This is a genomic window from Rhizobium sp. BK060, assembly GCF_014193145.1.
Lineage (GTDB): Bacteria > Pseudomonadota > Alphaproteobacteria > Rhizobiales > Rhizobiaceae > Rhizobium.
This window is the reverse complement of sequence record NZ_JACHYW010000003.1, coordinates 230,053-336,481: the sequence shown is the minus strand read 5'-3', so window position 1 is coordinate 336,481 and position 106,429 is coordinate 230,053. Positions and strand designations below refer to the sequence as shown.

118 protein-coding genes, 1 tRNA gene and 5 pseudogenes (1 of these 124 cut by a window edge) are annotated in these 106,429 nt (G+C 58.6%); 44 read left to right on the top strand and 80 right to left on the bottom strand.

Features of this window, described 5'->3' with window-relative positions; genetic code table 11:
* Positions 1-310: 310 nt before the first annotated feature.
* The 4 genes from FHT71_RS05465 to FHT71_RS31385 form a co-directional block, all read right to left on the bottom strand.
* Entirely contained in the window at positions 311-634 is a 324-nt protein-coding gene (locus FHT71_RS05465) for a hypothetical protein (protein WP_183719154.1), read from the bottom strand.
* Between the two features lie 192 nt (positions 635-826).
* Complete coding sequence (locus FHT71_RS32270; protein WP_183719152.1) at positions 827-2,050, bottom strand: restriction endonuclease subunit S; 1,224 nt, start codon at positions 2,048-2,050, stop codon at positions 827-829.
* Positions 2,047-3,570, bottom strand: a complete 1,524-nt coding sequence (locus FHT71_RS05455) for an N-6 DNA methylase (RefSeq protein ID WP_246717954.1) — start codon at positions 3,568-3,570, stop codon at positions 2,047-2,049. Before FHT71_RS05455 ends, FHT71_RS32270 begins: the two co-directional genes overlap by 4 nt.
* 455 nt (positions 3,571-4,025) lie before the next feature.
* A complete protein-coding gene (locus FHT71_RS31385; protein WP_246717953.1) occupies positions 4,026-4,460 on the bottom strand; it encodes a hypothetical protein in 435 nt (144 codons plus the stop codon).
* Positions 4,461-5,270: 810 nt separating this feature from the next.
* Here FHT71_RS31385 and FHT71_RS05445 point away from each other — a divergent pair.
* Positions 5,271-5,828: a recombinase family protein gene (locus FHT71_RS05445; protein ID WP_183719150.1), complete on the top strand. Its 558-nt coding sequence runs from the start codon at positions 5,271-5,273 to the stop codon at positions 5,826-5,828.
* A gap of 38 nt (positions 5,829-5,866) precedes the next feature.
* Entirely contained in the window at positions 5,867-6,919 is a 1,053-nt protein-coding gene (locus tag FHT71_RS05440) for a hypothetical protein (RefSeq protein WP_183719148.1), read from the top strand.
* Here the strand turns inward: FHT71_RS05440 and FHT71_RS05435 are convergent.
* The 7 genes from FHT71_RS05435 to FHT71_RS05405 form a co-directional block, all read right to left on the bottom strand.
* Positions 6,916-7,389, bottom strand: a complete 474-nt coding sequence (locus tag FHT71_RS05435; RefSeq protein WP_183719146.1) for a hypothetical protein — start codon at positions 7,387-7,389, stop codon at positions 6,916-6,918. The two genes, FHT71_RS05440 and FHT71_RS05435, sit on opposite strands and share 4 nt — an antisense overlap.
* A 219-nt stretch (positions 7,390-7,608) precedes the next feature.
* Positions 7,609-8,925 carry a virulence-associated E family protein gene (locus tag FHT71_RS05430; RefSeq protein WP_348649288.1) on the bottom strand — a complete coding sequence of 439 codons (1,317 nt, stop codon included), beginning with the start codon at positions 8,923-8,925 and terminating at the stop codon, positions 7,609-7,611.
* Complete coding sequence (locus tag FHT71_RS05425; RefSeq protein WP_183719144.1) at positions 8,910-9,119, bottom strand: hypothetical protein; 210 nt, start codon at positions 9,117-9,119, stop codon at positions 8,910-8,912. The genes FHT71_RS05430 and FHT71_RS05425 overlap by 16 nt, the downstream gene beginning before the upstream one ends.
* Positions 9,112-9,483 (bottom strand): hypothetical protein, encoded by a 372-nt coding sequence (locus tag FHT71_RS05420; RefSeq protein WP_183719142.1) that lies wholly within the window; start codon positions 9,481-9,483, stop codon positions 9,112-9,114. The genes FHT71_RS05425 and FHT71_RS05420 overlap by 8 nt, the downstream gene beginning before the upstream one ends.
* A gap of 1 nt (position 9,484) precedes the next feature.
* Positions 9,485-9,841, bottom strand: a complete 357-nt coding sequence (locus FHT71_RS05415) for a hypothetical protein (RefSeq protein WP_183719140.1) — start codon at positions 9,839-9,841, stop codon at positions 9,485-9,487.
* Between the two features lie 11 nt (positions 9,842-9,852).
* Positions 9,853-10,119 (bottom strand): helix-turn-helix domain-containing protein, encoded by a 267-nt coding sequence (locus tag FHT71_RS05410; protein WP_183719138.1) that lies wholly within the window; start codon positions 10,117-10,119, stop codon positions 9,853-9,855.
* Between the two features lie 352 nt (positions 10,120-10,471).
* Positions 10,472-11,407 carry a site-specific integrase gene (locus tag FHT71_RS05405; protein ID WP_246717952.1) on the bottom strand — a complete coding sequence of 312 codons (936 nt, stop codon included), beginning with the start codon at positions 11,405-11,407 and terminating at the stop codon, positions 10,472-10,474.
* 109 nt (positions 11,408-11,516) lie between these two features.
* Here FHT71_RS05405 and FHT71_RS05400 point away from each other — a divergent pair, with 109 nt between their 5' ends.
* Entirely contained in the window at positions 11,517-11,729 is a 213-nt protein-coding gene (locus tag FHT71_RS05400) for a hypothetical protein (RefSeq protein WP_183719177.1), read from the top strand.
* 899 nt (positions 11,730-12,628) lie between these two features.
* Here the strand turns inward: FHT71_RS05400 and FHT71_RS05395 are convergent.
* Together FHT71_RS05395 and FHT71_RS31380 are read right to left on the bottom strand one after the other, a co-directional pair.
* Positions 12,629-12,940: a hypothetical protein gene (locus FHT71_RS05395; protein WP_183719169.1), complete on the bottom strand. Its 312-nt coding sequence runs from the start codon at positions 12,938-12,940 to the stop codon at positions 12,629-12,631.
* A gap of 663 nt (positions 12,941-13,603) precedes the next feature.
* Positions 13,604-13,789, bottom strand: coding sequence for a hypothetical protein (locus tag FHT71_RS31380; protein WP_132591018.1), 186 nt, complete (start codon positions 13,787-13,789; stop codon positions 13,604-13,606).
* 900 nt (positions 13,790-14,689) lie between these two features.
* Here FHT71_RS31380 and FHT71_RS05390 point away from each other — a divergent pair.
* A complete protein-coding gene (locus FHT71_RS05390; RefSeq protein ID WP_007793456.1) occupies positions 14,690-15,028 on the top strand; it encodes a hypothetical protein in 339 nt (112 codons plus the stop codon).
* Between the two features lie 63 nt (positions 15,029-15,091).
* Here FHT71_RS05390 and FHT71_RS31375 read toward each other — a convergent pair.
* Positions 15,092-15,235: pseudogene (locus FHT71_RS31375) on the bottom strand (ATP-dependent DNA ligase); the annotation flags it as partial.
* 547 nt (positions 15,236-15,782) lie between these two features.
* Here FHT71_RS31375 and FHT71_RS05385 point away from each other — a divergent pair.
* Together FHT71_RS05385 and FHT71_RS05380 are read left to right on the top strand one after the other, a co-directional pair.
* Positions 15,783-16,292: a hypothetical protein gene (locus FHT71_RS05385; RefSeq protein WP_007793452.1), complete on the top strand. Its 510-nt coding sequence runs from the start codon at positions 15,783-15,785 to the stop codon at positions 16,290-16,292.
* Between the two features lie 606 nt (positions 16,293-16,898).
* On the top strand, positions 16,899-17,270 hold the full coding sequence (locus FHT71_RS05380; RefSeq protein ID WP_245505491.1) for a hypothetical protein: 372 nt from the start codon (positions 16,899-16,901) through the stop codon (positions 17,268-17,270).
* A gap of 21 nt (positions 17,271-17,291) precedes the next feature.
* Here FHT71_RS05380 and FHT71_RS05375 read toward each other — a convergent pair whose 3' ends face one another.
* Positions 17,292-17,486 (bottom strand): hypothetical protein, encoded by a 195-nt coding sequence (locus tag FHT71_RS05375; RefSeq protein WP_132591016.1) that lies wholly within the window; start codon positions 17,484-17,486, stop codon positions 17,292-17,294.
* 220 nt (positions 17,487-17,706) lie between these two features.
* Between FHT71_RS05375 and FHT71_RS32130 the strand changes: the two genes are divergently transcribed.
* Together FHT71_RS32130 and FHT71_RS05370 are read left to right on the top strand one after the other, a co-directional pair.
* Entirely contained in the window at positions 17,707-17,835 is a 129-nt protein-coding gene (locus FHT71_RS32130; protein WP_007793444.1) for a hypothetical protein, read from the top strand.
* Between the two features lie 466 nt (positions 17,836-18,301).
* Positions 18,302-18,442 carry a hypothetical protein gene (locus tag FHT71_RS05370; protein WP_165933122.1) on the top strand — a complete coding sequence of 47 codons (141 nt, stop codon included), beginning with the start codon at positions 18,302-18,304 and terminating at the stop codon, positions 18,440-18,442.
* Between the two features lie 66 nt (positions 18,443-18,508).
* Here the strand turns inward: FHT71_RS05370 and FHT71_RS05365 are convergent, their stop codons facing one another.
* Complete coding sequence (locus FHT71_RS05365) at positions 18,509-18,949, bottom strand: hypothetical protein (protein ID WP_183719134.1); 441 nt, start codon at positions 18,947-18,949, stop codon at positions 18,509-18,511.
* Positions 18,950-19,186: 237 nt separating this feature from the next.
* Here FHT71_RS05365 and FHT71_RS05360 point away from each other — a divergent pair, with 237 nt between their 5' ends.
* Positions 19,187-19,369, top strand: coding sequence for a DUF3606 domain-containing protein (locus tag FHT71_RS05360; protein ID WP_037082842.1), 183 nt, complete (start codon positions 19,187-19,189; stop codon positions 19,367-19,369).
* A gap of 168 nt (positions 19,370-19,537) precedes the next feature.
* Positions 19,538-19,723, top strand: a complete 186-nt coding sequence (locus FHT71_RS05355; protein ID WP_007793431.1) for a hypothetical protein — start codon at positions 19,538-19,540, stop codon at positions 19,721-19,723.
* 824 nt (positions 19,724-20,547) lie between these two features.
* Here FHT71_RS05355 and FHT71_RS05350 read toward each other — a convergent pair.
* A complete protein-coding gene (locus FHT71_RS05350) occupies positions 20,548-21,033 on the bottom strand; it encodes a transcription termination/antitermination NusG family protein (RefSeq protein ID WP_348649289.1) in 486 nt (161 codons plus the stop codon).
* Here FHT71_RS05350 and FHT71_RS32265 point away from each other — a divergent pair.
* A complete protein-coding gene (locus FHT71_RS32265; protein WP_348649287.1) occupies positions 20,993-21,598 on the top strand; it encodes a DUF982 domain-containing protein in 606 nt (201 codons plus the stop codon). The genes FHT71_RS05350 and FHT71_RS32265 overlap by 41 nt on opposite strands.
* A gap of 43 nt (positions 21,599-21,641) precedes the next feature.
* Here FHT71_RS32265 and FHT71_RS05340 read toward each other — a convergent pair whose 3' ends face one another.
* Together FHT71_RS05340 and FHT71_RS05335 are read right to left on the bottom strand one after the other, a co-directional pair.
* Positions 21,642-22,016 carry a hypothetical protein gene (locus FHT71_RS05340; protein WP_183719130.1) on the bottom strand — a complete coding sequence of 125 codons (375 nt, stop codon included), beginning with the start codon at positions 22,014-22,016 and terminating at the stop codon, positions 21,642-21,644.
* Positions 22,016-22,183, bottom strand: a pseudogene (locus tag FHT71_RS05335) (ATP-dependent DNA ligase); the annotation flags it as partial. The pseudogene FHT71_RS05335 and the gene FHT71_RS05340, both read right to left, overlap by 1 nt.
* Positions 22,184-22,355: 172 nt before the next feature.
* Between FHT71_RS05335 and FHT71_RS05330 the strand changes: the two are divergent.
* The 3 genes from FHT71_RS05330 to FHT71_RS05320 all read left to right on the top strand — a co-directional run bounded on the left by FHT71_RS05330 (position 22,356) and on the right by FHT71_RS05320 (position 23,842).
* The gene (locus tag FHT71_RS05330; RefSeq protein ID WP_007793418.1) at positions 22,356-22,661 is read left to right on the top strand and encodes a DUF982 domain-containing protein; all 306 of its coding nucleotides are present in this window, start codon (positions 22,356-22,358) and stop codon (positions 22,659-22,661) included.
* Between the two features lie 148 nt (positions 22,662-22,809).
* On the top strand, positions 22,810-23,055 hold the full coding sequence (locus FHT71_RS05325) for a hypothetical protein (RefSeq protein WP_132590994.1): 246 nt from the start codon (positions 22,810-22,812) through the stop codon (positions 23,053-23,055).
* 598 nt (positions 23,056-23,653) lie between these two features.
* Positions 23,654-23,842 (top strand): hypothetical protein, encoded by a 189-nt coding sequence (locus FHT71_RS05320; protein ID WP_007793395.1) that lies wholly within the window; start codon positions 23,654-23,656, stop codon positions 23,840-23,842.
* A gap of 206 nt (positions 23,843-24,048) precedes the next feature.
* Here FHT71_RS05320 and FHT71_RS05315 read toward each other — a convergent pair.
* Positions 24,049-24,213 (bottom strand): annotated as a pseudogene (locus tag FHT71_RS05315) (DUF1515 family protein); the annotation flags it as partial.
* Between the two features lie 119 nt (positions 24,214-24,332).
* Here FHT71_RS05315 and FHT71_RS05310 point away from each other — a divergent pair.
* The 3 genes from FHT71_RS05310 to FHT71_RS05300 all read left to right on the top strand — a co-directional run bounded on the left by FHT71_RS05310 (position 24,333) and on the right by FHT71_RS05300 (position 25,863).
* Positions 24,333-24,593 (top strand): hypothetical protein, encoded by a 261-nt coding sequence (locus tag FHT71_RS05310; RefSeq protein WP_132590990.1) that lies wholly within the window; start codon positions 24,333-24,335, stop codon positions 24,591-24,593.
* A gap of 19 nt (positions 24,594-24,612) precedes the next feature.
* Entirely contained in the window at positions 24,613-25,167 is a 555-nt protein-coding gene (locus tag FHT71_RS05305; protein WP_245505489.1) for a LysR substrate-binding domain-containing protein, read from the top strand.
* Between the two features lie 504 nt (positions 25,168-25,671).
* A complete protein-coding gene (locus FHT71_RS05300; protein ID WP_132590988.1) occupies positions 25,672-25,863 on the top strand; it encodes a hypothetical protein in 192 nt (63 codons plus the stop codon).
* A 34-nt stretch (positions 25,864-25,897) separates the two neighbouring features.
* Here FHT71_RS05300 and FHT71_RS31370 read toward each other — a convergent pair whose 3' ends face one another.
* The 4 genes from FHT71_RS31370 to FHT71_RS05285 form a co-directional block, all read right to left on the bottom strand.
* Positions 25,898-26,080 (bottom strand): hypothetical protein, encoded by a 183-nt coding sequence (locus tag FHT71_RS31370; RefSeq protein WP_132590987.1) that lies wholly within the window; start codon positions 26,078-26,080, stop codon positions 25,898-25,900.
* 223 nt (positions 26,081-26,303) lie between these two features.
* Positions 26,304-26,861 (bottom strand): hypothetical protein, encoded by a 558-nt coding sequence (locus tag FHT71_RS05295; RefSeq protein ID WP_183719126.1) that lies wholly within the window; start codon positions 26,859-26,861, stop codon positions 26,304-26,306.
* Between the two features lie 182 nt (positions 26,862-27,043).
* The gene (locus FHT71_RS05290) at positions 27,044-28,375 is read right to left on the bottom strand and encodes an LLM class flavin-dependent oxidoreductase (RefSeq protein ID WP_183719124.1); all 1,332 of its coding nucleotides are present in this window, start codon (positions 28,373-28,375) and stop codon (positions 27,044-27,046) included.
* Positions 28,376-28,415: 40 nt separating this feature from the next.
* Complete coding sequence (locus FHT71_RS05285; protein ID WP_007793375.1) at positions 28,416-29,075, bottom strand: peroxiredoxin; 660 nt, start codon at positions 29,073-29,075, stop codon at positions 28,416-28,418.
* 12 nt (positions 29,076-29,087) lie between these two features.
* On the opposite strand from FHT71_RS05285, the gene FHT71_RS05280 reads away from it, so the two are divergent.
* Positions 29,088-29,369 carry a hypothetical protein gene (locus FHT71_RS05280; RefSeq protein ID WP_132590982.1) on the top strand — a complete coding sequence of 94 codons (282 nt, stop codon included), beginning with the start codon at positions 29,088-29,090 and terminating at the stop codon, positions 29,367-29,369.
* 26 nt (positions 29,370-29,395) lie between these two features.
* On the opposite strand, the gene FHT71_RS05275 is transcribed toward FHT71_RS05280, so the two are convergent.
* From FHT71_RS05275 to msuE, 4 genes are all read right to left on the bottom strand, one after another.
* The gene (locus FHT71_RS05275) at positions 29,396-29,995 is read right to left on the bottom strand and encodes an alpha/beta fold hydrolase (RefSeq protein ID WP_132591013.1); all 600 of its coding nucleotides are present in this window, start codon (positions 29,993-29,995) and stop codon (positions 29,396-29,398) included.
* A 40-nt stretch (positions 29,996-30,035) separates the two neighbouring features.
* Positions 30,036-30,167, bottom strand: a complete 132-nt coding sequence (locus tag FHT71_RS32125; RefSeq protein ID WP_281040965.1) for a hypothetical protein — start codon at positions 30,165-30,167, stop codon at positions 30,036-30,038.
* Positions 30,168-30,359: 192 nt separating this feature from the next.
* Positions 30,360-30,530: a hypothetical protein gene (locus FHT71_RS05270; protein ID WP_007793367.1), complete on the bottom strand. Its 171-nt coding sequence runs from the start codon at positions 30,528-30,530 to the stop codon at positions 30,360-30,362.
* 16 nt (positions 30,531-30,546) lie between these two features.
* On the bottom strand, positions 30,547-31,110 hold the full coding sequence (gene msuE, locus FHT71_RS05265; RefSeq protein WP_007793364.1) for an FMN reductase: 564 nt from the start codon (positions 31,108-31,110) through the stop codon (positions 30,547-30,549).
* 93 nt (positions 31,111-31,203) lie between these two features.
* Between msuE and FHT71_RS05260 the strand changes: the two genes are divergently transcribed.
* The 6 genes from FHT71_RS05260 to FHT71_RS05235 all read left to right on the top strand — a co-directional run bounded on the left by FHT71_RS05260 (position 31,204) and on the right by FHT71_RS05235 (position 34,742).
* Positions 31,204-31,440 (top strand): hypothetical protein, encoded by a 237-nt coding sequence (locus tag FHT71_RS05260; RefSeq protein WP_132590980.1) that lies wholly within the window; start codon positions 31,204-31,206, stop codon positions 31,438-31,440.
* A gap of 204 nt (positions 31,441-31,644) precedes the next feature.
* Positions 31,645-31,800 (top strand): hypothetical protein, encoded by a 156-nt coding sequence (locus FHT71_RS05255; protein ID WP_007793362.1) that lies wholly within the window; start codon positions 31,645-31,647, stop codon positions 31,798-31,800.
* Positions 31,801-32,006: 206 nt separating this feature from the next.
* Positions 32,007-32,234 carry a hypothetical protein gene (locus FHT71_RS05250; protein ID WP_007793359.1) on the top strand — a complete coding sequence of 76 codons (228 nt, stop codon included), beginning with the start codon at positions 32,007-32,009 and terminating at the stop codon, positions 32,232-32,234.
* A gap of 289 nt (positions 32,235-32,523) precedes the next feature.
* Entirely contained in the window at positions 32,524-32,808 is a 285-nt protein-coding gene (locus tag FHT71_RS05245) for a hypothetical protein (RefSeq protein WP_007793355.1), read from the top strand.
* A 195-nt stretch (positions 32,809-33,003) separates the two neighbouring features.
* Positions 33,004-33,753 (top strand): cytochrome c biogenesis CcdA family protein, encoded by a 750-nt coding sequence (locus tag FHT71_RS05240; protein WP_132590978.1) that lies wholly within the window; start codon positions 33,004-33,006, stop codon positions 33,751-33,753.
* Between the two features lie 38 nt (positions 33,754-33,791).
* On the top strand, positions 33,792-34,742 hold the full coding sequence (locus FHT71_RS05235) for an AEC family transporter (protein WP_007793350.1): 951 nt from the start codon (positions 33,792-33,794) through the stop codon (positions 34,740-34,742).
* Here the strand turns inward: FHT71_RS05235 and FHT71_RS05230 are convergent.
* The 5 genes from FHT71_RS05230 to cysG are packed head-to-tail and all read right to left on the bottom strand — an operon-like array spanning position 34,722 to position 39,925.
* Positions 34,722-35,933: a UbiH/UbiF family hydroxylase gene (locus FHT71_RS05230; protein ID WP_132590974.1), complete on the bottom strand. Its 1,212-nt coding sequence runs from the start codon at positions 35,931-35,933 to the stop codon at positions 34,722-34,724. The two genes, FHT71_RS05235 and FHT71_RS05230, sit on opposite strands and share 21 nt — an antisense overlap.
* A 36-nt stretch (positions 35,934-35,969) precedes the next feature.
* On the bottom strand, positions 35,970-36,482 hold the full coding sequence (locus FHT71_RS05225) for a DUF934 domain-containing protein (protein ID WP_132590972.1): 513 nt from the start codon (positions 36,480-36,482) through the stop codon (positions 35,970-35,972).
* A 10-nt stretch (positions 36,483-36,492) separates the two neighbouring features.
* On the bottom strand, positions 36,493-38,163 hold the full coding sequence (locus FHT71_RS05220) for a nitrite/sulfite reductase (RefSeq protein WP_007793343.1): 1,671 nt from the start codon (positions 38,161-38,163) through the stop codon (positions 36,493-36,495).
* 8 nt (positions 38,164-38,171) lie between these two features.
* Positions 38,172-38,486 carry a DUF2849 domain-containing protein gene (locus FHT71_RS05215; RefSeq protein WP_007793337.1) on the bottom strand — a complete coding sequence of 105 codons (315 nt, stop codon included), beginning with the start codon at positions 38,484-38,486 and terminating at the stop codon, positions 38,172-38,174.
* A 2-nt stretch (positions 38,487-38,488) separates the two neighbouring features.
* Positions 38,489-39,925 (bottom strand): siroheme synthase CysG, encoded by a 1,437-nt coding sequence (gene cysG, locus FHT71_RS05210; RefSeq protein WP_132591012.1) that lies wholly within the window; start codon positions 39,923-39,925, stop codon positions 38,489-38,491.
* Positions 39,926-40,186: 261 nt separating this feature from the next.
* Between cysG and FHT71_RS05205 the strand changes: the two genes are divergently transcribed.
* The gene (locus tag FHT71_RS05205) at positions 40,187-40,774 is read left to right on the top strand and encodes a nucleoside deaminase (RefSeq protein ID WP_132590970.1); all 588 of its coding nucleotides are present in this window, start codon (positions 40,187-40,189) and stop codon (positions 40,772-40,774) included.
* 6 nt (positions 40,775-40,780) lie between these two features.
* On the top strand, positions 40,781-41,614 hold the full coding sequence (gene mazG, locus FHT71_RS05200; protein ID WP_132590968.1) for a nucleoside triphosphate pyrophosphohydrolase: 834 nt from the start codon (positions 40,781-40,783) through the stop codon (positions 41,612-41,614).
* A gap of 75 nt (positions 41,615-41,689) precedes the next feature.
* Here mazG and hflX read toward each other — a convergent pair whose 3' ends face one another.
* From hflX to dusB, 8 genes are all read right to left on the bottom strand, one after another.
* A complete protein-coding gene (gene hflX, locus FHT71_RS05195) occupies positions 41,690-43,024 on the bottom strand; it encodes a GTPase HflX (protein WP_007793333.1) in 1,335 nt (444 codons plus the stop codon).
* A gap of 77 nt (positions 43,025-43,101) precedes the next feature.
* Positions 43,102-43,344 carry an RNA chaperone Hfq gene (gene hfq, locus FHT71_RS05190; protein ID WP_003539403.1) on the bottom strand — a complete coding sequence of 81 codons (243 nt, stop codon included), beginning with the start codon at positions 43,342-43,344 and terminating at the stop codon, positions 43,102-43,104.
* 109 nt (positions 43,345-43,453) lie between these two features.
* The gene (locus FHT71_RS05185; protein ID WP_132590966.1) at positions 43,454-44,317 is read right to left on the bottom strand and encodes a D-amino-acid transaminase; all 864 of its coding nucleotides are present in this window, start codon (positions 44,315-44,317) and stop codon (positions 43,454-43,456) included.
* Positions 44,318-44,378: 61 nt separating this feature from the next.
* A complete protein-coding gene (locus FHT71_RS05180; protein WP_007793327.1) occupies positions 44,379-45,743 on the bottom strand; it encodes a sigma-54 dependent transcriptional regulator in 1,365 nt (454 codons plus the stop codon).
* Complete coding sequence (locus FHT71_RS05175) at positions 45,733-48,003, bottom strand: PAS domain-containing sensor histidine kinase (RefSeq protein WP_132590964.1); 2,271 nt, start codon at positions 48,001-48,003, stop codon at positions 45,733-45,735. Before FHT71_RS05175 ends, FHT71_RS05180 begins: the two co-directional genes overlap by 11 nt.
* Positions 48,004-48,195: 192 nt before the next feature.
* A complete protein-coding gene (gene ntrC / locus FHT71_RS05170; protein WP_007793323.1) occupies positions 48,196-49,647 on the bottom strand; it encodes a nitrogen regulation protein NR(I) in 1,452 nt (483 codons plus the stop codon).
* Positions 49,644-50,798: a nitrogen regulation protein NR(II) gene (locus tag FHT71_RS05165; protein WP_132590962.1), complete on the bottom strand. Its 1,155-nt coding sequence runs from the start codon at positions 50,796-50,798 to the stop codon at positions 49,644-49,646. The genes ntrC and FHT71_RS05165 overlap by 4 nt, the downstream gene beginning before the upstream one ends.
* Entirely contained in the window at positions 50,795-51,796 is a 1,002-nt protein-coding gene (dusB, locus tag FHT71_RS05160) for a tRNA dihydrouridine synthase DusB (protein WP_281040964.1), read from the bottom strand. Before dusB ends, FHT71_RS05165 begins: the two co-directional genes overlap by 4 nt.
* Before the next feature lie 160 nt (positions 51,797-51,956).
* Here dusB and FHT71_RS05155 point away from each other — a divergent pair, with 160 nt between their 5' ends.
* Entirely contained in the window at positions 51,957-53,168 is a 1,212-nt protein-coding gene (locus FHT71_RS05155) for a bifunctional 2-C-methyl-D-erythritol 4-phosphate cytidylyltransferase/2-C-methyl-D-erythritol 2,4-cyclodiphosphate synthase (protein ID WP_132590958.1), read from the top strand.
* A 1-nt stretch (position 53,169) separates the two neighbouring features.
* Complete coding sequence (locus FHT71_RS05150; protein ID WP_132590956.1) at positions 53,170-53,670, top strand: CinA family protein; 501 nt, start codon at positions 53,170-53,172, stop codon at positions 53,668-53,670.
* Here the strand turns inward: FHT71_RS05150 and FHT71_RS05145 are convergent.
* The 13 genes and pseudogenes from FHT71_RS05145 to eno form a co-directional block, all read right to left on the bottom strand.
* Positions 53,661-54,104 carry a type II toxin-antitoxin system RatA family toxin gene (locus FHT71_RS05145; RefSeq protein WP_007790436.1) on the bottom strand — a complete coding sequence of 148 codons (444 nt, stop codon included), beginning with the start codon at positions 54,102-54,104 and terminating at the stop codon, positions 53,661-53,663. The genes FHT71_RS05150 and FHT71_RS05145 overlap by 10 nt on opposite strands.
* 9 nt (positions 54,105-54,113) lie before the next feature.
* Complete coding sequence (locus FHT71_RS05140) at positions 54,114-54,686, bottom strand: AAA family ATPase (protein ID WP_132590954.1); 573 nt, start codon at positions 54,684-54,686, stop codon at positions 54,114-54,116.
* Between the two features lie 79 nt (positions 54,687-54,765).
* The gene (gene lipA, locus FHT71_RS05135; protein WP_132590952.1) at positions 54,766-55,737 is read right to left on the bottom strand and encodes a lipoyl synthase; all 972 of its coding nucleotides are present in this window, start codon (positions 55,735-55,737) and stop codon (positions 54,766-54,768) included.
* A 42-nt stretch (positions 55,738-55,779) separates the two neighbouring features.
* Positions 55,780-56,028, bottom strand: coding sequence for a GlsB/YeaQ/YmgE family stress response membrane protein (locus FHT71_RS05130; RefSeq protein ID WP_132590950.1), 249 nt, complete (start codon positions 56,026-56,028; stop codon positions 55,780-55,782).
* Positions 56,029-56,102: 74 nt separating this feature from the next.
* The gene (locus FHT71_RS05125; RefSeq protein ID WP_007790427.1) at positions 56,103-56,357 is read right to left on the bottom strand and encodes a GlsB/YeaQ/YmgE family stress response membrane protein; all 255 of its coding nucleotides are present in this window, start codon (positions 56,355-56,357) and stop codon (positions 56,103-56,105) included.
* Positions 56,358-56,432: 75 nt separating this feature from the next.
* A complete protein-coding gene (gene lpdA, locus FHT71_RS05120) occupies positions 56,433-57,896 on the bottom strand; it encodes a dihydrolipoyl dehydrogenase (protein WP_007790424.1) in 1,464 nt (487 codons plus the stop codon).
* A 15-nt stretch (positions 57,897-57,911) separates the two neighbouring features.
* A pseudogene (locus FHT71_RS05115) lies at positions 57,912-58,512 on the bottom strand (GNAT family N-acetyltransferase).
* 2 nt (positions 58,513-58,514) lie between these two features.
* Positions 58,515-59,156, bottom strand: a complete 642-nt coding sequence (locus tag FHT71_RS05110) for an SGNH/GDSL hydrolase family protein (RefSeq protein ID WP_007790418.1) — start codon at positions 59,154-59,156, stop codon at positions 58,515-58,517.
* 19 nt (positions 59,157-59,175) lie between these two features.
* The gene (locus FHT71_RS05105; RefSeq protein WP_183719122.1) at positions 59,176-60,513 is read right to left on the bottom strand and encodes a pyruvate dehydrogenase complex dihydrolipoamide acetyltransferase; all 1,338 of its coding nucleotides are present in this window, start codon (positions 60,511-60,513) and stop codon (positions 59,176-59,178) included.
* A 17-nt stretch (positions 60,514-60,530) separates the two neighbouring features.
* Positions 60,531-61,910: a pyruvate dehydrogenase complex E1 component subunit beta gene (locus FHT71_RS05100; protein WP_132590946.1), complete on the bottom strand. Its 1,380-nt coding sequence runs from the start codon at positions 61,908-61,910 to the stop codon at positions 60,531-60,533.
* A 17-nt stretch (positions 61,911-61,927) separates the two neighbouring features.
* Complete coding sequence (pdhA, locus tag FHT71_RS05095) at positions 61,928-62,974, bottom strand: pyruvate dehydrogenase (acetyl-transferring) E1 component subunit alpha (RefSeq protein ID WP_018858807.1); 1,047 nt, start codon at positions 62,972-62,974, stop codon at positions 61,928-61,930.
* A 146-nt stretch (positions 62,975-63,120) separates the two neighbouring features.
* On the bottom strand, positions 63,121-63,441 hold the full coding sequence (locus FHT71_RS05090) for a septum formation initiator family protein (RefSeq protein ID WP_007532419.1): 321 nt from the start codon (positions 63,439-63,441) through the stop codon (positions 63,121-63,123).
* A 140-nt stretch (positions 63,442-63,581) separates the two neighbouring features.
* On the bottom strand, positions 63,582-64,856 hold the full coding sequence (gene eno / locus FHT71_RS05085; protein WP_132590942.1) for a phosphopyruvate hydratase: 1,275 nt from the start codon (positions 64,854-64,856) through the stop codon (positions 63,582-63,584).
* 424 nt (positions 64,857-65,280) lie between these two features.
* Here eno and FHT71_RS05080 point away from each other — a divergent pair, with 424 nt between their 5' ends.
* A complete protein-coding gene (locus tag FHT71_RS05080; protein ID WP_132590940.1) occupies positions 65,281-67,125 on the top strand; it encodes a HAMP domain-containing methyl-accepting chemotaxis protein in 1,845 nt (614 codons plus the stop codon).
* Positions 67,126-67,148: 23 nt separating this feature from the next.
* Here FHT71_RS05080 and kdsA read toward each other — a convergent pair whose 3' ends face one another.
* The gene (kdsA, locus tag FHT71_RS05075) at positions 67,149-67,994 is read right to left on the bottom strand and encodes a 3-deoxy-8-phosphooctulonate synthase (RefSeq protein WP_132590938.1); all 846 of its coding nucleotides are present in this window, start codon (positions 67,992-67,994) and stop codon (positions 67,149-67,151) included.
* The gene (locus tag FHT71_RS05070; RefSeq protein WP_132590936.1) at positions 67,991-68,872 is read right to left on the bottom strand and encodes a VOC family protein; all 882 of its coding nucleotides are present in this window, start codon (positions 68,870-68,872) and stop codon (positions 67,991-67,993) included. Before FHT71_RS05070 ends, kdsA begins: the two co-directional genes overlap by 4 nt.
* 199 nt (positions 68,873-69,071) lie before the next feature.
* Between FHT71_RS05070 and lexA the strand changes: the two genes are divergently transcribed.
* The gene (gene lexA, locus FHT71_RS05065) at positions 69,072-69,788 is read left to right on the top strand and encodes a transcriptional repressor LexA (protein WP_007790400.1); all 717 of its coding nucleotides are present in this window, start codon (positions 69,072-69,074) and stop codon (positions 69,786-69,788) included.
* A gap of 1,414 nt (positions 69,789-71,202) precedes the next feature.
* Positions 71,203-72,492: a citrate synthase gene (gltA, locus tag FHT71_RS05060; protein WP_132590932.1), complete on the top strand. Its 1,290-nt coding sequence runs from the start codon at positions 71,203-71,205 to the stop codon at positions 72,490-72,492.
* A gap of 29 nt (positions 72,493-72,521) precedes the next feature.
* On the opposite strand, the gene lpxB is transcribed toward gltA, so the two are convergent.
* The 15 genes from lpxB to FHT71_RS04985 all read right to left on the bottom strand — a co-directional run bounded on the left by lpxB (position 72,522) and on the right by FHT71_RS04985 (position 87,549).
* Positions 72,522-73,703, bottom strand: a complete 1,182-nt coding sequence (gene lpxB / locus FHT71_RS05055; RefSeq protein ID WP_007790394.1) for a lipid-A-disaccharide synthase — start codon at positions 73,701-73,703, stop codon at positions 72,522-72,524.
* A complete protein-coding gene (locus FHT71_RS05050) occupies positions 73,700-74,581 on the bottom strand; it encodes an LpxI family protein (RefSeq protein ID WP_165933118.1) in 882 nt (293 codons plus the stop codon). Before FHT71_RS05050 ends, lpxB begins: the two co-directional genes overlap by 4 nt.
* 3 nt (positions 74,582-74,584) lie before the next feature.
* Positions 74,585-75,403: an acyl-ACP--UDP-N-acetylglucosamine O-acyltransferase gene (lpxA, locus tag FHT71_RS05045; protein WP_132590928.1), complete on the bottom strand. Its 819-nt coding sequence runs from the start codon at positions 75,401-75,403 to the stop codon at positions 74,585-74,587.
* Positions 75,400-75,867 carry a 3-hydroxyacyl-ACP dehydratase FabZ gene (gene fabZ / locus FHT71_RS05040; protein ID WP_132590926.1) on the bottom strand — a complete coding sequence of 156 codons (468 nt, stop codon included), beginning with the start codon at positions 75,865-75,867 and terminating at the stop codon, positions 75,400-75,402. Before fabZ ends, lpxA begins: the two co-directional genes overlap by 4 nt.
* Positions 75,860-76,921, bottom strand: a complete 1,062-nt coding sequence (gene lpxD / locus FHT71_RS05035; protein ID WP_132590924.1) for a UDP-3-O-(3-hydroxymyristoyl)glucosamine N-acyltransferase — start codon at positions 76,919-76,921, stop codon at positions 75,860-75,862. Before lpxD ends, fabZ begins: the two co-directional genes overlap by 8 nt.
* Before the next feature lie 50 nt (positions 76,922-76,971).
* Complete coding sequence (gene bamA, locus FHT71_RS05030; protein ID WP_132591010.1) at positions 76,972-79,308, bottom strand: outer membrane protein assembly factor BamA; 2,337 nt, start codon at positions 79,306-79,308, stop codon at positions 76,972-76,974.
* A gap of 195 nt (positions 79,309-79,503) precedes the next feature.
* On the bottom strand, positions 79,504-80,637 hold the full coding sequence (rseP, locus tag FHT71_RS05025; RefSeq protein ID WP_132590922.1) for an RIP metalloprotease RseP: 1,134 nt from the start codon (positions 80,635-80,637) through the stop codon (positions 79,504-79,506).
* Positions 80,638-80,665: 28 nt separating this feature from the next.
* The gene (locus FHT71_RS05020; protein WP_132590920.1) at positions 80,666-81,499 is read right to left on the bottom strand and encodes a phosphatidate cytidylyltransferase; all 834 of its coding nucleotides are present in this window, start codon (positions 81,497-81,499) and stop codon (positions 80,666-80,668) included.
* On the bottom strand, positions 81,499-82,245 hold the full coding sequence (locus FHT71_RS05015; protein WP_183719120.1) for an isoprenyl transferase: 747 nt from the start codon (positions 82,243-82,245) through the stop codon (positions 81,499-81,501). Before FHT71_RS05015 ends, FHT71_RS05020 begins: the two co-directional genes overlap by 1 nt.
* Positions 82,246-82,288: 43 nt before the next feature.
* The gene (frr, locus tag FHT71_RS05010) at positions 82,289-82,849 is read right to left on the bottom strand and encodes a ribosome recycling factor (RefSeq protein ID WP_007790369.1); all 561 of its coding nucleotides are present in this window, start codon (positions 82,847-82,849) and stop codon (positions 82,289-82,291) included.
* Between the two features lie 51 nt (positions 82,850-82,900).
* A complete protein-coding gene (pyrH, locus tag FHT71_RS05005) occupies positions 82,901-83,623 on the bottom strand; it encodes a UMP kinase (RefSeq protein ID WP_007790366.1) in 723 nt (240 codons plus the stop codon).
* 93 nt (positions 83,624-83,716) lie between these two features.
* A complete protein-coding gene (gene tsf / locus FHT71_RS05000) occupies positions 83,717-84,643 on the bottom strand; it encodes a translation elongation factor Ts (protein ID WP_132590916.1) in 927 nt (308 codons plus the stop codon).
* A 244-nt stretch (positions 84,644-84,887) separates the two neighbouring features.
* The gene (gene rpsB / locus FHT71_RS04995) at positions 84,888-85,655 is read right to left on the bottom strand and encodes a 30S ribosomal protein S2 (RefSeq protein ID WP_007790363.1); all 768 of its coding nucleotides are present in this window, start codon (positions 85,653-85,655) and stop codon (positions 84,888-84,890) included.
* 227 nt (positions 85,656-85,882) lie between these two features.
* Positions 85,883-86,599: a pentapeptide repeat-containing protein gene (locus tag FHT71_RS04990; RefSeq protein ID WP_183719118.1), complete on the bottom strand. Its 717-nt coding sequence runs from the start codon at positions 86,597-86,599 to the stop codon at positions 85,883-85,885.
* 113 nt (positions 86,600-86,712) lie between these two features.
* Positions 86,713-87,549, bottom strand: a complete 837-nt coding sequence (locus tag FHT71_RS04985; RefSeq protein WP_132590914.1) for a cell envelope integrity EipB family protein — start codon at positions 87,547-87,549, stop codon at positions 86,713-86,715.
* A gap of 137 nt (positions 87,550-87,686) precedes the next feature.
* On the opposite strand from FHT71_RS04985, the gene FHT71_RS04980 reads away from it, so the two are divergent.
* The 4 genes from FHT71_RS04980 (at position 87,687) to FHT71_RS04965 (ending at position 90,621) form a co-directional block, all read left to right on the top strand.
* Complete coding sequence (locus FHT71_RS04980; protein WP_007790353.1) at positions 87,687-88,157, top strand: RidA family protein; 471 nt, start codon at positions 87,687-87,689, stop codon at positions 88,155-88,157.
* A complete protein-coding gene (locus FHT71_RS04975) occupies positions 88,154-88,873 on the top strand; it encodes a glycerophosphodiester phosphodiesterase (protein ID WP_132590912.1) in 720 nt (239 codons plus the stop codon). The genes FHT71_RS04980 and FHT71_RS04975 overlap by 4 nt, the downstream gene beginning before the upstream one ends.
* 78 nt (positions 88,874-88,951) lie before the next feature.
* Positions 88,952-90,142, top strand: coding sequence for a GNAT family N-acetyltransferase (locus FHT71_RS04970; RefSeq protein ID WP_132590910.1), 1,191 nt, complete (start codon positions 88,952-88,954; stop codon positions 90,140-90,142).
* A 53-nt stretch (positions 90,143-90,195) separates the two neighbouring features.
* Positions 90,196-90,621, top strand: coding sequence for an HIT family protein (locus FHT71_RS04965; protein WP_132590908.1), 426 nt, complete (start codon positions 90,196-90,198; stop codon positions 90,619-90,621).
* A gap of 98 nt (positions 90,622-90,719) precedes the next feature.
* Here FHT71_RS04965 and clpA read toward each other — a convergent pair whose 3' ends face one another.
* The 7 genes from clpA to FHT71_RS04930 all read right to left on the bottom strand — a co-directional run bounded on the left by clpA (position 90,720) and on the right by FHT71_RS04930 (position 97,178).
* Complete coding sequence (clpA, locus tag FHT71_RS04960) at positions 90,720-93,215, bottom strand: ATP-dependent Clp protease ATP-binding subunit ClpA (RefSeq protein ID WP_132590906.1); 2,496 nt, start codon at positions 93,213-93,215, stop codon at positions 90,720-90,722.
* A gap of 10 nt (positions 93,216-93,225) precedes the next feature.
* The gene (clpS, locus tag FHT71_RS04955; RefSeq protein ID WP_007790346.1) at positions 93,226-93,579 is read right to left on the bottom strand and encodes an ATP-dependent Clp protease adapter ClpS; all 354 of its coding nucleotides are present in this window, start codon (positions 93,577-93,579) and stop codon (positions 93,226-93,228) included.
* Between the two features lie 261 nt (positions 93,580-93,840).
* Complete coding sequence (locus FHT71_RS04950) at positions 93,841-94,212, bottom strand: phasin family protein (RefSeq protein ID WP_007790345.1); 372 nt, start codon at positions 94,210-94,212, stop codon at positions 93,841-93,843.
* A 230-nt stretch (positions 94,213-94,442) separates the two neighbouring features.
* Positions 94,443-94,862, bottom strand: coding sequence for a DUF3597 domain-containing protein (locus FHT71_RS04945; protein WP_132590904.1), 420 nt, complete (start codon positions 94,860-94,862; stop codon positions 94,443-94,445).
* Between the two features lie 248 nt (positions 94,863-95,110).
* A complete protein-coding gene (locus FHT71_RS04940; protein ID WP_007532353.1) occupies positions 95,111-95,314 on the bottom strand; it encodes a DUF3126 family protein in 204 nt (67 codons plus the stop codon).
* A 128-nt stretch (positions 95,315-95,442) separates the two neighbouring features.
* Entirely contained in the window at positions 95,443-96,276 is an 834-nt protein-coding gene (cysE, locus tag FHT71_RS04935) for a serine O-acetyltransferase (RefSeq protein ID WP_132590902.1), read from the bottom strand.
* A gap of 116 nt (positions 96,277-96,392) precedes the next feature.
* Complete coding sequence (locus FHT71_RS04930) at positions 96,393-97,178, bottom strand: alpha/beta hydrolase (RefSeq protein ID WP_132590900.1); 786 nt, start codon at positions 97,176-97,178, stop codon at positions 96,393-96,395.
* Positions 97,179-97,333: 155 nt separating this feature from the next.
* On the opposite strand from FHT71_RS04930, the gene FHT71_RS04925 reads away from it, so the two are divergent.
* Positions 97,334-97,579 carry a zinc-finger domain-containing protein gene (locus FHT71_RS04925; RefSeq protein ID WP_007790335.1) on the top strand — a complete coding sequence of 82 codons (246 nt, stop codon included), beginning with the start codon at positions 97,334-97,336 and terminating at the stop codon, positions 97,577-97,579.
* A gap of 27 nt (positions 97,580-97,606) precedes the next feature.
* Positions 97,607-98,758 (top strand): FAD-dependent monooxygenase, encoded by a 1,152-nt coding sequence (locus FHT71_RS04920; RefSeq protein WP_132590898.1) that lies wholly within the window; start codon positions 97,607-97,609, stop codon positions 98,756-98,758.
* Here FHT71_RS04920 and FHT71_RS04915 read toward each other — a convergent pair whose 3' ends face one another.
* A complete protein-coding gene (locus FHT71_RS04915) occupies positions 98,759-99,949 on the bottom strand; it encodes a cystathionine beta-lyase (protein ID WP_132590896.1) in 1,191 nt (396 codons plus the stop codon).
* A 368-nt stretch (positions 99,950-100,317) separates the two neighbouring features.
* On the opposite strand from FHT71_RS04915, the gene FHT71_RS04910 reads away from it, so the two are divergent.
* The 4 genes from FHT71_RS04910 to FHT71_RS04895 all read left to right on the top strand — a co-directional run bounded on the left by FHT71_RS04910 (position 100,318) and on the right by FHT71_RS04895 (position 104,587).
* The gene (locus tag FHT71_RS04910; RefSeq protein ID WP_007790328.1) at positions 100,318-101,343 is read left to right on the top strand and encodes an amino acid ABC transporter substrate-binding protein; all 1,026 of its coding nucleotides are present in this window, start codon (positions 100,318-100,320) and stop codon (positions 101,341-101,343) included.
* A gap of 91 nt (positions 101,344-101,434) precedes the next feature.
* Positions 101,435-102,637, top strand: a complete 1,203-nt coding sequence (locus tag FHT71_RS04905) for an amino acid ABC transporter permease (RefSeq protein WP_132590894.1) — start codon at positions 101,435-101,437, stop codon at positions 102,635-102,637.
* A gap of 1 nt (position 102,638) precedes the next feature.
* A complete protein-coding gene (locus FHT71_RS04900; RefSeq protein WP_132590892.1) occupies positions 102,639-103,793 on the top strand; it encodes an amino acid ABC transporter permease in 1,155 nt (384 codons plus the stop codon).
* A gap of 20 nt (positions 103,794-103,813) precedes the next feature.
* The gene (locus tag FHT71_RS04895) at positions 103,814-104,587 is read left to right on the top strand and encodes an amino acid ABC transporter ATP-binding protein (protein ID WP_007790325.1); all 774 of its coding nucleotides are present in this window, start codon (positions 103,814-103,816) and stop codon (positions 104,585-104,587) included.
* Positions 104,588-104,744: 157 nt separating this feature from the next.
* Here FHT71_RS04895 and FHT71_RS04890 read toward each other — a convergent pair whose 3' ends face one another.
* Positions 104,745-105,179 (bottom strand): hypothetical protein, encoded by a 435-nt coding sequence (locus FHT71_RS04890; RefSeq protein WP_007790324.1) that lies wholly within the window; start codon positions 105,177-105,179, stop codon positions 104,745-104,747.
* 204 nt (positions 105,180-105,383) lie between these two features.
* Here FHT71_RS04890 and FHT71_RS04885 point away from each other — a divergent pair.
* The 3 genes and pseudogenes from FHT71_RS04885 to FHT71_RS04875 all read left to right on the top strand — a co-directional run.
* A pseudogene (locus FHT71_RS04885) lies at positions 105,384-105,676 on the top strand (SAM-dependent methyltransferase); the annotation flags it as partial.
* A 239-nt stretch (positions 105,677-105,915) separates the two neighbouring features.
* Positions 105,916-105,990, top strand: a tRNA-Glu gene (locus FHT71_RS04880).
* A gap of 433 nt (positions 105,991-106,423) precedes the next feature.
* Positions 106,424-106,429, top strand: partial view of a glycosyltransferase family A protein gene (locus tag FHT71_RS04875; protein WP_132590890.1) — the beginning only. 1,239 nt of this gene lie beyond the right edge of the window; only the first 6 of its 1,245 coding nucleotides appear in the window; its start codon is at positions 106,424-106,426; its stop codon lies off the right edge, out of view.

Here is a 106,429-nt window from a genome sequence, read left to right as displayed (position 1 = left end):
CGATCTCCAACCATTCCGTTCCGCTCCTATCGATGAAGGAGCTTATCTCACGGCCCCCATCACAAAAGAAAAGGTGGGCTGTTCGTCGCGCTCACGATCAATCTGGTCCGGGGTCCTGCCGAAATGCGAGGTTAGTGCGTCCACCGCTTCCCCACTCCATCCGCAAGCTCCTGCGGTTGAGCAAGAAAGCCTGCAAATTCCATCAAATGATTTTCGCTGAAGCCGGATAGAGATAGAGATGCCATCCGTTATAGTTTTGATCTCACAACGATTTCTTCGGAAGCCGCTTTCGACGGTCGACCGCACAACTCTAGATTTTCAAACCGTGGTTTTCTTCAAGGTAGCGCAGCAGCTTGTCGAGTCCATTCATGATATAGAGTTGGTTGGCACCGAAGGCATAGCAGCAGCGCTCGAGCATCTCGGGCGTTAGATCCCTAGCCTTGTACCGGAATTTGTGCTTCTCACCAGTGTCATCAATGAAGGTGAGCGGATACCGAAAGCTCCGCCCCTCTCCTTCAAAAACACCGCCTGGCCCCCAGTTCTGGATGCTCCCGTTGTAGCACTCGCTGCCAACGATGTACTCCAACTCTTCCAACAGCGCAGCGCGCTTCTTCGAAACCCTTGCCTTTGCCATAGCGCGCCCTCAGCCGTAGATTGCAACGGTAGTAGGGCTATCGCGGGAGGTCAACTAGATCACCGTCTCCCTCCAAAGAGAATGCGGGCCGGGACAAATCGCTCCCGCCGCAATTGTGACCTTGAAACACACGCAGCACGCAGCAGGCAAACCCGGTCAATGTGATTGGCGCCGGTACCGACTTCGTTTCTCTCATGCCGCATAGGCGGACTCGCGTATTCGCGTCAGTCCGCCCGCAAAGGCTTTTTGCAAGAGGGATCGACGAAGTTCATCTATGTCTTGGATCTTTTGCTCGTAGACCGTAGCGATGTCGCCGACCGGCTGCCGCATGCTCTCAACCCTTGCAACAACCTCCCTTTGCTTCGCTAGTGACGGCAAGACGATGGAGTATCCCTGCAGTTTCGCTGCGCTGATATTTGCTTGGTTCACGCTTTTGCCGGATATTGTGCGGCCATACTCTCGAACACTCTTGCTATTCAGAAACAGCGTGAGAAACTCAGGGTCAACCACTTCGGGTAGATAGTGAAGCCGGATAAGATACCCGGCAAAAATTGCGGGCTGCTCGCCGCGATAAATTGCAGCCTTACCGACATGCTCTAGACTATTTGTGCGGTTAAACAGCACGTCAAGCGGCCTAAGCCGTAGCTTTTCAATTTCCTTGTCATCATCTGTGTAGACCAAATCAGTCCAGTCGATTTCTCCACCCTGGAGGTTTCCCATACGCAAAACCGGAATTTTACCCTGCGGTTTTGACTTCGATGAGGTGCCGTACTGAAGGTGCGAGCAAATGTCGGCGATTTTTGCTCTCCGGCCATTCTCCAAGGCGGCGGCAAGTTCATGTTCAACCTGCAGCGCCAAAAATTCTCGCGCATGTTTGAGATTAGCTGCGGTGTTTACGCGGGCGCGATCCAGCCCCTCAAACGCCTCATCTAGAATTGCGACAATTCGCAGTTGCTCATCGAGTGGTGGAAGGGGAATTGGTACGCCCTTAAGCAAGCTTGCCTTAATACCCTGCACAGTGGCCCCGGTGGCACGAGAATGAATCTCGCGTTGCACGGTTGGCGAAAGTAGAGCGTACTTCAAGAAAGTAGAATCAACGTATCTTCGATCAGTCTTGAACGTTATCAACCGCTGCCCGATCACAACTTTTTCACGCGTCTCCAATTGAGCCACGTTTCCAAGAGGTGCCTCGGTGGTGAAAAGTACATCCCCGTATTCTGGAATTCCTCGGGTCATCCACCTGTCATATGCAGAGGGATCAATAAACTCCGCCGGCTGCAGTTGAACGAAACCCATTTTGACGTTCTTGGCTGTGATTAGCCGAACTCCATTTTCAACCTTGGGAGGAGTTTTGCCACGATAATCGATAAATTCAGCACATTGTCCGAGTGGCCTGAATTCCCAAGTAGTGTTCACAACAGCCCCCTGATGTTTTCCAATATTGCGGCTGTTTCAGCGTCGCGCGTAAGCATGTCCGCAATAATCTCCTCCGGGCTGCGCAAAGCAGGATTTCCTGATTCATTGGGGTTTTTAGCCGAAAGATCAAATGTCTCGTCCAACTCGGCGCGGTTGATCCGCCAGCTTTTCGGCCCTCCGGCGAAACTTCTTTGCAAGGCCACAAATTCCGAAAGATCGTCATCGTTCAATGGATTGGTCTTGCCCAGGCTTCGGCTCGGATTGAGCTGGTAGTACCAGATATCCTGAGTGGCGGCCCCTTTCTCAAAGAACAGCACGACAGTCTTGACGCCCGCCCCCTGAAACGTGCCTTGCGGGCAATCGAGGATTGTGTGCAGGTCGCAGCTTTCCAGCAGTTCCTTGCGCAGAGCCACGCTGGCATTGTCAGTGTTCGAAAGAAATGTGTTCTTGATCACCACCGCCGCCCGGCCTCCGGCCTTCAGCTTGCGGATGAAGTGTTGCAGGAACAGATAGGCGGTTTCGCCGGTTCGGATCGGAAAATTCTGTTGGACCTCGCGGCGCTCGCCGCCACCGAAGGGAGGATTGGCAAGGATAACATCGTGCCGGTCCTTCGCCTGAATATCCATCACGTTTTCATTCAACGTATTTGAGTGGATCAGGTTCGGCGCTTCGATGCCGTGCAGGATCATGTTCATGATCCCGATGATATAGGCCAGCCCCTTCTTCTCCTGCCCGTAAAAGGTTTTGGTCTGCAGCCGCTCATAATCCGACGCAGATAGGTCATCCCGGCGCATATAGTCATACGCTTCACAGAGGAAGCCAGCAGACCCAACAGCGCCGTCATAGATGGTTTCGCCGATCTTCGGATCAACCACCTTGATCATCGCCCGGATCAGCGGGCGTGGGGTGTAATACTCACCGCCATTGCGGCCCGCATTGCCCATGCGCCGGATGCGGCTTTCATAAAGCTGCGAAAGCTCATGGCGCTCCGCCTGCGTGTTGAAGGAGAGCCCGTCGATTGTCTCCAGCACATCCCGAAGGATATAGCCAGAGCGGAACTTGTTGCGCAGTTCAGTGAAGATTTCACCGATCTTGTACTGGATGGTTCGCGGACCCTCCGCCGTCTGCCGGAACATGGCAAGATAGGGGAACAGCTCATCATTCACGAACTTGACAAGGTCATCGCCAGTCCGCGCGGCATTGTGATCAAATTCACCGTTCTTCTTTGGTGCGGCCCACTGGTCCCACCGGAATTCGCCCGTGATGATCGGGGCGTAGTCCTCGCCATTGAGCTCCGCGCGGTCGCGCCGCTCGCTTTCCAGATCATCCAGATACTTTAGGAAGAGAACCCAAGACGTTTGTTCGACGTAATCCAGTTCATTGGCAACGCCCTCCTCGGCCCGAAGGTCGCGCTCTATTTGGTTAAATGCGTTATCGTACATGCCGCCGCCCCAATCACGGTTGGTCCAACCGGACCTGATTTCAACTGTGCGAAAGCTCCAGCGCGAAGCGCACAGCATAAGAACGGCGACCTTAGATTCTGGGCCACCGACGTGCAACCGTCCGAGGCGGCTACTTCACACCAATCTATTCTTGATCCCGAATGAGCGATCTTCGCCGAAAATTTCACAAAATTTGCGAGGGACGGCCGAACATCCCCTCCCGGGGCCCGCGTTCGGACCCTCGCTTTTTGAAGCGCGCAGCGGGCGACTCCGAGAGGCTATTCGACCTCACCCGAGAAGCTGTCAAGTGCTCGTGGTGGCGCATTATTAGGGGGAGCGGGATCGAGGAGTCTCAAGTTCCCACAACCTGCGGCACGAGGCCATCCGCTGGTTCTTCGAACGGGGCCTCTCGGTCCCGGAGGTGAGCCTGATCAGCGGCCACAAGGATGCTCAGATGCTGTTCCGGTACACCCATATGACCGCTGCGCACGTGCTGGCTAAGTTAGGCGAAGCTAACCGAACTGCCCCGCTCGTCAGGAGACTCTCTTCGTCTTCTTCGGGACGAGCGGGCGCAACCGGTCTGCGTACGAAGAGCACCCGTATTCGTTGCCCTCGGCGTCCCAGTCAATTATCGTTCCGCCGTCAGAGATCACCCTGATCTTGCAGTTTGCATTGTAGCTCTGCGTCTCACTACCGTAGATCGTCGTGTTGATGGGAGTGGTTCCCACGTAAGTCGTCGCCGTGCTGGTGGTCGGTACGGTATAAGAGCCGCTGTAATTCGTGGCCCAGACGTAGACCTTCTTTCCGGCAATCGTCATCTCTTGATCAGGATAGCCCAACGCCGCGAACGCTGCCTGCACCGGCTTTCCTTGGAGGCTAGTCATGGCGGGCCTCATCACATCCATAGAAGTGCAGCCTGCTGTGAGCGCGAGTGATAGGATAGAAAGTGCCTTGAGTGTCGTGTTCATTTACTAGAATCCCCCAGCTAGAAATTCGGGGATACACAACCCGCGAGTCACTGCCAAGCCGACTGCCGACGTGGAAAAAGATTGTCCCACCTCCAAGCCTAAATTTTCCACAAAATTTGCGAGGGAGGTTGGTACTTCGGCATGGCCCCCGGCTCCGTCGAACCCCGCCCCGGCCCGAGCAGAAGAAGTGACGGGGGGTGGGTCCGAGAAAGCTGAGCCATACCGTTTTCCCGCCCCGAGAACGGTCATGCAATGCGCCGGTAAACCGCACCCCGCCATTGCCCGTCCGACCAATCAAACGCGCCACCGCCCGCCCGCCGTGGCAACCCACACCCATCCAACCACGGGCCGGACCATCACCATCCACCGCACGGAACTACGGGACACGGCCACGACTCCCTGCCCGTAGCTTGTGTGCCGTCAGGTGGATATGGTCGCTAACTTTTTGATACGATACGTACGAGGTGGGTATGGCTTGGCTCCAATGGCACCGAACCATACCGCCCGCCTGATATGGCTTTAACCGTTTCGTTTAGATATGGCGGAGCTGTGCACGGCTTCCATTTCGGAAGAGACCATACCGTCACCTGATACGGCTTCATTCGAATGGAATGGATATGGCCGAGGTGGGTATGATTCTGCCCAAGTCGGGCGGATACGTATCGGCCAACACCCGAAGTATCACTCGGGCAAGCCCTAATGATCCCCGAGCTACCGCACCGTTCTCGGTATCACACGAGTTGTTATTGACATTTTGATCCTACAGTATCACAATATTTTTAATGTCATTGAGCCTATGGAACCACGCCCATGTCACAGCTCGTCGGCTATGCCCGCACCTCCACGACTGACCAAAAGGCCGGACTTGAGGCCCAACTCCGGGACCTAAAGCAAGCCGGATGCAACAAGATCTTTCATGAAGAGCTTTCGGCCCTCGCCACCAAGCGCCCCGAACTTGACCGGATGCTCGATTACGTCCGGGAGGGGGACACCCTCATCGTGACCAAGCCCGATAGGCTAGCGCGCTCCACGGCGGACCTTCTGGCCATCGCCCAACACCTTGAGGGCAAGCAGGTTACGCTCCGCATCCTCTCCATGAACGTCGACACGGCTACGCCCACGGGCAAGCTCATGCTCACCATCCTCGGGGGCATCGCCGCCTTCGAGCGGGACCTCATGCTAGAGCGCCAGCGAGAGGGCATCGCGAAGGCTAAGAGCGAGGGGAAGTACCGGGGGCGCGCACCCACGGCGAGGGCGAAGTCGGATGAGGTGAAGCGGCTCAAAGCCGAGGGACTGACTGGGGACGCAATTGCGGAAAAGCTGGGGATCGGGCGGGCGAGCGTGTTCCGGATTTTGCGTGCGCCGTAGTAATTGTTGAGGCGGCACCGTGCTACGAGGGGATTCGCATGTACAAAAGGGAGTCTGTTTTCGTTATTGGAGCGGGGGCCAGCAGTGAGTTTGGAATGCCCGTCGGCTCGCAACTTACGGAGCAGATACAAGCAAGTTCTCGTCTACGATTCTATCGATATCCAAGCCAGGACGAGGGTCCGGAGGCAATCAAAAGGTATATCCGGAGGACATTTGATTTAAGTAGTACGGAGCATTTTCCCGCAGCAAAGGCGCTCATTGAAGCGTTCAACCAAATCAATCACGGCGTCTTGAGCGCTGAAAGCATCGATGAATACATATACAGATACAGCAATGATGCGCAGATAGCCGAAGCGGGCAAATTACTGATTGCGCATCTAATTTCCATAGCCGAATCCGGCTCGCTCCTCTCCGAGGAACATAGGTTTCACGAGGATTCCGGATTTCGAAAACTGGATAAAACTTGGATTTGGCCATTCGCGAAGTCGCTAGTAATGGGCGTCAAGGCGAATGAGATTAATACCATCGGGCAGGGCGTAACCATCATCTGCTTCAACTACGACCGGTGTGTAGAGCACTATCTCGAACATTTCTTGGTGAGAACCTATCACGGCCTTGAACAAGAACAGGCACGATCAATTGTCTCGCAGATAAATATCATCCATCCCTACGGTTTGCTCGGCGACCTCAACGAGTTTCCATATGGCCAAACCGATAATTTTCATAAAATGGCCAATAATCTCATCACTTGGTCTGAGACGGGTGCCGACGAGGAGGAACTCGAAGAAAAGCAGAGTTCAATTCGACGCGCGATACTCTCCGCAAGACAGATCGTATTTCTTGGATTTGGCTTTGCCGCGCAAAACATGCGACTGCTGAATACAAAGCCGACAGAGAACAACTACAACACACCCACCGTCTACTCGAGCGGATACGGCATCGCCCGGGAAGAGGAGCAGTCATATTGCGAACGGATCATCGCCTGCTACTCAAAGGGAATTATGCAGAGCGAGGCGAACAAAGTTCACTTTCAGCTAGGGGAAAAGTGCGCGAAATTCTTCGAGATCAACCGTGCGAACCTAGTTCGTTAGACGTGAGTAGATGTTGATCGTGCGCGTTCCCTCGCCGCCTTCAAGCGTTCCGCAATCCCCTCCTTCCCAACAATAACGCCCCGCACCTCCCCGAGATCCGCATCCCACCCATCCGGCGCGGCCCACTTCCCCTCCCGCACGAGTGCCACCCGCCGCTTAGCCAAGGCCACCTGCCTCCCGAAGGCCAGCGCCCCCGCCGTGTCCACCGCCTTCGCGGTCCCGGGCACCACCCGCTTCGCCTCAACCTCGCGGATCAGCTTGAGGGCCTCCAGCCGCAGCGCCACGGCTTGCCCTTCGTCCTCTGCCACCCCCATCAGGTAGTCGTGCGTGAGATCGAAGACTTCAGACGGTGCCTCATACTTAATGATCGCTCGCGCCGCCTCGATTGCTTGGCTTTCCTTGACCTCGTTGGAAGTCATGATATCCAAAAGTGTGCCCAGCGCCTTACTTATTATCTGGCCGTCAGCCATTTGCAGCTCCATTTCGGGGAAGACCGGGACCAAAGCGGGGGACGAGTCCCACATCGGTCCCAAATTTTATCATTATTTTCCAATCGGTTATATCGGTTGGTACTCTTGGGACTGATGGGACTGATCTTTTGGAAATATCACCGGAAAAGGGGTGTTCCGAAAACGTCCTAGAAAGCGATCCGTCCCACGGTCCCATCAGTCCCATTCCCATCAGTCCCATCAGTCAGCCATACCGACCTCCGTCACATAGCCCTTACCCTGCACTCCATCGATCCGAACATTCTTCGGCCCCGACCAACCAAGCACCCTCATGCACTCAGCAAGTCGTCCGCTCTCCCGTTTCGAGAGGTTGCGCATGTCCATCCCAAGAATCTTGCCGAAGATTTCCGGCGTCAATATCCGCAACTCTCCGCCAACCTGCTTGGCGATCTTAGGCAGTTCCGCCGACAACAAATCTTCCCATGGATCGCCCGTCACTCGCTCCGCCTGTGCCTTTGCTGCCTCCGTCCAAAGCTCCTTGGGCAGTGTGATGGGGGCATCTAGCGGCGCGAGCCTTTCTGCCGCAGCAGCCTCCGCCCACAGTTGATCTCGATCCCGCCGCAACGCCTCCAGATCGATCTCGCCCACTTCGACGGGCCAGAAGCGTCTGTTCCCGGTGGTGTCCCGCAAGTACTGCGCATCGTTGGTAGTGCCGATCAGGATCGCCCGACGCGGCAGCTCCACCACCGAACGAGCAAATGCAGGTCGCCCCCGGTCATGGGTTTTCGAGATAAACTGTTTCAATCGACCGACCTGGGTGTTGGAGAGCCCGACCAGTTCCGGCAGCTCGACAATCCATTTGCCCTGCAGCAGTTCCATCTGTTCTTTGTAGGGCACGTCTGCCGCGATCTCGTCGGAGAAGAACTCCTCCCCTCCGGCCAAAACCTTCAGCGCGGTCGACTTCCCGCCGCCTTGCATTCCTTCCAAGACTAGGACGCCATCAAACTTTGCGCCCGGCTGGCGGACTCGTCGCACCGCCCCGGTTAGCACTGCCCTGCCAATGGCCCGCGTGAGGGGATCGTCCGACGCACCGAGGTATCTTGCGAGCCAGTTATCCAACCTTGGCTTGCCGTCCCACTCCAGTCCGTCGAGATACTCCCGCACCGGATCAAAGGCGTTCTCCATGGCGATGAGTTCGATAGCGTCGCGGGTGTGTTTCGGCTCTGGATCGAACTCGAATTTCTCAATGACAAGCTTTCTAACTACCAGCTCGATTTTTTCGGTTGCCTCGCCCAGCTCCTTTGGCCAGCCCTCGGTAACGATACGCTGCCGGAAAGTGTCGAGCCGGAACACCACACCCAACTTTTGAATGGCCAGTTTCGCATTCGCCAACGAAGGAGCGTACCCCTTGGGATTGCTATCTCGGCTGAAATCCGTCGAGTTTTCCGGCCCGGCTCGCAGGACCGAAGTCTCGTTCTTCTTGAAGCTCATGCGGTCCTGCCATTTTCTAATGGCTTCACCGCCCCCCGTGACACTCATCTCTATTTCCTCGGCCACGAGCGCATCCTTTCTTCCCGCGTCAGGAGCATCTCGATTCCCTCGCAAGCCGCCCTATGCGCCTCGCCCGTGGCGTTTGCCTCGATGTGGTCGAGGGCATCGAACAGCCGCTCCATCACCCGGTCAAACGTGGGAACCGGTTCCGCCGCCTTCCGCCGCTCCCGCACCTCGCTCAGTGAAATCACGTCAGCCAACATCGCCTCCCTCGACATCGCGCCGCGCCATCTCGGCCCGGGCCATGTTCGCAACCCTGTCCGCCGCCGGTACCGGCATCCCCAGCGCCCGCAGCGTTTGAACCGAGGTCGCGGCCCTTTCCACGAGCGGCAAGTTTTCGAGCTCACTCGCCCACAGGTCTCCGAATATCTGAACGTAAAGACGGAAGTACTTTTCCGATCCCGGCCACCCCGCCGCGCTCAAAATTGAGAACGCGTAGATGATGTCGAGGACCGCCTCGTCCGGCAGGTCCGGCTTCATCCGCCGGACCACCTGGATATTGACCTCTTCCGGGTTCTCCCCGGGGCACAGCCCGAGGATGATTTCTTGAGCGCCGCCCCGCATCTCACTGACCCTCCGGGGCTACGGCAGGACGGAAGATGTTGTCTTCCTTTGTGCCGCCCGCCGTGGTGGGTGCCTCGTGGGCCTCGCCCCGATTGAACGCGCCCTTGTAGGTCGTGTCGGCAAAGAGGGCGATGGTCTTAATCTCGCTTTCGCTCATGGGCATTTTGAAACGTGAATAATGCTCGGTTATTTCCCTGTGTCCTTCGAGCCCGCGCTCCTTAATCAGGGCCATCGCTCGGGCGTGCTCCTCTGGGAACCGGCGTGCTCCATACGCGAGGTTCTCTTGGGCTTTGCGGAGGTCCTCGGCGCTGAAATTCGCCCGGGTCGAGTTGACGTACCTGTTGTAGTTCGTACCCATGTCTGTCTCCTTTAAGCCGCACTGACGCGGCGAGCGGTTTCGCATTCTGTGACGGAATGGCCGAAGGGCGAGGACCGGCGCTCGGCCCATTCCATCAGGTCTTCGGTTCGGTAGAGCGGGATGCGGCCAAAACGCTTGAAGCGCGGCCCATCACCCCGGCTGGCCATCGTCGCCAAGGTCGTCGCAGAGATCGGATATCCTGCGGATTTAAGTGCAGCCGCCGCGTCAACGCGACGAAGCAACGTATTGCCGTTGTTCGAGGGCTCGAAATTGTCCATTTAGCGATCCAATCAAAGTACATCGGGCATATTCGGTTAACGCCGATTAACCAATGATCGCTAAAACAAAGGGTCTAGTCAATGAATAATGTCAAATAAATTCAATGTGTTATGATACGTATCACCCTCCATTTCTCTCTTCACAAAAGAGTACCCGATTTATTTTTTTACTCAATACAGCTGAAAAATCGCAAGTATAGCGGAGGTGGGAATACTTCTCATGTCGGCGCGAGTCTTTTGTCGTACATTGGCGTCGAGGGAGTCTCTGCGAAGACTAGTGCGATCCGACTCCCCCAAACGAAAACGGGCCGAGGAGTCTTTCGTCCACGGCCCACCAAACGGAGTTGAAATTTCAGGCCGCGACCGCCCGAGTTCCGAACAACCGTTCCCGCTGCTCCTGCTTCGTCGGGTTCAGGTACCGCATCAGCACCGCGACCGTCTTGTGACCCGACTGCCGCATAAGGGTTCGAAGGTCCGCTCCATTCGCGCTCATCCGGCTAAGGGCCTCGTGGCGCAGGTCGTGTATCCGCAAGTCGGGGCATCCCGCCGCCTCGCGCACCTTCTGCCATTCATGCTCCGCCGAGTTCTTTGTCATCTCGAAAACTGGAGCCCGGTCGCCTTTGCCTTCGGCCTGCCGCAGGAGCAATTCGTAGGCCCGGTCCGAGAGCGCCACATACCGGGGCTCGTTCCCCTTCACGTTCTCCTCCGGGATGACGATGAACCCCGGCTCCCGCCGAACCCAGCCCGCCAAGATGCACCGCGCCTCCCCGGCCCGCATCCCGGTATCGAGCAGCACCGGGAACAAGGATTGCCACTCCCGGCTCTGCCACGTCTCCCCGGTCAGCGCCCCCCAGATGTTATCCTCCTCGCCAGCCCTCAATCGGCGGTCCCGACTGGAGCGAGGCTGGGGAATGCCACGACGGCGCTTCCGCAGGGAGGCGATCGGGTTGGCGACCTCGACCTGCTTCTCATGGATCAGCCACTCGTACACGGCCGCGATGGTGTTCAGGTTGTTTCGGATGGTGGAGGCCGCGCGTCCTTCCCGCTTCCTCGCGTCCCGATAGGTCACGAAATCTTCAACCGTCAGTTCCCCGAGCGCCTTCTTCGCGAACGCCTGCCGCAACAGCATGTTCAACATGGCGACCTCCTGGGACTCGCCTTTCTTCTCCGGCGTTACCTTATCCCGATAATCCGTGAGGGCCTGCTTGAAGGGCCGGACCAGATAGCCGCTGCGGATGGTGACGGGCTTCTCTCCGAGCCGGGGGTCCACCCACGTCCCGAGCCGCATGGCGGACTCCGTGGCATCGGTCCAGAGCTGCGCGTCCCGCTTCGCCTTGAAGGTATTTGAAATCGACCGGGACTTACAGGGTCCCTTGAACGTTTCAGGGAGTCGGGCCGTGACCGTCCACTTCCCGCCTCGCTTCGAAAGACTCGCCATTTCCGCTTCCCTTTCTGCAACAATGCTGCAACATTTGTGGGGGAGCGGAGAAAAACCTTTCTATCTCAATGGCTTGCCACCGGTCTTGAAAACCGGCGTGCGGGAAACCGTACCGTGGGTTCGAATCCCACCTCTTCCGCCAAAAAACATTGATTTCATTGCATTTTATTGAGTTTTCTGGTCGGAAATATCGGATTGTCATAACGCATTTTTAGGCTCGACTGGAACTTTCCGTTACGCCGTCTGTTTTTACTATGCAGCGCTTCCAACACGCTGTGGGACCATGCATCGCCCAAGTGCAAGTCCGCAATCGGCCCGGCGCCAGCCCCCAGCTCGCCGGGCTTTGCTCGTCTCGTCGCGGAACCTTTCAACGGCACAAAAGTTCACTTAACAGCGGCACCTCTCCTGTAGTGTCATACGGCTTGCAGCTTTCATGCTGCCAGGCCGTGGTGCCGGAGCCCGGCCAGACCAACGCCGGGCTCTTTTTCTCCAAAGACGAAAAAAGTCCGCCTCAGAGACGGACTAATTTCAATGACTATTCGATGTTGCCTGTCGCCACCCATCACTTCTGCGACGGGGATAGACTGCATCATGGAAGTTAAGGAGTTGCTAATTTACGCGATGTCCTGTGGGTGTTAGCTGCAGCCACCGGACACGGATCAGGCCAAGAGCAGCCCGCCGGCATTCGCGCCGACGCCACCTAAAACGCCAGCCTAACGACACCTCTGGCCGAGTAAGCTATTGGTCTAGGATTTCGACACCTACCTATAATTTCGCACGGCGCGCGCTGCTGATAGGTTAGCTTATCGCCTCAACACCCTCCCACTGAGGCGATCTATCGGCTTCGGTGTCCTCCCTCCCACCGCGGTCGGCGGATATCGAATCCGCGTTGACCGCCTCGATTTTAGCCGGGGCGGTCTTTTTTGGGTTCCGATGCCTGCCCGTGACAACATAAGAAATAGCCGCCACCCGATCGAGAGCAACGGCCGCGTTGAGGGGTGAAGCGCTCTGGAGCGTTTGCTAGAGTCGCAATTGTTGCGACTCTTTTCCCTAACCTGCGAGCGCTACCGGCTAGAAGTCAAAATACAAGGTGGCTCCCGACCGCCGCTGATAGGGGTAATAGTCGCGATAACCGTACCGTGGATAGCCGTAGTACCGAGGACGGTAGCACGAGCCGTAATACCGGCAGTCGCGGTAAGCGTACCGCCGGTTCTTCCAGTGGCCATTCGCATACCCATCGCCATGGCCGCGGTGTTTGACCTGCTCGACGTCGGCGGTGTGTACGTGTACTGCGTTCGACACGACGATCGGCGTGGCGTTTAGCGGCGGGGCGAACGACGCAGCCAAGACTACGGCTGCGAGTGCGGAAAAAAGTTTCTTCATCATCGGCGCATCCTTTCAGGCTGTTCTGGATTAATAAGCATTAACCTCCGATGAACGGCTGCGCGCCGTGGACACCCAAAAAGACACCGGCCGGCGCGCTGCTTGTGTAGGCGCAGGTGGTGACCGCGCCGGCCATAGGTGAATGTGAATAAAAGAGGCACGCCATCATGGCGGCCGGCGCGACGGCGCGCCTAGAAAGAGTGACGAGCGACAGCGTCTAAGCCGGCGACCCCAAAATAGATGTCTGCAGCAGTGGACTTCCCATTGGAAGTCGAAAGAGATGCCTTCGCCTCCTTAAGAGTTTCTGCGAGTTCGAAGTACTCAAGGAGATTTACGCGTTTCATCGCGACCTTCCGCAAATAGTGTTTCACTAGAGAATACGTGCTTTGATTGTATAGGACGCCAGCGATCTTGGATTAAGCGCGTTATTCACAGCTGACCGCAGCTGCCCCTCGATGCCTCGATGCGAGAGCAGCGCCGATGAACACCGCCTTTGCCCTTTGCCACAGGATCATGTAGACGCTGCGACGGGGCGCGACTGCCATTAACTTTAGAATGGGGTCGGGTGGCAGATTGACGTCACGCCGCTGTCACGAGATCACGTGACCGCCCCTTGTTTAGCCCCAGCTTGACCGCCCTCACCGCAGAATAGTCCTAACTTGGTCAGTAGGCACACGAGAGCGCGTTAGTCGGTCTGAAGCCATCCGCACAAGCCGGGTTCACGGAAGTCCTTGGCGGATATCGAAAATCAGGCGGATTTGGATTTCGCGGCGCCGTCGTACACACTGAAGTAATCGCGGCGAGACCGATCAGCATTCCGGCTGCTACAAATGCCTGAAATCTGTTCATGTGGTTCTCCCCATTTACTTTGCGTCCTAGACGCGAAAATGCCGCGACGCTATCAAGCAGATGCGAGGGCAATCACGAACACTTGACCGCCCCCGCTCGACTCACCTAGCCTTTAACCGCGGCGACCAATCCGCATGCGTTCCGCCACCACCGGACAGTCACAGCTTTCGGCGATCCTGCCGGCAGCACTTGCTATGTCATTTGTGGTGACGTCTTGTACGATCCCAAAATTCAAAAATCAGCCCAGTACTGCGCGCGGTTCACGAGCCCGCTAGACCCTGACAAGGAGTGGCAGTTCGAAGACATCCAACTGGCCTTCATGGCTGGCATGAAAGAGCAGCCGATCCGTCGGCTCTTATCTGGATTGGATCGCAAAGACCCGTCGCGAAGTCGACGATCTTAGAGCCACTATCGACGCTGTTCCTCGTGAGGTAGATCTTCCGCCAGACTACCAGCGAATGATCGCATGGGCAGAGTGTCGCTTAGCAAACCTGGAAGCGCGGAAGCGCAGACTACTGTTGAACAAATACAGGCTACCCAGGTAGAGCGCGGACTGTATGCCGATCCGGATCCTCTTTATGATCCAGAAGGTGACCCGCCACCCGAGGTGAATTCCTGGGATTACTGACGTTCCATAAGCAGCGCTTGACGCTTCGCCAAGATGAGCTACACTCAACCCATCGTGTTTCTGACGGCTGACCACGGATGTACTGGCAGTTGTTGTTGAGACAGATTAAAAAGGTCGGCGCCGAGGGAGGTGTCGGCCTTTTTCTTTGCCTTGGGTCACTCCAACTGGTTGCGGTAGTGGAAAAGCACGCGCAACTTTGAATTATTCCTTCCAAGCCACGACACGTCATGCATATTTCGTGGTCGGGTTAAGAGTGTTTCTAAGGGGCATTCATGAAAATTCGTTACGTTGTGCTGGCAAGTTTGCTGGCAGCTACTTCCTGCGCCAAACGTCCGGATGCGATCGTACCGGTCGATATTCCCATGGCGGCCTATACCGGCTCGCCGTGCCCGGTGCTCGCTGCCGAACTGGTCAAAGAGCAGGAAAACCTAGCTGCGGTTTCGAAGGCGCAAAATGACGCAGCAACAGGTGATGCTGTGGGCGTCTTCCTAATTGGTGTCCCGACTTCAAGCACTTTTGGCGGCGACAAAGAAGGCCAAGTTGCCGTCGCGAAGGGCAAAGTGCAGGCCATTCAGAACGCGATGCGCAGCAAGAATTGCGCGAGTTCTTGACCAGCGGACAGCACACATTTTTGTTCACTGTCCAAACTCAAAAACTCGCCCGGTAGAGCAAGAGAGGAGCGCGAGACAGGGCTCGACGCGGTCAGGCATTGGATCGAAAGGAAGTCGCGGCTGGGAAGGATCTCGCGGCTTTCGGGCGCGAGAACGGAGCGGCTTATCGTCGGCAAGGAGGGGCTTTGAACGCGGAGATTTTGCCATCCCTCAAGTGAGCCACAGATTTTCGCAATGGCGGCAGTCTTGACGCCGCCACCGACCAAGGCCATTTGTCACACAGCTTCGGGGCGGAAGCGAAAACTCAATCCTTGACATCATGCGGCTGTCGGCAACCTCTTCAAGGAGAGGCGCTATGCGCATGGCCTACTACCCGTCTGACTTCATCGGTCACGACCTTCGCTATTCATGCCAAAGGTGCGGGCGCAGTGGATCACAGTCCGCGGCGGATGCTCTTGCTTGATACGGCAACCCGCCAATGCCGGATCTTCTCAACGGTAAGCGCGTAGGTCACCCCACGTATCATGCTGGCTGCTGATGGGCGATCCAGAAAGATGAACGCCTCGGCAGAAAGAGAAATATTACCATGACCAGTTGATCCTGCCGCGATCGGTCGACCGGCTTTTCAGAGCAAGTGAGGCGATCACAAGCGCCATCCGCCTGCTGGTCTGCGTCACCTGTCAATCGACCTTGACAAGCGCGTCCATGTCGAGACGCTATCGGGCTCGCAACGTAGTAGAAAAACGAGGATAGGATGAGGTTCAGCAGACCGGCAGTCGCAGTCGTGGTTGGCGTCGCAGCCTGTGTGTTTGGCGCGTGCCTTGCGGCATTGCCTGCACTCGCACAGGAAGTCGAGCCGCCCGCTCCATGGGTTAAGCTTACCGGTTCGCATGCCGGAGCGGTCGGAACATGCTCTAACGTTGATGCGACCGACAACGAAGCTTGTTACATGGTCCGGTGCGACGCCAAGAACGGTCTCATTTTCGAGATTGGCGATGCCACTGTTGGCGAGATGGGCGTGCGATCGGCGCGCTTCGAGATTGGGAGGTACAAAGAGACGATCCGCCTCGACGGGAACAGTCCCGATCGGCGAACGATTGTTCTCTTAAAGCATCCGAAGCTGCTTGCCGCCCTTACATCTGGCGCTGATTTCGCAACCATGTACGCCGTCAAGGCCGATGTGGAATACAGCACCGGCTTTGAACTCACGGGGGCGCGAGACCAGATATCTCGACTGGCAAAGGGCTGCCCAACCAAGCCGTGACGACGGGCAAGGGTCCTGACCGACCAAGACGCCCGATTGCCCAAAGCTGCGTTTTGCGGTCGCGCATCCGATGATGCCGCAGGACTGTAACTGGCATTGCGATCGCTTCGAGAAACACGACGCTCTTTGCCCGGACCCTGGCCGTAGAAACCGCATCTGAGATCGGCTGGTCCGGTTCTGCCGCGGTCGTTGCTGCCCAAGCGTCCCGTGTTCGGCGTGATCACTGACTGTCGATTTATGTTGTCGCGCTGCCCAAAGATGCCGCTCTCAACGGCTTAGCAAGGGAGCTTGGTTGCGAACGCGGGCCGGACGCGCAGTGCAACGACAAATGCCGATTGCACTACCACCAGACCGCCGAAGAAACGCTTGGAATAGCTCAGCCGGCGTCGAAGTCCGAGAGTATGCGAACTCTGGGTGAGCTTGCGCAATATGACGCGATGTTCGCCCTATGCCCGCAGTGCAAGCGCCGGAAGCCGATCGATCGGTGGGCGATACAGCGGAAGTTTGGGAAGGGATTGACGCTGAGGCAACTCGCTGGCCTCATGCGATGCAAATGCTGCCACAAGGGCGCACGATTGATGGTGGCAACTTTGTCGCGAGACTGAATTGGTAGTAGCAGACGAGGACTCTGAGATGATAAAATTGCGTTTGAGAAGGATCTTCGTTCTAGGTTTGCTGGCGCTGCCGGTATCAGAAGCAGCTCGGGCGGACACGCTTCCGCTTTCGAAGATTAATCGCAAAATTGAGAGTCACATTCAGACCAGCAACACCAAGAAGAATGTTCAATGTCTCGCTTTCATACTGAAGGACTTTCAGGAGCGAAAAATCCCCAAGTCGAGGATTCTCGTCACCTTCGACGATCCGAACATCGACGGCATTGGCATCGGACTGGACGAGACGGACGAGAATTACACTTGCGAAGCTGGCGAACTCCAATCCTGGGAAGAGAATGAGTACCAGGTTGCGAAGAGATTTTAGCAGGACATTCCGGATGTCCGCCTACCCGTTCGCCCAACCCTGATAGAGCGCTTCGCTGATCCCATAGAAATTCTCGTAGGTGTCAACGAACTCGCGCATGACGACCCTTATCTCCGAGTCGAAACTGAACTTATTCCACGCTTCCGCCAGAGCATCTCGAGAAACATTGCGTTTGGTGATTGAGGTCCGCAGCCCCTTATCAGCGACCTGGGTCATTCGCGATCGAATTCCCCATCGTCGTGTCGCGATAGTCGGCCGCAATAAGCGCCCCGGCGAGATAGCGTAGCAAAATGCGGGTGGGCGCGTGGCTGCGCCCTCTGAGGACCGGAAGTCCGTCATGGATGGCTCCAGATTGTTGGAAGGAGTTGCAGTTCCGCACTCGACTCGCTGCTTGAGCGGTGTTTCAAGTAGCGAAGCCTAAAGTTGGGAGTTGGCGATGTACTACGAATGGGACGAAGCGAAAGCGAGACGACAGTATCTGGTCAAGTTCGCCTCGGTCTGGCTGGCAGCGATTGCGCTGGCATTTCTTCCTGTGTGGTGGCTGGTACAGGAAACCACGTTCTAGTCCGTCAAGGCGCGGGCCGGAATACCACCATTGGCGAACATGCGATCGATGGTCGGTTGTGCTTCTATGAGCGCGGCCCCAAATGCGGCCAACTTGCTGTGACAGTGCCCCGAGGTCCGCGTACACCCCCGCGGGCCTCGCCTATCCCGATCCTCACCGAATGGCTAAGCTCACCTGTTCGAACGAAGGCATCTTGCTTTTTGCCTTGATCGGCTACTCTGAAATGGCTCGCAGTTCCTCTGTGAGCAGGGTCAACACATAAGGCCAGTGGAACCCCTGCCCGGTCTTGTGTGCCTCTGTCTACGGCCAGGCCGCGACACTAGCCGCGGCCTCGGTTTTTCAGAAAGGCTTTGGCATCGAGCTTGGTGCGACTTGGTCGCGGTTGACTCTCACGTAATCTCTCAACGGCCACAGATAAGTGTTCGACCTAAAGTAGACTTCGGACGTTCACCTGGTTAGAGCGCATATGCGCGATTCTGAAAATCAACACGAAAGCGACGAAGTGCCGGCACGCGTACCGCTCCCCGAGAGCCAGAAGTTCTTCGACCCTTGGGAGGAAGAATTTCGCAAAAGCTACACCAAGGACGACAAGACCTTCGAATTTTGATCCGCGAGTGCGCTGCGACCGAGAGCGGCGCGAGCTGGAAGACTTTCCGGAACATGTTTTGAAGCCTTAGAGGTTTGCGGCAGCCGTGAAGAATGCGTTGATCTGCTCTTCGGTGAAGCCCATGGCAGCAACGCCTGCCGCCATCATGGGCTCAGTCCGGACAAAGGTGCCGCTGTATTGGTACGCGATCTGGACCGCCTTCGACTGTGTGTTGATCCAAGCATCGACCTTATCGAGGAGGCCCGCCGCGAGAAGCTGGAGCTTGAACTGCCTGGCTGACACCCGCATAACCGGGGGCGGCAGTGGGTTCAGAAAGGCAATCACTTCCTCGTTGTTGTCCGGAAGCTCTTCCTCTGCGTATACAGGCTGCAGATTGGCATAGGCGCCCAGCACATCGCCAGCGTCCTTGAACAGAACGTTCGCGGTCGCTCGGTCCTGACCGATCGAATACATCTCGGCGCGCTTAACACCGTACCAGCCGCCTATGTATAGGCCGGTAGCAGCCATCCATGGTGATTTCGCGTGCCCTTGCCTGTCTCCACCCAGGCAGAGCGAACGACCGTTGCCTCAGTCACGACCTCATCTTGCAGGCATCGCTCGCAAAGCCGTTGCTGCGCCAATTGCACAGCACGTGCAGTTTTCCACGCCTTGAGTCGATACCATTTGCGGTAGGATTTAGCTTCGCTGGACCTTTGGTCCGAAACAGAATACGCCATGACTTGCCCATGCAATTAGGAGACCACAGTGTCAAACCACAAGCAGAGGCGCGGCAAAGCAGATCGTGGCGGGCTATCAGCGCGGGAACCCTACGAGGTCGCTCTGTTTGCAAAGAAGCACGGTATCGCAACCGCGGACGCAAAGCGGATTATCAATACGCACGGCTCGGATCGGGATTCTTGCGACAAAGCAGCCAACCGGCTCAAATAGCAAGCGCGGCAGGGAGGTTACCGGTTTATCCGTCCGGATCTCGACCTGCCGCACGATCGCCCGTCGCTGGAGGAGGCAGCGCCAGGTGACGGGAACTACAATTTTGGAGTGATTGTTTTATTTCACTACGAGCTAATTTGCGGTAGCGTCCTCGTGGGAGGACAAACTATGCAACACATCGATTCGACCGCAGCCGAACCTATCGCCGCAACGAAGGTTTGGTGCATCGCGGACTTCTGCTCGCTGCACCGTCTGGATCGCAATGAGGAAGCCAAGCTCACCGCACTGTTCGGTCAGTTCGCTACAACCGGCGAACTCGCCAACAACGTGACGCGTCGAACTAGGGCTAGGTAGAGTTACACCCGGCTCATCGCTGCCGAGCGTCCGTCGCAACCAATCTGTGCGTCCGGAAAGGTGGGGGGCATTGGCCCCTTCACCTTTGTAGGTGTATGAACTGCGAGAAACTTCCTCGCCTAATCTTCGGCAGCGTATTTCGCCAATTCCATCGCCTCAATGAAGTTATCGTTTGCTGTCACGGTAGCCACGCGCCTCTCCAAGCTCAGCTAGGCTCCTGGCGCTCTGTGGCCACCCAGCAGTGCCTGCACACCTACGGGACTTAGGCATTGCCTCGATTTGGTGCCGTGCTACCCAATCGAGGTTGGGGTGTCATACCGGCTTGACGGGAACCTCGCCGCTTTCGCCTGGAAGACTGTCCGCGAGCAGCATTACCAAAGCACCGCGTTCCGGCCCAAATGGTCGCCGATCCAAAAAATCAGATACGGCCATTACCGTTTCATGTCCGCCCGACGACGGATTGCCGCGGTGAAGGACGACCTCCGAATTGGATATGTCATCCGTGCCTAAGAACCACCGATCGCCGTTTGTGCTCGAAGCAAATTCTCTAAGATTTTCCAAGTTGACGCTCCTCCTTTGAAGAAGGAACTAGGGTCCTACAGCCGGATTGCGACAAAATACTTCGCGGCATTCTGTTTTTGGGTAGGTTCATTTGGGCCACACCACCCGACCAAGCCCAATCTTGCTGAAGACGCATTTCTTCCATCGTGCGGCTTATCCCTTAGGGGCCGCGGTGGACCGTCGCTCTGCGCACTGTACATCCAGCAAATCAGTGAGCGTATATTACCATACGGTTATGGCTTAGCAAGCGAATCAGCTCAATCTCAACAACTGATCCATCGTTTGCATAACCAAAGCGCGGGATGAAGGCGCCTTAAGGCTGCAGGCGCCAGGCCGCCGGCCAACTCCGAATACTGGGCGTTCCGGATCTTGCGGCTGGCTCTCGACGCAGCCTTTTTGACCTCCACCAACTCCCGATCGACTTCCTCCTGACGCATACGCCAAGCCTTATCCAGCAAGAACTTCTGGTCTTGTTCCCAGACCATGTAGCGGAGTCGATCAATCACCTCTTGCGGAAAGCTGAATGGCTCGGGAGCATCGCCATAGATCCGGCTGTACTTCAGAAGTTTCCCGACACCTTCGACGGCCTCGACCGGGACGAACCGCTGTGTTGGCAGGTTGACGAAAACATCCCCGGTGAAGATCGGAAAGCGCCGCTCAATCAGCTTCTTGTTCCGGTGATGCTTAACGACAATACGGTAAGTCGGCATGAAGGATTCGAAGCCGGCATTGGCAAGGTTGCGCTCGATGAGGCTCAGCCTCGGATCTCTGTCGTCACTGGCCAGCGCTGATTGGGAGCGCTGCGATCCTGGCGCGGCCTTGATCGCAAACCATAGCTCGGTCGCCGGGTTCCAGTGGCCGCTCTCGCCTTCGCCATGGCGAGCCGCCGTTGTACGGATTGAAGGCTCGATTGAGGGTCTGCATGTTCAAATCTTGATATCCTTCAGCTTGTCGACGATTGAATTGAGGTGGCCACTCAGCGACCGGTTCCCCATTTCTTCTCTTTCATTGCGGGCTGCGGATACCCATCTATCTGGAGGCGGAACGCTGCCCGATGCCGTTGAGAACGGAACACCCCGCGATTGGAGCGTAGCCATGTTGGTACACCGATGGAAAAAGCCCCTTGTGCTCGGAGATAGCCGCATCCGGATCGTTGTCGGCTCCCCCGAGGAGGCCCTGACCTGGCTTATCCATGAGCCAAACCAGAGCACGGCCAAATGGCAACGAGCATGGCAAGCTTGCCGAGCGGTCATCGAGGGTCGGATGAGGGCTGAAGACGCCAAGGCCGCCGTTCAGCTCGCGGCAGCGCGCTAAGTCATTCGTACTGGTGCTTTGCATGGTCAAATCCGTACATCCTTCAGTTTGTCCATGACGGAGTTCCGTCGGTTCTTGTCGGCGACGCGGACTTGCTCGCGTTGAGCCTTCGTAGGCTGGAGACCGATCGCCACCTGCTTGACGGTGAAGCCCTTTCGGCGAAGGGTTTCACCTCAATGAGGCAGGCCTCCTTGTCCAAGTTTGCGAGGTACTGATCCTTTCGGCCGTTCTCGATGCGATCGATCCGCCAGTTCCTGAAAAGCTGCTTTGGCAGCTGGTAGTACTCGTAGGCGACGATGACAGGTGTGGGCCGGAAGCCTTTGGTCGCCGATTTGATGCGCTCTGCATTCACCTTGCCGAGCAGCTTTTCAATCATTCGCTGCTGAACGTCTTCGGGCAGTTCTTCAACGATCGACATCAACGCGTACTATCCTGCACCTCACGCAGCCCCTTATATGACGCTTGCCGAAGCTTCCGGTCGTGCGTCCACGCTCGATGCTCGATCTCGGCAATGATGGTCGGCAGCACCCACACCAGCTTCTTTCGTCGCCCCTCGTACTTGACCGGCGGCCTCGCTGGCCTCATGCGGTGCAAATGCGGACATAAGGGTGCGCGATTGATGTTGAGGCATCTGTCGCGAGAGTAGCTGTAGCTGGCTATGAGCAAGCTAGGTAAACAGCCGGATATCACCCCTTGCACGCGCGCCTCAAATATTAGATTTTAATCACATTGCCGTTGGTCGATTAAGGAGGAAAAAATGCCGACGCCGGATGTCCTTTGGAACACCCCTGTAAATGTTCGACTTCAGAATGGCACTGAAAAGTCTTTCGAGAGTATTCACGACACCCTGGACTTCCTCGAAAACGAATGGCCCAAAGCCCACGGTGCTTATCACGATGCAGCCGTAGTCAGCTGTCGGAATGCCCTTAGGCGACAGACCCCTCCAGCAGTAAGCAAAGAGCTCTTCCTCGCGGCATGCCTAGAGGCGGGCCTTGCGATTCGAGGCGGTAACAGGCGGCCGAACGGCCAACATTTTTCGCCAACCGTTCATCGACATTTCTGAATGTGACGAAGCTGGAACAAAAGACCGGCAATCGCATTTAGCCGCCTGAGGCATTCGCCTCGACCCTTCCTATGTCCCAGCTCTGACCCCGCTGTTCTGGTGGTATCTAGGGATGGCAAGAGAGATGTTCTTCATGGAGGATGTTGTGATGTCTCGCAAACAATTCAGTCGCCACGATGCTCCCCTGGATTCTGACGACCTACGCAAATGCCACGTAGTTCTAGATGCCATTTGCGAAGAGTTCGGAATAGAGCCTGGCTCCGAGGAGGCGGATCGCGTTGCTGCAATCACCATCGAGCTTTATCAGCAGGGCGTGCGCGACGTTGGCCACCTGAAGCATATCGTCGATGCCGCACGCGGCCTCGATCTCAACCGCGATGGAACCAAGGCATAGCGTTCGGCGTTTTAGGCTTCGCTCACGTCCTACGATGTGACACTCAGGAGCCCTTACCTTGCCCCACCGACCAAGCGGGGCTTTCTTTGTGGCGCGAACTCCCACTTTTGCGAGCGGATGATAATACGTCATTAGCGTTGTTTCTGAACATCGGACCTAAGTCCGAGATTGATCGGACTTCGGCTCGGGCGCCTTCAGGACCTTTGTCCGACTGTTCAAGCCGCCCCTGTCCTGCATAATTTGTGCTGTCCCAAACCCATCGGACACCGGAATGCTCCGGGCGCGCCCCTCGCGTGCCACACCCCTCGGAGCCTTCCGGAACCCGGGTTGCGCCGTTCGCCGCGCGCTATGTGGGGGTCTTTTCGCTTGGACCTAAGTCCATTCAATCGTGCGACCTTCGGGTGATGCCAGATCACACAGCGCCCCGTATGCTTCCGGCATCCTCATTCCCAAGGATACGATGCAGCCCGGATATGGCGGACGGACCCTCCGCAGTATCCGGGAACTGCCCGTTGAGGCTCGCACTTTTGCGAGTGGATATCCGTGATCTGGCCTGCTGTCTTGCTGTCATCCCGCAAGTCACAAAGGAGAGACAGTTATGAACGACGCCAAACCCGCTTTCCTCGCTTTCCGGTACTCTGATGGTACTTGGACGGTTATGATTGTCGGCGAGGAAGGAATCTCTGAGGTTCAAGAAATGACAGCCGCCAAGCTGATCGAGATAATCGAGGCTCTGGAGACCATGAACGAAGCGCAAGAGAAGGACTGGTGGGATGTCTTCCACTAAAATGGGCGGCAGGTTGGTGCCGCTTCTACTCAATCCGCTACCGTCCCCAAATAGCCATCACAACTCGCCGGTCCGCGAACATGACACCGGGCGCCTATTGCCCAGCGCTACTTCGGCGCGCTCCCCGACATGAAAAATATCTTGATCGCCCCAACCGCGCTGGTGAAGGCGATGGCGCCGACCAAGTGAAGCCGCCAAGGCCGGAGCTAGCGACCAAACACCGCAATCAAAATTCGTCGTATGACGTCGGCAAAGGTGACCCCTAATGCCATGCTACCGACACCTATAACGCCAAGCGCACCAAGGCCCATCAGCTTCCAACGCTTCACGTCCTCGGTCACTGGCTTCATTTCTGTGACATCTTCCTGAACACCCGCGTGACGTATTTTTTTGCAACCTTGCGGAACAAATAAGCAAGCTCCGTATTAGTATTCTCGCATAGCTTGCATTTAGAGCTGCATAAGTTTCATTCTAGAACGGTTCTTGGAACATGGAACCCGCACGCTTCGACAGATTTCGCTATGGGTTGGCGGCCCTTCTGATGCGACACCCGCATCTCCGTCCCTATGCCCTTATCGCGCACCGGCGGATCGAAGATGTCGAGAATTACGGCGACGCCATCCGGTTTCGCGAAAAGTTAATTGCTGAGGCTGGCGACAAGACGCTCCTAGAGGAGTGCGAGCGATTCTGCGTCGAGCTTGCGGATGAGCTGCAGTCCTATCTTGTCGCATCACACGCCGATTTGCCATGAGCAGTTCTTTCCACGGGGCGTGAAGAGCGCCTATGCCGAGCGTCTGCTGCGCCTGTCATCGGAGGCCGAAGCCGCACTTCGGCCCGGTGCGCCGCGCGGCACATTGCGCATCGGCACACTGGAAAGCACGGCCGCAGCGCGCCTGCCGCCACTGCTCTCGACCTATCACGAGCGTTACCCCGATGTGCAGATAGAACTCGTCACTGGAGATTCCACCGCGCTGCTGCATCGAGTCAGGAGTTTCGATGTGGAAGCTGCTTTCATCTCGGAGCCTTTCTGCGCAGAAGGGCTGGAGGCACAGGAAGCCTTCACCGAAGAACTGGCGCTGATAGCGCCGAAAACCATGGCCCCCATCAAAGGCGCGCGGGACTTGCGGAATCGCACGGTGATCGCGTTTGCCACCGGTTGTTCTTACCGACGCATCCTGGAAGACTGGTTATCGATGTCGAAAGTGGTGCCCGAGCGGGTGTTGGAACTGGCGTCCTACCACGCGATTGTAGCCTGCGTGGCGGCCGGCTCGGGCGTCGCGATCATGCCCCGCTCGGTGCTTGCGCGCGGTCCACGCGGAAAGTGACGTGCAGGCGCTGCCGTTGCCGCCAAAGGTCGCTCGGGTACGCACCCATCTGATCTGGCGCCCGGAACACCGTTCCCCGGCTCTGGATGCCTTGCGGGAGAAACTGCGGCAGCAAGAGCAGACACACATCGGATGATCCACCAGCCCCGTATGAGCGTTGAATGACTTTGCTGATTATTTCAAAGAAAAATAGGCTTCCCGACTTTTTCCCACTCCCTTTGTCGTTGTGATCCGGTTTCGGTCGTGGCTCACCTCATGCGCGAGGCTGCTGTCCTACTTGGCGCCTCCTCCAGCGCCGAAGCCTGACCGGGAACGAACACTTGGCGAAGTTGCGCCGTATGAAGCGTTGTTCGCCTATGCCCCATTGCAAGCGGCGCAAACCCATCGACCGGTGGGAGATACAATGGAAGTTTCGAAGAGGATTGACGCTAGGCCAGGTCGCAGGTTTCATGCGATGCAAATGCGGCCATAAAGGCGCGCGATTGATGGTAGGAACCTGTCGCGATGAGCATCGAAAACCACTCGAAGGCGCCTGGCGCCAACATTCACGTAAACCACTACTGCAGTGTGGCGGGATGCGGGAAATGGGGAGGCTTCGGCCACGCCTCTTCCAAGGGCGTAGAAACGCGATGGTGGTGTGCCGAGCATTATCCGTATTGGGAAGACATCAAGAAAGCGGATGGGCGAGATCAGTGATGCGCCAGTATCTACTTACCTGCGCTACCGCCCGTCAGTAACTGCACGAGCGGCCGTTGCTAGGTCTGAAGCCATCCGCGCAGGCTCGATTCATTGAATCTCCAGGCTGATAGCCTGATGCCGAGCCCATTGAATTCGGTGGAGTCGAGCAGGCCGATGTGAGCGCTGAAAGGCTAATCATCGTTCCGGCTGCTACTAAAGCACGAAATCTGCTCATCTTTGCTTCTCCTCGCCAGGGCGGCTACGCTGCAGGCAGCAATGTATCGCACGATTAGGTAGATGCGAGGGGCGTTACGCAAGGAAGTGGAAATAAATGACCGCCGACGAACGCTCGCGCGACTTATGCCCTGCAATGCGGGGCCAGGAGTGGTCGCGATGAGCGTCCTCCTATCATTGACTGTCGTGCGCATATCGGGAATATCTTCCCTCAAGCTTCGCGGCTAGCAGCGATTGCTCGGTCCGCAGCGGAACTTAGAGGAGTCGCTCGATGGTGGCCAATTGCTTAGCGAATTCCTGAACTCCTGTATGCTGTCGAGGTTCTCTTTGCTCGTGGTTGTCGCAGCTTGGCTGCCTTTCACGAGCTTTTCGTAGAACGCCGGCTGGGAAAAAACGCCCCAGTTGGACGTGTTTGGCAAGGCACTTCCGGTTGACCCGTCGCCTCGTTTACTAGCCATTGTCTCAAGCTGAGAAATTCGCTCGTTCGCGACTTTCAATGCCTCGTTGACTGTCGTTAAAGCCGCGTTGGCTTGAGCATTGTCTTGCGCAAGCTTCTCTAGTTTGGCGGTCAAGTCGAGCGTCTCTCCCCTGCTGGTATATTTGAGCACTCCGGATGACCATTCGAAGTTCGCCACGGATGGCAATGCCAGCAAGATTGCACCAGCTGCCAGTACGATTGCATGCCCATTTGTTACAGTTCGGCCGGCGGCTATGAATATGACCGTGATGATGATGACTGCGGCGCCAATCAACGGGACCGCGTTTTGAGTAACCCACTGCATGACCGCCCCCAATTTGCCTAGGGAAGCATCATCTGGAAATTGGATAATGTAAATGTGTGCACGCCACTCTTGCGCGGGCTATGTCTGGTAGGTTGCAGGCTAATTCCAGTAAGTCAGCGCCATCTCCCCGGGCACCAGTAAATACCAAGCCATCCGATATCTCTTCCGCGACATATCGCGGCTCAGGGACTTGCAAAGAACCTGTTGGTCGGCCGGGAAAGGCCGAGATGCTCACGCAGCGTCGTGCCCTCGTAGTCCTGCCTGAAAATCCCTCGCCGCTGCAGTTCGGGTACGAGCCGATCGACGACATCGTCGAGACCTTGAGGAAGATACGGGAAGACGACATTGAAACCGTCGCTGCCTCGCTCCTCCAGCCATTGCGCCATCTCATCGGCAATCGTCTCCGGCGTGCCGACAAAGGCAAGGCCGGAGTAGCCACCATAGCGCTGCGCGAGCTGCCGAACAGTCAACTGCTCTTTCTGGGCAAGCTTCAGTACCTGCGCGCGACCGGTCTTGCTGGCATTCGTCTCCGCTATATCAGGCAGCGGCCCATCCGGATCGAAGCCCGAAGCATCGTGACCAAGAGCGATCGAGAGCGAGGCGATGGCGCTGTCATAGTGCACGAGGCTATCGAGATGCGCCCGCTTCGTGCGCGCCTCCTCAATGCTGTCGCCGATGACAATGAAGGCGGCCGGCAGAATCTTGAGGCTATCGGGATCCCGACCAATCGCGGACATGCGCTCCTTGATATCGGCATAGAGCGCCTGCGCCGCGCGGAGATCGCGTGGCGAGCAGAACACCACTTCTGCCGTCTCGGCGGCGAGCTGGCGTCCCGGTTCGGACTGCCCCGCCTGCACGATCACCGGCCAACCCTGCGGCGGGCGGGCGATGTTGAGCGGGCCGCGCACGTTAAGCTCCTCGCCCTTGTGATTGAGGACATGCATTCTGGCGGGATCGAAGAACTGGCCACTTTCCACATCGCGCGTAAAAGCGTCGTCGGCGAAACTGTCCCAGAGGCCGGTGACGACGTCATAAAATTCCCGGGCACGGTGGTAGCGCTCGCCATGCTCGACATGCTCCTCGAGGCCAAAATTCAGCGCGGCATCGGGATTGGCGGTCGTCACGATGTTCCAGCCCGCACGCCCGGCGCTGATATGGTCGAGCGAAGCGAAGCGGCGGGCAAGGTGATAGGGCTCGTCGAAGGTCGTCGAGGCCGTCGCAACGAGGCCGATCCGGTCAGTGACTGCGGCAAGAGCCGATAGCAGCGTGAACGGCTCGAAGGAGGTTACCGTCTGGCTTCGCTTTAGAGCCTCCACCGGCATGTTAAGCACGGCGAGGTGATCCGCCATGAAGAAGGCGTCGAACTTCGCCGCCTCCAGCTTTCGCGCAAACTCCTTCAAGTGCTTGAAGTTGAAGTTCGCGTCGGGATAGGCGCCGGGGTAGCGCCAGGCTCCAGTATGAAGGCTGACAGGGCGCATGAATGCCCCAAGGTGCAATTGCCGCTCCTGTGCCATCAAGCGCTCCCGTCCGATACCCTACCCCTTGCCCGCGCGTTTACGCCTGCGGCTGCTTGGTCTTGCGCAGGTAAGGAAGCACTGTGTCAAACGAACCGAAGCGGGTTGCTGCGTCCTCGTTCGAGACGGCAGCTGTGATGATGACGTCCTCACCCTGCTGCCAGTTCGCCGGCGTCGCAACCTGATGCTTTGCCGTCAATTGGATGGAATCGATCGCGCGAAGGATCTCGTTGAAGTTTCTCCCAGTCGTCATCGGGTAGGTGAGGACCAACTTGATCTTCTTGTCCGGGCCGATGATGAAGACGGAACGGACGGTCGCATTGTCCGCCGGCGTGCGCCCCTCCGACGTTTCCCCGGCTCCAGCGGGCAGCATGTCGTAAAGCTTGGCGACCTTCAGGTCCTTGTCGCCGATCAGCGGGTATTCGACATCGAAACCGGTCGCCGTCTTGATGTCGTTTTTCCACTTGCCGTGGCTTTCCACCGGATCCACGGAGATGCCGATGATCTTGGCGCCGCGCTTGCGGAATTCGGGCTCCAGTCCTGCCATCGCGCCAAGCTCGGTCGTGCAAACCGGCGTGAAGTTCTTCGGATGCGAGAAGAGCACTGCCCAGCCATCACCGATCCAGTCATGGAATTGGATGGCACCTTGCGTGGTGTCGGCGGTGAAATCAGGCGCAATATCGTTGATGCGGAGGCTCATGAGCGTTGATCCTTGCTGGTGAAATGGCGTTGGTTTTCAATGACGGGTGAATTGTCTAGCCGTTTTCAGCCGCTGTTCAAGCACCTGCGTCAAAACGGTCGCCTGATGAAGGATAGCGGCAAAGCTTGCCTTATCAGCCGCAGCAATATCCACGCTCATTCTGTCGATGATTTGACAGAGCTTCTCGATCTTCGGCGCGTCAGATTGGTCGCCCAGATCATCCGCAAATTCAAGGAGAACCCACACAAGCCGACGAAGTGTTCGCCGGCGAGTTTCACCCGATATCGTCGATGATCGGCTTGGCGACGCCATGAGATCCTCTACCACGCGGACGAAGCCTCTCTGCCGAGAGACGGCTTTTTCTGCGGTATTTTATCGAGATGGCGAGTTCTGGCTTTCAGCGTTTCGAAAACACGGTAGCCGCCTGGCCAACGGCCATAGCCGCTGGCGACATTGACGTGTCCGGCCAAACCGGCGTTGCGCAACTCGCTGCCCCAGAGGCGAGCAAAGAGTGTCAGGCGATCGAGCGACATGTAATGATCGTTCAGGCTACCGACGACGATGCTGGGAAACGGCAACTCAGCCGTCGGCATCGTGCCGAAAGCAATCTGGCCGGGATGAAGCTTCTCGGTCGCCGGCAGATCGCATGGCGCCACGAGCAGCGCTCCCCTCACCCGTGCCGCCGCTGGCCTCGTGGCAAGGCTCGCCGCCAGCAGACATCCTAAGCTATGGGCCACGATGTAGGCCTCGCCGGCCTCTTCGAGCACGGCCTCGAGCGTTGCCCGCCAGAGACTCAAGTGCGGATGATCCCAGTTGTCCTGATGGACGAGGCGACTTTCGGGATGATCCCGCAGCCAGGCGGTTTGCCAATGCGCATCTTCTGATCCGAAGAGCCCGGGAAGAATAAGTACTGGCGTCATCATCAATCCTTATTGCGTCGCGTGACCGAGCTATCTGTTCCTAGGGAACGCCGAGAGTGATCGCGAAGAGGAACCCGAAGGCGAGCACTGTAGCCGCAGAAGAGGCCACATCCGCCAAAACACCTACAAGCCGGTTTCGCGGAGCGATGCGGCGATCATCGAAAACAGCCATGACGATCCTCAGTACCAGGGCCCCGGAGATGGGTTCCAATAGTAGATTTCATAGTCGCGGGCCGCCGGCTCGCCGTCACTGTGCAGCTCGATCCGCGGTGCGCCCGCCGCCAGTTGGGAAGGCCCGAGGCGGACGGCCCACCGGAGCCATAAAAGAAGAGAATGCAGCATCGGTTTCTCCTTGCTTACCTCATCAGATCAACTGGTTGCGCCTCGCATTCGAAAGTAAGTCCGCGGCGCTGGCGACCGGGCCGAACAGCATCAGCAGACGGTTTTGCTCGCGCACCGTCAGCCGATAACGGCGAGCAAAGTCGAAGACGCTCCAAAGCTCGCTTCCCATTGACGTCTTCTCCGCACTGTCCATGTCGCCCCTCCAGAGCTCACTCGGCGGCCTGAAGCGTGGCCTTTGCCGACGGGAGGAAAGAGAACGCGGCCAGCTCATCGACGACAGAGCCGATGCGGCCAGACAGCGACTCCGAGGCGACCTTGTAGTCTACGAAATCGCGGTCCGAGGCATAGACGGCCGTCGGCAGCGTGTGGGCCATGAAGAAACCGAACAGCGGCCGTAGCTGATGCTCGACAATCAGGGCATGGCGATCCCCGCCACCGGTCGCAGAGATGATGATCGGCTTGGAGCGGAGTTCGCTCGGCTCGATAAGATCGATAAGATGCTTGAACAGGCCGGGATAAGATCCCTTGTAGGTCGGCGAGCCTACGACTAGGACATCCGCCTTGACGATATCATCGAGAACCTGGCTGGCCTGTTCATCCAGCTCGCTGCGCCACAGGGCAGTGCCCAATGATGGGCCGACGTCCTTGAGATCGTAGATCTTCGAGGAAAAGCCATAGTTTGCAGCGGCAAGCCCGGCAATATGCTCGACCAGGGCATAGGTCTTGGACGGACGGTTGAAGCTACCGGCAATGCCCACCAATCGCAGCGACATATATCTCTCCTTCGTTGTTGCATCAAATATTGTCTATAAAATTAGTCCACAAAAGAAATGACGTTCCGTTGTGAGGAGGAAGCGTGAAATTCGATGCCCCTCAAGCAAGCCATCGCGGCAGCTTGGCTTCCGCAGCGCTTGCAAGCCTTTTTGGACAAAGCCTGCGAGACAGCGAGTAATAGCCAGACCATGGCCGGCCGGATGTTGAAATACGACCGGGGTACAGGCGCTGGTGCCGGCATCCGCTCAAGCCGCCTGATGCGGCACGAGCTTGGATCGCGAAATAGCCAATATTTGTGGGAACCTTTGCTCGCGATGTCCGTTAAATAACTGCAGCGTTTGAAATCCGCGCTGCCGGACCAGCATCGCCTATGTAGGTCCGCAAAAAGGCCCGGTGGATTCTATCCCGCCGGGCTTTTTCTTTTTGACACTCTCTTCCACAAAATCTTGCATTGGCTTGACGCAATTGTGGTTCGTTTTGAACAACTTGCGGTCTCGCGCATTACCTATCGACTCCAACTAGGAGACAGGAAAATGACGATCATCGCCAAAGTTGCTACTGCCTTGTGCGTGCTCATTGCATTGAGTTCGTGCGCAAACACCATCAAGGGCTTTGGACGCGATGCGGCCAATACCGTCAATGCGACCCAGAACGCCGGCAATCGCGTAGCGAACGCTGCGTCCCGTTAATCTCGTTAACGGCCTCGCGGTCACTTTATTGGGCGGCGCCTTATGCTTCCGGGCGGAAGCCTGCCGGCGTCGTCCTTGGCAGGTCCCCAAACTGTGCTTCCTCACCCGACGTCTCAAATGGCGTCAAATCGTCCGAAATAGTCGGTGGGCCTTGAAATCGCGTTGATGGCGGCAAAGATTCCTCTTGATGCGATGGAGGCCAAGCCATGTCGAACTACAGAGAGGAAAGGCGGTTTCGGTGTCAGGACGACGGAGGGAAAACCTACGTTGTCATTCAGCAGATCAGGATTTCTGGTCAGAACGCGGCTTCGCCCAAGACCGATTATATGACGGAGGACGGCGAGATCGTGAATCGGCTTGATGAGGAACATTTCCTCCTTTTGCTCGATGGCCAGATACTCCATATTCCCCATGTTTCAGATGCTGATCATTGAACCGCGGCGTTTGTCTGCCTCGGCGGACCACCGAGACTTCTATTTTGGCAGCATGTGATCCTGCACGTTGCTGAAATTGCGAGCGGCTTTCTTCGCCTGCATTTAGTCTCGATGCGTTTAACGCCCGGCCGTGTGGCGCAAGCTGCATCGAATCACAACTCTGCGATCATCTCGCACATGACTGGAACATGAACGCCGGTTTCAGTGCGCATTCATTCGCCACATCTAATCTGTCGAACCAACAGCGCTCCAAAGGCGTTACGTCAGCAGATACAGATGGAGACCGATCATGAGAAAGCTTATTGTTGCAGCTGCCGGACTTGCGACGCTGCTTGTGAGCGCACCGGCTTTCGCGGACGGCGTATACTTCGAATTCGGCTCCGGACCGCGTTACTATGACGACCCGCCACCGCCCCGCTATTACAGACACGAGCCACGCTATGTCTACGACGATGATGACGATGATTACTATCGTCCGCGCTACGCGCGACAGGTGTGCTGGGAGCAGCCCTACCAGAAGAAGAGCCATCACCACTACATCACCAAATACAGGACCGTCTGCCGCGATCGCTAATCCGTCGTGTAGTGATGACTTCAATTGCAGGGCAATGGCGCGCACGAACGGCGCGCCATTCCAATTCAATGCAGCATGTGCTGCGGGTACACTCCGACACCTACCTATTCTCCCAAAGCGCGAAAAGGTGATTGGCCCCGATGCCTGGGCTGCGATAGGACTTCGCCCATGATTGCCTGCCGCCGGAGTCCCTAAGTGTCGATTGCCGATATTTCTTTATTGAGCGCCCTATTTGCGGGCGCGCTGTCGTTCCTGTCTCCTTGCGTGCTGCCTCTCGTTCCGCCCTATCTCTGCTATATGGCCGGCATTTCCGTCGAGCAGTTCCGCGGCGGCAGCGCGGTCGCTGTCGCTCCGGATACGCGGCGGGGCGTCCTGTTCTCAGCGCTTTTCTTCACACTCGGCTTCGCGACCGTTTTCGTGGCGCTCGGGGCTGGTGCATCCAGCATCGGCATGGCGCTTCGCCAGCATCTCGATCTCCTGGCAAAGATCGGCGGCCTCATTATCATAGTCATGGGTTTGAATTTCCTCGGGGTCTTCCGGATTGGAATTCTGGCCCGCGAGGCACGCTTTCAAGGCAGCGGCAAGCCGGCGACGCTGACGGGTGCCTATGTTATGGGGCTGGCCTTCGCCTTCGGCTGGACACCTTGCATCGGCCCGGTGCTCGGTGCAATCCTCGGCGTCGCGGCCTCGCGGGAGACAGTCGGTTCAGGCGCCGGGCTCCTCGCCGTCTATTCCCTCGGCCTTGCCATCCCGTTCTGGATTGCCGCGGGCTTTTCCGGTGCCTTCATGGGCTTTCTGACGCGCTTCCGCCGACATCTCGGAACGGTCGAGAAAGTCATGGGCTCGTTCCTGATTCTGACAGGCCTCGCTTTCATGTTCGGTTTCGTCAGTGACGTCGCAATCTGGTTCCAGCAGACCTTTCCAATCCTGATGAAAATCGGCTAAGCCGGGATCACTCCCAAGAATTTGCATTGGAATAGCCGTTGTCCGATATCGTCAGTCTGCTTCTGCCGTTCTTCGGCCTGATCCTCATTGGCTATATCGCAGGGAAAGTGACGAAGCAGCCGGCCGCCGCGCTCGGCTGGATGAACACCTTCATCATCTATGCCGCGCTGCCCGCGCTTTTCTTCAAACTCGTCTCACGTACACCCTTCGAGGATCTGACACGCATCGATTTCATCGCCACCGATCTCGCTGCGACGTATTCGATCTTCATTGTCCTGTTTGCGATCGCTCGCGGCATCCGGGGCAACTCACTCGCTGACTGCACCGTTCAGTCGTTTGCCGGCGCGTACGGCAATATCGGATACATGGGGCCAGGTCTCGCCTTGCTGGCGCTGGGCGAAGGTGCGGCCGTGCCGGTCGCGCTGATCGTTTGCCTGGAGAACGCGCTGCATTTCATCGTCGCACCGGCGCTCATGGCGGCAGCCGGCGATGATCGGCGATCCGCCGGGCGGCTAGCGATCGATATTGCTCGGAAAGTGGCCCTTCACCCCTTCATCCTGTCGACGGCGCTGGGCTTTGTTGTCGCCGGCTTCCATATCGACCAGCCGCTGCCCTTCAAGCGCTTCGTCGACTACCTTGCGCAGGCTGCTGCGCCCTGCGCGCTGTTTGCGATGGGAGTCACGCTGGCCCTTCGGCCGCTGAAGCGTATACCTGCCGAGATCGGCTATATCGTGCCGGCCAAGCTCATCGTGCACCCGCTTGTCGTCTATTTCGCGCTGACGGCCGTCGGCGGCTTCGATCCGGTTTGGATCTATGCCGCGGTACTGCTCGCCGCCCTGCCGACGGCGACCAATGTCTTTGTCATCGGGCAACAATACGGCGTCTGGCAGGAGCGTGCTTCGGCGACGATCCTGATCACGACGGCGCTTTCCGTCGTGACCGTCTCGCTCATCCTGATTGCGATAAAATCAGGCTTTCTTCCGGCTTAGCTTTTCCTTGATGGCATCGGGAATGTCCCGGAAGCCGCGACCGGGCTCGATGCCCTCGCGCATGACAATGCTGCGCAGCGGCGGCAGTGCCGACAGGATATGCAGGCCAGCAGCACGCATCATTTGAACAGGCAGGAAATCGGACAGCAGCGAGCGGTTGAGAAGATCGACGCTTGCCGTGCGGGTCATGATATCGGCGCGGCGCTTGCGATCGAACCGATCGCCGGCATCGGCAGCGATCGGCAGTTCGGACCGCGTGCAAAGAATCTCCGAAAGCGCCATGACATCGCGCAGGCTGAGATTGAGCCCTTGTGCACCGATCGGCGGGAAGACATGAGAGGCTTCGCCGATGAGGGCGATCCGCCCCTTGCCGGAGCGATGGGCCACCATGCCGGAAAGCGGCCAAAGCTGCACACCTTCCTCAACAGTCACCTTGCCGAGCAACGACTGCATTCGCTCCTCGACCACATTGCTCAACTCAACCAGCGAGAGCTCGTTGCGCGCAACCGCATCCGAGGGGTTCTGCACCCAGACGAGGCTGGAGCGATTGCCCGTCAGCGGAACCTGGGTAAACGGCCCACTTTCCGTATGGAACTCCGTCGAAATATTCTCATGCGGCAGCGAATGTTCGAAATTCAACACCATGGCCGATTGCGGATAGGACCACGTGCGCACATCGATGCCGGCTGTTTCACGGAGCTTCGACTTGCGTCCGTCAGCGCCAACCGCGAACGTCGCCGAAAGGACTTCGCCGTCGGCGAGCGTGACGGTCACCGATTCCGCGCCGATATCGATCGCATCGGCAAACGAAGTGAAACACGTGACGTTGCCCTCAGCCGCAATCGCAGCGTGCAGCACCTCCATCAATGCCTTGTTCGGGAAATTGTAGCCGAACGCCTCAAGATCGAGTTCGATGGAACGGAAGGTGGTGATCGGCGCACGCAGCAGACGATTCGTACCGTCGATGATGCGCATGGTGGAAAGCGCAGCGGCAGCCGGGCGCAGCCTTTCCCAAAGCGTCAGCCTGTCGAGGAAACGGATCGATTGATCCATAAGCGCAGTCGTGCGCCGGTCCTGACTGGGAGAAGGCGGCGCGACGAGAGCCACGTTGCGTCCGCCGCGAGCCAAGGCGATGGCGGCGATCATGCCGGCAAGCCCGCCACCGATCACCGCTATTTCAAAAGTCTTCATTGCACCGTTCCGTCAATTTTGACGGCGATCCGGTGCTTATGCAGCCGGCTTCGCCTGACGGCGCCAACTATAGCCCTTGCCGGCGTCCGCGTCACGCACAGCCGGTTGATAATGATGCGGAATTCCCGGCAGGCGGTGCTCCGTGAGACGCTTTATCGCAGTCTCGTTGGTGACTGCAAAGCTGTCGATACCGACACGCTGCATCAACGGAATCTGATCGATCAACACGTCGCCGACGGCGCGCAGTTCGTTGGTGTATCCGAGGCGGTCGCGCAGCAGGGAAGCGTGACTGAACGCACGGCCGTCATTGAACGCCGGAAAGGCGACAGCGACGATCTCAAGCCGATAAAGGTAGGGCTCGAGCTTGCGAACATCGTCCGCCGGCTTGATCAGCACGCCAAACCCGACTTCATTGCTCTCGTCTGCTTTGGCAATCAGCTCATCCACGCCAAGTAGGGGCTTTTCCCCCTCAGCTGCCTTCACCTCTTCCGTCTCGATCACCCAGGGATCGTTCTCGACGAAGCCGGTTTCTCTCCAGATCTTGGTCATCCTCGTCTCCTTACGCCGCTTCGGCCGCCGAACCATACAGCGCATCCTTGAACGGCTGCGGACCAACGCGACGATAGGTGTCGAGGAAGATTTCGGAGGGCTCCTTGCGGATTGCCAGATAGGTGTTGACGATCGTTTCGATCGCGTCAGTCACCTTGTCGGGCTCGAAGCCACGGCCGATGATCTCGCCGATCGAGGTGTGCTCGTCGCCCGAACCGCCGAGCGTGATCTGATAGAGCTCGGCGCCCTTCTTTTCCACGCCCAGCAGGCCGATATGGCCGACATGGTGATGGCCGCAGGCGTTGATGCAGCCTGAGATCTTGATCTTCAGCTCACCGATTTCAGCCTGACGAACCGGATCGCCGAAGCGCCTGGAGATTTCCTGCGCAACGGGAATGGAGCGCGCGTTTGCGAGCGCGCAGTAGTCCAGCCCGGGACAGGCAATGATATCGGTGATGAGACCGGCATTGGCTTCGGCAAGACCGATGGCAACCAGACCGCGATAAACGGCTTCGAGATCGGCAAGCGCCACATGCGGCAGGATCAGGTTCTGCTCATGGCTGACGCGGATTTCGTCAAAGGCATACTCCTCGGCGATATCAGCAACAGCATCCATCTGGCTGTCCGAAGCATCGCCCGGAATACCACCGATCGGCTTCAGCGAGATCGTCACCATGCCGTAGTCGGGATGCTTGTGCGGCTGCACGTTCTGCTGAACCCAGCGGGAGAAAGCCGGATCGGCCTTCTTCCAACGAGCGAGGTTCTCCCATCCTTCCGCGCGATCGGGCAGAGCCGGCGGCGCGAAATAGGCGGCGATGGCTTCGACGTCCTTCTCCGGCAGCCTCAGTTCGGAGTCCTTGAGTTCAGCGAACTCGGCCTCGACCTGACGTGCCAGCTCTTCCGCACCCGTTTCATGCACGAGAATCTTGATACGAGCCTTGTACTTGTTGTCACGACGGCCATGCAGATTATACACGCGCATGACTGCGGTCGTGTAGGACAGCAGATCCTCTTCCGGCAGGAAGTCACGGATCAGCTTGGCAATCATCGGCGTGCGGCCCTGGCCGCCACCGACATAGACGGCAAAGCCGATCTCGCCCTTCTCATTCTTCTTCAGATGCAGGCCGATGTCGTGGACCTGGATCGCAGCGCGATCGCGTTCGGCGCCGGTAACGGCAATCTTGAACTTGCGCGGCAGGAACGAGAATTCCGGATGCACGGACGACCACTGGCGCAGGATTTCAGCATAGGGACGCGGATCGGCGACTTCATCCGCGGCAGCGCCGGCGAAGTGATCGGCCGTGACATTGCGGATGCAATTGCCCGAGGTCTGCATCGCATGCATCTCGACCGTCGCAAGCTCAGCCAGCACATCCGGCATGTCGGAGAGCTTCGGCCAGTTGAACTGCAGGTTCTGGCGCGTGGTGAAGTGGCCATAACCGCGATCATAAGTGCGCGCGACATGAGCGAGCATACGCATCTGGCGCGAGCTCAGCGTGCCATAAGGAACGGCAATACGCAGCATGTAGGCGTGAAGCTGCAGATAGACGCCGTTCATCAGGCGCAACGGCTTGAAAGCGTCTTCGGCGAGTTCGCCGGAAAGGCGGCGCTGCACCTGGTCGCGAAACTGCTCGACGCGCTCGGCGACAAAAGCATGGTCAAATTCGTCGTAACGATACATCTGCTTCCTCAGACTGCGATGAATGCGGGGTCGGCGGGCTTGTAGCCCGGCGCGTATTCCATGGTCGGCCCCTGAGCACGAATGCGCTCGCGAAGACGCAGCGGCCAGAGTACGCCGTTTGTCTCCTGAACCTCGACGACGGCAACGTCCACGACCTGGTTGTCGGCATAGGACTTCTTGCCAATCGCCTCCAGCGCCGCGACGGCTTCTGCATGGCGAGCAACGAGAGATTCCTGCAGCGAGGTAACCCATTCGCCATTGGCGTTCAGCCAAACCGCGACACCATCCGTCAATCGGTTGGCGGTCAGAACCTTGTCTACCATGTTCAGCTCCTTGCAAATTCCTCGGACCGGGCGCGTTCGCGCACAAGCGGCTCCGACAGTTCGAAATTGGCGCCTGCGACCGCATCGCCGATAATGACCATGACCGGGCCGGTCAACTCGTAACGGTGCTGCAGGTCGGGAAGATCCCGCAAAATCCCATGTAACAGGCGGCGATCGGAGCGGCTGGCGTTCTCAACTACGGCAACAGTCGTTTCCGCGGCAAGGCCTGCCTGCATCAGGCGTTCAGCTACGGACGCGGCAACGGTGCGGCCCATATAGACGGCGATCGTCGCGCCGGATACAGCAAGGCTTGCCCAATCCGGCAGAACATCGCCCGTCAGATCGTGGCCGGTCGTGAAGACCAGCGAGGAGGCCACGCCACGCAGCGTCAGCGGCAGCTCGAAATCGGCGGCAGCGGCGAAAGCCGAGGTGATGCCCGGAACCACTTCATAGGAAATGCCCGCAGCGCGCATTGCCGCCATCTCCTCGCCTGCTCGACCGTACACAAGCGGATCTCCGGACTTCAGGCGAACCACGCGCTTGCCTTCGCGACCGAGGTACACGAGCAGATCGTTGATCTCCTCCTGGGACTTCGAATGGCATCCCTTGCGCTTGCCGACCGACAGACGCTCGGCGTCACGGCGACCCATGTCGACAATCTCCTGCGGCACGAGGGCATCATAGACAATGACATCGGCTTCCATCATCACGCGCTGGGCGCGCAGAGTAAGGAGATCCGCGGCACCCGGACCGGCACCGACGAGCCAGACATGGCCCTCGACCTGCTCAGCAAACTGTAGCAGGCCATTGGCAGCACGACGCGCCTGCGGTAGGTTCTCGTTGGCGACAGCATCGGCAACCGCGCCGGAGAAGAAGCGACGCCAGAAAAGACGGCGTGCAGCGCCCTTGGGGACGACATGCTCAACTGTCTTGCGGTAGCTGATCGCGAGATCCGCCAACCGGCCGAGCGACGGTGCGAGAAGCTGGTCGACCTGAGCGCGGATCATCTGGGCCAACACCGGCCCGGCGCCTTCGGTGCCGATCGCGACGGCTACCGGCGCACGGTTGACAAGAGCCGGCGTGAAGAAATCGCAGTACTCCGGCTGATCGACGGCATTGGCGGGCACCTTTTCGGCACGGGCTGCCTCGACGATGGCGCGATCCTGTGCCGCGTCTCCGGTCGCCGCAAAGACGAGCGTTGCACCACGGACCTGCTCGGCCGCAAGGCCGGCGCGCACCGTCTCGATCCGATTGGCGATCAGGTAGGCGTGGTAATCGGCCTCAGGGCGGTTGGTATAGGCGACAACCCGCGCCTGCGTGTTCGAGAGCAGACGAACCTTCGCAAAGGCCTCGTCGCCATTGCCGAAGACAGCCGCAATCTTGCCTTCAACGCGAAAGAAAGCAGGAAATACCGACAGTTGTTCAGTCTTGGGAGGCATCATCAATCCATTTCGAAGTTGCCGGAATATGCACCGTCGAGCCAAGGAATTGAAGAAACAGAAATTCGAAAGCCTCTGCGGGCGCGTATTCTTTTACTCGGTGTTCCGGTGATTTGAGTAAAAGTCACCGGTGCGGCGCAGCGGACACAGCCTGATCCGCCGCACCGCAACAGAAGGCTGTGACAAATCCGGTCGCGCTGCCTGATCGGCATTTGCGTTGACTGCCGCTGGCGGTAAAGTGCGGCCTCCAAGGAGAAAGCCATGCCCGACAAGACCCTCGCCGCCCGCCTGCTCAACGTCATGGAACAAGACATCTTGCCGATGACCGAGCGCGGCGTCGCGGCCGGCAACAAGGTGTTCGGCGCCGCGATCCTGTGCAAATCCGATCTTTCGCTCGTCATTGCGGAAACCAACAACGAGCTTGAAAACCCGCTGTGGCATGGCGAGGTGCACACGCTGAAGCGCTTCTACGAGCTTAGCGGGAACCCCGCCACGAAGGATCTGATCTTTCTGTCGACCCACGAACCCTGCACCATGTGCATGTCGGCGATCACCTGGGCCGGTTTCGACAATTTCTATTATTTTTTCAGCCACGAAGATTCGCGCGACGCCTTCGCCATTCCCCACGACTTGAGGATCCTGAAGGAAGTCTTCGGTCTGGAGCCGGGCGGCTACCGGCGCAGCAACGCGTTCTGGAACAGCTTTGCTATCGCCGATCTCGTCGAGACAGAGGACGAGCATTTGAAGGCTGAGTTGAAGGCGCAGACGGCGCGCATCAAGGCGCGTTACGACACGCTCTCGGACAGCTATCAGGCATCCAAGAGCGACAACGACATTCCACTGAACTGAGTGACCATGGAAGCCTCTAAAGACATTTCGCGCCTGATCGAGATCATGGCCGCGCTGCGCAATCCGCAAACCGGCTGCCCCTGGGACATCGTCCAGACCTTCGAAACGATCAAGCCCTACACGATCGAGGAGGCCTACGAGGTTTCCGACGCGATCGAGCGCCACGACATGGACGACCTCTGCGATGAGTTGGGCGACCTGCTGCTGCAGGTCGTGTTCCACGCACGAATGGCGGAGGAAGCCGGTGAATTCTCCTTTGGCGATGTCGTCGAGGCGATTACCCGCAAGATGATCCGCCGCCATCCGCACGTTTTTGCGCGTTCAGACGCCGATACGCCCGACGCGGTGAAGAAGCAGTGGGACGACATCAAGCACGCCGAAACGCGTGAGCGCGCCGAACGGCGAGCCAAGCGCGGTGTCAGCGAGGATTTCAAGGCCGGTTTCCTGGGATCGGTTCAGCGGAGCTTCCCCGCCCTGACGGAAGCATTGAAGCTGCAGGAGCGTGCTGCAAAGGTGGGCTTCGACTGGTCAGCACCCGAGCCGATCCTCGACAAGATCGAGGAAGAGATCGGTGAACTGCGCGTTGCGTTGGCCGAAGGCGATCAGGCGAAGGTCAGCGATGAGCTCGGCGACCTTATCTTCGCCGTCGTCAACATCGGCAGGCATGTGAAGGCCGATCCAGAAGATTCTCTGCGCGGAACGAATACGAAGTTTCGTAGACGCTTCAATCATATCGAAGCTGTTCTTGATGCGGAAGGCGAAACGCTGGAAGCGGCGAGCCTGGAGCGGATGGAGGAAATCTGGCAGGCGGCAAAGGCGATCGAGCGGCAACTGGGTTGAGCCGATAGCTGAACCTCACCTTGCTGGAAGCGCAATGGCGCGCGTCAGACAAAACGCCGTTACAGAAGAGCGCCCTTAGCGCTCCCAGTCCTCTTTGCCTGATTTCGGTCCGTTGCCGAGACGGCGCTCCAGTTCAACCGCTTCGGTTTCAGAGAGGCGCACGTCGAGCGTGATCGAGCCGTCTTCGTTGTCTTCGCGGTTGTCGACAATCGCGTGGTCATAGAGCCAAGGCAGCAGCGCCAACTTGTCGACAGGCAGGCGCACGGTCGCTTCGGTCAGCACGCCAGAAAGCCTGCGGCTGATCTCTCCCATCAGCGTATCGATACCCTCGCCGCTGATTGCAGATAGCGCGACCACGTTCTCGGCACCGCTTGCCTTCTGCACGATGGCATCGTGTGCTTCCCGCTCAAGGCGATCGATCTTGTTCCAGACCTCGATGATCCGCTTGTCGCCCTCTTCCTCGTCAATGCCGAGGTCCTTCAAGATACGGAGCACATCTACGCTTTGCGCCTGGTTGTCGACGTCGGACATATCGCGGACATGGAGGATCAGGTCGGCCTCCAAAACTTCTTCCAACGTGGCGCGAAAAGCCGCCACGAGATGGGTCGGAAGGTCCGAAATGAACCCAACGGTATCGGAAAGGATCACGGTGCGGCCATGCGGTAGCTTCATCCGGCGAAGCGTCGGATCGAGCGTCGCAAAGAGCATGTCTTCCGCGAGCACGCCGGCGCCGGTGATACGGTTGAACAGCGTCGACTTGCCGGCATTGGTATAGCCGACCAGCGCCACGATCGGGTGCGGTACTTTCTTGCGCTTGGCGCGATGGAGTTGGCGGGTTCGCACGACCTGCTCCAGCTCGCGCTCGAGCTTGATGATGCGGTCCTGCAGCATGCGACGGTCGGCTTCGATCTGGGTCTCACCCGGACCGCCCATGAAACCGCCGCCACCGCGCTGACGCTCCAAGTGCGTCCAGCTGCGGACCAGACGGCCCTTCTGGTAATTGAGATGCGCGAGATCGACCTGCAGCGTACCTTCCTTGGTGGAAGCGCGGCGGCCAAAGATCTCGAGTATGAGGCCCGTGCGGTCAATGACCTTGGCGTTCCATTCCTTCTCGAGATTGCGCTGTTGCACCGGCGTCAGCGGATGGTCGACGATGACGAGACCGGAGTCGTTCGCATCCAGCGTCGCCTTGATCTCGTCGATTTTGCCGGTGCCCATCAGCGTCGCGGGCCGCGGAGCGTTGACGGTAACGACGGTGCCGTTCACCACGTCGAGGTCGATTGCCTGCGCGAGACCGGTTGCCTCTTCCAGACGACTCTCGGGCGTGCGGGTAACCAGCGGCGCAGCATCACCCGCTCCGCGTGCGGCACGTGCCTGCTTGAGCACAGGCACGACGACGGTCGCACGCATATCATCCCGGTGCTTTGCTGCTTCCGGGATGATCGAATCGTTCTTGGTATCGCGTGTCGAAATAATTGCAGGTCCTGTTAGGAAGCGGCTTCTTCGCTTTCGAACATCTGCATCGGCTGGCCGGGCATGATGGTCGAGATTGCGTGTTTATACACGAGTTGCGAATGGCCGTCACGGCGAAGCAAAACACAGAAGTTGTCGAAGGACGTCACTACGCCCGTCAGCTTAACGCCGTTAATCAGAAAAATTGTCAGTGAAATCTTTTGCTTGCGAACAGTATTGAGAAATAAGTCCTGCAGATTCTGAGAACGTTCCGCCATCGCGCCGCTTCTTTCTTTATTGCCGGCTTTGTTTTGCCGGTGGAATACTAATGACCTCGCCTGCAGGCAGCTGACAACCCTCATCCCCTCTGCCCAGAAAGCCTTGGTATCAAATCGCAATCTTTTCCGCAACGTCGAAAAAGGCTTCCCGAATTTTCTGGGAGACGCTGCCCGGATGGCCGTTAGCGATCGTCTGACCATCGATCGACACAACCGGAAAGCAGATACTCGTGGCGGCCGTGATGAAGACTTCGCGTGCAGCAAGCATCTCTGCGACCGAGAACTTTCGCTCTTCGATCTTCAGCCCCAGCTTGGCTCCGACATCGATCAGCGTCGTGCGGGTAATGCCGCGGAGAATGCCATGTTCGGCCGGGCGCGTGATAAGCGTGCCGTTGCGATCAACGATCCAGACATTGGTGGCGGCCCCCTCCTTCACCATGCCTTCGGCGTCCACGTAGATCGCTTCCTGGGCGCCAGCTTCTTTTGCCTGCTGGCGCGCCATAGCGTTGGGCAGGAGACCAACGGACTTGATATCGACGCGATCCCAGCGATTATCGGGAACGGTGATCGCCTTGATGCCTGTCGCGTTCTTCTTGGCGATGATCGAAGGATCGGTGCTCTTGGCGGTGACGACTAGGGAGGGCGGCGTTCCCTGTGCCGGAAATACATGATCGCGACGCGCAACGCCGCGCGTGATCTGCAGGTAGAAGAGACCGTTGCGGACTCGATTGCGTCGCAACGTTTCGCGAATGACGCGGGCCAGCGCATTGCGGCTCATCGGCCAGGCGATGCGCAACTCGCCAAGCGAGCGGTCCAGCCTGTTCAGGTGACGCGTAAGATCGACGATATAGCCATGGCGGACTTCACAAACCTCGTAGACGCCATCCGCGAACTGATAGCCTCGATCCTCGATGTGGACCATCGCGTTCGAGTGCGTGATATAGCGGCCGTTCACATAGGCTATTCTGGGCATGGAGAACCTGTGCGTGGGGAATTAGCGGGATGATGGACGGCGCACCGCACCGCCCCTTGTATCAGACGCCGAGCGACTTCAGCTTGCGGTGCAGCGCTGAACGCTCCATGCCGACGAACTCCGCTGTGCGCGAGATATTGCCGCCAAAGCGATTGATCTGCGCAATCAGATAGTCCTTCTCGAACATTTCGCGCGCCTCCCGGAGCGGCAGCGTCATGATGTGGTAATCGTTCTTCGCGGAAACCTTCGGCAGCATGTCGCCGAGATCAGTCGGCAGCATTTCGGCCGTGATCGGCGCGTCCGGGCCATCGGAGCGAGCAAGGATCATTAGCCGTTCGATATTGTTGCGCAACTGGCGGATGTTGCCCGGCCAATCATGCGCCTGGAGCACTGCCATCGCATCGTCGCCGATGCGGCGTGGCCGGATGCCGGCCTGCTCGGAGATCTGCCGCATCAGTTGATCGACCAGAAACGGGATGTCTTCGCGGCGTTCCGCAAGCGCCGGCACGCGCACCGGTACCACGGCTAGACGATGGTAGAGATCTTCGCGGAACCAACCCTCGGCGATGCGATTCTCGAGATTGTAGGCCGTCGACGAGATAATGCGGACGTCGACCTTCACCCGCTTGGAGCCGCCAACGCGCTCGAACTGCTGATCGACAAGAACACGCAGGATCTTGTTCTGCGTCTCGCGCGGCATTTCCCCGACTTCGTCGAGATAGAGGATGCCTCGGTGCGCCTCTTCCAGCGCGCCAATCTTGCGCGCCTGGCCGGGCGAACCTTCTGTACCGAATAGCGCGATCTCCATACGGTCTGGCGTGATATTGGCGGCATTCAGCGCCACGAAGGGGCCGTTCGCCCGCGCCGACTTTTTGTGGATCATCCGGGCGACGAGCTCCTTGCCGGAACCCGACGAGCCGAAGATCATGATACGGCTGTTGGTGGGCGAAACCTTTTCAATCGTCTGGCGCAGTTGCGAGACCGCGACCGACGTGCCGATGAGTTCGACCGGATCGCCAGCCTTGCGCTTGAGTTCCGATACTTCGCGCTTCAGCTTCGAATTCTCGAGCGCGCGTTCGGCGATGAGGATCAGCCGGTCGGCCTTGAACGGCTTCTCGATGAAATCGAATGCACCGCGTTTGATGGCGGACACAGCCGTCTCGATGTTGCCGTGACCGGAAATCATGACAACGGGGATATCCGGGTGGCGCGTCTTGACCTCGTCGAGCAGCGATAGGCCGTCGAGCTTGCTCCCCTGCATCCAGATGTCGAGGAAGATCAACCGCGGCGCACGATCGGAGATCGCAGCCAAAGCGCTGTCGCTGTCGTGTGCCGTGCGGGTCTCATGTCCCTCATCAGACAGGATACCGGAGACGATCTCGCGGATGTCGTGCTCGTCATCGACGACCAGAATATCAGAGGCCATAAACACTTTCCTTGTCACTTGCGGCCGGGGCAGAAGGTACGGTTTCCAGACGTGGCAGGTGCACGCGGATCATGGCCCCTCTTCCCTGGTCGAAATCAGCGGGCGCGTCATGCAATTCGAGCTGCCCGCCATGTTCCTCAATAATTTTCTTGACGATCGCCAGACCAAGTCCAGTGCCCTTCTCCCGCATCGTCGTATACGGTTCGAGAATGCTATGGCGGTTTTCGACCGGCAGGCCGCGACCGTTGTCGATCACATCGACAGTAAAGCGGTCGCGTACCGGATCGAGCGAAGCACGAACCAGGATCTTGCGTTGGTCGCGCTCACCGCTCGGCACGGCTTCGATCGCTTCCACCGCGTTCTTGATCAGATTGCCGAATGCCTGACCGAGCATGCGACTATCAAATTGTCCTTCCAGCGGCTGATCGCCCAGTTCCTGCTGGAAGTTAACGTGGCTGTTGCCCATCTCGCGCAGGAACACCGCGTCGTGCAGGATCTTCCGGAGATCGCTCGGCTCCTTGATCGGCTTTGGCATCCGAGCGAATGACGAGAACTCGTCGACCATGCGGCCGATATCGCCCACCTGTCGGATGATGGTCTCCGTGCACTGGTCGAAAACACCCCGGTCGTTCTGGTCGATCTGTTTCCCATAGCGGCGCTGGATGCGCTCCGCCGACAGCTGGATCGGCGTCAGCGGATTTTTGATTTCGTGAGCGATACGACGAGCGACGTCGCCCCATGCCGTCGAGCGCTGTGCAATCACGAGATCGGTGATGTCGTCGAGCGTGATGACATAGGATTCGCTCATGTCGCGAACCTCCTCACGCGTCACCTGGACGCTGAGGGTCCGTACGGTCCCTGCGCGCATAAGCGCAATCTGCTTGCGGAAATCGCCGCGATAGCGGGAGGCAGCTTCGGTCAAAACCTGATCCACCTCGGGCGCAATCGCGGAGAGTTGTTTGCCGACCATGTCCGACGCTTGCAATGCCATCAGTACTTCCGCCGAACTGTTGACGATGGTGATCCTGCGGTCGTGCTCGACACCGATGACCGCGGCAGTCACGCCGGAAAGAACGGCTTCGATGAAACGACGACGGTCGTCCACCTCGTCCTTTGCTTCCAGGATCTCGTCACGTTGCGTGCGGATTTCCGAGATCATCTTGTTGAAGGTGCGCGACAGGTTTGCAACGTCGCCGTCAACCGCATGGACGGGCACGACAATATCCATATTGCCCGAAGCCACACTATCCGCCGCCGTAATCAGCAGGCGGATTGGGCGCACGATACGGTCGGCAACGGCGATCGCCGTCCAGATGGCAGCCAGCAGAACGATCAGGGCAAAGCCGATGTAAAGAACCGCGAAGGCAATCTGCAACGAGAAGCGCCCAGCCTCCATGGATTTGTATTCGGTCGCATTCTCCTCCATGAGGCGCATCGCGCCCATGACCTTAGGATCCACCGCGCGGACCGTGTAGAGGAACGCTCCGTCGATCGCATCGAGCTTGATGATGGCACCGACCAAATTCGTTACACCCGGCGGGATCAAGGTGGGCTGCCCGGCAGCGGCCTTGTCCAAGGCGTCCTGAGGAATTGCCGGCAACGGCTTCTCGGTCTTGATATCAGCCTGGGTAATCACCGAGCCGTCAGGCTGGACGAGAAAGGCGCCCAGCAGCCCGCGGCCTCGCGCCTGTCGTGTCATCAAATCGGAAAAACCCGTGCGATCGAGATTGAACAGCGCTCTGTTGCGTTCGAGGTCATTCGCCATCGATACGGTCTGGCCCTGCAGATAGCTCGCATTCTCCATCATGTAGGCCTGCCCGATGTTGCGGGAGGAACTGATGATCGACTGCGTACGAAGGGCAAACCATCGGTCGAGGCCGGCGTTCAGCGTGATACTGGCGAAAATGGCGACTAGGATCGCCGGCGTGATAGCGACGATCGAGAAAAGCACAACGATACGGATATGAAGCCGCGCCGCCGCGCGCCCGCGTTTGCGAGCCTTTAGCAGGCGAGAGACCTCACGTGCGATGAGGGCCATCAAACCGAGCACGAAGAACGAGTTCACGACAACCGAGGTGACAACGACGTGGTAGGTCGGTGCGATCGGGGTCAGCCCAAGTAGCACAAAAAGCGTCAATGTGGCGCAGAGAAGCGCACCACCAGCAAGGATCAGCCCCGGCAGCGCAAACAGGGCGCGGCGATCGGTCACGGCCGTGACAGCTTCGCCTTCCGCCGCAGGCGGCATCGCATCCTGTTCCATTCGCTTAATTCTCCTGGCGGCAGACCATCGCCTCCGCCGCTCCCCGCCGACAGGGCCGGAAACCGCCAGCCCGCCTGCACGATGCGACAACAAGTGCCACTACGCTCTTAGACAGCTGCGAAAACCCGGCCCCCCATGCGTGACTTCTAAGCAACGCATTGTGGCGAAAATGCAACGTCGCCAGTCACATTGTCAAGCAGTGCGGGAGCTTCTGTACACCGATACGCCAAGCTCTCTGATCTTCTTACGCAGCGTATTGCGGTTCAGACCCAAAAGATCAGCTGCTTTTATCTGATTACCACGCGTGGCCGTAAGGGCGGCAAGAATCAGCGGATACTCCATTTCCGTCAGCACACGATCGTACAGCCCCGGCGGCGGCAGGCCTTCGCCGAAACCAGCGAAGTATGCGCGCATGTTTTCCTCGACAGCCTGGGCAATCGTCATGTTGCCCGTGCGGATCGGCCCTTTGTCGATCGGGCTGTCCGGAACATCCGACCGAAGCTCGGCTTCGATGATTTCGCGGGTGATCACATCCTGTGGATAAAGTGCCATCAGCCGGCGAATGAGGTTCTCTAGCTCGCGCACATTCCCCGGCCAGGCGTAGGCCTTCATCAGATCGAGTGCTTCCTGATCGAAGCGCTTGGAGCCGAGCCCTTCCTTTTCCGCCTGCTGGACGAAGTGGCGCACCAGATCAGGAATATCCTCGGCGCGATCGCGCAGAGGAGGCAGCCGCAGCGGAACGACATTCAGACGATAGTAAAGGTCCTCGCGGAAGAGACCCTGGTTGATTGCCTGCTTCAAATCCTTGTTGGTCGCGGCGACGATGCGAACATCGGTGCGGATCGGCGTGCGACCGCCGACTGTGGTGTATTCGCCCTGCTGCAGTACGCGCAGAAGGCGCGTCTGAGCGTCCATCGGCATGTCGCCGATTTCATCAAGAAACAGCGTGCCGCCTTCGGCCTGCTCGAAACGTCCAGTGGAGCGAGTCTGGGCGCCCGTGAACGCGCCCTTCTCGTGGCCAAAAAGCTCGGATTCGATCAGGTCACGCGGTATTGCCGCCATGTTAATGGCAACGAACGGCCCGTTGCGGCGCTTGCCGTAGTCATGCAGCGCTCGCGCCACGAGTTCCTTGCCTGTTCCCGACTCGCCGGTGATCATGAGCGTCAGATCGGTCTGCATCAGGCGCGCAAGGACGCGATAGATTTCCTGCATCGCTGCTGAACGGCCCACAAGCGGCATTCCGTCCTGCATGTCCTCGTCGAGCTTGGCGGGCCTGCGCTTCGGCTCGGCGAGCGCACGACCGATGATGCCGATTAGTTCCGTCAGGTCGAACGGCTTCGGCAGATAATCGTAGGCGCCCTTCTCGGAAGCCTTGATCGCCGTCATGAACGTGTTCTGGGCGCTCATGACAAGCACGGGCAGATCCGGGCGCGCTTTCTTAATGCGCGGTAGCAGGTCAAACGCGTTTTCATCCGGCATCACGACATCGGTTACGACAAGATCGCCCTCGCCTGCCGACACCCAACGCCAGAGCGTGGCCGCGTTGGAGGTAATTCGCACGTCATAGCCGGCGCGGCTCAGAGCCTGATTAAGCACGGTACGAATTGCCGCATCATCATCCGCGACGAGGATCGTTGCTGTCATCGAGTGGGTCCTGTGGGAGTTATGGCCGTTGCGTCTTCCATGGATGCGTCCTTGGAGGCCGGCATCAAGACGCGGAATGTCGTGCGGTTGTTCTGGCTGTCGCATTCAATAATGCCGCCGTGGTCACCGATGATCTTGGCGACGAGCGCGAGCCCGAGGCCGCTACCGTTCGTCTTCGTCGTAATGAACGGATCAAACAGGTGCGGTAGCAGGTCGACCGGCACACCTGGGCCGTTGTCCTGAACACAAAACTCCAGCGGCAGCGAAATCTTTTCGCGCGTACCGGCGACCGACAAACGAATGCCCGAGCGATAAGCCGTCGTCAAAACGATCTCGCCATCCGGGCGATCGCCTACCGCTTCGGCGGCATTCTTCACGAGATTGAGGAACACCTGAACAAGCTGATCGCGGTTTGCGTGGACCGACGGCAATGACGGGTCGTAGTTCTCGGTGATGCGGAGGTGCCGCGCAAAGCCCGCCTTTGCCACAGCCTTCACGTGGTCGAGAACGGAGTGGATGTTGACGGGCATCCGATCAACCGGCCGCTCGTCCGAGAAGACCTCCATGCGATCCACGAGCGAGACTATGCGGTCGGTTTCATCGCAAATCAGCCGTGTCAAAGCGCGGTCGTCGTCGACGACCGATTGCTCCAGCAGCTGTGCTGCACCGCGAATCCCGGAAAGCGGATTCTTGATCTCATGCGCCAGCATGGAAGCAAGCCCGGTGACCGAGCGGGCGGCCGCACGATGCGTCAACTGGCGATCAATCTTGTCCGCCATCGACCGCTCCTGGAAGACGATCACGACCGAACCCGGATCGCTGACCACAGGCGCAACGTATAAGTCGACGAGCTTGTCCTGTCCGAGGCGAGGCGAGCTCAAGTCGACTCGATACTCGTTGATCGGCGCCCGCCTTTCGCGAACCTGATCGATCAAGGCCAGTAGCGGACTGCCGAACGGGATAAAGGTCGAGATCTTGTACCGAGCAAGGTGGGCGGCGCTGGCACCAAAGAAGGCCTCCGCCTCCCAATTGGCGAAAGCGACGAGCCCGGCCTCGTTGACCATAACAACGGGATTCTGGATCGCGTTGAGCACAGCGATCGCAACTGCGCTACCGCCGTTGTCGATCGACGATGGCACATCATTCGTCATGCAGCCTCCCGGGTCAGCGTGTCCGATGCCGCAGCCATCAATGCACCATAAAACCTTGCAGCAACGTCGTCGGGCTCCCGCGCGGTCATGATCGCAGCCTTCTCCTGCGGCGCGATATCAGGCGCAAAGCGATCGAGATACCAACCAAGGTGCTTCCTTGCATGGCGAACCGCGACTGCCTCGCCGTAAAATTCGAGCATCATTCTATAGTGCTCGGTGGCAATGTCGGGGATCTCCCACATTTCCGGCGCCGTGCGGCCAGCCAATACACCGGCTTGCCACGGCCTGCCCTGACAGCCCCTGCCGATCATGACGGCATCGGCTCCCGAGCGACGCAGAATCTCATAAGCGTCTTCGACGGTTTCGACGTCGCCGTTCGCAACCAGAGGAACGGTGATCGCATCGCGCACCGCGCGGATTGCATCCCAGTCGGCCCGGCCTTCGTAAAACTGCATGCGCGTGCGGCCGTGGATCGAAATCAGCTGGACGCCTGCGTCCTCCGCGCGACACGCAATCTCCGGCGCGTTGATCGAGTTCTCATCCCAACCGAGCCGCATCTTCAGGGTCACGGGAATGGACACCGCCTTGACTGTCGCCTCAATGAGGCTGAGGGCGTGATCGGGATCGCGCATCAAGGCGGAGCCGGAATAACCGCCGATCACCTTCTTGGCCGGACATCCCATGTTGATGTCGATAATATCAGCGCCATGGTCGGCCGCGATCTTCGCAGCCTCAGCCATCCAGTGCGCTTCGCGGCCAGCGAGTTGCACCATGTGCGGCTCAAAACCTGCACTCTCAAGGCGCACCCATGATTCGGCAGTACTGTTGACGAGTTCACGGCTCGCAACCATTTCGGTCACCACAAGCCCGGCGCCATGGCGCCACGCCAGTTGACGGAACGGCATATCCGTCACGCCGGACATGGGCGCCAGGACGACACGGTTCCTGACTTCCACAGGTCCGATCCGCAAAGGTGATGCGAGGTCAAAGTCCAACAATTGATTATCTTTCAGGCACGCATAATGCGTGCACTATTTTTAGACAGGTTTAAATGGCTTGCCAAGAGGGCAGTGCGCGAATTGACATTTTTCGGGCAAATGCTGGAATTCGATGCGCCAAGCCGCTAAGCACCGGTGCAATATCGCGTTTTGAGGATTTATGCCGCAAATGCATCAAAAGCAACCAGCAATAGGTATTGTCGTCGTGGCGGCCGGGCGTGGCGAACGCGCAGGCGCATCTGAGGAAGGTCCCAAGCAATATCGGGCGATTGGCGGCAAGCCGGTGATCACTCATACATTGCAGAAGTTCGCCAGTTGGGAGCTTGCTCGCCACATCGTCGTGGTCATTCACCCCGACGACGAGGCCCTGTTTGCCAATGCCAGCAGTCAGGTCCAGTCGGGCACGCCGATCGATGCGGTCCACGGCGGCTCGACGCGCCAGCAATCCGTTCTAGCGGGGCTGCGCCATTTGCGCGGCAAGAACCTCTCGCATGTTCTGATCCACGACGCCGTACGCCCCTTCTTCGACCACACCCTTCTCGATCGAATCGCTGCCGTCCTCTCGGAAGGCGTGCCAGCAATTGTCCCGGCTATGCCTGTAGCCGATACGCTGAAGCGAGCCGACCTCGACGGAACGGTTCTCGATACAGTTTCCCGCGCACAGCTTTATGCAGCGCAAACGCCGCAATCGTTTGCCTTCGAACCGATCTTGACTGCCCACCAGAAAGCAGCCGCCGCAAACCTGACGGACTTTACCGATGACGCGGCCATTGCCGAATGGGCCGGTCTACGGGTACGGATCGTTGAGGGGCAGGCGGACAATGTGAAACTGACGGTCAAACAGGACATTGCAATGGCAAACAGCAGACTTTCAGGACAAACGCTCCCCGATGTGCGTACGGGTAACGGTTACGATGTTCACCAGCTCGAGCCCGGCGACGGCGTAACGCTCTGCGGCGTCTTTATTCCCCATGACCAGAAGCTCAAGGGCCACTCTGATGCAGACGTCGCGCTGCACGCCCTGACGGATGCATTGCTTGCGACCTGTGGCGCCGGCGACATCGGCGACCATTTTCCGCCATCGGATCCGCAATGGAAGGGTGCGCCTTCACGCATCTTCATCGAACATGCGGCAAAGATCGTGCGCGAGCGCGGCGGCACGATCATGAACGCCGACGTGTCGCTGATCGCCGAAGCGCCGAAAGTCGGGCCGCATCGCGAGGAGATGCGCGCCAAGCTGTCCGAATTTCTCGGCATCACCATTGACCGCTGCTCGGTGAAGGCGACGACGAACGAAAAGATCGGCTTTGTTGGTCGTCGCGAGGGCATCGCCGCGATAGCTACAGCAACGGTCGTCTACAGGGAAAGATGAGATGAGCATCTTCCCGACTGACATCGTTGCGCAAGCCGAATCCATCATTCGAGACTTCACTGCCGCGGGGCTGATGGTCTCGACGGCAGAATCTTGCACCGGCGGGTTGATTGCCGGCGCACTGACGGAGATCTCAGGGTCTTCTTCAGTCGTGGACAGAGGCTTCGTCACCTATACAAATGCCGCCAAGATAGAGATGCTTGGCGTGCAGGAGGAAACGCTGACCCGCTTCGGCGCAGTCTCGGAGGAGACCGCACGGCAGATGGTGCATGGCGCCCTCTTCCGCTCCCGCGCTGCTGTCGCTGTTGCCGTGACGGGCATCGCCGGCCCCGGCGGCGGGTCAGCGGAGAAACCGGTCGGCCTCGTCCACCTGGCCGCCAAATCACGCAAAGGCGGGCTTATTCATCGGAAGATGCTCTATGGCGATATCGGCCGCGACCAGGTGCGCATCGAGACGGTCAGGACCGCGCTCGGCATGATCCTGGAATTGGCTCAGCCGTAAATCTTTGTCGCCCGCGTTTCGAAGGCTTCCGAGAACATGCGGAAGGCGCGATCGAACATCGAACCCATGACTGCCCCCAGGATGCGGCTCTTGAACTCATAGTCGATGAAGAAGTGGATGTTGCTGCCCGTCGCCGTTTCTTCGAAGCGCCAGCGATTGTCGAGATAGCGAAACGGCCCATCGATATACTTGACCTCGATGAGGCGTTCGGCCCGGTTCAACAGCACCTGTGTCGTGAAGGTTTCGCGGATCGCCTTGTAACCGACCGTCATATCAGCGATCAGCAAAACCTTGCCATCACGCTCCTTGCGGCTGCGAATGCTGAGGGCCTCGCAGAGCGGCAGGAATTGTGGGTAGTGCTCGACATCAGCGACGAGGTCGAACATCTGATCGGCGGAATGCGGGACGGAGTGGTGCGTTTCGAACTGAGGCATGATCGGCAGTTAAGTAGGAGCGCCAAGAAGATCAAGAAGGTGGTTCACCTCCCGCCGGCTTTTCAGCTGGAAAACCGGGACATTCGGGCCATGCTTGTCGAGTGCAGCAATCACCAGCGGCGTGAACCGCTTCTCGAACGTCCAGATGTAAGTCAGGAACTCCCGGTCCGGCACTCGCTCCAGGCATCCGGGTGCCATGTCGGGCCGTGTCCGGCCGAAATGAAAGAACGCGCGTTTGCAGATGCCCCACAGGCAAAGCCAGCGCGGCATGCGTACCCAGATGACCAGTTGCGTGCGCGGGACGCGAATATCGAAGGTCGATGGGCCAGTTCCGTCCATGAGCCAACGTTCGCTGCCGACAACGTTGGTGATCAAACGGCGCTCTTCGTCCTTGGAGCGCTTGACCCAGCCCGGCAACCAGAAGAACTCTCTATCCATCGAGAAATAAGGAAGATTGAGCCTGCCGCTGAGTTTTCGCGACAAGGTGCTCTTGCCGCCGCCAGAGCAGCCGATGACCATAATGCGCTCGGACTGCCGCAGCAGTCCGAGCGCATTGCGCATATCGTCGAAATAAGCCGGCATTTTCATTGCCTCGCTTGACTGCAAACAGAAAGCCGCGGGAAGATCGCCGCGGCTTTAAAAAAATGCAAGCGCTCGTTGATTATTCCGCTGCGATCAGCAGCTTCTTCTCGCGTGCGGCCTTCAGGCGGGCAAAATCGTCGCCGGCATGGTGTGACGAGCGCGTCAGCGGGCTCGAAGCCACCATCAGGAAGCCCTTGGTGTAGGCGACCGTCTCATAGGACTTGAATTCGTCCGGGGTGACGAAGCTCATGACCGCATGGTGCTTGCGGGTTGGCTGCAGGTACTGGCCGATCGTCAGGAAGTCGACGTCTGCGGTCCGCAGGTCGTCCATCAGCTGCAGCACTTCGTTTCGTTCTTCGCCGAGGCCGACCATGATGCCCGATTTCGTGAACATGGTGGGGTCGAGTTCCTTCACGCGCTGCAGCAGACGGATGGAGTGGAAGTAGCGAGCACCAGGACGAACGGTCAGGTAATTGCCGGCGACCGTTTCCATGTTGTGGTTGAATACGTCGGGCTTGGCAGCGACGACGCGTTCTAGGGCACCCGGCTTCTTCAGGAAGTCAGGCGTCAGGATCTCGATGGTCGTCGTCGGCGACGCCGCACGGATCGCCCAGATCACCTTCTCGAAGTGCTCAGCGCCACCATCCTCCAGATCATCGCGGTCGACGGAGGTGATGACGACGTGGGAAAGCCCCATCTCCTTCACCGCCTTGGCGACATTCTCCGGCTCAGCCATGTCGAGCGCATTCGGCTTGCCTGTCGCGACGTTGCAGAAGGCGCAGGCGCGGGTACAGATCTCGCCCATGATCATGAACGTCGCGTGCTTCTTGTCCCAGCACTCGCCGATGTTGGGGCAGCCGGCTTCTTCGCAGACAGTGACGAGCTTGTGCTCCTTCACGATCGAGCGTGTCTCCGCGTAGCCCTTCGAGGTCGGCGCCTTGACGCGGATCCAATCTGGCTTGCGCATGACTTCCTGATCGGGCCGATGCGCCTTTTCCGGATGCCGCAAGCGCTTGGCGGCAGGATTGATCGTGTCGAGAATGGTTACCATGGCAGTTCAAATCTCCGCCGCTCTATGCGGCAAAAGCCCTATTTATCGGCGGACGAGCCGCGCCACGAATATCAGCAAGCAGGCACCAAGAAAACCCGTGACGAAATAGCCGAGCCTGCCGCCGGCCACCTCCATATGAAATTGCGCCAGAATCGCGGTAGTGACGACTGAGCCGACGATGCCGAGCACGATGTTGAGCAATATCCCGTAGCGCGCCTCCATCAGCTTGCCTGCGAGCCAACCCGCAAAACCGCCGATGATGATCGCCGCGATCCAGCCTACGCCTTCCATCCTGCCCTCGCCCGTTATAGTCCCATGTTCAACCGCATCTTATCCGAAAACCGCTTCGCGTTCTTCGGGACGCGCTATGCTATTGCCCTTGCAATCAGAACCACAATGATGGCTCCAACCGTTGCGTGAATGATCTGCACCACCAACGCATTGTCGATACCGAGCGATATTCCAAGCGCGTTGAAGAGAAAGCCTCCGACGAACGCACCGATGATGCCGCTCAGCAGGCACCGTATCAATCCGCCTCCACCGACGACTAGGCTTGCGAGGAACCCCGCCACTAGGCCGATCAAGAGAAAGATGAGTAGTGCCTGCGTACCCATAGACATGATGATTTCCTTTCGTTTTTTCCACCCTGGGATGGCTCTAACCCACGCGGGGATGGAGTGCAGCGAGGGAAATTATCAAGCGTTCAGCACCCGACCGTAGGCATCAAGAACCGCTTCCTTCATGGTTTCGGAAACAGTTGGATGCGGGAAGATCGTATGCATCAGTTCTTCCTCGGTTGTCTCGAGGTTCATCGCGACGACGAAGCCCTGGATTAGCTCGGTGACTTCAGCGCCAACCATGTGTGCGCCAAGCAGTTCGCCGGTCTTCTTATCAAAAATCACCTTGCAGAGGCCTTGGTCTTCGCCAAGCGCGATCGCCTTGCCGTTCGCCGCAAAGGAGAAGCGGCCGACGCGGATGTCGCGGCCCAGCTCCTTGGCCTTCGCCTCGGTCAGGCCGACGGAGGCGACCTGCGGGTTGCAGTAGGTGCAGCCCGGGACCTTGCCCTTGTCCGTCGGATGCACGTTCGGAAGACCGGCAATCTTCTCGACGCAGACGACGCCTTCGTGCTCGGCCTTGTGAGCGAGCATCGGCGGGCCGGCGACGTCACCAATCGCGTAAATGCCTGATACGTTGGTCTTGCCGTAGCCGTCGATGACGATGCAACCGCGGTCCGTCTTGACGCCCACAGCCTCCAGCCCAAGGTTTTCGATGTTGCCTTGCACGCCGACAGCCGAGATCATCCGATCAGCGGTGATCTGCTGGATCTTACCATCCGATGTCTCGACATGAGCCGTGATGCTGTTGGCGGACTTTTCGACCTTGGCGACCTTGGCGCTCGTGAAGATTTTCAGCCCGCGCTTTTCCAATTGCTTGCGAGCGATCGCAGTAACTTCCGCATCCTCGACCGGCATGATGGTCGGCATGACTTCGACAACAGTGACGTCGACGCCCATGGAGCGGTAGAAGCTTGCGAATTCGATGCCGATGGCGCCCGAGCCCATAACGATCAGCGATTTCGGCAGCACATCCGGCTTCAGCGCTTCGAAATAGGTCCAGATCAGCTTGCCATCAGGCTCGATACCCGGCAGAGCGCGCGGACGGGCGCCGGTCGCAACGATGATGTGCTTGGCGGTGTAGGTGCCCTCGCCCTTGACGCCCTTCGGCACCGGGTGCTGCGGCTCGACCACCGGCTTGGACGACTTGCCGACGACGACTTCGCCCGGCTGAGCTCCAGTCGAAGCCTTGGTAATCTTGGCTTCGCCCCAGATCACATCGACCTTGTTCTTCTTCATCAGGAAGCCGACACCGCCGTTCAGGCGCGCGGAGACGCCGCGCGAGCGGGCAACGACCGCCTTCACGTCGGCGCTGACCTTGCCTTCCAGCACGAGACCATAGTCCTTCAGGTGGTTGGAGTGGTCGAGAATTTCAGCCGAGCGAAGCAGAGCCTTGGTGGGGATGCAGCCCCAGTTCAGGCAGATGCCGCCCAGATGCTCGCGTTCCACGATCGCGGTCTTGAGGCCCAACTGGCTGGCCCGCACAGCGGCGACATAGCCCCCGGGTCCGGAGCCGATAATGATGACGTCGTAATTCTCAGCCATGTTTTCCTGCCTTTACTATCGGGCGTCGCGGGTGAGAAGCACCCACTCGTGTTTCCTGCCGTTTTCGAAGAAGGCCACGGCATCCGCGCGCGCCGCCTCCGAAAATCCATTCCTTTTGTAAAGCGACAGGGCCGCTTCGTTGTAACCTGCGGTAATCAGGCTGACAGGCGCGTTTTGCGCCCGTTCAATCTGATCCTTCAGAAGCCGTCTGATCCTTCAGAAGCCGTCGACCGATCCCGATGCCACGCAGATGGCTGTAGACACCGAGCGTTCCGATAAACCAGCTTCCCACCACCATTTTCTGCAGATCGATGACCGGCCTCAGCGCCGGGCGATCCGCCTGGATATTCCGTATGCCTTCACCCAGACCATAGCCGATCGCAGCTCCCGCGATCTCGCCGTAGGCTTCGGCAATAACGGCATCGCTCCAGTTGCCGTGCCCCTGGTCGCCGCGCAGCTTCTGCCGTCCACGCTCCATCGGCGTATCACCGCCGCCGTTTCCAAGCTCCGCCAGCCAGAGCCAGGAGGCGAAACCATGCGAGGCGATATCCGTGAGTAAAGCCAACTCCGTCGCATCCTCCCGCGTGGCGGAACGAAGCGAAACGAAGGATCCCATGCTCAAAGCCCCAGCATCATCCGCACAGTCGATTCCATGCCGCGCCCGAGAGCGCGGGTATTCTCCGCATCGAGGTGAATGCCATCGACCGGGGTCGTCTTCGCTACAGAATTGCCGTCGAAGAAGCCGCAGCCGAGCTCGTCCGCGAGATCGCGATAGAGGGTGGGAAGCTTCGCCGACTCCTCGATGCCGCCAACGAACGACGCCGCAAACGGCACGTTCGCTGTCTCACGGACCTTCGGCGGCGCGACGATCAGAATGTCAGGTCCATCGAATTCGAAGGGCCACGCATGATTGCGGATCAACCGCACCAGCCGGGCGATGCCCTGGCAGGCGGCAAAGGCCGACCCTGCCACGACAGGCTTCATGTCGTTGGTGCCGAGCAGCAAAATGACGAGATCAAGCGGCGCATGGCTCTGCAGGATCGTCGGCAGGATGCGTGCGCCATTCCGGTCGCAGTCAGCGAGATGATCGTCGAAGGCGGTGGTCCGCCCGTTCAATCCTTCAGCGATGACCCGGACCTCGTTGCCGAGTGCCGCCTGAAGCGTGCTTGGCCAACGATCCTTGTAGGCATGACGTCCGATGGTATCGGCGTCATAGCCCCAGGTCAGCGAGTCACCATAGCAAAGAACGGTCTTCGTCATTTCCGCCTCCGCTCCGGTCTCAAACGAGCATGCCCATCGGATTCTCGATGTAGCCCTTGAACGCCTGCAGCAGCTCCGCACCGAGCGCGCCGTCGACACAGCGATGGTCGGTCGAGAGCGTGACGCTCATCACGGTCGCTATGACCATTTCGCCCTTACGTACGATCACACGCTGCTCGCCTGCGCCGACCGCTAGGATCGTTGCATGCGGCGGGTTGATAACGGCCGCGAAATTCTTCACGCCCATCATGCCCATGTTCGAGACCGACGTCGTACCGCCCTGATATTCTTCAGGCTTCAGCTTGCGATCCTTGGCGCGCTTGCCGAGGTCACGCATCTCGTTGGAGATGACCGAAAGGGTCTTTTCCTCGGCCTTGCGGATGATCGGGGTGATCAGGCCGCCCGGGATCGAGACAGCAACGCCGACATCGGCGTGCTTGTGCTTGACCATGTTGGCTTCGGTCCAGGAGACGTTGGCATCCGGAACATCGCGCAGCGCCAGTGCCATGGCCTTGATGACCATGTCGTTGACGGAGAGCTTGTAGGCAGCGCCGCCATCCTTGCGGGGAGCCGCGTCGTTGAGCTGGGCGCGCAGCGCCAGCAGCGCATCGAGTTCGCAATCGACGGTGACGTAGAAATGCGGCACGGTCTGCTTGGATTCGACGAGGCGCTTGGCGATGACCTTGCGCATGCCGTCATGCGGCACGAGCTCGTAGGAGCCCGGCTCGAAGAGCTTGAGAACGGTTTCGTCGGACGCGCCCTTCGGTGCGGCGGCCGGCGCCGGTGCGGCAGCCTGCGGTGCGGCTGCGGCAGCCGGAGCCGCCTTGGCGCCACCACCTGTGACAAAAGCTTCGACGTCGCTCTTGACGACACGACCGTGCGGGCCGGAGCCGGAAATGGCGGACAGATCGATACCGACTTCCTTCGCCAGACGACGCGCGAGCGGCGAGGAGAAGGTCCGGTTCCCGCTTGCCGGAGCGGCTGCGGGTGCAGCAGCCGGCGCTTGTGCGGCGGGAGCATTTGCGGCTTCAGCCTTCGGGGCTTCGGCAGCGGTTTCAGCCTTGGGAGCCGGAGCAGCAGAGCCTGCATCGCTGGCAGCAGCAGCAACGTCTTCGCCTTCGCCGGCAAGAACCGCGATCAACGCATTGACCTTGACGCCTTCGGTACCGGCCGGGACGACGATCTTGGCAACAGTGCCTTCGTCAACGGCTTCGACTTCCATTGTCGCCTTGTCGGTCTCGATCTCGGCAATGACATCGCCAGACTTGACGGTGTCACCTTCCTTGACGAGCCACTTGGCCAAATTGCCTTCTTCCATGGTTGGAGAGAGGGCGGGCATAGTGATGTTGATAGGCATCGAGTACCCTCCCCTTGTTATTTGTAGCAAACAGCCTTCACGGCATCGACGACTTCACCGACGTTCGGAAGCGCAAGCTTCTCGAGGTTGGCAGCGTAAGGCATCGGGACGTCCTTACCGGCAATCGTCAGGATTGGCGCATCGAGGTAATCGAAGGCCTGCTGCATGACGCGGGTGGCGATTTCCGTGCCGACGCAGTTCTGCGGATAGCCTTCCTCAACGGTGACCAAGCGGCCTGTTTTCTTGACCGATTCGATGACCGTCGGAAGGTCCATCGGGCGCAGCGTGCGCAGATCGATCAGTTCTGCGTCGATGCCGATCTTTTCGAGTTCCGCGACAGCCTTGACCGCATAGGTCATGCCGATACCGAAGGAGACGATCGTCACGTCCTTGCCGGGACGATGGATGCGGGCCTTGCCGATCGGCAGAACGAAATTGTCCATCTTCGGCACATCGAAGTGCTGACCGTAGAGAATTTCGTTTTCAAGGAAGACGACCGGGTTCGGATCGCGGATCGCAGCCTTCAGCAGGCCCTTGGCGTCGGATGCCGTATAGGGCATGACGACCTTGAGGCCCGGGATCTGGCTGTACCAGGACGCGTAATCCTGACTGTGCTGGGCGCCGACGCGGGCAGCTGCACCGTTCGGGCCGCGGAAGACGATCGGAGCGCCCATCTGGCCGCCCGACATATAGAGTGTCTTGGCAGCGGAGTTGATGATCTGGTCGATCGCCTGCATAGCGAAGTTGAAGGTCATGAACTCGACGATCGGCTTCAGGCCGGCCATCGCAGCACCAACGCCGACGCCGGCAAAGCCGTGCTCGGTGATCGGCGTATCGATAACGCGCCGCGCGCCGAATTCCTGCAGAAGACCCTGGGTGACCTTGTAGGCGCCCTGGTATTCGGCAACCTCTTCGCCCATGACGAAGACGCTGTCGTCAGCGCGCATTTCTTCGGCCATGGCATCGCGAAGCGCTTCGCGGACGGTCATGGAGACCATTTCGGTGCCTGCCGGAATTTCGGGATCATTCGGCACGGCAGCCTTCGGCTCTGCTGGAACCGGAGCAGCGGGCGCCGGCTTTTCTTCCGCCTGCAGGGCGGCGGCAGCCGGGGCGGGCTGCGCGGCGGGTGCGGCGGAGATGTCGGAGGCCAATTCGCCGTCCTGCAGCAGGACCGCGATCTTGGCGTTAACCTTCACATTTTCGGTACCGGCCGGCACCAGCAGCTTACCTATGACGCCTTCATCAACGGCTTCGACTTCCATCGTCGCCTTGTCGGTTTCGATCTCGGCAATGACGTCACCTGATTTGACGGTGTCGCCTTCCTGCTTGAGCCACTTGGAAAGCGTGCCTTCTTCCATCGTCGGAGAGAGGGCGGGCATGAGAATATCGATTGGCATGGGTCGTCCCTCCCCGATTAGAGCAGAATGTCAGTGTAGAGCTCGGATGCATCCGGCTCCGGATCGGACTGGGCGAAGTCGGCGCTATCAGCAACGACATCGCGCACGTCCTTGTCGATCGCCTTCAGATCGTCTTCCGAGGCCCAGCCCTTTTCGAGCAGACGCGCACGCACCTGTTCGATCGGATCCTGCTCGGAGCGCATCTTCTGCACTTCTTCCTTGGTGCGGTACTTCGCCGGGTCCGACATAGAGTGGCCGCGATAGCGGTAGGTCAACATTTCGAGGATGATCGGGCCTTTGCCGGAGCGGCAATGCTCGAGGGCTTCGTCAGCTGCAGCCTTGACCGCGCGGACATCCATGCCATCGACCTGGATGCCGGGAATGCCGAAACCGGAGCCACGGAGGGAGTAGTTCGACTGCGCGGTAGCACGCGCGGTCGAGGTTCCCATGGCATAGCGGTTGTTCTCGACGATGTAGATGATCGGCAGCTTCCACAGAGCGGCCATATTGAAGCTCTCGTAGACCTGGCCCTGATTGGCGGCACCATCACCGAAGTAGGCGACGGAGACACTGTCATTGCCGCGATAGCGGTTGGCGAAGGCAAGGCCCGTTCCGAGCGAAACCTGGGCACCGACGATGCCATGCCCCCCGTAGAAATGCTTCTCCTTGGAGAACATGTGCATCGAGCCGCCCTTGCCGCGCGAATAACCGCTACGGCGCCCGGTCAGCTCGGCCATGACGCCACGCGCGCTCATGCCGGTTGCCAGCATATGGCCGTGATCGCGATAGGCGGTGATAACCTGATCGCCTTCCTTCTGCGCCATCTGCATGCCGACGACCACAGCTTCCTGGCCAATGTAAAGGTGACAGAAACCACCAATGAAGCCCATGCCGTAAAGCTGTCCGGCCTTCTCCTCGAAGCGGCGGATCAACAGCATCTCGCGATAGGCCTTGAGCTCCTCATCGCGCGTAAAATCAGCAACAGGACCACCATTGGATGCCTTGTTTGCCGGCTTTGCGCTAGTTTTACGGCTGGAAACGGTCGCGGTTTTTCGCGGCGCCATTCACCCCTCCCTACGGGTTTGTCGGTTCTTTGGTGGCGCGTACCATAGGGAAGAAATTTCGCCGCAGCAATGCCATAAATGCATGGCTCGTATTCATGAGTAAACTACTGATAAACAAGACTTTATTTCAGTTAACTGAATTTCGGTTAATTGGAATAGTGATTGAATATGACGATCTCGTCGGCACGAGAAACATTCAGCTGAAGACGCGCTTTCTCGTCCAGCATATCCTTGTCCATCGAACCGTCGCTCAGCAGCGCGACCTGCTTTTCGAGATGCTCGCGCTTGCCCTTCAGAACCGCCAACTCCCTTTCACGCGCTATCCGCTGGCGCTCGAACCCCTCGGTTGCCCGCAGACCGTAATCACCGTGGATGCAATGATAGCCGAAGTAGGAGAGAAACGCGACCGTCATCGCCGGAACGACGAAACGACCGATCTTTTTCTTTTTGTGATGCTTTGTCCACATAAACGCACGCTCGAACGCATTACCTCGATGCGTCCAAGACTACCGGGCAGAGATTAACTGTCCGTTGACTATGAAAAATTAAGCAAGAAAAGACCCGCGCCTTTGGGACGCGGGTTCGAAGTCGTTGAAATCAGATGCGATTAGCCGCGGATGATCGAACGGCCGGCGTAGCGGGCCTGCGGGCCGAGGCCTTCTTCGATGCGGATCAGCTGGTTGTACTTGGCAAGACGATCCGAACGCGATAGCGAACCGGTCTTGATCTGACCGCAGTTGGTGGCAACGGCCAGATCGGCAATCGTCGAATCTTCGGTTTCGCCCGAGCGGTGCGACATGACCGCAGTGTAGGCAGCCTTGTGGGCAGTGTTGACGGCGTCGAGGGTTTCCGTCAGCGAGCCGATCTGGTTGACCTTGACGAGGATCGAGTTGGCAACACCCATGCGGATACCGTCGCGAAGACGGGCCGAGTTGGTGACGAAGAGATCGTCGCCGACCAGCTGAACCTTCTTTCCTGCCAGATCCGTCAGAGCCTTCCAGCCGTCCCAATCATCTTCGGCCATGCCGTCTTCGATCGAGATGATAGGGTACTGGGCCGCGAGCTGTGCAAGATATTCGGCCATGGCACCCGATTCCAGCGTGCGACCTTCGCCTTCGAGGACGTACTTGCCGTCCTTGAAAAATTCCGTCGAGGCGCAGTCGAGGCCGAGGCTGATGTCGTCGCCCGGCTTGTAGCCGGCTTTCTCGATGGACCTCATGATGAAGTCGAGGGCTTCAGGCGCGCTCTTCAAGCCCGGCGCGAAGCCACCTTCGTCGCCGACGTTGGTGTTGTGACCCTGAGCCGACAATTCCTTCTTAAGGACGTGGAAGACTTCCGAGCCCATGCGGACGGCCTCGCGGATGGAATCGGCGCCGATCGGAAGGATCATGAATTCCTGGAAGTCGATCGGATTGTCGGCATGCGCACCACCGTTGATGATGTTCATCATCGGAACCGGCAGAAGATGGGCGCTCGCACCGCCGACATAGCGGTAAAGCGGCAGGCCGGAAGCCTGAGCAGCCGCCTTGGCAACGGCGAGCGACACGCCGAGGATGGCGTTGGCACCGAGACGCGACTTGTTCGGTGTGCCGTCCAGCTCGATCATGATGTTGTCAATCTGGATCTGGTTTTCGGCGTCGATGCCACCGATCGCGTCGAAGATTTCCGTATTGGCGGCTTCGACGGCCTTTTCAACACCCTTGCCGAGATAGCGCTTGCCGCCATCACGCACTTCGACGGCTTCGTGAGCACCGGTCGAAGCGCCCGACGGCACCGCCGCGCGGCCCATGCTGCCATCTTCGAGATAGACATCGACTTCGACGGTCGGGTTGCCACGGCTGTCGAGAATCTCGCGGGCGATAATGTCGGTAATTGCGGTCATCGGCTCTTCCTGCTCGAGGGTGGATAAATCGTTCGAAGCCTGTTTAATCGAAGGCACGCAAATTACAATGCCACACCGACGACACACGGCACGTCACGGACCTATCGCGCGAATATGTCAGGCTTTTGAAGAGGCGCGTCACGGCATCCTTCCGCTGCCCCTGCTCCAGTGTTTCGAAACTTCAGGTTTTGAAAACAAGTCACCACATTCAATGTGGTTGCAAATTTATCGATCAGTAACCAATTAATATTACAATTAATCCTCGATGAGGAAATACTGCCTGTCCTCCGGTAAGTAGTATTGCATGATGCACTTCCTTATGCGGTTCAATTCCGCCTGTTTATAGAGATTCTAAACTCCCTCCAAACTCCAAGCCATTTCAATAAACAACACCTGTTCGCTGTTAGAATTTACGGGGCGCCGGATGAAACTCAATATTGCTCGCAGCCTTGCCATCTTCGCGGCCGTCGTCACCGCAGGATTGATCACGTCGATCGGCATTCAGAATTACGCCTTCAACAAGCTGCGGGTGAACGGCGAGATGTATCAGCAGATCGTCTACGGAAAGGATCTCGTTGCCGATATCCTGCCGCCACCTCTCTATATTGTTGAATCCTACATGCTCGCACTTGAGGCGGTGCAGCGTCCTGAAGTCGCGCGGAAGAATATCGAGCGCATCCAGACTGTCCTGAAGCCCGCCTATAAGGATCGCCGCAAATATTGGTCGGAAACAGCGCTCAGCGCCGACCTCAAGGAAAAACTCCTGAACGATGTCCTCGTCAAAGGCGACGTGTTCTGGAAGGTGATGGCAGAAGAACTCGCCCCAGCCATTCTCAAGAACGACGCCGCCGTCATCCCGGCGGCTTTCGAGAAGCTTTCAACGAATTTCCATATTCATGAAGAGGCCGTCAACAAGCTCGTGGATATGGCGAACGCCTTCCTGGCTGCTGCCGAAAAGGATGCCGCCGAACAGACCCGCATCCTCTCCACCATCACGCTCGCGGCAGCAGCTGTCTCGTTTTTCCTGTTGCTCGGCGGCCTTTACGTCTTCCGTCGACGCGCTGTCGTGCCGCTCTCAGCAATGCGCGACTATATGGCGATCCTTGCCGCCGGCGATTATTCGAAGGAAGTGCCCTTCAGCCGCCGCGCCGACGAAATCGGCGAGATGGCGCGCGCCGTCTCCGTGTTCCGCGAAGCCGCCGAGGAACGGAACAATATCCGTGAGCGCCAGGATGCCGAACGCCAGGTCCAGACACAGCGCGATGCGGCGCTCGCCGCCACCAAGGCAGACGAGGAAGCTGCCCGCGAGCGCGTCATCACCAGTCTGAGCCGCGGTCTGGAGCGCCTTTCGGGCGGCGACCTCTCTGTCCAACTCAGCGAGCCCTTCGAAGCGACCTATGAAAAGCTGCGCGAGGAGTTCAACTCGAGCATCCGTACGCTTTCCGGCGCAATGAAAGAAATCTCAGCCGTCACGAATACGGTAGGGACTGGCTCGAGCGAAATCGCGTCGAGCACGGATGATCTGGCCCGGCGAACGGAACATCAGGCCGCCTCACTGGAGCAAGCAGCCTCGGCGCTCGACCAGATCACGGTCACCGTCAAGAATTCATCGGAACGGGCCAACGAAGCGAACGCGATGATGACGGCGACCAAGGAAAGCGCAAGCTACTCGGCGACCGTCGTGCACGAGGCGGTGGCCGCGATGGAGAAGATCGAGACATCATCCGCACAGATCGGCCAGATCATCAACGTCATCGACGAAATCGCCTTCCAGACCAACCTCCTCGCACTGAATGCCGGAGTGGAGGCCGCCCGCGCAGGTGATGCCGGAAAGGGCTTTGCCGTCGTTGCACAGGAAGTGCGCGACCTTGCCGGTCGCTCCGCCAATCTGGCGAAAGAAATCAAACAGTTGATCGAGACCTCTTCCAGCCAGGTTTCAGCAGGCGTCGGCCTTGTCAACCGCACAGGCGAAGCGCTCAGCAATATCGATCAGCAGATTCTCAAGGTCACGGCGCTGATCGAGGGGATCGTGCGTTCTTCCTCCGAACAAACCACCGCGCTCCTGGAAGTCAATGCCGCCATCAACACGATGGACAGTGTCACGCAACAGAACGCGGCGATGGTCGAGCAAACCAGCGCCGCCTGCCGAGAGCTGGGCGACGAGGCGGTGCGCCTCAATCACCTGCTGTCCCGTTTCTGTCTCGACGAAACGGGACAGTCCGCGACCATGGGATATGCCTCCCACAAAAGGATGGCGCTCGCCGGTTGACGGCCGACACCCGTCTGCCGGTTTCAGGCGGCCTTTGCAATCACGTCGAAGGCCAGCAGCTTTTCGAGCAGCCGCGGCATATCCTTCAAATAGACCATGTTCGGCCCGTCGGATGGCGCATTGTCAGGATCTTCGTGCGTTTCTACGAAGACACCGGCGACGCCAACCGCAACGGCTGCCCGTGCCAGCGTCTCCACGAATTCGCGCTGGCCGCCGCTCGAACCGCCCTGCCCGCCCGGCTGCTGCACCGAATGCGTCGCATCGAAAACGACTGGAGCACCCATCGCCGCCATGATTGGCAGCGAACGCATGTCGGAAACCAGTGTGTTGTAGCCGAACGAGGCGCCGCGTTCGCAAAGCAGAATATTCGGGTTTCCCGTCGAGTTCAGCTTGTTGAGAACGTTCTTCATGTCCCAAGGCGCCAGGAACTGTCCCTTCTTGACGTTAACGGCTCGGCCGGTCTTCGCGGCTGCCACTAACAGATCGGTTTGACGGCTCAGGAAGGCCGGGATCTGCAGGACGTCGACGACCGTCGCCACCTCGGCGCACTGCTCCTCGGTATGGATGTCGGTCAGAACCGGAAAGCCGTATTCCTTCTTGAGGTCCGAAAAGACCTCCAGCGCCTGTTCAAGACCTATGCCGCGCTGCGCCGACAGCGAGGTGCGGTTCGCCTTGTCGAACGAGGACTTATAGACGAGGCCGAGACCAAGCTTGTCGCAGAGTTCCTTCAATACACCGGCGACCATGAAGGCATGGTCGCGGCTCTCCATCTGGCAAGGCCCGGCAATCAGGGACAGCTTGCCGGCATTCGAAAAGGTGACGCGGCCGGCGCCTTCGCCGATCACGACTTCGGAATTTGTCTGGCTCATCGTTTCTCCTCGAAGGCGAAGAGCGCGCCCTGTCCGGGCGCCGCCTTCACCAGAATTCGATTATTCTTGCGCGTATAAGTCATCCCGTTAGCAGCCAAATGCGCTTCTGTCACGGCGAGATCACTGACCTTGAAGACAATGGCGACGCCACGCAGGCCGCGATCATTCGGTGCCGGAATATCGAAGTAGGCATCCAATCCATCTGGGGAGAGAACGCTCACTCTGGCGTTCGGAGTTGTCACACTCGCGCCAAAGGCCTCGTTGGTCACCGGGAGGCCGTGCGCCGCAGCACGCACAAATGGCGCAAATGCTTTTGGGTCCGGCGCGCCAAGAACGATCTCTGCGATCCCACTCACGCCATTTGCGTGCTTTTGCAGCGCTCTACGGTCGGCCGGCAGCGGATTGACGCGTTGGCACGTGAAAAAGAAAAAATCCGGAGCCCGCAGATCGACCGCGAACGCGAGCTTGAACGCAGCGGTGGCCTGAGAGCCGTCAGGCATCTTCATCGGCCGCTCGAACTGCAGCATCTCGCCGCCATTGATCTTTTCGGCAAGGAACCGGGCATGGTCGCGATCAGCATCGGTGGTCGCAAAGACCACCGCCGAGAAACCATCATCCCCGCATCGAAATCGGAAAGCCCGGTCACGCGCAGTGAAGACATTGCCTTTCTTCGCCGACGCCTCGTGCAGCTCCGCGTTGGCGACGCCTAAGGGTTCCAGGTATGTTTCGTCGGCGAAGAATATGCAGGCATTCTCGGTTCCAAAAGGATGCCGGGCATCGGGTGCGACGGTGAATCCCAGCTTTCCCAAGCGCTCGCGCGCAAGTCCGATATTGGAGACCGGCAGCACGATGTGGTCCAGCGGATGTGCTTCGCTCATGGCAAACTCTCCGGAATTTGCGAAGATGTGCGCCGGGCAAGGCAACAATGCAACCCCCTTCTACGCTTTCACTCAAAAGCGACGCAAAAACTGAGCAAGTTGCAGGCAAGTTTTATGAAAATTTAGGCACTTGCGGAACACATATGGAACATATAGTGTCTGTTCTGGCTTTGTTTCACGACTCTGGGGTTCAACTTCGATGCTGACGCGCAAGCAACAGGAGCTTCTTCTCTTCATTCACGAGCGGATGAAGGAATCCGGTGTCCCTCCGTCTTTCGACGAAATGAAGGACGCCTTGGATCTCGCGTCCAAGTCAGGCATCCACCGGCTGATTACTGCGCTCGAAGAACGGGGCTTCATTCGCCGACTGCCTAATCGGGCCCGCGCATTGGAGGTCATCAAGCTGCCGGAGGCATATAATCCGAGCCTCCAGCCCCGCCGCGGCTTTTCGCCGAGCGTTATCGAAGGCAGCCTCGGCAAGCCGCAGCCGGTTGCGCCGCCGAAGCCGGCTGCGCATGCCGACAACGACAGCTCGGCCTCCGTACCGGTTATGGGGCGGATTGCTGCCGGCGTGCCGATTTCGGCAATCCAGAACAATACCCACGACATTACAGTTCCGGCCGACATGCTTGGCCCGGGCGAGCACTATGCGCTTGAGGTGAAGGGCGACTCGATGATCGAAGCCGGCATCTTCGACGGCGACACAGTGATCATCCGCAACGCCAGCACGGCAAATGCCGGCGACATCGTCGTCGCACTCGTCGATGACGAGGAAGCGACCCTCAAGCGTTTCCGCCGCAAGGGCGCCTCCATTGCGCTTGAGGCCGCGAACCCGGCTTATGAAACGCGCATTTTCGGACCCGACCGCGTCAAGGTTCAGGGCAAGCTGGTCGGCCTCATTCGCCGTTATCACTAACGACAGGCAGCTCGTCGTCAAACGTACCGCTTCGACAGTTGTATGCCCGATGCCGCATCCAGGGGCGATCATGCGTGGTATACGAGGTCGTCACGATGGGTGCCCTGGTCGTCTATCCGTATCTCAGCGGTGCCCGAGCGGCGCAAGGTTTCGCCGGTGAATAGCAGTGCACCCGACCGGCATTCCGTCAGACGATATCGGCGGTGTCGCACGCAGCGCCGAAGTACACAGGGTTTTCGACGATTGTCAGGACGTAGCCGCTATCATGCGTGGCGGTGCACCAGGCGCCTTTCAGGCATACGAAGCGATTCGTAGCGCCCATCGCAGCCTGACGCAACGCATTGCGAGCATTACGCAGTTCCGCTGCCGAGAAGAGACGTTGAGCTTCACCTTTATTATCCCGCAGCCGAACAGGGCCGACGCCGTCCAATGATCGCGGTGGAGCACCCTTCGCCATTGATCGAAGATGAAGTCAGTCGGATGGAGTCGATTTTTGGTGCAAGGACTTGCCCTTTGACAATCGCGACAAGGCTGCCGTCCTCGGCAATGACAATGTCCCGGGCGACTGCGTCTGCGAGAGCGAGAGCGAGATGATGTAGCGCGCCAGCGGCCACGGCCATCGCCTTCCCGACGCTCGACGCGGCCCGTAATCGTCGTAGCTACAGGTGAATCCAATATGACGGTCGCCCTGCTCTGCGTTTCGAACTGGGCGAAAAGCATTCCCAGAACACCCAATACCCCTGCCTGCGCAAGATTTCGGGCGGCCTTGGCCTGCCGCCAGCGCAATCAGGGCCGACGCGACAATCCATGCTCCCAGGCGGATTGCTGGCGGATCACTTGCGAACTCAAACCAGAGGACGGCGCCAGTCCCGAGGAAGACCGGAGAAAACAGGACAAAGCGCCCATGTTCCATCTCCGTTGCCACAGCGCGTTGAAACCACGATGAGCAGCCGAGAGTCGCGGTCGTACCCCGCGTTGGCCAGGAAACGAGTGACGGCGTGCGGAAGGCGCGGAGGCTTGGGAGTAGATTGAGGCCGGAGAAAATAAGGCTCTGCCGCACGAGCAGGCGCACCCGCGCCCGGAGCGGCCTTTCTCACCTCAAATGGCTTCAACCGCGGCATGCATCTGCGCCCAAAAACAGCCGCCCTTGCAACCACAATGCAAGCTCTCGAGGCTTGAAGCAACAATAATCGATTGAAATCTGAAGGAAAATCGGAAATCAGAAAAGCCAAGGATTATCATTAGCTTCTGCTATGCGCAGGGTACATCGCAGCAGTGCCCAAAAGTTGATACTGCGATGCACAAAATGGCACCACGGTAACTTGGCATTAGGCGCGCGATCATATAGCTATCGTCGACGACGCTTAACCCTATGGCGCTTTTATGGCGCCAACCGCCAGTTTGGAGGATCAGAATGACGGAACAAAGCGCAACACTGAAAATCGGTGATAAATCAGTCGATCTCGCCATCAAGAGCGGCACGATTGGCCCTGATGTCATCGATATCGGCGCCCTGTACAAGAACACGGCTTCCTTCACGTACGATCCTGGTTTCACCTCGACCGCATCCTGTGAATCGAAAATCACGTATATCGATGGTGATGCCGGCGTATTGCTTCATCGCGGTTATCCGATCGAGCAACTTGCCGAGCACGGTGACTTCCTCGAGGTCTGCTACCTGCTTCTCTACGGAGAACTGCCGACCGCTGCCCAGAAGAAGGATTTCGACTATCGCGTCACGCATCACACGATGGTGCATGAGCAGATGAGCCGGTTCTTCACGGGCTTCCGCCGCGACGCGCATCCGATGGCCGTCATGTGCGGCTGCGTCGGCGCGTTGTCGGCCTTCTACCATGATTCCACCGACATCACCGATCCGCATCAGCGCATGGTCGCAAGCCTGCGGATGATCGCCAAGATGCCGACGCTCGCTGCCATGGCCTACAAGTATCACATCGGCCAGCCCTTCGTTTACCCGAAGAACGATCTCGACTACGCCTCGAACTTCCTGCGCATGTGCTTCGCAGTTCCCTGCGAGGAATATGTGGTCAATCCGGTTCTGGCCCGCGCCATGGACCGCATCTTCATCCTGCACGCCGATCATGAGCAGAACGCGTCGACCTCGACCGTTCGCCTCGCCGGCTCGTCGGGCGCAAACCCGTTTGCCTGCATCGCGGCCGGCATAGCATGCCTGTGGGGCCCGGCTCACGGCGGCGCCAATGAAGCAGCGCTGAACATGCTGACCGAGATCGGCACCGTTGACCGTATTCCGGAATACATTGCCCGTGCCAAGGACAAGAACGATCCGTTCCGTCTAATGGGCTTCGGTCACCGCGTCTACAAGAACTACGATCCGCGCGCCAAGATCATGCAGAAGACGACGCATGAGGTTCTCGGCGAACTCGGCGTCAAGGACGATCCGTTGCTCGAAGTCGCGATGGAACTCGAGCGTATCGCACTGACCGATGAATACTTCATCGAGAAGAAGCTCTATCCGAACATCGACTTCTACTCCGGCATCACGCTGAAGGCTCTGGGCTTCCCCACGACTATGTTCACCGTGCTGTTTGCTCTCGCTCGCACGGTCGGCTGGATTGCCCAGTGGAACGAGATGATCGAAGATCCAGAACAGCGTATCGGTCGCCCGCGCCAGCTCTACATCGGCGAGCCGCAGCGTGATTACCTGCCGGTCTCCAAGCGCTAAACCGCGATAGCAGTCTGCAAAAAGCCCGGTCAGAAATGGCCGGGCTTTTTCTTTTGAAGGACGTCGAGAACGATCTCTGCTGCGTGTTCTCCGGGCGGCTTTTCGGTCTGCATCCTCTGCCAGAGAACGTCGAACCCCTCCATCATCGCCCGTCGCGGCAAGGTGTCTGCCGCAAGCTTCTCCATCCAGCGTGCAAAGCTGCCGCCTCTGACCACGTCATTGATATATTCGGGTACAATAGCGTAGTCGGCGATCAGGTTCGGAAGAGCCGCGCTCCACGTTTTGATCTTGCTGGTCATGAGCTTGATGATCCAGTCCGTCTTGTAGGCCGAAATGCAGGGAACACCGGTCAGTGCCAGCTCGAGCACGACAGTCCCGGACGCGGCCATGGCCGCATCCGCTTCAGCGAATGCCTGCCACTTCGCCTCCGCGCCCGTCACGATCTCGGGCTTGGTCGTCCAATCCTTGACGAGATCACGGATCATGGATTCGCGTCGCGGCATGGTCGGCAAAACGAAGCGCACATCTCCGTTGCGGGCCACCAGCTCGCTCACGGCATCGCCAAAATGCGGCAGCAGCTTCATGATCTCGGACGAGCGCGAACCCGGCAGCAACATCACCGTCTTGCGGTCGGTTTCGTTTCGAGGTTTCGTCTGCTCGCGCTGGCGTCGCGCGCCCAGCAGGTTCGGATCGGCTGTCAAACGGTGACCGACGTACGTCGTTGGCGGACCGCCCAACTTGCGCATCACTTCCGGCTCAAAGGGCAAGACCGCCAGCACCTGGTCGACATAGGCGAGCATGCGCTGCGCGCGGTATTCTTTCCACGCCCATACGCTTGGACAAACATAATTGACAACCGGCAGGTCGGGCAGCGCCGTTCGCACGCGCTTTGCGACCCTGTGAGTGAAGTCGGGACTATCGACTATAATAAGCACATCAGGCTTTGCGGCGATGATCGTCGTCGCAGTCTCACCAATACGCCGAACCAGCCGTGGCAGTTTCGATAGAACCTGCGTGATGCCCATGACCTGCAGTTCGGAGAAATCGAAAAGCGAGCGCAGGCCCTGCGCCTCCAGCCCCTCGCCACCGACGCCGATCAGTTCCACACTGCCAGGAAACTGTCGTTTCAAGGCGGCGATCAGGTCCGCGCCCAGGAGGTCGCCAGAAACCTCTCCAACAATAATGGCAACTTTCAGTGAAGCCTCGCTCACACTAGCCCCCAGGATGGCAATCCCCTATCCAGTCCGCACACGAAGATACCGGCCTCATCCGCAGCCTTTATGACAGCGTCACGCTCCAGGATCAGCGAGCGACCCGCCTCAATCGCCACGCCGGCCAATCCCGCCTGGCGCAGGTTCTCGATCGTCGAAATACCGATCGACGGCAGGTCCGCGCGGATATCCTGCTGAGGCTTGCAGAGTTTCACGAGCACTCCGCGCCGGCGCGCGGAAATCCGTCCGGCCGACCGCAGGTTCGCGACACGCTCTAGCATGCTGTCTGTGCCTTCCACTCCCTCGAGCGCAACGATACGGCCACCGACTGAAACCGACCCCTGGCCAACGTCCAGCCTACCGAGAGCATCCGCCGCTTCTGCTGCTCGTACTATGTCCTTGGTGTCGTCGGCGCTTGGCTGCACTGCGCTCAATGGACCGACGCAGGCAAGCAGATCCGGTGCGATCTCGTGCGCGCCGACAACCCGGCGCCCATTCTCTTCGATCAGGGCGATGACCATGCGCAGCACCGTATCGTCGCCGCCAGCGAGCAGCGTGCGGATTGTCGACGGCAATTTCGCGAGGGTCTTCAGTGTCGGCCGAACTTCGCGCCACTCCGGGCGCCGGCGTACACCACCAGACATGACAACGCGATCTATGCGGTTGCTTTCAAAGATCCGGTTGAGAGCGGCGAAATCGCCGACGCCAATGACGGCGTGGTCAAAGCCTTCCCAAGAACGGTCGGCCTCGTCCTTCAGAGCGATGATGAAGGGGTTCTCGCCTGCTCGCCGCGCCGCAGTGGCGACATGAGACGGTAGAAGGCCGCTGCCTGCGATGATTGCCAAGCGGCCTTTTGCCATGTCACCAGCGAGAGCCAAGCATTACCCTTTCTGTCCCCTGGTCGGAGAGGAAAGAGCGCGATCGCTTTCCGCGGCGATAAAGTCGAGAATCTGAATGACCTGTTCGCAATCGGCGTACTCATCCCGGATCGCGGCGGCGTTGTCACGGATCGAACCGTCGCCTTCAAAGATCGCCTTGTAGGCGCGCCGCACGGCATGAATCGTCGCCCGGTCAACACCAGCGCGGGTCATGCCAACGACGTTCAGGCCGCTCAGAAGACCGGGATTGCCATTGAGCATGCCATAGGGAATGACATCATAACTGACAGCCGAGAGCCCACCGACAAAGGCCTGCCGGCCGACGCGCGTGAACTGATGCACGGCACAGCCGCCACCCAGAATGACACGATCCTCGATCGTGACGTGGCCCGCGAGCATCACATTGTTGGACATGATGACATTGTTTCCGACCCGGCAATCATGGGCGATATGGGAGTTCGCCAGGAAGAGATTGTTATTGCCGACAATCGTCTGGCCACCGAAATCGGCAGTTCCCGTGTTTACCGTCACTCCTTCGCGGAACGTGCAGTTGTCGCCGATCGTCAAGGTCGTCTCTTCGCCGCCATGATGAACGCTCTGAGGATCTCCACCGATAACGGCCATCGGGAAAATGCGGCAGCCCTTACCGATCGTCGTCTTGCCGGATACCACCGCATGCGCCAGCAGTTCCACATTATCGCCCAGCGCGACCTTCGACCCGACGTGGCAAAAAGGGCCGATCTTGACGTTCTCGCCGACGACGGCGCCGTCTTCGACGACCGCCATGGCGTGAATGCTGGCGCTGGCTGCTATGGTGCTCATGCTTGATCCTTGCGAACGATCATCGCCCCGATGTCAGCTTCGGCGACGAGCGCTCCATCAACCTTAGCATCGCAATGGAACTTCCAGATATTACCGCGCTGCTTCTGTTTCTTCACGTGATATTCGACACGATCGCCGGGAACGACCGGCTTGCGGAAACGCGCATTGTCGATCGTCATGAAGTAGACCAGATTCCCGGTTTCGTCTTGCTTCTTGGCGCAGATCGCTCCAGCCGTCTGCGCCATGCCTTCGATGAGCAGTACACCCGGCATGATTGGCGATTCGGGAAAGTGACCGGTGAAATGCGGTTCGTTTGCGGTCACGTTCTTGATGCCTACCGCGGATTCGTCGCCGTCAATATTGATGATCCGGTCCACTAGCAGGAACGGATAACGATGTGGCAGCAGCTTCATGATCTCAATGATATCTGCCGAAGAGAGCGAAGTCTTGGCTTCCTCAGTCATTCTTTTCTCCCGTTTTCTTACTGCCCGCTGATCGCGCCAAAATCGCTGCCGTCTCTCGCAGAAAATCGTGGATCGGACGCGCGGGCACACCACCGTAACGTTCCCCGGCAGGTATATCTCCGATCACGCCGCTTTTCGCGGCGATCTGCACTCCGTCACCGATTTTGATATGTCCATTCAGTCCGGCCTGACCGCCGATCTGCACGCCATCGCCAAGCACCGTGCTGCCGGCAATACCGACCTGGGAAACGATGGCGCAATGGCGTCCAATGCGGACGTTGTGGCCGATCTGTACCTGGTTGTCGATCTTCGTGCCTTCGCCGACGACCGTATCATCCATCGTCCCGCGATCGATCGACGTGTTGGCGCCGATCTCGACATGATCCTGAATGATGACCCGACCGATCTGCACGATCTTGATCATCCCGCGCGGACCTGGAGCATAACCGAAGCCATCCTGGCCAATCCGCGCACCGTTGTGAATGATAACACCGTTACCGACGAGTGCGCACAGCACGCTTGCGCCAGCCGCGATCGTACAATTACGGCCGATCTTGACGTTCGGTCCGATGACGGCGCCCGCTCCGATGTGTGTGCCCTCGCCGATTTCGGCATGCGCGCCGATGACCGCGAATGGCTCGACCGAAACCTTGCCCTCGAGCCGGGCCGTCGGATCAACGATCGCACGATCGGAGATACCGGAGGCTTCCGACAACAGTGCTCCAGGCCGCAGCGCGTTCGGATAGAGATAGCCCCCCGCCATGGCAAAAGCAGCATGAGCATTCTTCGAAATCAGAACAGGCAGATGATCGGGCACCAGTGATCTCAGACCGGTGCTGCAAAGCACGGCAGACGCCGCACACGTCGCGAGCTCGCCCTTGCTCTTCTTCGACATGATGTAACAGAGATCCCCCGCCTTCGCCCGGCTAACAGGCGAAACGGAACGGATCAGCACATCTGCAGTTTTGAGATCAGCAAGCTCTGCCCCAAGATATTGCGCCAACTCCGAGAGTTTCACGCCATCATGGGGCAGAAAAAAATCATTATGCTCCATCGGCAAATCTCCAGAACGGAATTCGGTTTTACGGTTCCGGACTGCCGATATCAGAATTGGTTGTTTATGCCAAACTTGAAGTGTTGAGTCTTGTCGAAGTCTTCCTTGAGAACCGGAATAGCGTAGTCGACGCGCAGCGTACCGAATGGCGACGCCCACATAAGACCGACACCGACAGAAGCCCGGAGCGATGCATCAACGCCGTTCACACTATCACCACGCGGATCGACATCATTGCCAAACAGCGTACCTGCATCGGCGAACACGGCGCCGCGCAAGCCGAAGTCACGCGGGAACGCAGGGAGTGGGAAGGTCGCTTCAGCCGACACCGTAAAATAGGTCGTCCCACCGAGCGGGTCGTCGTTTGCGCCGGCAATGCGTGGGCCGATGCCCTTGTTCTCGAAGCCGCGAATATCGCCGTTGGTCAGCGTGAACTGGTCAAAGACGTTCAAGTTGTCGCCAAAACCGACGACATAACCCGCCGAACCCGTAACCGAACCGATGATATCGGCATCATCCGCAAGCAGGTGGTAATACCGTGCCTTACCGTAGATCTTATAGAACTCCGAGTCACCGCCCAAGCCAGCAATTTCCTGCGTGGCGCTTGCATATATGCCTTCGCGAGGCAGCGTCATGTCGTCAAGTGTGTTGTAGGTCAGCGTCTGCGAAACGGACGACTTCACCCACGGACTGTCCTCGACGAGATGCTGGTATGGCGCCGACAGATTGCTCAGCGAGCCCGAAGGATCGTACTTCATCTGCTTGTAGTTATAGCGGAACGTTGTTGCCAGATCTTCCGTGATCGGCGCCGTTGCACGCAGTACACCGCTGTTTTCCTCGTAGTCGTAGTTGTCGTTGCTCGACGTCTCACTATGGTTAAGATCGAAACCGACAGCCAAACGATAGCCCAGGAAGTAGGGCTCCGTGAAGTTCAAGCCATAGGTCTGGGAGCCTTCTTGACCGCCACCGGCGCTAACCTTGATGTACTGACCGCGACCCAGGAAGTTCTTTTCCTCGACAGATGCTTCGAGCAGCAGACCGTCGCCGCCGGCAGCATAGCCTGCGCCGATACCGAACGAGCCAGTCGCCTGATCCTGCACGTCAACGACAACAACAACGCGATCCGGCGAGCTGCCAGGCTGCGTGGAGATATTGACCGACGAGAAATAACCGAGAGCTTCGAGGCGGCGCTTGGCCCTCGTAATCATCTGCTGATTGAAGGCGTCGCCTTCGCTCATGTCAAACTCACGACGGATGACAAAGTCACGCGTACGGCTGTTACCACGGATTTCGATGCGCTCGACATAGGCGCGCTCACCCTGGTCAACCAGGTATTCGACGCCAATCGTGTTGTTGCCCAGATCGCGGTTGCCGCGCGGCGTGACGCGCGCAAAAGGATAGCCGGCGGACGCGACCTGATCGGAGATCGCTTCCATGGACTTCTGAACTTCCTTGGCGCTGTAGACCTGCCCTTCGTGCGTGCGGACGAGCCCCTGAAGCTGCGTCGAATCAATACCGGGAACAGTCGACTGCACGGTCACGGCACCAAAATCATAGCGCGGGCCTTCTTCGATGTTGAAGGTCAGCGTGTACTTGTTCGTTGTCTCGTCGAACGCCGCATCCGATGAGATGATGCGGAAGTCGGCATAGCCGCGATTGTAGTAGAACTGCCGCAGCGCCTCTTCGTCTGCACGGAGCTTGTCTTCGCTATAAACGTCCTTGCGGGTCAGGAACGACAGGAAGTTCGAGCGCTTCGTGTTGATGACCGAGGAGAGACGGCCGGAGCTGTAGGCATTGTTGCCAACGAAATTAATAGCGGCAATCTTGGTGCGATCACCTTCGTCGATGACGAAAGCCAGATTTACGCGTCCCTCACCGAGGGGCACGACTTGCGTGGTCACCTGAACCTCACTGCGCCCGGTTGCAGCGTACGCATCCTTGATCGCCTGAATGTCCGACTGGATCTGCGCGTCGTTAAAAGGTCCGGCCGCGCGCGTCTTCACGACAGCAGCAAGCTTGTCGTCCTTGATCTTGCGGTTGCCGTTGAAGACGACCTGGTTGACGAGCTGCGCCTCCTGGACGGAAACAACCAGCGTGCTGCCCGAGACGGAAATCTTGACGTCCGAGAAATAGCCAGTGTCGTAGAGTTGCTTCACCGAGTCATCGATATCGGTGTTGGAGAAGCTCTGGCCAGGCTGAATTGTCAGGTTGGAGCGCACTGCTTCGGCGCCGACACGGCTTGCGCCGCGCACATCAATGCGCTGAATGACTGCAGCTTCTGCCGTCGTTGCCGAGACGAAAAACGTTGCACCTGCCCCCGAAGCAACAATACCTGCAGACAGCGCAACCGCCGATACTGCGTTCAAAAATCTTGAACCAGCCTTCATTTCACCCATTACCTTTTTTCTCGTCCCCGGCTCCAGGCGTCCCCCGATTCCGGCCACGTGTGTCGTTTTACCCGCTTTTGACATACAAGCAAGGGAGCAAGTTAATTTCTGTTTACTTCATTTCTAAGCGTGACGCATTCGCCACTACAGCTTTGAAACATCGTAAATAAACGGTAATTTTCCCTCGTCCAGCAATCAGCCAATCAAAGCACTTATATCGTTCCAGGTGGCAAAAACCATCAAGCTCAAAACCATCGCCAAGCCAATGCGGAACGCAATGTCCTGAGCAGACGAACCCAACGGCTTTCCCCTCACCGCTTCAATCGCATAGAACATCAAATGGCCACCATCAAGTACCGGAACCGGCATCAGGTTCAGTAATCCGATGGAAACCGACAAGACAGCAGCGAGTTGCAGCAAAGCTGCAACGCCCAACGTCGCCATCTGGCCGGAAGCCTGCGCGACGCGGATCGGTCCGCCGAGCTGATCTGGCTTCATATAACCGGAGACCAGATTACCGATATACTTGAAGGTGCCGGTTACGATGTGCCAGGTCTGGATCGTGCCTTCCTTGACCGCCTCCAGCGGCGAATAGGTCTGCACCCTGAAGTGACCGACGTCCTGGTTCGTAACGATGCCGATAAGGCCGATCTCGATCTTGTTGCCGAACTGATCGGTCATATCCGTCCGGGCCGGCACCATCGGCACATCCAGTTTCTCGCCGTTGCGCTCAATCGTCACGACGATCCGCTGCTCTGGTCGAATACTGACGTAGCGCCGGACGTCATCGAAAGTCTCGACCTTCGTGCCATCGATGGCGATCAGCAGATCGCCTGGGACCACGCCTGCTTCGGCTGCAACGCTGCCGGGCTTGAGTTCTGCAACAACAGGATCGGCGACCGATCGACCGTAGATCGAGAAAAGAACCGCAAAAATCGCAATCGCGAGGATGAAATTGGCGATCGGGCCGGCGGCAACGGTCGCGGCGCGCTTCCACAGCTTCGCGCCGGCGAATGAACGCGCACGATCTTCTTCCGACATCGCCGCGAGCTTGTCATCATCGGGCTTGCTCGATACATCCTCGTCGCCGAAAAAGCGGACATAGCCGCCAAGCGGTATCAGCGAAAGCTTCCAGCGTGTTCCATGCTTGTCGGTGAAGCCGAGCAATTCCGGACCGAAGCCGATCGAGAACGCCAATACGCGAATGCTACTCCAGCGCCCAACCAGATAGTGCCCCATCTCGTGCACGAAAACGAGCAACGACAAGACGAGGATGAAGGGCACCATATAGCCCGTCAGGAACGCCAATATACCGGTCAAGCCAAGCATCTGATCTTTCCGCCAGCCTTTGCAGACATTATACGCCGAACAGGGCTGCACCGAGCGACGTTATTTCGCCGCCCTTTATCAGCGAAAAAAGCCCAGCTAGCAAGAACGCCGCAAAGCAGGCAAAAATGAGCCCGTCGACACGGTCCATGACGCCGCCATGGCCGGGGATCAGATGGCTCGAGTCCTTGACGCCGAAGCGGCGCTTGATGAAGGATTCGAAGAGATCGCCGGCCTGGCTGCAGACCGACAGGATGAACGCGATCGGCGCCACCAGCACGACGCTTTGCGGAAATGCAAAATAGGCAACGAGGCTGCCGGCAATCACCGCGGAGACGGCGCCGCCAATGGCGCCGGACCATGTCTTTCCCGGAGAAATCTTCGGCGCCAGTTTCGGGCCGCCGATTGCGCGACCGACAAAATAGGCAAGAATGTCGGTCGACCACACGACGGCAAATACGAAGAGCATCGCAACGAGCCCGACGCTGTCGGCACCGCGAATGCTCGAAAGCGCAATTCCGGTAAGACCGGCGTACACGATCCCCGTGGGAAACCAGCGCGACACGCCTGACGTAAACACGAAGCCGACAGCAATCAGGAAGAAAAGCGCCAAGAGTAGCAGGGAATAGCCCAAGGTACCGACAACGACGGCCACCGCGATCGCCGCCTGGCCTACCCAACCGATTACATTGGCGACCGGCCGTTCCGTGGCAAGCTTCGTAATGGTCGACCATTCATAGTAGATCAACAGCCCGATCAATGCCGACAGCAGCCTGAAGGCCACTCCGCCGTACCATGTGGCGAGCAGAACAATGGCGGCGAGAATTGCTCCGGAGACAATGCGTAGCTTCAGCTCCTGCTGCATCAGGTGCCCACTGCCGCAGCCGACTTTGCCACCAATCCACCGAAGCGGCGGTCGCGCGACGCAAAAGTCTCCAACGCCGAGTAGAAAATCTCCCGGCTGAAATCCGGCCAATACTCAGGAACGAAAATGAACTCCGAGTAAGCGGCCTGCCAGAGTAGGAAGTTGGAGAGGCGCTCCTCTCCGCTAGTCCGGATGATCAGATCGGGATCTGGGATACCTGCAGTGTCAAGCCGCGCGTTGATAAGTGCGGGAGAAATGTCCTGCGCCCTGAGTCGTCCTGCCTCGACATCACGTGCCAGACTTGCCATTGCACGGGCGATCTCGTCACGCGAACCATAATTGAAGGCGATAACGAGGGTCAGCGCGGTGTTCGACTTCGTCGTCTCTTCCGCGTCCACAAGAAGATCGAGGATATCGCTCTTGAGGCTGTGTCGGTCGCCAATCACTTTCACGCGCACGTTCTGGCGATGGAGTTCCGCCAAGTCGCGTCGAATGAAAGCCTTCAACAATCCGAGGAGATCGGAGACCTCCGTTTCCGGGCGGCGCCAGTTTTCCGAAGAAAAGGCGAAGAGAGTGAGGTATTTGATCCCCACATCGCCCGCGGCGCGCACTGCCTCGCGCACGGCGTCAACGCCCTTTCGATGCCCCATCGTCCGCGGAAGTCCGCGCTGCTTTGCCCATCGGCCGTTGCCATCCATGATGATGGCAACGTGTTCTGGCACAGTCAAAAATGCTCGCTCCGACATTTCCCGTCCGGTTCTTGCAGCCAAGGCGTAGCCGCAGCACGCCTCAAACCTGCATGATTTCCTTTTCCTTGTCGCCAAGCAAGCGGTCGACCTCAGAAATCGTCTCGTCGGTCATCTTCTGCACACGATCTGATTGCGCCCGGCTTTCGTCCTGGCCAATCACACCATCCTTTTCGGCTTTCTTAAGGCCGTCCATGCCGTCGCGGCGCACATGGCGAATCGCAACCTTGCTCTTCTCGGCATAGTCGTGAGCGACCTTCACCAGCGATTTGCGACGTTCCTCATTGAGCTCCGGCAGTGGAATGCGCAAGTTCTGGCCGTCGATGATCGGATTGAGGCCGAGGTTAGATTCGCGGATGGCGCGGTCCGTCGCGTTGACCATCGATTTGTCCCAGACCGAAACCGACAGCATACGCGGCTCCGGCACGGTAATGTTGGCAACCTGGTTCAGCGGCACACGCGAACCATAGGCCTCGACCATGACCGGGTCGAGAATGTTGGCCGAGGCGCGGCCGGTCCGCAGCGACGCGATATCGTGCTTGAACGCGGAAATCGCGCCATCCATGCGGCGCTTGAGTTCCTTGATGTCGATGCCTTCACTCATTTCATTGCTCCCGTCTTGGTAGAAGCTGCGGCAAACCTGCCGCCCACTCAATCAGTTATCAGAGACGACGGTCTTGAGGCCACCGCCCTTGAGGATTTCAGCAAAACCACCCTTCTCGTGGATCGAGAAGACGATGATCGGAATGGAATTCTCCCGCGCGAGGGCCACTGCCGCGACGTCCATGACGGCCAGTCCCTTGTCGAGGACTTCCTTGTGCGTCAGATGGTCGAAGCGGATCGCTTCGGGATCCTTTTTCGGATCAGCCGAATAAATACCATCGACCTGCGTTCCCTTAAAGATCGCCTCCGCTCCCATTTCCGCGGCGCGCAGTGCGGCTGCCGAGTCCGTCGTGAAGAACGGGTTGCCTGTACCGCCTGCGAAGATCACGACACGGCCAAGCGACAGGTGGTAGAGCGTTGCGCGCTGCGAAAAGCTCTCGCAGATCTCCGGCATGGCGATGGCGGAGAGTACGACCGTATCGATGTTCAACTTGCGCAGCGACGTTGCCAGCGCCAGCGCGTTGATCACAGTCGCGAGCATGCCCATGTGGTCGCCAGTGACCCGATCGCCGCCCTTAGAAGCCACCGCAACACCGCGGAAGATGTTGCCGCCGCCGACGACGACGCCGACTTCCACACCCATCTGCCGCGCTTCGGCTATGTCAGCCGCAATGCGGTCTGCGACCGCTACATCAATTCCAAATCCCTGGCTGCCCATGAGGGCTTCGCCAGAAGCCTTGAGTAGAACGCGTTTGTAGACAGGCTCTGACGACATCGTGGCTCCTCGTATATTACCGCTGTGTGCCGGATACACGAAGGGCATCGCGTTGTCACGCGATGCCCTTCGGTTTTCACATGTATAGGTCGATCAGCCCTTGGCGACCGCAGCAACTTCAGCGGCGAAGTCACTTTCTTCCTTCTCGACGCCCTCGCCGAGGAGAAGACGTGCCATGCCAACGACTTCGATCTTAGCGCCGGCTTCCTTTTCAGCTTCCTTGACCGCAGCGCCAACCGTCAGGTCGGGGTTGATCACGAAGGCCTGCGAGAGCAGAGCGACTTCTTCGAAGAACTTGCGCATGCGGCCTTCGACCATCTTTTCGATGATGGCTTCCGGCTTGCCGGACTCGCGAGCCTGCTCGATGAAGACGTTGCGTTCGCGCTCGGCAACGGCAGCGTCAACTTCTTCCGCGCGGATGGCGAGCGGGTTGGTCGCAGCAATGTGCATGGCGACCTGGCGGCCGATCGAGGTCAGGACGGCCTTGTCGCCTTCCGACTTCAGGGCAACGAGAACGCCGAGCTTGCCGATGCCGTCGCCGGCAGCATTGTGGATGTAGGTCGCCACGACGCCGTGCTCGACTTCGAGCTTGGCAGCGCGACGGAGCGTCATGTTTTCGCCGATGGTTGCGATCGCGTCCTTGATGGTGTCGGCGACCGGCTTGCCGGATGCCGGGTAGGTCGCAGCCGCGACAGCTTCAACCGCACCGTCTGTGGACAGAGCAACGTTGGCAATGCCGCGGACGAGATCCTGGAAGGCGTCGTTACGGGCAACGAAGTCGGTTTCCGAGTTGAGCTCGACGACAACTGCCTTGTGGCCGGCGCCGGCAATGGCGATCAGGCCTTCAGCGGCGGCGCGGCCAGCCTTCTTGTCAGCCTTGGAGATGCCTTTGGCGCGCAGCCAGTCGATCGACGCTTCGATGTCGCCGTTGTTTTCAAGCAGCGCCTTCTTGCAGTCCATCATGCCTGCGCCGGACTTTTCACGAAGTTCCTTCACCAGTGCAGCCGTAATCTCGGTCATAAGCTTCCTCTTGTCGGTTCAAACGGTGGCCCGCGAAAGGCGGTGCGGCACCGGATTGAGGCACGAAATGTACCTGTATGTATGACAGCATGATGAATAACGCGTCATAACGAAACTCAAATGGCGAAAGGCAGATCGCCCTCGCCTGAAACGGTCAAGGCCGCCGAACTTCCGAGAGTCGCGAGCGGCCTTTCCCAATCTCTGGAAAGCACGGCGGACCCATTCAGTCCGCCTGCTTCTTCTATCAGGCTTCGGCTTCGCCTTCGAGTGCCGGCTCAACCGGAGCTTCGATCGATGCACCGAGGTCGCGGCCCGACGAGCTCTGCTGGCGAGCGATACCGTCGATGGCAGCGCGCGCGATCAGGTCGCAGTAGAGAGCGATGGCGCGCGAAGCGTCGTCGTTGCCCGGGATCGGATAGTCGATCAGGTCCGGGTCGCAGTTCGAGTCGATGATTGCGACAACCGGGATGCCGAGGCGCTTGGCTTCGTCGATCGCGATCTTTTCCTTGTTGGTGTCGATGATGAACATCAGGTCCGGCGTGCCGCCCATGTCCTTGATCCCACCGAGAGCCTTGTCGAGCTTTTCGCGCTCGCGCTCGAGGGTCAGGCGTTCCTTCTTGGAGTAGCCGGACTGCTCGGAGCTAAGGATTTCGTCGAGCTTGCGCAGGCGCTGGATCGAGTTGGAGATCGTCTTCCAGTTGGTCATCATGCCGCCGAGCCAACGCGAGTTGACGTAGTACTGAGCGGAACGCTTGGCCGAGTCAGCGATGAGCTCAGAAGCCTGGCGCTTGGTGCCGACGAAGAGAACGCGGCCACCACGAGCAACGGTGTCGGAGACAACCTGCAGGGCGCGCGACAGCATCGGAACGGTCTGAGCGAGGTCGATGATGTGGATGTTGTTGCGATCGCCGAAAATGTACGGCTTCATCTTCGGGTTCCAGCGGTGCGTCTGGTGGCCGAAGTGGACGCCTGCCTCGAGGAGCTGGCGCATAGAGAAATCGGGCAATGCCATGCCTTGTTATCCTTTTCCGGTTGAACCTCCGCAAGGCTAACAGCATCCTCTTTGAGAATGCCACCGGGCGGAACCATCCGGATTTCTCCCGGACAATCCCATGCCTTACGTGTGGAATGCGGGTGCCCTTACCCCCCCTTCCGCGGAAAATCAAGGCTTCCTACGAAAAAAGCGATAAAGGACGTCGCGGGGGATCGTTCGTATGGGCGTGTCGTCACGACGCTCCGTCAATCGGAGGCACATGGCCAGCTTGCCGGCGCGGAAAGGCCGGTCGGCAGTTTCGTCTTCGCATCGCCGCAAGCGAGATCGACCTGCGCTTGTTCAAGGCCGGTTGCGGCGGACAGATCAAGCCCTTCGATTCGCGTCAAAAACATGAAGGCACGATCGAAGGCGATCGGCCCGTCAAAAGTGGCGCCGCTGAGGTCTGCACGCGAAAGATTGGCGAGCGAAAACCTAGCGCCAGTCAGCACCGCCTTGCTGAAACTCGCACGACCGAGCTCGGCTTTCTCGAAATTCGCGCCGCTGAGCTTTGCGCCGTTGAAATTGGCGCGCTGCAGTTCCGCGCCGGCGAACGACGCCCCCTCCGCGAAAACATTCTCGAAGCCGGACCGATAGGCCTCGATCTTCGCGAAGTTCGCGTTGCCTGCCTGCGCCCCCGTGAACCAGGCGCGCACCAGCGTCGCCTTTTCTAGATTCGCGGAGGTCAGGTTCGTGCCGCTGAGATTGGTCAGACTGAGATCGGCGTCAGCCAGGTTGGCACCCTGAAAGTCGCTCCCCTGCAGCATCACATTCTTCTTGCTGCACCCGCTCCAATCGATGCCTGCCACCGGCGTGCTGCTGCAATTCGACGCCAATGCGGGAGCGCTCGCGAGCAACGTCAGCGCGATCAGTCCGGTTGAGATGCCGGAGAGTCCACCACTCAGTACATCATGCCGTATCGCCAAGATCCTCACTCCAATCCGACTCTTACGCCCAAATCAGCGCCCTTTCGGATTCCTAGCATAGAGAGGGTTTACTTAGACATACCGACAATCGTCGCGGCGAGCGTCCACGACGATTATTTGCACGCAGCCGATTTGCTATCGAGCAGTTCGAGCTTCGCAAGCCTGCCGCTTAGAACAAAATCGCCATAGTCCATCGTTAAATCACGCGTAATACCGTTTTCGTAGAGCTTGAATGACATCCGGTAGACGGGCAAAGCGTCCGCCTTTGTGTTCTCATTGAAATACGAGATCGTGACCGGCCAGAAGGCAGCCTTCGCAAAGGCACCGGCATTGCCTGCATCGGCCTCATCGGCCGCAGGCGCAACCTGTTTGCCGACGACAGTCGTCGTGACCAGCGCCTTATCCCCATCATCCGAGCCGTCGAAGACACGCGCCTCGAACAGGCGCTTGCCAGCCTTGGCGTTCCGGATCACGTCTAACATATGTTCCGTCGGGAACCGGCTTGCGGCAAGCTGCAACTCCTTGCTGGTCGGCTGGGTCAAGGCAACCTTTACGCCTTCAGCCTGGTCCTGCGCGGCACCGTTGACCTCTTTATCAAGCTGGTCGTCGGTGAAGGATTTGGTGTCGAAGGTGAACCTGCGGTCCTTGACGTTCTCGAAGGTCTTCGTCTGCTGGTCGCTGACGCGGACGGCATCGCCCGTATCGATCTGCGTCACGAAGCGGAAGTTGGTGGTGAAGCCCGTGCAGTAGTTGCCGTCGAACTCGTAAACCATGCGGCCCGACATGCCTGAAATGCCGGAGCGTTCGGAGGCATCCTTCAATTCCAGATCATAGACCGCCCGATGAGCGACAAGACCGGTCGCAATCGCGGCACTCGTTGCTGGCGCGGCCGCATAGACGGTCGTCGAAGCGCTCGCCAGAAGAAGTGCGGCAAGACTGGATCGGAACATTGACAATCTCCTGTTGGACTCGCCTGCAATGTTATAAGAACGCTTTCGGCCAAATCGAGGCTCGAAAATGTCACAATCTAGATTCCAAGCCTTGATGCATAATTTTAGAACTATTGACAATAAAAGCGGAGAGGAAAATGTCCGATCAAATCGCTGCGCGCCTGAAAGAAATGGGGATATCCCTGCCTGAGGCTGCGGCACCGGCCGCAAACTACGTTCCCTACGTTATCAGCGGAAACCTCCTCTACATATCCGGCCAGCTGCCGCTCGAAAGCGGCAAGATCGCCGTCTCCGGACATCTCGGCAAGAATGTCGACGTTGCGACTGGCCAACGTGCCGCGGAACTCTGTGCCATCAACATCCTTTCCCAAGCGCGCGCTGCTCTCGGCGGCGATCTCGGTCGCATCAAGCGCGTCGTCAAGCTCAACGGTTTCGTCGCCTCCACGCCTGACTTCGTCGAACAGCACCTCGTGATCAATGGCGCCTCCAACCTGATTGCAGGCATCCTCGGTGAGGCCGGCAAGCATGCCCGCGCCGCCGTCGGCATGGCCGCCCTGCCGATGAACGCCGCTGTCGAAATCGATGCGATCGTGGAAATTGCCCAATGATCTCAGCTGCATGGCTCAAGCAACAGCCGGTCGCCCATCGCGGCTATCACGACCTCAACAAGGCCGTGTGGGAAAATACGCTCTCTGCCTTTTCGCGCGCGATCGAAGCAGGCTTCGCGATCGAGTGCGATCTGCACTATGCCTCCGACGGTGTCCCGATCGTCTTCCACGACGAGGATCTGGAGCGCCTTTGCAAGCTCAAGGGAGATGTGCGCGAGCGTACGTCCAGGGAACTCGGCCTCATCTCCGTCGGCGGGACAGCCGACAAGATCCCGACGCTGCGGCAGCTGCTCGATCTCGTAAAGGGCCAGGTACCTCTGGTCATCGAACTGAAAGGCCGTGAGGCCGATGACGAAGGATTTGCGGAAGCGGTGCTGGAGGTGCTGGAAGGCTACGAGGGCAAGGTCGCCCTGATGAGCTTTGACCACTGGCTGCTTCGGGATCTGAAGGCCCTCAATGCGCCCTATCCGCTTGGCCTGACAGCAGGAGGTAGCAAACCGGAAGAGTTCGAAGTGCATGAAAAGGCCATGGAACTCGGCCTCGACTTCATTTCCTATTTCTTCGCCGATCTGCCGAACCCGTTCATCACGGCGCAGCGCGAAAAGGGCATCGTGGTCATCACCTGGACCGTGCGTGACGAAAAGGGTCGCAAGCACACGTTCGAGAATGCCGACCAGATGACATTCGAGGGATTCGATCCGCGCGTTTCGGTTTGACGCTCGCTTTTTGGACAAGATCATGCGCAGACTGATGGTGAGCCCTATTCTCCTCCCAAACGGTCTCGCATTCGCTCCATGACAGACGAACTTTCAATCCGCATCGAGCGGTCTTTCACCGCGATATCCCAGGAGAGCTGGTCACGGCTTTCCGGGGCCTCCTCAAAAGGCAACACCCTCGCCTACAATCCCTTCGTGTCGCATGCTTTTCTGTCCTCACTCGAAGAATCGGGATCAGCGACGGCGCAAACCGGCTGGATGGGCCACCATCTGCTATTGGAAACGGACAAAGGCGAACTCATCGGCGCCCTCCCCGGCTACCTCAAGAATCATAGCCAGGGCGAGTATGTTTTCGACCACGGCTGGGCCGATGCCTTCGAACGAGCGGGCGGACGGTATTATCCGAAGCTGCAATGCTCCATTCCCTTTACCCCTGCGACCGGCCCGCGTCTGCTTGTCGCCGAAGGTTTGCAGCGCCTGCCGATCCAGCATGCCATAGCCGAGAGCCTCAAGGAAGTCGTGCGCCGGCTTGGCGTGTCTTCCGCCCATATTACGTTCGTACCCGAGGACGAGATCGGCATCTTCGAGGGCGAGGATTACTTGCATAGGACTGACCAGCAGTTCCATTTCATCAACGAAGGCTATGCCAATCACGAGGCGTTTCTTGAGACGCTAGCGTCGCGCAAGCGCAAGGCACTTCGCAAGGAACGCCGCACCGCCCTCGAACACGGCATCAGCATCGATTGGCTGACCGGCAGCGATCTAACCGAACGCATCTGGGACCAGTTCTTCGCCTTTTATATGGATACGGGCGGCCGAAAGTGGGGCCGGCCGTACCTGACGCGCAAGTTCTACTCGCTGATCGGCGAGCGTATGCCAGACGATATCCTGCTCGTCATGGCAAAACGCGACGGTCGCTACATTGCCGGCGCGATCAACTTCATCGGTGGCGATTCGCTCTATGGCCGCCACTGGGGATGCATCGAGGACCACCCATACCTGCATTTCGAGGTCTGTTATCATCAGGCGATCGACTTCGCTCTGGCAAAGGGCCTCAAGCGTGTTGAAGCCGGAGCGCAGGGCGAACACAAGCTGGCACGAGGTTACCTGCCGGTGACAACCCACTCCGCGCATTATGTTGCACATGCGGGGTTGCGCCGGGCGATCGCCGACTATCTCGATCGGGAGCGTGACGACATCGAACAGATGAACGAGATCCTGACGGAGCACAGCCCGTTTCGAAAGGGCGAGCGCCAGCAGGAGGATTGACGCTTTCACCCCTGTCGCGCTAGGCGATCACAGCAGCAAAGAGGAGATTTCGTATGACCAGCGCCGCCTACGACAGCAACAATATCTTCGCCAAGATCCTGCGCGGCGAAATTCCGTCACACCGAATTTACGAGGATGAGCACACTGTTGCCTTCATGGACGTGATGCCGCAGGCACCAGGCCATGTGCTCGTCGTTCCCAAAGCGGCGTCACGCAATATTCTCGATGCCGATCCGGCGGTTCTTGTGCAGACGATCCCGGTCGTGCAGAAGATCGCCAATGCCGTCAAGGAAGCATTCGATGCAAACGGCGTCCTCGTCTGCCAGTTCAACGAATCGGCCGCCGGCCAGACCATCTTCCACCTGCATTTCCACGTGATCCCGCGCTACGAGGGCATGGCGCTGCGTCCGCATTCGGGCCAGATGGAGGACAATACGGTGCTCGCGGCCAACGCCGAGAAGATCAGGGCCGAGCTTTGATCAGGCTCTCGTCGCGTTCTCACGTCCGCGCAATTATCGCCTAAACGATTGCGTACTCCAGCAAAGAAGAAGGCGGCACATGTGGCCGCCTTCTTCATTTACTTCTTCGGGACCCTGGGAACCGCGCTGCCCTTCCTGGGCGGGCTCTTCGCCTCAGAGACTGCCTTCGCCTTCTTGGCCGTCGCCTTCTTCGCGCGGGCCTTCGTCTTCAGCTCGCCATCATCCTCATCATCGGCCTCGGGATGCGCGACTTCGGCTTCCGGTTTCGGCTTGATCGGCGCGCTGTCCGGCACCGCTTCCAGGATGATGCCGGGCTTGCCATCTTCCTTCGGACCGACGGTGACGTGGACGACGCCGCCCTTCCGCAGCTTGCCGAAGAGGATTTCGTTGGCCAGTGGCTTCTTGATGACGTCCTGGATGACGCGGGCAAGCGGGCGGGCTCCCATCTTGTCGTCGTAGCCCTTTTCGGCCAGCCAGGCGATGGCATCTTCCTGCAGATCGAAGGTCACATTCCGCTCGGAAAGCTGAGCTTCGAGCTGCATGATGAACTTCTGCACGACCTTGTGGATGACCTCCGTCGGAAGCGCCGCGAACGGGATGATCGCGTCGAGACGGTTGCGGAACTCGGGCGTGAACAGGCGCGTCAACGCCTCCTCGTCCTCGCCCGTGCGCTTGGACGAGCCGAAGCCGATCGCGGCCTTGGCCATCTCCGACGCACCCGCATTTGTCGTCATGATCAGGATAACGTTACGGAAGTCGATCTTCTTGCCGTTGTGGTCGGTCAGAGTGCCGTGGTCCATCACCTGCAACAGAATGTTGTAGATGTCAGGATGCGCCTTCTCGATTTCATCGAGCAGCACAACGCAATGCGGGTGCTGGTCGACGCCATCGGTCAGGAGGCCGCCCTGGTCGAAACCGACATAGCCGGGAGGTGCTCCGAGCAGACGCGACACCGTATGCCGCTCCATGTACTCCGACATGTCGAAGCGCAGGAGTTCAACGCCGAGCGACGACGCCAGCTGTTTGGCAACCTCGGTCTTGCCGACGCCGGTCGGGCCGGAGAAGACGTAGGAGCCGATCGGCTTGTTCGGTTCGCGCAGGCCCGCGCGAGCGAGCTTGATCGAAGTCGACAGCGCCTCGATCGCGTTGTCCTGCCCGTAGACGACGGAACGCAGTTCCTGCTCGAGATTGGCAAGGACAGCTTCGTCATCCTTCGACACCGTCTTCGGCGGGATACGCGCCATTGTTGCGACCGTTGCCTCGATCTCCTTCTCAGTAATTAGCTTGCGGCGCTTGGAAGGTGGCAGCAGCATCTGGGCAGCGCCAGTCTCATCGATAACGTCGATCGCCTTGTCGGGCAGCTTGCGATCCGAAATGTAGCGGGCTGACAGCTCGACAGCCGTCTTGATCGCCTCGTTCGAGTAACGCAAGTGATGATACTCTTCGAAATAAGGTTTCAGGCCCTTCATAATTTCGATCGCATCGTCGATCGACGGTTCGTTGACGTCGATCTTCTGGAAGCGGCGAACCAGAGCACGGTCCTTCTCGAAGAACTGGCGGTATTCCTTGTAGGTGGTCGAACCGATGCAACGGATCGCACCCGAGGACAGAGCCGGCTTCAAGAGGTTTGAGGCATCCATCGCGCCGCCCGAGGTCGCACCTGCGCCGATGACCGTGTGGATCTCGTCGATGAACAGCACGGCGCCCGGATACTCTTCCAGTTCCTTGACGACCTGCTTCAGGCGTTCTTCGAAATCGCCGCGATAGCGTGTACCGGCAAGAAGGGTGCCCATATCCAGCGAGAAGATGGTAGCGTCTGCCAGCGCTTCCGGCACCTTGCCTTCGACGATACGCTTGGCGAGGCCTTCGGCAATAGCCGTCTTGCCGACGCCTGGGTCACCAACGTAGAGCGGGTTATTCTTCGAACGACGGCACAGGACTTGGATGGTGCGATTGACCTCGGCCTGACGGCCGATCAGCGGATCGATCTTGCCGCTCTTGGCCTTATCATTGAGGTTCACGCAGTAAGCCTTCAGAGCGTCCTGCTGCTTCTTGGAGCCGCTATCTTCCTGATCACCGCTGCCGCGCGAAGCCGGCTTGCTCTCGGATTCGCCATCATCGGCGCCACGCGGCGGACGCGACTCCGATGAGCCCGGCCGCTTGCCGATCCCGTGGGAGATATAATTGACGGCATCATAGCGGGTCATCTCCTGCTCCTGCAGGAAGTAAGCAGCATGGCTCTCACGTTCGGCGAAAATGGCGACGAGGACGTTTGCCCCTGTCACCTCTTCGCGACCGGATGACTGCACGTGGATCACCGCTCGCTGGATAACGCGCTGGAAGCCGGAGGTCGGCTTGGAGTCCTCGTCATAGCCGGTGACCAAATTGGAGAGTTCACTATCGACATATTCAACAAGCGTTTTGCGCAGCGCGTCGAGGTCGACATTGCAGGCCCCCATAACCGCGGCCGCATCGGCATCGTCGATCAGGGCGAGCAGCAGATGCTCGAGCGTGGCATATTCGTGATGCCGCTCGTTGGCAAAGGTCAGTGCCTGATGGAGCGCCTTCTCAAGACTAGGCGAAAATGTTGGCACGTTCAGATCCTCACTTCTTTTCCATGACGCATTGCAGCGGATGCTGGTGCTGTCGGGCGAAGTCCATCACCTGGCTCACCTTCGTCTCCGCCACCTCGTATGTAAATATTCCGCATTCACCGACACCATGATTGTGGACGTGCAGCATGATGCGGGTGGCACTTTCACGATCCTTCTGAAAAAAACGCTCGAGGATATGAATGACAAATTCCATGGGGGTGTAGTCGTCATTCAAGAGTAGCACGCGGTAGAGATTGGGCTTCTTGGTCTTCGGCTTCGTGCGTGTGATGACCGAGGTTCCGCGATTTCCGTTGTCCCCGTTCCTTTCGCTGTCGTTTTGCATCCGGATCGGCGCTGCGATCATTTTCTTTCATTCCTCGATCAGTCCAACGGGGCCTTGGGAGGAGTATTCCCCGCCGAATATTCGAAATACTAACTTAGTTCATCCTGGAGCGATTTTAAGCCCCTCGTTTCACACTGCAATCACAATTCGGCCGGTCTCGACGCAAAGACACAGAAACTGGCGATGGCCAGCCAACAGGCATCGTGAAAAAAGAAAAGACCGGCCGCAAATGCGTAGCCGGTCTTCGTTTTTCAAGAGCTATGCGGCTCTCGCCGCGTATCTTTATGCCGCGGCGGGCGCGACGACTGCAGCCGCTTTCATCGCCTTTGCGGTCGTTGCGGCAACGGGCGCTTCGTAGGGCTTGTAGGCGCTCTTGGCGAGATCGGAATACATCTCACCGAGCTTGGTGGCTTCGGTCACGAAGTTTTCGTATGCGGTTTTCACATAGTTGGTCTGCAGTTCGAATGCAGCTTCAAAGCTGCGCGCCCCAGACAGGCTTTCGAAATGCGTAACCGTATCCTGGAAGGATTTTTTTGAGTATTCTACGGCTTCGGCCGCGATTGCCTGAAAGCCCTTTGCGGTATCCGAATAGCTCTTCAGCATCGTATCCATGGCTTCCTTGCTCTTCCGGTTGGCTTCATCGAAGTTCAACATGACCATCATCCTCCTTGGCCTCTGCGGCAGTTGAAGCGTAGCTGCAATGCACAAATAGTCAAGCAGCATTGTGCATCGCAAAACAATCCATGATTGCATTCTTGAGCCCTCGCCTTTCGGTAGCGCAGGATGGCCATATTTCAATAACTGATTTTGCTAAAATATATCAGGCGCGCCGCAACCAGAAGCTTTGCTAAAAATGTCGCCGCGGCGCCAATAGCATTGAGCGGTCAATCGAGAAGCTCAGCTGGAACCTTTCCGCCGTTCTCGGCAAGCCGTTTCATCAAAGCCTTGTGCAGGAACATGTTCATGGTGGCGGTGTCGTGCGGATCGCCTTTGAAGCCGAGCTCTGCCGCAAGCTCCCTGCGCTCCGCAAGGCTCGCGTCCATGCCGACCGCCTTCATGAGGTCGACGATCGAATGGCGCCAATCTAACTTCTGTCCGCTCTTCTTCACCGCCGCGTCCAACAGCGGCACAATGTCAATCGGAGCTGCTGCGGCGGCTGGCGTCGGTGCCGGCTGCGGCGTGGCTGCGGGCGCAGTGCTTGGCGCTGCTGCGGTCGGCGATGGCGCGGGTTTGGCGGACGGAGTGACCGGAGCGGCCACGGCTTCACCAAAAATCGCGTTCTTGATCTTGTCGAAAATACCCATTCTCGGCATCCCTCCTTAGGGCCAGAGCACATGCTCAGCGCAGGAGATGGAGCATTCTGTGGACGGGTCCAGGGAAGGCAGTCCAATTTTGCACTAGAGATTGCCTCGCGAAAAGAAACAATCGGAGGTTTGCGAGCTCAAGGCTCGAGCCGCGTCGCAAATCGATCGAGCGGCCTATGAGAAGCCAGCCGCTTGGGCGCGAACTGATAGACGGGCGGCAAAAAGACAGGCCGCCCGTCAATCACAGATCAAAGATCGACGTCGAGGATCGCCATCGAGAAATTGTAGGAGCGGTCGCCGTCCTCGTCATCGATATAGACGACACCCAGAAATTCTTCGCCGAGATAGACTTCAGCGGAATCGTTCTTTCGCGGGCGTGCCTTGACGATCACCTGCGGGTTGAACGTGCGCTTGAAATAGGCGTCGAGCTTCTTGATTTCTTCGGGCTTCACACTGCATCTCCTGAGCGGTCTCGGTTGGCCGCTTCTTGCATGGGAAAGACGGCGCTGTAAAGGCACGGGGACAGACGCATGAACGCTATCCCCGCCGATATGCCCACACTGTTAAGGCGACGCGCGGCTCAGATATCCGCGCCGATCACCTGATCCATTATTCGCGACGGTTCCGAACACCCTGCTTCTCCGACCACCTTGGCCGGCACACCCGCCACGGTCGTCTTGGGCGGCACCGCCTTCAGCACAACGGAGCCAGCGGCAACGCGCGAGCAATAGCCGATCTCGATGTTGCCGAGAATCTTCGCGCCGGCGCCGATCAGGACACCGCTGCCGATCTTCGGATGCCGGTCCGAGCCTTCCTTGCCAGTGCCACCGAGCGTGACGCCGTGCAGGATGGACACGTTGTCGCCGATCACAGCGGTTTCACCAACGACTAGCCCGGTGGCATGATCGAGGAAGATACCCCTGCCGATACGCGCCGCGGGATTGATGTCGGTCTGGAAAACGCTCGACGATCTGCTCTGCAGATATAGCGCCAGATCGCGCCGGCCGCGGTTCAGCAGCCAATGCGCCAGGCGGTGTGTCTGCAGCGCGTGGAATCCCTTGAAATAGAGCACAGCTTCCATGAAGCGCAGGCATGCGGGGTCGCGATCATAGATCGCCTGGATGTCGACGCGCAAAATGGCACTCCACTCCGGCCAATCGTCCAGCATCTGATCGAAGGTCTGGCGCAACAGGATCGCTTGCATGTCCGGATGGTCGAGACGTTCACAGATGCGATAGATCACGCACTCTTCGAGCGACCGGTAGTTGAGCACGGTCGAGTAGAGAAATGCGGCCAGCACCGGATCACTTTCTGCGGCAGCACGCGCTTCCTCGCGCAGGCTGTCCCAGATCGGATCCATCACCTTGAGAGGATTGCCTGTCTCAAGAGAGCGAATGTCTGTCTTTGCGACCATGAAAGGTCTCCTCGTATGCGTAGGATCGGCTCTATATAAGGCAAAAACCTGTTAACATAAATGGGCGCTTCGGGAATCGTTCCTGCGGTCCTCCAACCGCCACGACAAATCCCGTGTCACCGTCCGGAGACTTCGACGTAGAACTCCAGCACCGCCTTCTTGAAAACCCGGTCTCCCACGGCCAGCATGTGATCGCGGCCAGGAATATCAAGCGCCTGGGCATGGGGCATCAATGCCGCAAGCTCCTGAGCGGAACCCGCGATGTCATCCTTCGTTCCAACGCCGATTAGTGTCGGAGCGTCGATTTTCGCCATGTCGGATCGTGCGACGAGATCACGCGACCCCTTGATACAGGCGGCGAGCGCGTCGCGGTCGCTTTTCGTCTGATCGGCAAAAGCCCGGAACATGCGTCCGCGATCGTGGATAACATCATCGAGCGACGGTGCCAGCAAAGCATCCGCAATCGGATCCCAATCGCCGACACCATCCGTCAGGCCGATCCCGAGACCGCCGAGTACCAGCGAGCGGACGCGATCTGGATTGGCAAGCGCCGTGAACACGGAAATGCGGGCTCCCATCGAATAGCCCATGATGTTGGCTTCCGGAATTTTGAGGTGATCGAGGAGCGCAACCGCGTCGCTGGCCATATGCCACGGACGATAGGCCTCGGCGTCGCGTGGCTTGTCGCTTGCACCATGTCCGCGATTGTCTATGGCGATAACGCGATAACCCGCCTCGCCCAGCGTCTTCAGCCAACCCGGATGAACCCAGTTCACGTTGGCGCTGGAGGCAAATCCGTGGATCAGCAGCACCGGCGCGCCCGACGGATCACCTTCGTCGAAGAAGGCGAGCTTCAGACCGTCATGCGTGAAGCTGGAAAAGGCGGGCGTATTCAAGTTCATCGGACTGTCCTTTTTTGCCGGACCATATTTTATAGGTCATCGAACTGAAACCCTCGCAGTTGCAAAAACTGTGCGTCCCGGCGTTCTTTGGCTCTACACATTTGCGGTGAAGGACTATAAGGTCCGCGCACGTTACACAGCATTCGGAGACGAGCATGGCCGGCCACAACATTCCCCACTTCCAGAACGACGGCGGACACCGCGTTATCGAAGTCGGTGTGAAGGAGTTCATGTGCACCGGCGCCTCTGTTCCGTTCGATCACCCGCACATCTTCATCGACATGGGCGACGAGAACGAGAAGGTCTGCTCCTACTGCTCGACCCTTTACCGCTTCAACGGTGCGCTGAAGGCAAACCAGACCAATCCGGCTGGCTGCGTCTTCCACGTCAAGGCTGCCTGACACCCCCAATTTAGGATCGGACAGCCTATGCCGGCTGAACATGCCGCCATTGTCGGCGCGGGCGTAGCGGGCCTTACGGCTGCACTGGCGATGGCTCGGTGCGGCATCAGCTCCGAGATTTTCGAGCAGGCACCTGAACTGACTGAAGTCGGGGCCGGTCTGCAGATTTCGCCGAATGCTTCACGTATCCTGGCGGAACTGGGCATCCTCGAGCGCCTGACTGACGCCTGGCTCGAGCCAGACTCCATTCGGCTTATGTCCGGAACGACGCTGCGTCAGCTCGCAACCGTCCCTGCAGGCGGGTTTGCACGTGCCCGGTGGGGTACGCCCTATGGTGTCCTCCATCGCTCCACCTTGCAGCGGACGCTGTTTGACGCCGTCGCCAAAGAGCCACTTTGCAAACTGCATCTTGGAGCGCGGATTAAGAGCCGGACATTGTCGGAGCTAACACGCCCAGCGGATCTTCTGATTGGCGCCGACGGCGTCTGGTCGCAGGTTCGGGAAGACATCGAAGGCAGCCCCTCACCACGGTTCTCCGGCAACATCGCCTACCGCTTCACGATTGCCGCGGCAAACGCGCCCGCCTTTCTTGAACGCACGAGCGTCTCGGCATTCCTTGGCCCGTCAGCGCATCTCGTCTGTTATCCGCTTCGAGAAACCAGCAGTTTCAATATGGTGGCGATCACCGCCGGCAATGCCGCGTCGCATGACTGGACGACGCAACCGACGGAAGCGCAGCGTCAACAGCTGCTTTCGCGGTTTTCCCGATGGCACCTTGCCGTGGCCGGACTTTTCTCCAAGACAGGCGACATCACCTTCTGGCCCCTCTATGAAACGACAAATGGGCGTTGGCAAAATGGGCGCGATTGCGTCCTTATTGGCGACGCTGCGCATGCAATGATGCCTTTTGCGGCACAGGGTGCTGCAATGGCGATTGAGGACGCCTATGAGCTGGCGATGTTCGTGGCAACACGGCCGGTTGCCGAAGCGCTGCGGTTGTACGAAGCACATCGCACCCCGCGGATAGCGCGGCTTCGTCAGCGCGGCGCATTCAACCAGTTTGCCTATCACGCCCGCGGACCGATACGTGTAGGGCGTGACATCGTCCTAGCCCTGCGGCCGCCGCAAAGTCTCGCGGCGGATCTCGACTGGATTTACGGCTACCGCGCAGGCGCCTGATCAGACAGCCTTGACTGCGGCAAAGCCACGTTCGATATCGGCCTTGATATCGACGACATCTTCAAGCCCGATCTGCAAGCGGATGACCGGTCCTTCGATTGGCGCTTTTCGAATGCGACGATCGTTCAAATTAACATGAATGGCGAGACTCTCGAAACCGCCCCACGACCAGCCGAGGCCGAATATTCGCAGCGCGTCGAGGAAAGCGTGCGCCTTGGCCCTGAACTTCTCCGGGGCGTCGACGGCGAGCACGAAGGAGAAGATGCCGCTCGCCCCCTTGAAATCGCGCTTCCACAATTCGTGCGACGGGAAGCTCGGCAGCGCCGGATGCAGCACCGTGGCGACGTCCTCCCTGCCCTCAAGCCACTTGGCGATCGTGAGCGCGCTCTCGTAATGGCGCTCCAGGCGCACACCCATGGTGCGCAGCCCGCGCAGGATCTGATAGGCGTCGTCAGGGGCGCCACAAATGCCAAGCGTTATGTTCGCTTCGTGGAGCTGCGGCCAATATCTGGCATTTGCCGAGACCGTCCCCATCAAGATATCGGAGTGCCCGGACGGATATTTCGTGGCGGCATGAATGGAGATGTCGGCGCCGAAGTCGAGCGGCTTGAAGTAGACCGGCGTCGCCCAGGTGTTGTCCATCGTCACCACCGCACCGTGCTTGTGCGCGATTGCGGCAATCGTCGGAATATCCTGCATTTCGAAAGTATTCGAGCCTGGCGCTTCCGTGTGGACGAGCTTGGTGTTCGGCTTGATCAGCGCTTCGATGCCCGCGCCCACTAGCGGATCGTAGTAGTCGACCTCAACGCCGAGGCGCTTCAGCATCGTATCGCAGAAATGCCGGGTCGGCCCATAAACCGAATCGACGATCAAAGCGTGGTCGCCTGCCGAGAGGAACGCTAGGAACGGGACGGTAACAGCCGCAAGGCCCGATGGCACGAGAATCGTTCCAGCCGACCCTTCCAGGGCATCGATCGCCTCGCAAAGGGCATCCGTTGTCGGGGTCCCGCGCGTTCCGTACGTGTACTTCTGCGCACGGGTTTCCATTGCTCGTGCATTTGGAAAGAGCACTGTCGAGGCGTGGACGACCGGCGGATTGACGAAGCCATGGAATTCGGCCGGGTCGTTGCCGAGGTGTGCAAGGCGCGTGTTGATGCCAGCGTTCTGAAGCGGGCCTTCTTTATCATTCATGTTGGAAATGCCTTTGGCGATGGGATGCGGTCGGCAAACTCTTGAACCGCACGAAACGATCGGTCAACCCCGAAGCCGGACCACGCACGGCACCCCTGCCATGCAGATTCCTCAGATATATCAGCGGTTTTGCGCGATTTTTTTCGGCAAAGGCCGCCAATTCGATAGTCATCTGCTCATTTTGTGCTCCTCAATTAGGGAATTGCCGAAATATCACGCAATCTTTCACTGCGACACTTGACCGTAGTGACATTTGCGACTGTGATAGAACCACTCGCGCCGGGAGGGTGTCGGGTCATCTGGGAGGTTTCGCTTGCTTCGGCCGAACGCTCCCACAAAAAGATAAGACAAAGGAAAAGGTTGGGAAAATGAAGATTAAGCTTTTGTCCGCCGCCATCGGTGCAGCAGTTTTCGGACTTGGCGCCTCGGCAGCTTCTGCCACCACGCTCGAAGACGTAAAGGCAAAGGGTTTTGTTCAGTGCGGCGTCAACACCGGCCTTCTTGGTTTCGCGCAGCCTGACGCTTCCGGCAATTGGGCCGGTTTCGACGTCGACTTCTGCAAGGCCGTTGCTTCCGCCGTTTTTGGCGACCCGACCAAGGTGAAGTACACGCCACTGTCGGCCAAGGACCGTTTCCCGGCGCTGAAGTCGGGCGAAGTTGATGTTCTGTCACGCAACACGACCTGGACGATTAACCGCGATACGGCGCAAGGCTTCAACTTCCGCCCGGTCACTTATTATGACGGTCAGGGCTTCATGGTTCGCAAGGGCCTCAACGTGAAGTCGGCACTCGAACTCTCCGGTGCCGCCGTTTGCGTCCAGGCCGGCACAACGACGGAACTGAACCTCGCCGACTACTTCAAGTCGAACAACCTTCAGTACAATCCGGTCGTTTTCGAGAAGCTCGAAGAAGTCAATGCTGCCTATGACGCCGGTCGTTGCGACGTCTACACGACCGACCAGTCCGGCCTCTACTCGCTGCGTCTGACGCTGAAGAATCCCGACGAGCATATGGTTCTTCCGGAAATCATCTCGAAGGAGCCCCTTGGACCAGCGGTTCGTCAGGGTGACGATCAGTGGTTCGACATCGTATCGTGGACGGCTTATGCCCTCGTCAATGCCGAAGAGTTCGGGATTACCCAGGCAAACGTCGATGAGATGAAGAACTCCGCAAACCCCGACATCAAGCGCTTCCTCGGCACAGAAGCCGATACGAAGATCGGCACCGACATGGGGCTCACCAACGAGTGGGCCTATAACATCGTCAAGGGCGTCGGAAACTACGGTGAAGTCTTCGACCGCAATGTCGGCAAAGGCAGCCCGCTCAAGATCGAGCGCGGCCTGAACGCATTGTGGAACAAGGGCGGCATCCAATACGCGCCGCCGGTCCGTTGATCGGCTAGCTACGACTTGGGAAGGCGGTTGGCCGCCTTCCCAAAATAAAGAAAAAAGCCCGAAAACGGGCTCATAGGGGATTAGGCTCGGCATGACGCAAGAGGCTGTGCACACGTCGCATGTGCTAAGCACTGGCTGGAGGTTCCAGTCGGTGATCTACGACCCGAGATTTCGGGGCATTTTCTTCCAAGTTCTGACCGTCGCGATCATCGTCGGATTCGTGTGGTGGATTGCCCATAACACGGCTCAGAATCTCGCGCGCTCCGGCACTGCCTCCGGCTTCGGCTTTTTGAGCGGGCGAGCCGGCTTCGACATCGGCCAGTCGCTGATCGATTACTCCAGCGATGCCACCTATCGCCGAGCCCTCGTGGTCGGCTTCCTGAATACCATTCTGGTTGCGGTCACCGGCATCATAACGGCCACGATTATCGGCTTCATCGTCGGTATCGGGCGCCTGTCGCATAACTGGCTGATCGCCAAGCTTTGCACGGTCTATGTCGAGGTCTTCCGCAACATCCCGCCGCTGCTCGTCATCTTCTTCTGGTATCAGGGCGTTCTTGCCGTCCTGCCAGGGGCGCGCGAATCGCTGCATCTACCGCTGAACATGTTCCTCAACAATCGGGGGCTCGCCTTCCCCAAGCCGATCTTCGGTGAAGGCATATGGGCGGTTGGCGTGGCACTCCTGATCGGGATCGTCGCAACCACGATCGTCGCACGCTGGGCGCACAAGCGTCAGGCAGCGACCGGCAAGCAATTCCATACGGTCTGGGTTTCCATCGGGCTGATCGTCGGCCTGCCGATATTGGCATTCCTCTTGGCCGGCATGCCGCTGTCGTTCGACGTACCCGTGGCCGGCAAGTTCAATCTGACCGGTGGCTCCGTCGTCGGGCCGGAATTCATGTCGTTGTTCCTGGCTCTGTCCTTTTACACGGCGGCGTTCATTGCTGAAATCGTCCGCGCTGGTATTCGCGGCGTCCCCAAGGGCCAGTCGGAAGCAGCAGGCGCGCTTGGGCTCCATCCATCAAGCATCACGCGCCTCGTTGTCATCCCGCAAGCGCTGCGCATCATCATTCCGCCGCTCACCAGCCAGTACCTGAACCTGACGAAGAACTCATCGCTGGCGATCGCCATCGGTTTCGCGGACCTCGTCGCCGTCGGCGGCACGATCCTCAACCAGACAGGCCAGGCGATCGAAGTCGTATTCATCTGGGCAATCGTCTACCTCGCGATCAGCTTCGTGACCTCGCTGTTCATGAACTGGTTCAACGCCAAGATGGCTCTGGTGGAGAGATAAGATGTCGGTATCCAGCCAATCCTTCGTCAGGACCGCCTTTATCGACCCGGCGCCAGCACCGCGCAGCGAAAGCGGCGCGTGGGCGTGGGTTCGCAAGAACCTGCTGGCAACGCCCAAGGACATTGTCCTGACCGTCATTGCTGTCACCTTCCTGGCGTGGGCGCTGCCGCATATGATCAACTGGCTGTTCATTCAGGCCGTGTGGAGCGGAACGGACCGCACGTTCTGCGCAACCGCCGTTCAGGGCGGCACTCAGCCCGACGGCTGGAGCGGCGCCTGCTGGGCATTCGTCAATGCAAAGCTCGACCAGTTCGTGTTCGGTCGATATCCCCTCGATGAGCGCTGGCGCCCGACAATCGTCGGGATCTTGTTCGTGCTGCTGCTCGCACCCATGCTGATCCCCAAGGCGCCGTTCAAGCGCCTCAACGCCATTCTGCTGTTTGCTGTCCTGCCGCTTCTTGCCTTCTGGCTGCTTTACGGCGGCTTCGGCCTCGAGATCGTCGACACGCCGCTCTGGGGCGGCCTGATGGTGACGCTGGTGCTGTCGTTCGTCGGCATTGCGGTGTCGCTGCCGTTCGGTATCATTCTGGCGCTCGGTCGACGCTCGAATATGCCTGTCATCAAGATGGTCTGCGTCGCCTTCATCGAAATCATTCGCGGCATCCCACTGATTACGGTGCTCTTCATGGCAAGCGTAATGCTGCCGCTCTTCTTGCCGGCCGGCTATACCATCGACAAGCTCTTGCGCGCGCTAATCGGTGTGGCGATCTTTGCCTCCGCTTATATGGCCGAGGTCATCCGCGGCGGCCTGCAGGCGATCCCGAAGGGCCAGTCCGAGGGTGCCGATTCGCTCGGGCTCGGCTACTGGCAGAAAATGCGGCTGGTCATCCTGCCGCAGGCGATCAAGCTGGTCATCCCCGGTATCGTCAACACCTTCATCGGCATGTTCAAGGACACCTCGCTGGTATCGATCATCGGCATGTTCGATCTGCTTGGCATTGTCCGGTTCAACTTTACCGACGCCAATTGGGCAAGCGCAGTGACGCCGTTGACCGGGCTGATTTTTGCTGGCTTCGTTTTTTGGCTGTTCTGCTTCGGCATGTCGCGCTATTCAGGCTTTATGGAACGCTATCTCGATACCGGCCACAAACGATAAAAGATCAAGGGAACGAACACATGGCTGAGGCTCAACCTAAGAAGATGACCGTTTCGGCAACCGACGTTGCCGTCGACATCATCGGCATGAACAAGTGGTACGGCGATTTTCACGTGCTACGCGACATCAATCTGAAGGTGATGCGCGGCGAGCGCATCGTCATTGCTGGCCCCTCCGGCTCCGGCAAGTCGACGATGATCCGTTGCATCAACCGTCTGGAGGAACACCAGAAGGGCCAGATCATCGTTGATGGCGTCGAACTCACCAACGACCTGAAGAAGATCGATGAAGTGCGCCGCGAAGTCGGCATGGTCTTCCAGCACTTCAACCTCTTCCCACATTTGACCATTCTGGAAAACTGCACGCTTGCACCGATCTGGGTGCGCAAGATGCCGAAGAAGCAGGCGGAAGAGATCGCCATGCACTTCCTGAAGCGCGTCAAGATCCCGGAGCAGGCCAACAAGTATCCGGGCCAGCTCTCTGGCGGTCAGCAGCAGCGTGTGGCGATCGCTCGTTCGCTCTGCATGAACCCGAAGATCATGCTTTTCGACGAGCCGACGTCGGCGCTCGACCCTGAGATGATCAAGGAAGTTCTGGAGACCATGGTCGGACTTGCTGAGGAAGGAATGACCATGCTCTGCGTGACTCACGAAATGGGCTTTGCGCGTCAGGTCGCCAACCGTGTTATCTTCATGGACCAGGGGCAGATCGTCGAGCAGAATTCGCCGGCAGAGTTCTTCGACAATCCGCAGCACGAGCGCACCAAGCTCTTCCTCAGCCAGATCTTGCACTAGGCCGATTTGGCGAGCGCCCAATTCAAGGCCGTCGGAGTTTCCGGCGGCCTTTTCGTTTCAGGGGCGTTTGTGGCGGTTCAGTTTGAGCACCAAGCACCGTATCCCGACAAGTAGAAGGCCCCGAAAACGGAGCCTTTCGAGATCAGGAATGGATCCATTAGCCCTTCAGCTTAGCGTTGCAGAGGCTGTAGAAGCCGCCGCCCTTCTGGATCCACTTCAGACCATTGAGCGTATTGGCGTCCTTGTTCTGGTGATAGGCGTCGACGCAGGTGTGCATCCGGCCCTTGCCGGGCGTTTCCTTCGCATACTTCGGTGCAATGGCTGTCGGGAACGAAACGCCCTTGGGCGCCGTCATTGTCGGCTTTGCCGGTTCTTCGCCGCTATTGAGCGTGACATCCGGCTCCGCGGTCGCATCCGGACCGCACTGCGCCTTGCGGAAATCATTCCACTTCATGTCCTTTGCAGAACCGTCAGCCTGGGCAGCCTTATACTTTGCGCTGCATTCCTTCATGCTCAGCGCCGAGGACGGCGTTGCGAACGCCAGCGCCCCGAGCAGGGAAACGGATGCAAGAATAGTCACATGCTTCATCATGATCTTTCCTCCACGCCTCTAGGGGCTAGCGAACTATCGATCTCGCCATTTTTCTTGTCAACGCGACAATTGGCGCAACCAGCGCGTTAATTTTGTTCAACGATCACGCTCGCCTTCTGCAGACGGAACAGTTTGCCCGCAATGCCACAGTGTTGTTTTCGCGGCAAATGCTGGCAGTGGTATGGTGCCGGCTGCACGACATGGGGGGATCCGGTCGGCGCCGGCAGGCACGTCAAGGAGTCACTCTCTGCGGACGGAACCTGGCTGGTCGTCGAACCCTTCTCGCATGACTGCCTGAAGGATAACCTCAATCCGGTCGGTCGCGTCTACTACGGTGCGTCGACGATGATCTGCACCCAGGCATCGCTCTCGCAGGAGGTTGAAATCGACGCACAGGCGAAACAAAGCTACGGAAAGTCGCCCTCGCTGCCGGCTTCAAGCATTTCCGCCGCGCCACGGAAACACCATTCAACATGGTCTTCGAGGTGCGCGCCTGAGGAAGTTGCGTCATTGACGACGCGTCTGACGCTGGCCGGTCGCGTCCACCGAAACTTTCCACAGGGCCGTCGACAGTTTGTGGAACAATTAATAATATAGCGATATCAAAGTGATAATCGCGACGCACGGAGCGCTTAAAGCTCGAAGCAAGGAAAAATTCGCGTCATGGTGATTTTTTCTTGTTTTGCCGCTTGCGGGATTCAAAGTGCCTGACTATAAGGGCGCCACCACGAAGGAAGCGCCCTTCGTCTATCGGTTAGGACACCAGATTTTCATTCTGGGAAGAGGGGTTCGACTCCCCTAGGGCGTGCCACTTTCTCAATAAAATCAGCATCATAGACAGTTCACTTTAGCGGCTAAGGCTGTCGATATAGCACGCTTAGTGGTCTCCTTCTCTATGGGAAGCCACTACCTCCTTGCGATTTCCTTTCGCACGGAGCATTGCCGGCTTCTCCTCCCGCAGCGGACATAAGCCTCGCTCCATCTCGGCCCCATAGATAGTCACATCAAGATCTTTGCCGGCAAGCGAGCCGCGCAGATATCGCCATCGCGGAGGCGATCTTGGTGAAAGTCATGATGCTCGCTGGGGAGCCATTCCCCTATCGAAGAAGCGGGGCGACGCTTTCTGTGTTGTCTGCGGGCGCAGCGCCTGGCTCTGAAATCACGATTCGCACGATTTTTTGGGCACCCTGCCCCTCGACCGCTGCCATGAAGGCGACAGGTCCCTGCCCCCGGAGACAATTCAAGTGAGC

Coding starts and splice junctions, on each gene's coding strand:
- FHT71_RS05465 (WP_183719154.1), bottom strand. CDS start 634: ATGGCAAAGGCAAGGGTTTCGAAGAAGCGCGCTGCGCTGTTGGAAGAG.
- FHT71_RS05455 (WP_246717954.1), bottom strand. CDS start 3,570: ATGCTGTGCGCTTCGCGCTGGAGCTTTCGCACAGTTGAAATCAGGTCC.
- FHT71_RS31385 (WP_246717953.1), bottom strand. CDS start 4,460: ATGAACACGACACTCAAGGCACTTTCTATCCTATCACTCGCGCTCACA.
- FHT71_RS05445 (WP_183719150.1), top strand. CDS start 5,271: ATGTCACAGCTCGTCGGCTATGCCCGCACCTCCACGACTGACCAAAAG.
- FHT71_RS05440 (WP_183719148.1), top strand. CDS start 5,867: ATGTACAAAAGGGAGTCTGTTTTCGTTATTGGAGCGGGGGCCAGCAGT.
- FHT71_RS05435 (WP_183719146.1), bottom strand. CDS start 7,389: ATGGCTGACGGCCAGATAATAAGTAAGGCGCTGGGCACACTTTTGGAT.
- FHT71_RS05420 (WP_183719142.1), bottom strand. CDS start 9,483: ATGCGGGGCGGCGCTCAAGAAATCATCCTCGGGCTGTGCCCCGGGGAG.
- FHT71_RS05415 (WP_183719140.1), bottom strand. CDS start 9,841: ATGGGTACGAACTACAACAGGTACGTCAACTCGACCCGGGCGAATTTC.
- FHT71_RS05410 (WP_183719138.1), bottom strand. CDS start 10,119: ATGGACAATTTCGAGCCCTCGAACAACGGCAATACGTTGCTTCGTCGC.
- FHT71_RS05405 (WP_246717952.1), bottom strand. CDS start 11,407: ATGCGGCTCGGGACGTGGGTGGACCCCCGGCTCGGAGAGAAGCCCGTC.
- FHT71_RS05395 (WP_183719169.1), bottom strand. CDS start 12,940: ATGAAGAAACTTTTTTCCGCACTCGCAGCCGTAGTCTTGGCTGCGTCG.
- FHT71_RS31380 (WP_132591018.1), bottom strand. CDS start 13,789: ATGAACAGATTTCAGGCATTTGTAGCAGCCGGAATGCTGATCGGTCTC.
- FHT71_RS05390 (WP_007793456.1), top strand. CDS start 14,690: ATGAAAATTCGTTACGTTGTGCTGGCAAGTTTGCTGGCAGCTACTTCC.
- FHT71_RS05385 (WP_007793452.1), top strand. CDS start 15,783: ATGAGGTTCAGCAGACCGGCAGTCGCAGTCGTGGTTGGCGTCGCAGCC.
- FHT71_RS05375 (WP_132591016.1), bottom strand. CDS start 17,486: ATGACCCAGGTCGCTGATAAGGGGCTGCGGACCTCAATCACCAAACGC.
- FHT71_RS32130 (WP_007793444.1), top strand. CDS start 17,707: ATGTACTACGAATGGGACGAAGCGAAAGCGAGACGACAGTATCTGGTC.
- FHT71_RS05370 (WP_165933122.1), top strand. CDS start 18,302: ATGCGCGATTCTGAAAATCAACACGAAAGCGACGAAGTGCCGGCACGC.
- FHT71_RS05365 (WP_183719134.1), bottom strand. CDS start 18,949: ATGGCTGCTACCGGCCTATACATAGGCGGCTGGTACGGTGTTAAGCGC.
- FHT71_RS05355 (WP_007793431.1), top strand. CDS start 19,538: ATGCAACACATCGATTCGACCGCAGCCGAACCTATCGCCGCAACGAAG.
- FHT71_RS32265 (WP_348649287.1), top strand. CDS start 20,993: ATGAAGGATTCGAAGCCGGCATTGGCAAGGTTGCGCTCGATGAGGCTC.
- FHT71_RS05340 (WP_183719130.1), bottom strand. CDS start 22,016: ATGTCGATCGTTGAAGAACTGCCCGAAGACGTTCAGCAGCGAATGATT.
- FHT71_RS05330 (WP_007793418.1), top strand. CDS start 22,356: ATGCCGACGCCGGATGTCCTTTGGAACACCCCTGTAAATGTTCGACTT.
- FHT71_RS05325 (WP_132590994.1), top strand. CDS start 22,810: ATGTCTCGCAAACAATTCAGTCGCCACGATGCTCCCCTGGATTCTGAC.
- FHT71_RS05320 (WP_007793395.1), top strand. CDS start 23,654: ATGAACGACGCCAAACCCGCTTTCCTCGCTTTCCGGTACTCTGATGGT.
- FHT71_RS05310 (WP_132590990.1), top strand. CDS start 24,333: ATGGAACCCGCACGCTTCGACAGATTTCGCTATGGGTTGGCGGCCCTT.
- FHT71_RS05300 (WP_132590988.1), top strand. CDS start 25,672: ATGAGCATCGAAAACCACTCGAAGGCGCCTGGCGCCAACATTCACGTA.
- FHT71_RS31370 (WP_132590987.1), bottom strand. CDS start 26,080: ATGAGCAGATTTCGTGCTTTAGTAGCAGCCGGAACGATGATTAGCCTT.
- FHT71_RS05295 (WP_183719126.1), bottom strand. CDS start 26,861: ATGCAGTGGGTTACTCAAAACGCGGTCCCGTTGATTGGCGCCGCAGTC.
- FHT71_RS05290 (WP_183719124.1), bottom strand. CDS start 28,375: ATGGCACAGGAGCGGCAATTGCACCTTGGGGCATTCATGCGCCCTGTC.
- FHT71_RS05285 (WP_007793375.1), bottom strand. CDS start 29,075: ATGAGCCTCCGCATCAACGATATTGCGCCTGATTTCACCGCCGACACC.
- FHT71_RS05275 (WP_132591013.1), bottom strand. CDS start 29,995: ATGACGCCAGTACTTATTCTTCCCGGGCTCTTCGGATCAGAAGATGCG.
- FHT71_RS32125 (WP_281040965.1), bottom strand. CDS start 30,167: ATGGCTGTTTTCGATGATCGCCGCATCGCTCCGCGAAACCGGCTTGTA.
- FHT71_RS05270 (WP_007793367.1), bottom strand. CDS start 30,530: ATGGACAGTGCGGAGAAGACGTCAATGGGAAGCGAGCTTTGGAGCGTC.
- msuE (WP_007793364.1), bottom strand. CDS start 31,110: ATGTCGCTGCGATTGGTGGGCATTGCCGGTAGCTTCAACCGTCCGTCC.
- FHT71_RS05260 (WP_132590980.1), top strand. CDS start 31,204: ATGCCCCTCAAGCAAGCCATCGCGGCAGCTTGGCTTCCGCAGCGCTTG.
- FHT71_RS05255 (WP_007793362.1), top strand. CDS start 31,645: ATGACGATCATCGCCAAAGTTGCTACTGCCTTGTGCGTGCTCATTGCA.
- FHT71_RS05250 (WP_007793359.1), top strand. CDS start 32,007: ATGTCGAACTACAGAGAGGAAAGGCGGTTTCGGTGTCAGGACGACGGA.
- FHT71_RS05245 (WP_007793355.1), top strand. CDS start 32,524: ATGAGAAAGCTTATTGTTGCAGCTGCCGGACTTGCGACGCTGCTTGTG.
- FHT71_RS05230 (WP_132590974.1), bottom strand. CDS start 35,933: ATGAAGACTTTTGAAATAGCGGTGATCGGTGGCGGGCTTGCCGGCATG.
- FHT71_RS05225 (WP_132590972.1), bottom strand. CDS start 36,482: ATGACCAAGATCTGGAGAGAAACCGGCTTCGTCGAGAACGATCCCTGG.
- FHT71_RS05220 (WP_007793343.1), bottom strand. CDS start 38,163: ATGTATCGTTACGACGAATTTGACCATGCTTTTGTCGCCGAGCGCGTC.
- FHT71_RS05215 (WP_007793337.1), bottom strand. CDS start 38,486: ATGGTAGACAAGGTTCTGACCGCCAACCGATTGACGGATGGTGTCGCG.
- cysG (WP_132591012.1), bottom strand. CDS start 39,925: ATGCCTCCCAAGACTGAACAACTGTCGGTATTTCCTGCTTTCTTTCGC.
- FHT71_RS05205 (WP_132590970.1), top strand. CDS start 40,187: ATGCCCGACAAGACCCTCGCCGCCCGCCTGCTCAACGTCATGGAACAA.
- mazG (WP_132590968.1), top strand. CDS start 40,781: ATGGAAGCCTCTAAAGACATTTCGCGCCTGATCGAGATCATGGCCGCG.
- hflX (WP_007793333.1), bottom strand. CDS start 43,024: ATGCGTGCGACCGTCGTCGTGCCTGTGCTCAAGCAGGCACGTGCCGCA.
- hfq (WP_003539403.1), bottom strand. CDS start 43,344: ATGGCGGAACGTTCTCAGAATCTGCAGGACTTATTTCTCAATACTGTT.
- FHT71_RS05185 (WP_132590966.1), bottom strand. CDS start 44,317: ATGCCCAGAATAGCCTATGTGAACGGCCGCTATATCACGCACTCGAAC.
- FHT71_RS05180 (WP_007793327.1), bottom strand. CDS start 45,743: ATGGCCTCTGATATTCTGGTCGTCGATGACGAGCACGACATCCGCGAG.
- FHT71_RS05175 (WP_132590964.1), bottom strand. CDS start 48,003: ATGGAACAGGATGCGATGCCGCCTGCGGCGGAAGGCGAAGCTGTCACG.
- ntrC (WP_007793323.1), bottom strand. CDS start 49,647: ATGACAGCAACGATCCTCGTCGCGGATGATGATGCGGCAATTCGTACC.
- FHT71_RS05165 (WP_132590962.1), bottom strand. CDS start 50,798: ATGACGAATGATGTGCCATCGTCGATCGACAACGGCGGTAGCGCAGTT.
- FHT71_RS05155 (WP_132590958.1), top strand. CDS start 51,957: ATGCCGCAAATGCATCAAAAGCAACCAGCAATAGGTATTGTCGTCGTG.
- FHT71_RS05150 (WP_132590956.1), top strand. CDS start 53,170: ATGAGCATCTTCCCGACTGACATCGTTGCGCAAGCCGAATCCATCATT.
- FHT71_RS05145 (WP_007790436.1), bottom strand. CDS start 54,104: ATGCCTCAGTTCGAAACGCACCACTCCGTCCCGCATTCCGCCGATCAG.
- FHT71_RS05140 (WP_132590954.1), bottom strand. CDS start 54,686: ATGCCGGCTTATTTCGACGATATGCGCAATGCGCTCGGACTGCTGCGG.
- lipA (WP_132590952.1), bottom strand. CDS start 55,737: ATGGTAACCATTCTCGACACGATCAATCCTGCCGCCAAGCGCTTGCGG.
- FHT71_RS05130 (WP_132590950.1), bottom strand. CDS start 56,028: ATGGAAGGCGTAGGCTGGATCGCGGCGATCATCATCGGCGGTTTTGCG.
- FHT71_RS05125 (WP_007790427.1), bottom strand. CDS start 56,357: ATGTCTATGGGTACGCAGGCACTACTCATCTTTCTCTTGATCGGCCTA.
- lpdA (WP_007790424.1), bottom strand. CDS start 57,896: ATGGCTGAGAATTACGACGTCATCATTATCGGCTCCGGACCCGGGGGC.
- FHT71_RS05110 (WP_007790418.1), bottom strand. CDS start 59,156: ATGACGAAGACCGTTCTTTGCTATGGTGACTCGCTGACCTGGGGCTAT.
- FHT71_RS05105 (WP_183719122.1), bottom strand. CDS start 60,513: ATGCCTATCAACATCACTATGCCCGCCCTCTCTCCAACCATGGAAGAA.
- FHT71_RS05100 (WP_132590946.1), bottom strand. CDS start 61,910: ATGCCAATCGATATTCTCATGCCCGCCCTCTCTCCGACGATGGAAGAA.
- pdhA (WP_018858807.1), bottom strand. CDS start 62,974: ATGGCGCCGCGAAAAACCGCGACCGTTTCCAGCCGTAAAACTAGCGCA.
- FHT71_RS05090 (WP_007532419.1), bottom strand. CDS start 63,441: ATGTGGACAAAGCATCACAAAAAGAAAAAGATCGGTCGTTTCGTCGTT.
- eno (WP_132590942.1), bottom strand. CDS start 64,856: ATGACCGCAATTACCGACATTATCGCCCGCGAGATTCTCGACAGCCGT.
- FHT71_RS05080 (WP_132590940.1), top strand. CDS start 65,281: ATGAAACTCAATATTGCTCGCAGCCTTGCCATCTTCGCGGCCGTCGTC.
- kdsA (WP_132590938.1), bottom strand. CDS start 67,994: ATGAGCCAGACAAATTCCGAAGTCGTGATCGGCGAAGGCGCCGGCCGC.
- FHT71_RS05070 (WP_132590936.1), bottom strand. CDS start 68,872: ATGAGCGAAGCACATCCGCTGGACCACATCGTGCTGCCGGTCTCCAAT.
- lexA (WP_007790400.1), top strand. CDS start 69,072: ATGCTGACGCGCAAGCAACAGGAGCTTCTTCTCTTCATTCACGAGCGG.
- gltA (WP_132590932.1), top strand. CDS start 71,203: ATGACGGAACAAAGCGCAACACTGAAAATCGGTGATAAATCAGTCGAT.
- lpxA (WP_132590928.1), bottom strand. CDS start 75,403: ATGAGCACCATAGCAGCCAGCGCCAGCATTCACGCCATGGCGGTCGTC.
- fabZ (WP_132590926.1), bottom strand. CDS start 75,867: ATGACTGAGGAAGCCAAGACTTCGCTCTCTTCGGCAGATATCATTGAG.
- lpxD (WP_132590924.1), bottom strand. CDS start 76,921: ATGGAGCATAATGATTTTTTTCTGCCCCATGATGGCGTGAAACTCTCG.
- bamA (WP_132591010.1), bottom strand. CDS start 79,308: ATGAAGGCTGGTTCAAGATTTTTGAACGCAGTATCGGCGGTTGCGCTG.
- rseP (WP_132590922.1), bottom strand. CDS start 80,637: ATGCTTGGCTTGACCGGTATATTGGCGTTCCTGACGGGCTATATGGTG.
- FHT71_RS05020 (WP_132590920.1), bottom strand. CDS start 81,499: ATGCAGCAGGAGCTGAAGCTACGCATTGTCTCCGGAGCAATTCTCGCC.
- FHT71_RS05015 (WP_183719120.1), bottom strand. CDS start 82,245: ATGTCGGAGCGAGCATTTTTGACTGTGCCAGAACACGTTGCCATCATC.
- frr (WP_007790369.1), bottom strand. CDS start 82,849: ATGAGTGAAGGCATCGACATCAAGGAACTCAAGCGCCGCATGGATGGC.
- pyrH (WP_007790366.1), bottom strand. CDS start 83,623: ATGTCGTCAGAGCCTGTCTACAAACGCGTTCTACTCAAGGCTTCTGGC.
- tsf (WP_132590916.1), bottom strand. CDS start 84,643: ATGACCGAGATTACGGCTGCACTGGTGAAGGAACTTCGTGAAAAGTCC.
- rpsB (WP_007790363.1), bottom strand. CDS start 85,655: ATGGCATTGCCCGATTTCTCTATGCGCCAGCTCCTCGAGGCAGGCGTC.
- FHT71_RS04985 (WP_132590914.1), bottom strand. CDS start 87,549: ATGTTCCGATCCAGTCTTGCCGCACTTCTTCTGGCGAGCGCTTCGACG.
- FHT71_RS04980 (WP_007790353.1), top strand. CDS start 87,687: ATGTCCGATCAAATCGCTGCGCGCCTGAAAGAAATGGGGATATCCCTG.
- FHT71_RS04975 (WP_132590912.1), top strand. CDS start 88,154: ATGATCTCAGCTGCATGGCTCAAGCAACAGCCGGTCGCCCATCGCGGC.
- FHT71_RS04970 (WP_132590910.1), top strand. CDS start 88,952: ATGACAGACGAACTTTCAATCCGCATCGAGCGGTCTTTCACCGCGATA.
- FHT71_RS04965 (WP_132590908.1), top strand. CDS start 90,196: ATGACCAGCGCCGCCTACGACAGCAACAATATCTTCGCCAAGATCCTG.
- clpS (WP_007790346.1), bottom strand. CDS start 93,579: ATGATCGCAGCGCCGATCCGGATGCAAAACGACAGCGAAAGGAACGGG.
- FHT71_RS04950 (WP_007790345.1), bottom strand. CDS start 94,212: ATGTTGAACTTCGATGAAGCCAACCGGAAGAGCAAGGAAGCCATGGAT.
- FHT71_RS04945 (WP_132590904.1), bottom strand. CDS start 94,862: ATGGGTATTTTCGACAAGATCAAGAACGCGATTTTTGGTGAAGCCGTG.
- cysE (WP_132590902.1), bottom strand. CDS start 96,276: ATGGTCGCAAAGACAGACATTCGCTCTCTTGAGACAGGCAATCCTCTC.
- FHT71_RS04930 (WP_132590900.1), bottom strand. CDS start 97,178: ATGAACTTGAATACGCCCGCCTTTTCCAGCTTCACGCATGACGGTCTG.
- FHT71_RS04925 (WP_007790335.1), top strand. CDS start 97,334: ATGGCCGGCCACAACATTCCCCACTTCCAGAACGACGGCGGACACCGC.
- FHT71_RS04920 (WP_132590898.1), top strand. CDS start 97,607: ATGCCGGCTGAACATGCCGCCATTGTCGGCGCGGGCGTAGCGGGCCTT.
- FHT71_RS04915 (WP_132590896.1), bottom strand. CDS start 99,949: ATGAATGATAAAGAAGGCCCGCTTCAGAACGCTGGCATCAACACGCGC.
- FHT71_RS04910 (WP_007790328.1), top strand. CDS start 100,318: ATGAAGATTAAGCTTTTGTCCGCCGCCATCGGTGCAGCAGTTTTCGGA.
- FHT71_RS04905 (WP_132590894.1), top strand. CDS start 101,435: ATGACGCAAGAGGCTGTGCACACGTCGCATGTGCTAAGCACTGGCTGG.
- FHT71_RS04900 (WP_132590892.1), top strand. CDS start 102,639: ATGTCGGTATCCAGCCAATCCTTCGTCAGGACCGCCTTTATCGACCCG.
- FHT71_RS04895 (WP_007790325.1), top strand. CDS start 103,814: ATGGCTGAGGCTCAACCTAAGAAGATGACCGTTTCGGCAACCGACGTT.
- FHT71_RS04890 (WP_007790324.1), bottom strand. CDS start 105,179: ATGATGAAGCATGTGACTATTCTTGCATCCGTTTCCCTGCTCGGGGCG.